The sequence below is a fragment of the Bittarella massiliensis (ex Durand et al. 2017) genome, from assembly GCF_009876955.1.
GTDB lineage: Bacteria > Bacillota > Clostridia > Oscillospirales > Ruminococcaceae > Bittarella > Bittarella massiliensis.
In genome coordinates, this window is sequence record NZ_WWVY01000005.1 from 1 (window position 1) to 113,248 (window position 113,248).

111 protein-coding genes, 1 riboswitch and 1 other annotated feature (1 of these 113 cut by a window edge) are annotated in these 113,248 nt (G+C 62.8%); of the genes, 25 read left to right on the forward strand and 86 right to left on the reverse strand.

Annotation, left to right across the window (positions count from 1 at the left end; all coding sequences use genetic code 11):
* Positions 1-217: 217 nt before the first annotated feature.
* The 8 genes from GT748_RS07060 to tgt all read right to left on the reverse strand — a co-directional run bounded on the left by GT748_RS07060 (position 218) and on the right by tgt (position 8,822).
* Positions 218-730 carry an AAA family ATPase gene (locus tag GT748_RS07060; protein WP_021659151.1) on the reverse strand — a complete coding sequence of 171 codons (513 nt, stop codon included), beginning with the start codon at positions 728-730 and terminating at the stop codon, positions 218-220.
* A complete protein-coding gene (locus GT748_RS07065) occupies positions 727-1,641 on the reverse strand; it encodes a tyrosine-type recombinase/integrase (RefSeq protein WP_021659150.1) in 915 nt (304 codons plus the stop codon). Before GT748_RS07065 ends, GT748_RS07060 begins: the two co-directional genes overlap by 4 nt.
* 69 nt (positions 1,642-1,710) lie before the next feature.
* Positions 1,711-2,337 carry a hypothetical protein gene (locus GT748_RS07070; protein ID WP_143161549.1) on the reverse strand — a complete coding sequence of 209 codons (627 nt, stop codon included), beginning with the start codon at positions 2,335-2,337 and terminating at the stop codon, positions 1,711-1,713.
* A 340-nt stretch (positions 2,338-2,677) separates the two neighbouring features.
* A complete protein-coding gene (locus GT748_RS07075) occupies positions 2,678-3,100 on the reverse strand; it encodes a TIGR04086 family membrane protein (protein WP_021659147.1) in 423 nt (140 codons plus the stop codon).
* Between the two features lie 57 nt (positions 3,101-3,157).
* Positions 3,158-5,674, reverse strand: a complete 2,517-nt coding sequence (locus GT748_RS07080) for a response regulator (protein ID WP_021659146.1) — start codon at positions 5,672-5,674, stop codon at positions 3,158-3,160.
* A 40-nt stretch (positions 5,675-5,714) separates the two neighbouring features.
* Entirely contained in the window at positions 5,715-6,989 is a 1,275-nt protein-coding gene (locus GT748_RS07085; RefSeq protein ID WP_021659145.1) for an ABC transporter substrate-binding protein, read from the reverse strand.
* Positions 6,990-7,229: 240 nt separating this feature from the next.
* Positions 7,230-7,589 (reverse strand): preprotein translocase subunit YajC, encoded by a 360-nt coding sequence (yajC, locus tag GT748_RS07095; protein WP_021659144.1) that lies wholly within the window; start codon positions 7,587-7,589, stop codon positions 7,230-7,232.
* Between the two features lie 102 nt (positions 7,590-7,691).
* Positions 7,692-8,822 (reverse strand): tRNA guanosine(34) transglycosylase Tgt, encoded by a 1,131-nt coding sequence (tgt, locus tag GT748_RS07100; RefSeq protein ID WP_021659143.1) that lies wholly within the window; start codon positions 8,820-8,822, stop codon positions 7,692-7,694.
* A 229-nt stretch (positions 8,823-9,051) separates the two neighbouring features.
* Here tgt and GT748_RS07105 point away from each other — a divergent pair, with 229 nt between their 5' ends.
* Positions 9,052-10,491, forward strand: a complete 1,440-nt coding sequence (locus GT748_RS07105; protein WP_021659141.1) for an alanine/glycine:cation symporter family protein — start codon at positions 9,052-9,054, stop codon at positions 10,489-10,491.
* Between the two features lie 167 nt (positions 10,492-10,658).
* Here GT748_RS07105 and GT748_RS07110 read toward each other — a convergent pair whose 3' ends face one another.
* On the reverse strand, positions 10,659-11,357 hold the full coding sequence (locus GT748_RS07110; RefSeq protein ID WP_044992341.1) for a Crp/Fnr family transcriptional regulator: 699 nt from the start codon (positions 11,355-11,357) through the stop codon (positions 10,659-10,661).
* A gap of 164 nt (positions 11,358-11,521) precedes the next feature.
* Between GT748_RS07110 and GT748_RS07115 the strand changes: the two genes are divergently transcribed.
* A complete protein-coding gene (locus tag GT748_RS07115; RefSeq protein ID WP_021659139.1) occupies positions 11,522-12,235 on the forward strand; it encodes a 4Fe-4S dicluster domain-containing protein in 714 nt (237 codons plus the stop codon).
* A gap of 74 nt (positions 12,236-12,309) precedes the next feature.
* Here GT748_RS07115 and queA read toward each other — a convergent pair whose 3' ends face one another.
* Positions 12,310-13,341 (reverse strand): tRNA preQ1(34) S-adenosylmethionine ribosyltransferase-isomerase QueA, encoded by a 1,032-nt coding sequence (gene queA, locus GT748_RS07120; RefSeq protein WP_186336278.1) that lies wholly within the window; start codon positions 13,339-13,341, stop codon positions 12,310-12,312.
* Between the two features lie 76 nt (positions 13,342-13,417).
* A riboswitch (Lysine riboswitch) is annotated at positions 13,418-13,592 on the forward strand.
* A 140-nt stretch (positions 13,593-13,732) separates the two neighbouring features.
* Here queA and asd point away from each other — a divergent pair.
* From asd to GT748_RS07145, 5 genes are all read left to right on the forward strand, one after another.
* Positions 13,733-14,812 (forward strand): aspartate-semialdehyde dehydrogenase, encoded by a 1,080-nt coding sequence (asd, locus tag GT748_RS07125; RefSeq protein WP_044992339.1) that lies wholly within the window; start codon positions 13,733-13,735, stop codon positions 14,810-14,812.
* A gap of 57 nt (positions 14,813-14,869) precedes the next feature.
* Positions 14,870-15,766, forward strand: coding sequence for a 4-hydroxy-tetrahydrodipicolinate synthase (gene dapA, locus GT748_RS07130; RefSeq protein WP_021659136.1), 897 nt, complete (start codon positions 14,870-14,872; stop codon positions 15,764-15,766).
* Entirely contained in the window at positions 15,767-16,519 is a 753-nt protein-coding gene (gene dapB / locus GT748_RS07135) for a 4-hydroxy-tetrahydrodipicolinate reductase (RefSeq protein WP_021659135.1), read from the forward strand.
* Positions 16,520-16,553: 34 nt separating this feature from the next.
* Complete coding sequence (locus GT748_RS07140; protein ID WP_073260949.1) at positions 16,554-17,006, forward strand: ACT domain-containing protein; 453 nt, start codon at positions 16,554-16,556, stop codon at positions 17,004-17,006.
* A gap of 356 nt (positions 17,007-17,362) precedes the next feature.
* Positions 17,363-18,751, forward strand: a complete 1,389-nt coding sequence (locus GT748_RS07145) for an MATE family efflux transporter (RefSeq protein WP_161213406.1) — start codon at positions 17,363-17,365, stop codon at positions 18,749-18,751.
* A gap of 83 nt (positions 18,752-18,834) precedes the next feature.
* On the opposite strand, the gene GT748_RS07150 is transcribed toward GT748_RS07145, so the two are convergent.
* From GT748_RS07150 to hprK, 37 genes are all read right to left on the reverse strand, one after another.
* Entirely contained in the window at positions 18,835-19,662 is an 828-nt protein-coding gene (locus GT748_RS07150; RefSeq protein ID WP_021659132.1) for an alpha/beta fold hydrolase, read from the reverse strand.
* Positions 19,663-19,684: 22 nt separating this feature from the next.
* A complete protein-coding gene (tyrS, locus tag GT748_RS07155) occupies positions 19,685-20,914 on the reverse strand; it encodes a tyrosine--tRNA ligase (protein WP_143161572.1) in 1,230 nt (409 codons plus the stop codon).
* A 51-nt stretch (positions 20,915-20,965) separates the two neighbouring features.
* Positions 20,966-21,211, reverse strand: a binding site (T-box leader).
* 23 nt (positions 21,212-21,234) lie between these two features.
* On the reverse strand, positions 21,235-22,935 hold the full coding sequence (gene recN / locus GT748_RS07160; RefSeq protein ID WP_021659130.1) for a DNA repair protein RecN: 1,701 nt from the start codon (positions 22,933-22,935) through the stop codon (positions 21,235-21,237).
* A 10-nt stretch (positions 22,936-22,945) separates the two neighbouring features.
* Positions 22,946-23,410, reverse strand: coding sequence for an arginine repressor (locus GT748_RS15985; RefSeq protein ID WP_021659129.1), 465 nt, complete (start codon positions 23,408-23,410; stop codon positions 22,946-22,948).
* Between the two features lie 3 nt (positions 23,411-23,413).
* On the reverse strand, positions 23,414-24,271 hold the full coding sequence (locus GT748_RS07170) for an NAD(+)/NADH kinase (RefSeq protein ID WP_021659128.1): 858 nt from the start codon (positions 24,269-24,271) through the stop codon (positions 23,414-23,416).
* 24 nt (positions 24,272-24,295) lie between these two features.
* On the reverse strand, positions 24,296-25,105 hold the full coding sequence (locus tag GT748_RS07175) for a TlyA family RNA methyltransferase (RefSeq protein WP_021659127.1): 810 nt from the start codon (positions 25,103-25,105) through the stop codon (positions 24,296-24,298).
* Positions 25,106-25,109: 4 nt separating this feature from the next.
* Positions 25,110-26,951 (reverse strand): 1-deoxy-D-xylulose-5-phosphate synthase, encoded by a 1,842-nt coding sequence (dxs, locus tag GT748_RS07180; protein WP_073260951.1) that lies wholly within the window; start codon positions 26,949-26,951, stop codon positions 25,110-25,112.
* Positions 26,952-26,964: 13 nt separating this feature from the next.
* Positions 26,965-27,438: a divergent PAP2 family protein gene (locus GT748_RS07185; protein WP_021659125.1), complete on the reverse strand. Its 474-nt coding sequence runs from the start codon at positions 27,436-27,438 to the stop codon at positions 26,965-26,967.
* 12 nt (positions 27,439-27,450) lie between these two features.
* Positions 27,451-28,335, reverse strand: coding sequence for a polyprenyl synthetase family protein (locus GT748_RS07190; RefSeq protein WP_021659124.1), 885 nt, complete (start codon positions 28,333-28,335; stop codon positions 27,451-27,453).
* Positions 28,325-28,537 carry an exodeoxyribonuclease VII small subunit gene (gene xseB / locus GT748_RS07195; protein ID WP_021659123.1) on the reverse strand — a complete coding sequence of 71 codons (213 nt, stop codon included), beginning with the start codon at positions 28,535-28,537 and terminating at the stop codon, positions 28,325-28,327. The genes GT748_RS07190 and xseB overlap by 11 nt, the downstream gene beginning before the upstream one ends.
* Positions 28,509-29,747, reverse strand: a complete 1,239-nt coding sequence (gene xseA / locus GT748_RS07200; RefSeq protein WP_021659122.1) for an exodeoxyribonuclease VII large subunit — start codon at positions 29,745-29,747, stop codon at positions 28,509-28,511. Before xseA ends, xseB begins: the two co-directional genes overlap by 29 nt.
* A complete protein-coding gene (locus tag GT748_RS07205) occupies positions 29,744-30,682 on the reverse strand; it encodes a peptidase M22 (protein ID WP_021659121.1) in 939 nt (312 codons plus the stop codon). The genes xseA and GT748_RS07205 overlap by 4 nt, the downstream gene beginning before the upstream one ends.
* Entirely contained in the window at positions 30,679-31,155 is a 477-nt protein-coding gene (gene nusB / locus GT748_RS07210) for a transcription antitermination factor NusB (protein ID WP_021659120.1), read from the reverse strand. The genes GT748_RS07205 and nusB overlap by 4 nt, the downstream gene beginning before the upstream one ends.
* Positions 31,156-31,248: 93 nt before the next feature.
* On the reverse strand, positions 31,249-31,620 hold the full coding sequence (locus tag GT748_RS07215) for an Asp23/Gls24 family envelope stress response protein (RefSeq protein WP_021659119.1): 372 nt from the start codon (positions 31,618-31,620) through the stop codon (positions 31,249-31,251).
* 89 nt (positions 31,621-31,709) lie between these two features.
* Complete coding sequence (locus tag GT748_RS07220; protein WP_021659118.1) at positions 31,710-32,294, reverse strand: SpoIIIAH-like family protein; 585 nt, start codon at positions 32,292-32,294, stop codon at positions 31,710-31,712.
* A gap of 54 nt (positions 32,295-32,348) precedes the next feature.
* The gene (locus tag GT748_RS07225) at positions 32,349-32,870 is read right to left on the reverse strand and encodes a hypothetical protein (protein WP_044992335.1); all 522 of its coding nucleotides are present in this window, start codon (positions 32,868-32,870) and stop codon (positions 32,349-32,351) included.
* A gap of 22 nt (positions 32,871-32,892) precedes the next feature.
* Positions 32,893-33,366 carry a stage III sporulation protein AF gene (locus GT748_RS07230; RefSeq protein WP_021659116.1) on the reverse strand — a complete coding sequence of 158 codons (474 nt, stop codon included), beginning with the start codon at positions 33,364-33,366 and terminating at the stop codon, positions 32,893-32,895.
* A 16-nt stretch (positions 33,367-33,382) separates the two neighbouring features.
* Positions 33,383-34,558: a stage III sporulation protein AE gene (locus tag GT748_RS07235; RefSeq protein ID WP_081692965.1), complete on the reverse strand. Its 1,176-nt coding sequence runs from the start codon at positions 34,556-34,558 to the stop codon at positions 33,383-33,385.
* Positions 34,559-34,571: 13 nt separating this feature from the next.
* Positions 34,572-34,961, reverse strand: a complete 390-nt coding sequence (locus tag GT748_RS07240) for a stage III sporulation AC/AD family protein (RefSeq protein WP_021659114.1) — start codon at positions 34,959-34,961, stop codon at positions 34,572-34,574.
* A gap of 13 nt (positions 34,962-34,974) precedes the next feature.
* Complete coding sequence (spoIIIAC, locus tag GT748_RS07245; protein ID WP_021659113.1) at positions 34,975-35,169, reverse strand: stage III sporulation protein AC; 195 nt, start codon at positions 35,167-35,169, stop codon at positions 34,975-34,977.
* A gap of 21 nt (positions 35,170-35,190) precedes the next feature.
* Entirely contained in the window at positions 35,191-35,700 is a 510-nt protein-coding gene (locus GT748_RS07250) for a stage III sporulation protein AB (protein WP_021659112.1), read from the reverse strand.
* Positions 35,693-36,631 carry a putative stage III sporulation protein AA gene (locus GT748_RS07255; RefSeq protein ID WP_021659111.1) on the reverse strand — a complete coding sequence of 313 codons (939 nt, stop codon included), beginning with the start codon at positions 36,629-36,631 and terminating at the stop codon, positions 35,693-35,695. Before GT748_RS07255 ends, GT748_RS07250 begins: the two co-directional genes overlap by 8 nt.
* A 125-nt stretch (positions 36,632-36,756) precedes the next feature.
* Positions 36,757-37,227: a GyrI-like domain-containing protein gene (locus GT748_RS07260; protein ID WP_021659110.1), complete on the reverse strand. Its 471-nt coding sequence runs from the start codon at positions 37,225-37,227 to the stop codon at positions 36,757-36,759.
* Between the two features lie 27 nt (positions 37,228-37,254).
* On the reverse strand, positions 37,255-38,397 hold the full coding sequence (locus GT748_RS07265) for a glycerate kinase family protein (RefSeq protein WP_021659109.1): 1,143 nt from the start codon (positions 38,395-38,397) through the stop codon (positions 37,255-37,257).
* Positions 38,398-38,481: 84 nt separating this feature from the next.
* Positions 38,482-39,912 (reverse strand): Asp-tRNA(Asn)/Glu-tRNA(Gln) amidotransferase subunit GatB, encoded by a 1,431-nt coding sequence (gatB, locus tag GT748_RS07270; protein WP_021659108.1) that lies wholly within the window; start codon positions 39,910-39,912, stop codon positions 38,482-38,484.
* Positions 39,913-39,924: 12 nt separating this feature from the next.
* Positions 39,925-41,397, reverse strand: a complete 1,473-nt coding sequence (gene gatA, locus GT748_RS07275) for an Asp-tRNA(Asn)/Glu-tRNA(Gln) amidotransferase subunit GatA (RefSeq protein ID WP_021659107.1) — start codon at positions 41,395-41,397, stop codon at positions 39,925-39,927.
* Between the two features lie 13 nt (positions 41,398-41,410).
* Positions 41,411-41,680, reverse strand: a complete 270-nt coding sequence (gene gatC, locus GT748_RS07280; protein WP_044992333.1) for an Asp-tRNA(Asn)/Glu-tRNA(Gln) amidotransferase subunit GatC — start codon at positions 41,678-41,680, stop codon at positions 41,411-41,413.
* 69 nt (positions 41,681-41,749) lie between these two features.
* Complete coding sequence (ligA, locus tag GT748_RS07285) at positions 41,750-43,723, reverse strand: NAD-dependent DNA ligase LigA (protein WP_021659105.1); 1,974 nt, start codon at positions 43,721-43,723, stop codon at positions 41,750-41,752.
* A gap of 169 nt (positions 43,724-43,892) precedes the next feature.
* Positions 43,893-44,570 (reverse strand): sporulation protein YunB, encoded by a 678-nt coding sequence (gene yunB / locus GT748_RS07290; protein ID WP_044992332.1) that lies wholly within the window; start codon positions 44,568-44,570, stop codon positions 43,893-43,895.
* Between the two features lie 154 nt (positions 44,571-44,724).
* Entirely contained in the window at positions 44,725-45,705 is a 981-nt protein-coding gene (gene pfkA / locus GT748_RS07295) for a 6-phosphofructokinase (RefSeq protein WP_021659102.1), read from the reverse strand.
* 91 nt (positions 45,706-45,796) lie between these two features.
* On the reverse strand, positions 45,797-49,336 hold the full coding sequence (locus GT748_RS07300) for a DNA polymerase III subunit alpha (RefSeq protein ID WP_161213408.1): 3,540 nt from the start codon (positions 49,334-49,336) through the stop codon (positions 45,797-45,799).
* Positions 49,326-50,261 carry a DNA-binding protein WhiA gene (gene whiA, locus GT748_RS07305; RefSeq protein WP_021659100.1) on the reverse strand — a complete coding sequence of 312 codons (936 nt, stop codon included), beginning with the start codon at positions 50,259-50,261 and terminating at the stop codon, positions 49,326-49,328. Before whiA ends, GT748_RS07300 begins: the two co-directional genes overlap by 11 nt.
* Positions 50,262-50,264: 3 nt before the next feature.
* Positions 50,265-51,125: an RNase adapter RapZ gene (gene rapZ, locus GT748_RS07310; RefSeq protein ID WP_044992379.1), complete on the reverse strand. Its 861-nt coding sequence runs from the start codon at positions 51,123-51,125 to the stop codon at positions 50,265-50,267.
* A 79-nt stretch (positions 51,126-51,204) separates the two neighbouring features.
* A complete protein-coding gene (locus GT748_RS15990) occupies positions 51,205-51,462 on the reverse strand; it encodes a hypothetical protein (RefSeq protein ID WP_368034529.1) in 258 nt (85 codons plus the stop codon).
* Positions 51,351-52,109, reverse strand: a complete 759-nt coding sequence (locus GT748_RS07315) for an FAD-binding protein (protein WP_368034528.1) — start codon at positions 52,107-52,109, stop codon at positions 51,351-51,353. The genes GT748_RS15990 and GT748_RS07315 overlap by 112 nt, the downstream gene beginning before the upstream one ends.
* 31 nt (positions 52,110-52,140) lie before the next feature.
* Entirely contained in the window at positions 52,141-52,863 is a 723-nt protein-coding gene (locus tag GT748_RS07320) for a phosphatase (protein ID WP_059005090.1), read from the reverse strand.
* A gap of 63 nt (positions 52,864-52,926) precedes the next feature.
* Entirely contained in the window at positions 52,927-53,889 is a 963-nt protein-coding gene (gene hprK / locus GT748_RS07325) for an HPr(Ser) kinase/phosphatase (RefSeq protein WP_021659096.1), read from the reverse strand.
* 183 nt (positions 53,890-54,072) lie between these two features.
* On the opposite strand from hprK, the gene GT748_RS07330 reads away from it, so the two are divergent.
* Together GT748_RS07330 and GT748_RS07335 are read left to right on the forward strand one after the other, a co-directional pair.
* Positions 54,073-55,233: a glycosyltransferase gene (locus GT748_RS07330; protein ID WP_021659095.1), complete on the forward strand. Its 1,161-nt coding sequence runs from the start codon at positions 54,073-54,075 to the stop codon at positions 55,231-55,233.
* A 219-nt stretch (positions 55,234-55,452) separates the two neighbouring features.
* Positions 55,453-56,832, forward strand: coding sequence for an NAD(P)/FAD-dependent oxidoreductase (locus tag GT748_RS07335; RefSeq protein WP_021659094.1), 1,380 nt, complete (start codon positions 55,453-55,455; stop codon positions 56,830-56,832).
* Positions 56,833-56,973: 141 nt separating this feature from the next.
* On the opposite strand, the gene GT748_RS07340 is transcribed toward GT748_RS07335, so the two are convergent.
* From GT748_RS07340 to GT748_RS07350, 3 genes are read right to left on the reverse strand one after another with little or no spacing between them, the layout of a single operon-like run.
* On the reverse strand, positions 56,974-57,822 hold the full coding sequence (locus tag GT748_RS07340; protein WP_143161552.1) for a hypothetical protein: 849 nt from the start codon (positions 57,820-57,822) through the stop codon (positions 56,974-56,976).
* Positions 57,806-58,918 (reverse strand): GerAB/ArcD/ProY family transporter, encoded by a 1,113-nt coding sequence (locus GT748_RS07345; protein ID WP_044992330.1) that lies wholly within the window; start codon positions 58,916-58,918, stop codon positions 57,806-57,808. Before GT748_RS07345 ends, GT748_RS07340 begins: the two co-directional genes overlap by 17 nt.
* Positions 58,911-60,389, reverse strand: coding sequence for a spore germination protein (locus GT748_RS07350; RefSeq protein ID WP_073260953.1), 1,479 nt, complete (start codon positions 60,387-60,389; stop codon positions 58,911-58,913). Before GT748_RS07350 ends, GT748_RS07345 begins: the two co-directional genes overlap by 8 nt.
* Positions 60,390-60,482: 93 nt before the next feature.
* On the opposite strand from GT748_RS07350, the gene GT748_RS07355 reads away from it, so the two are divergent.
* Together GT748_RS07355 and GT748_RS07360 are read left to right on the forward strand one after the other, a co-directional pair.
* Positions 60,483-61,157 carry a DUF421 domain-containing protein gene (locus GT748_RS07355; protein WP_021659090.1) on the forward strand — a complete coding sequence of 225 codons (675 nt, stop codon included), beginning with the start codon at positions 60,483-60,485 and terminating at the stop codon, positions 61,155-61,157.
* A gap of 67 nt (positions 61,158-61,224) precedes the next feature.
* Positions 61,225-61,602, forward strand: a complete 378-nt coding sequence (locus GT748_RS07360; protein ID WP_021659089.1) for a DUF4363 family protein — start codon at positions 61,225-61,227, stop codon at positions 61,600-61,602.
* A gap of 111 nt (positions 61,603-61,713) precedes the next feature.
* Here GT748_RS07360 and nrdR read toward each other — a convergent pair whose 3' ends face one another.
* From nrdR to GT748_RS07405, 10 genes are all read right to left on the reverse strand, one after another.
* The gene (gene nrdR / locus GT748_RS07365; RefSeq protein WP_021659088.1) at positions 61,714-62,175 is read right to left on the reverse strand and encodes a transcriptional regulator NrdR; all 462 of its coding nucleotides are present in this window, start codon (positions 62,173-62,175) and stop codon (positions 61,714-61,716) included.
* 28 nt (positions 62,176-62,203) lie between these two features.
* The gene (locus tag GT748_RS07370; RefSeq protein WP_044992328.1) at positions 62,204-62,458 is read right to left on the reverse strand and encodes a DUF6514 family protein; all 255 of its coding nucleotides are present in this window, start codon (positions 62,456-62,458) and stop codon (positions 62,204-62,206) included.
* A gap of 627 nt (positions 62,459-63,085) precedes the next feature.
* Positions 63,086-64,048: a protein translocase subunit SecF gene (gene secF / locus GT748_RS15180; RefSeq protein WP_021659086.1), complete on the reverse strand. Its 963-nt coding sequence runs from the start codon at positions 64,046-64,048 to the stop codon at positions 63,086-63,088.
* Positions 64,038-65,453 carry a protein translocase subunit SecD gene (gene secD, locus GT748_RS15185; protein ID WP_059005082.1) on the reverse strand — a complete coding sequence of 472 codons (1,416 nt, stop codon included), beginning with the start codon at positions 65,451-65,453 and terminating at the stop codon, positions 64,038-64,040. The genes secF and secD overlap by 11 nt, the downstream gene beginning before the upstream one ends.
* Before the next feature lie 626 nt (positions 65,454-66,079).
* A complete protein-coding gene (locus tag GT748_RS07380) occupies positions 66,080-67,378 on the reverse strand; it encodes an aminotransferase class I/II-fold pyridoxal phosphate-dependent enzyme (RefSeq protein ID WP_243148045.1) in 1,299 nt (432 codons plus the stop codon).
* A gap of 309 nt (positions 67,379-67,687) precedes the next feature.
* Positions 67,688-69,082 carry an asparagine--tRNA ligase gene (gene asnS / locus GT748_RS07385; protein ID WP_021659081.1) on the reverse strand — a complete coding sequence of 465 codons (1,395 nt, stop codon included), beginning with the start codon at positions 69,080-69,082 and terminating at the stop codon, positions 67,688-67,690.
* 111 nt (positions 69,083-69,193) lie between these two features.
* On the reverse strand, positions 69,194-70,423 hold the full coding sequence (locus GT748_RS07390) for a class I SAM-dependent rRNA methyltransferase (RefSeq protein ID WP_021659080.1): 1,230 nt from the start codon (positions 70,421-70,423) through the stop codon (positions 69,194-69,196).
* The gene (locus tag GT748_RS07395) at positions 70,420-71,166 is read right to left on the reverse strand and encodes a 2-phosphosulfolactate phosphatase (protein WP_021659079.1); all 747 of its coding nucleotides are present in this window, start codon (positions 71,164-71,166) and stop codon (positions 70,420-70,422) included. Before GT748_RS07395 ends, GT748_RS07390 begins: the two co-directional genes overlap by 4 nt.
* Positions 71,167-71,303: 137 nt before the next feature.
* Entirely contained in the window at positions 71,304-72,308 is a 1,005-nt protein-coding gene (locus tag GT748_RS07400; protein ID WP_021659078.1) for a carbohydrate kinase family protein, read from the reverse strand.
* Between the two features lie 218 nt (positions 72,309-72,526).
* Positions 72,527-73,483, reverse strand: coding sequence for a hypothetical protein (locus tag GT748_RS07405; RefSeq protein WP_161222325.1), 957 nt, complete (start codon positions 73,481-73,483; stop codon positions 72,527-72,529).
* Between the two features lie 184 nt (positions 73,484-73,667).
* Between GT748_RS07405 and GT748_RS07410 the strand changes: the two genes are divergently transcribed.
* Positions 73,668-74,342 (forward strand): HAD family hydrolase, encoded by a 675-nt coding sequence (locus tag GT748_RS07410; RefSeq protein WP_044992626.1) that lies wholly within the window; start codon positions 73,668-73,670, stop codon positions 74,340-74,342.
* A gap of 62 nt (positions 74,343-74,404) precedes the next feature.
* On the opposite strand, the gene GT748_RS07415 is transcribed toward GT748_RS07410, so the two are convergent.
* Genes GT748_RS07415 through GT748_RS07430 form a run of 4 tightly spaced genes read right to left on the reverse strand, consistent with a single transcriptional unit; the run spans position 74,405 to position 79,185 of the window.
* The gene (locus GT748_RS07415; protein WP_021659549.1) at positions 74,405-75,235 is read right to left on the reverse strand and encodes an alpha/beta fold hydrolase; all 831 of its coding nucleotides are present in this window, start codon (positions 75,233-75,235) and stop codon (positions 74,405-74,407) included.
* Positions 75,232-77,622, reverse strand: coding sequence for a homocysteine S-methyltransferase family protein (locus GT748_RS07420; protein WP_073260957.1), 2,391 nt, complete (start codon positions 77,620-77,622; stop codon positions 75,232-75,234). Before GT748_RS07420 ends, GT748_RS07415 begins: the two co-directional genes overlap by 4 nt.
* The gene (locus GT748_RS07425; protein ID WP_021659869.1) at positions 77,603-78,304 is read right to left on the reverse strand and encodes a vitamin B12 dependent-methionine synthase activation domain-containing protein; all 702 of its coding nucleotides are present in this window, start codon (positions 78,302-78,304) and stop codon (positions 77,603-77,605) included. The genes GT748_RS07420 and GT748_RS07425 overlap by 20 nt, the downstream gene beginning before the upstream one ends.
* Complete coding sequence (locus GT748_RS07430) at positions 78,301-79,185, reverse strand: methylenetetrahydrofolate reductase (protein ID WP_021659870.1); 885 nt, start codon at positions 79,183-79,185, stop codon at positions 78,301-78,303. Before GT748_RS07430 ends, GT748_RS07425 begins: the two co-directional genes overlap by 4 nt.
* A 215-nt stretch (positions 79,186-79,400) precedes the next feature.
* Here GT748_RS07430 and GT748_RS07435 point away from each other — a divergent pair, with 215 nt between their 5' ends.
* From GT748_RS07435 to GT748_RS07470, 9 genes are all read left to right on the forward strand, one after another.
* The gene (locus GT748_RS07435) at positions 79,401-79,577 is read left to right on the forward strand and encodes a hypothetical protein (RefSeq protein WP_021659872.1); all 177 of its coding nucleotides are present in this window, start codon (positions 79,401-79,403) and stop codon (positions 79,575-79,577) included.
* A 1-nt stretch (position 79,578) separates the two neighbouring features.
* Positions 79,579-79,713, forward strand: coding sequence for a hypothetical protein (locus GT748_RS15765; RefSeq protein WP_021659873.1), 135 nt, complete (start codon positions 79,579-79,581; stop codon positions 79,711-79,713).
* 115 nt (positions 79,714-79,828) lie between these two features.
* A complete protein-coding gene (locus GT748_RS07440; protein ID WP_021659874.1) occupies positions 79,829-80,290 on the forward strand; it encodes a VanZ family protein in 462 nt (153 codons plus the stop codon).
* Between the two features lie 63 nt (positions 80,291-80,353).
* Complete coding sequence (locus GT748_RS07445; RefSeq protein ID WP_021659875.1) at positions 80,354-80,515, forward strand: hypothetical protein; 162 nt, start codon at positions 80,354-80,356, stop codon at positions 80,513-80,515.
* 170 nt (positions 80,516-80,685) lie between these two features.
* Positions 80,686-81,480, forward strand: a complete 795-nt coding sequence (locus GT748_RS07450; RefSeq protein WP_021659876.1) for a MerR family transcriptional regulator — start codon at positions 80,686-80,688, stop codon at positions 81,478-81,480.
* Positions 81,481-82,353 (forward strand): ABC transporter ATP-binding protein, encoded by an 873-nt coding sequence (locus GT748_RS07455; RefSeq protein WP_021659877.1) that lies wholly within the window; start codon positions 81,481-81,483, stop codon positions 82,351-82,353.
* A complete protein-coding gene (locus GT748_RS07460) occupies positions 82,350-83,072 on the forward strand; it encodes an ABC transporter permease (RefSeq protein ID WP_021659878.1) in 723 nt (240 codons plus the stop codon). The genes GT748_RS07455 and GT748_RS07460 overlap by 4 nt, the downstream gene beginning before the upstream one ends.
* A 166-nt stretch (positions 83,073-83,238) precedes the next feature.
* Entirely contained in the window at positions 83,239-83,910 is a 672-nt protein-coding gene (locus GT748_RS07465; protein WP_021659880.1) for a DUF2238 domain-containing protein, read from the forward strand.
* 135 nt (positions 83,911-84,045) lie between these two features.
* Entirely contained in the window at positions 84,046-84,405 is a 360-nt protein-coding gene (locus GT748_RS07470) for a hypothetical protein (RefSeq protein WP_021659881.1), read from the forward strand.
* A 70-nt stretch (positions 84,406-84,475) separates the two neighbouring features.
* Here GT748_RS07470 and GT748_RS07475 read toward each other — a convergent pair whose 3' ends face one another.
* The 21 genes from GT748_RS07475 to GT748_RS07575 form a co-directional block, all read right to left on the reverse strand.
* Positions 84,476-85,042: a flavodoxin family protein gene (locus GT748_RS07475; RefSeq protein ID WP_161222326.1), complete on the reverse strand. Its 567-nt coding sequence runs from the start codon at positions 85,040-85,042 to the stop codon at positions 84,476-84,478.
* On the reverse strand, positions 85,039-85,683 hold the full coding sequence (locus tag GT748_RS07480) for a TetR/AcrR family transcriptional regulator (RefSeq protein ID WP_021659883.1): 645 nt from the start codon (positions 85,681-85,683) through the stop codon (positions 85,039-85,041). Before GT748_RS07480 ends, GT748_RS07475 begins: the two co-directional genes overlap by 4 nt.
* A 436-nt stretch (positions 85,684-86,119) precedes the next feature.
* Positions 86,120-86,977 carry a TIGR03915 family putative DNA repair protein gene (locus GT748_RS07485; protein WP_081693006.1) on the reverse strand — a complete coding sequence of 286 codons (858 nt, stop codon included), beginning with the start codon at positions 86,975-86,977 and terminating at the stop codon, positions 86,120-86,122.
* Positions 86,956-88,269 carry a putative DNA modification/repair radical SAM protein gene (locus tag GT748_RS07490; protein WP_021659886.1) on the reverse strand — a complete coding sequence of 438 codons (1,314 nt, stop codon included), beginning with the start codon at positions 88,267-88,269 and terminating at the stop codon, positions 86,956-86,958. The genes GT748_RS07485 and GT748_RS07490 overlap by 22 nt, the downstream gene beginning before the upstream one ends.
* A gap of 907 nt (positions 88,270-89,176) precedes the next feature.
* Positions 89,177-90,112, reverse strand: coding sequence for a hypothetical protein (locus GT748_RS07495; RefSeq protein ID WP_044992798.1), 936 nt, complete (start codon positions 90,110-90,112; stop codon positions 89,177-89,179).
* A 90-nt stretch (positions 90,113-90,202) separates the two neighbouring features.
* A complete protein-coding gene (locus GT748_RS07500) occupies positions 90,203-90,520 on the reverse strand; it encodes a DUF4387 domain-containing protein (RefSeq protein WP_021659889.1) in 318 nt (105 codons plus the stop codon).
* 24 nt (positions 90,521-90,544) lie between these two features.
* Positions 90,545-91,903 carry an acyclic terpene utilization AtuA family protein gene (locus GT748_RS07505; protein ID WP_021659890.1) on the reverse strand — a complete coding sequence of 453 codons (1,359 nt, stop codon included), beginning with the start codon at positions 91,901-91,903 and terminating at the stop codon, positions 90,545-90,547.
* 12 nt (positions 91,904-91,915) lie between these two features.
* The gene (locus tag GT748_RS07510; RefSeq protein ID WP_021659891.1) at positions 91,916-93,166 is read right to left on the reverse strand and encodes a methylaspartate ammonia-lyase; all 1,251 of its coding nucleotides are present in this window, start codon (positions 93,164-93,166) and stop codon (positions 91,916-91,918) included.
* 53 nt (positions 93,167-93,219) lie between these two features.
* On the reverse strand, positions 93,220-94,671 hold the full coding sequence (locus tag GT748_RS07515) for a methylaspartate mutase subunit E (RefSeq protein WP_021659892.1): 1,452 nt from the start codon (positions 94,669-94,671) through the stop codon (positions 93,220-93,222).
* Positions 94,655-96,043 (reverse strand): methylaspartate mutase accessory protein GlmL, encoded by a 1,389-nt coding sequence (gene glmL, locus GT748_RS07520; protein ID WP_021659893.1) that lies wholly within the window; start codon positions 96,041-96,043, stop codon positions 94,655-94,657. The genes GT748_RS07515 and glmL overlap by 17 nt, the downstream gene beginning before the upstream one ends.
* Positions 96,044-96,058: 15 nt before the next feature.
* Positions 96,059-96,472 (reverse strand): methylaspartate mutase subunit S, encoded by a 414-nt coding sequence (gene glmS, locus GT748_RS07525; protein WP_021659894.1) that lies wholly within the window; start codon positions 96,470-96,472, stop codon positions 96,059-96,061.
* Between the two features lie 212 nt (positions 96,473-96,684).
* Positions 96,685-97,668, reverse strand: coding sequence for a GntR family transcriptional regulator (locus GT748_RS07530; RefSeq protein WP_161222327.1), 984 nt, complete (start codon positions 97,666-97,668; stop codon positions 96,685-96,687).
* Between the two features lie 28 nt (positions 97,669-97,696).
* Positions 97,697-98,260, reverse strand: coding sequence for a Fe-S-containing hydro-lyase (locus GT748_RS07535; RefSeq protein WP_021659896.1), 564 nt, complete (start codon positions 98,258-98,260; stop codon positions 97,697-97,699).
* A gap of 1 nt (position 98,261) precedes the next feature.
* Positions 98,262-99,101 (reverse strand): fumarate hydratase, encoded by an 840-nt coding sequence (locus tag GT748_RS07540; protein WP_021659897.1) that lies wholly within the window; start codon positions 99,099-99,101, stop codon positions 98,262-98,264.
* A gap of 249 nt (positions 99,102-99,350) precedes the next feature.
* Positions 99,351-99,674 carry a hypothetical protein gene (locus GT748_RS07545; RefSeq protein ID WP_044992801.1) on the reverse strand — a complete coding sequence of 108 codons (324 nt, stop codon included), beginning with the start codon at positions 99,672-99,674 and terminating at the stop codon, positions 99,351-99,353.
* A 123-nt stretch (positions 99,675-99,797) separates the two neighbouring features.
* A complete protein-coding gene (locus tag GT748_RS07550; protein ID WP_021659900.1) occupies positions 99,798-100,013 on the reverse strand; it encodes a DUF3006 domain-containing protein in 216 nt (71 codons plus the stop codon).
* 4 nt (positions 100,014-100,017) lie between these two features.
* Positions 100,018-100,992 (reverse strand): ComEC/Rec2 family competence protein, encoded by a 975-nt coding sequence (locus tag GT748_RS07555; RefSeq protein WP_052537657.1) that lies wholly within the window; start codon positions 100,990-100,992, stop codon positions 100,018-100,020.
* Complete coding sequence (locus tag GT748_RS07560) at positions 100,938-102,884, reverse strand: YgiQ family radical SAM protein (RefSeq protein ID WP_021659902.1); 1,947 nt, start codon at positions 102,882-102,884, stop codon at positions 100,938-100,940. Before GT748_RS07560 ends, GT748_RS07555 begins: the two co-directional genes overlap by 55 nt.
* Before the next feature lie 82 nt (positions 102,885-102,966).
* On the reverse strand, positions 102,967-105,432 hold the full coding sequence (locus GT748_RS07565; RefSeq protein ID WP_243148046.1) for an FtsK/SpoIIIE family DNA translocase: 2,466 nt from the start codon (positions 105,430-105,432) through the stop codon (positions 102,967-102,969).
* 186 nt (positions 105,433-105,618) lie between these two features.
* Entirely contained in the window at positions 105,619-105,816 is a 198-nt protein-coding gene (locus tag GT748_RS07570) for a YlzJ-like family protein (protein ID WP_073260959.1), read from the reverse strand.
* Entirely contained in the window at positions 105,813-106,661 is an 849-nt protein-coding gene (locus GT748_RS07575) for a ClpP family protease (RefSeq protein ID WP_242861756.1), read from the reverse strand. Before GT748_RS07575 ends, GT748_RS07570 begins: the two co-directional genes overlap by 4 nt.
* A gap of 270 nt (positions 106,662-106,931) precedes the next feature.
* Here GT748_RS07575 and GT748_RS07580 point away from each other — a divergent pair, with 270 nt between their 5' ends.
* From GT748_RS07580 to GT748_RS07590, 3 genes are read left to right on the forward strand one after another with little or no spacing between them, the layout of a single operon-like run.
* Positions 106,932-108,881, forward strand: a complete 1,950-nt coding sequence (locus GT748_RS07580) for an aconitate hydratase (protein ID WP_161222328.1) — start codon at positions 106,932-106,934, stop codon at positions 108,879-108,881.
* Positions 108,878-110,041 (forward strand): isocitrate/isopropylmalate family dehydrogenase, encoded by a 1,164-nt coding sequence (locus tag GT748_RS07585; protein WP_021659908.1) that lies wholly within the window; start codon positions 108,878-108,880, stop codon positions 110,039-110,041. The genes GT748_RS07580 and GT748_RS07585 overlap by 4 nt, the downstream gene beginning before the upstream one ends.
* Positions 110,042-110,055: 14 nt before the next feature.
* Positions 110,056-110,712 (forward strand): redox-sensing transcriptional repressor Rex, encoded by a 657-nt coding sequence (locus GT748_RS07590; protein ID WP_021659909.1) that lies wholly within the window; start codon positions 110,056-110,058, stop codon positions 110,710-110,712.
* A gap of 74 nt (positions 110,713-110,786) precedes the next feature.
* Here GT748_RS07590 and deoD read toward each other — a convergent pair whose 3' ends face one another.
* Entirely contained in the window at positions 110,787-111,497 is a 711-nt protein-coding gene (gene deoD / locus GT748_RS07595; RefSeq protein ID WP_044992808.1) for a purine-nucleoside phosphorylase, read from the reverse strand.
* 270 nt (positions 111,498-111,767) lie between these two features.
* Here deoD and pap point away from each other — a divergent pair, with 270 nt between their 5' ends.
* Positions 111,768-113,248: the 5' portion of a polyphosphate:AMP phosphotransferase gene (pap, locus tag GT748_RS07600; protein WP_021659912.1), read on the forward strand. The gene runs 13 nt beyond the window's last position; only the first 1,481 of its 1,494 coding nucleotides appear in the window; it begins with the start codon at positions 111,768-111,770; its stop codon lies off the right edge, out of view.

A 113,248-nucleotide genomic window follows, 5' to 3' on the forward strand; every position in this document is an offset into this window, starting at 1 on the left:
AATCTACACCCATGTCTCCAACAAACAGATGGAAGAGGCCTCTGCCAAGTCTCCCCTCTCGGATGTAAAGCCGCCCAAGCGAAAAACCGTACCGAAAATAGAGTCTCAAAAAGACGGCAATAAAGAGAAAAAATAGAAGCGACCCCCTTCCAGAGATAGCTGGCACTGGAAGGGGGTCGCTTTTTGAGAAATCATTGTCGGACAATGCAAAAAACAGTCAAGAATGCGCGGTGATTTGCCGGGTGATCTCCTCAGCGGCTTCGCGGGCGCTGATTTGGCTGACATCGATCTTTTCTGTTTTCATCTGCTCGTAGAGGGGCAGCCGCTGGAGGCTGCGGGGAATGACGTCAGCTGCGCGGGCCCCCTGCTCTACATCCCTTTGCAGGCGGGCCTGCAGGGCCTCTGGGGTGCAGACAAGGGTGAACACCCGGCAATCAAAGGAGAGACCGGTGAGCCGGTCCAACAGTTCGTCGAGGATCTCCCTCTGGTGGATGACCCAGCCGAAGAGGACGTATTGCAGACTGCTGTTTTGCAGAAAATTGCGGAGGAGAAAGGCGATGTTTTCCATCACCATTGCCTTGTTTTCATCGCTGACGACAAAGGGCTCCATATCCCAGCACCAGTCCCCGTCGAGAAAGACGCTGGGCGTCAGTATCTTTTTGAGGGCTTGGCAGGTGGCGGTCTTCCCCACCCCCATGGTGCCGTTGACGACGATCAGCTGTTTTTTCATGGCTTCTTCCCTCCCCCGGACTTGGCTTTGGGATGGTGCTTTTTGTAGGAGGTGCGGGCTGCGTGCCGGACGGCGTTGTGGTAGAAAGCGGTGGACTGAGGGGTGAGATGCCCCACCAGCGCCTGCACGTTTTGAATGGGGGCGCCGCTTTGCAGGAGATGGGCGGCAAAGGACTGCCGCAGGGCCTTGGCGGTGGCCCCTTCCCCCAGCCCGGCCCTGGCCGCATACTTGCGCACCTGTTTGCAAAACCCCTGTCGGGAGAGGGGCCCGCCTTCCAGATTGCGAAAGAGCAGGTCTTGTGAGGCGCCCTCCCCGTCGGACGGAAGGGCGGACAAAACCTCCTGGCAGTAGCGCTGCAGCAGCTGCAAGCACTGGGGGTAGAGGGGGACGCTCCGCTGCGCACCGTCCTTCCCTTCCACCACAAGGCGGCTCTTTTTAAAGTTGATCTGCCAGGGGTGCAGGGCCAGCAGCTCTTTGACCTGAATGCCGGAAGCGTAGATCAGCTCCATCATGGCGCGATCCCGCAGCCCCGTGGGGGTGGAGAGATCGGGGACCTGCAGAAGGCGGTCCACATCGGCCGGAGAGAGGAATTCGGGAAAGGGGCGCAGATAGTTTTGCACGACCAGCGACTGGGTCTGCACCTGGCTGTACTCCACCAATTCCGCCTGTTTGAGGTATTTGACAAAGGCGTTGATGGAGGAGACCTTGCGGTTCAAGGTGGCCGGCTTGAGTCCCTGTTCGCGCAGCGCGCCCAAATAGGCCTCGACGGCGCCGTCGGTGATGGCATCGGTGTTGCCGGCAAAGGAGATGGCCTGCAAAAAGCCGTTTACATCGGACAGGTAGGCCCGCGAGGTGCCGGTGGAGACCTTGCCGCAGAGATGGGCGGCAAACTGTTCAGCAATGGAATACATTGCGCTCCTTCCCTCCCCTTTTCATCTTGTTTTTTAAGCAGCGGCCGACAGCCGCTGACAAGTCGTTCCTCACACCTGTATGTAGGAGGAGAATGCCCAAAAGCTGAGCAGCTTGAGAACTGCAGAGGCGACGATCAAAGCGGTGGCGACCCCCAGGCTGTGGGTGAGGCGGCGAAAGGGCTGCCCCAGTTCTTCCTTCTCCCCCCAGAAAAGGTCCTTGCAGACGAGGTAGGAGACCCCTGCGCAGTTTCGGGCAAAGAGGAGGAGGGCGCCGGCGCACAGAACGGTGGGCATCAGCAAGATGAGGAGGTTAAAGACCGCCCCCGACACCCCGTGATAGAAATAGAGGTAGCCCCCGGTGAGCCCGGTAGAGGCCCCCTGTACCGCCAAAAAGAGGTAACAAAAAGGCACGCCGATGCCGCTGAACGAACAGCCGTAGAGACCCAAAAGGATGGCCAGCGGCGCCAAAACTCCCTGGGAGAGCACGTCCTGCCAGCGGCTGCTGATGGCGCACCGGACCCATGAACAGGCCGAAGCGCCGCTTCCCGCCTCCGCCCAGGGCAGGCCGGGCACCAATAGAGAACCCGCGACACAGCCCAACACAAAGGTGATTGCCAGGCTCAGCAGCAGTGGGTTGACGGCGCTTCCCCGCCTGTTTCGGTGCGGCCGTCGGGCCGGATGTCTTGTACGTCTCATCTTCTTTTCCCTCCTGTTCGATACAGTCTATGAGGAGGAGGGGAAGATTAGTACAAGCTCTCCCCTCCCTTGTCCTCCGCTGGACAGGAAGGGGGCAGGTGTCCTTATCGGGTGCGGAAGGGGAGAAAACAGTGAGATTATGGAAACTACTATACCCCTTGGAAGACAAAATTACAAGGGCAAAATGCTTCCAGCGATGGATGTGCGTTTCTCCCTTGCCCCTCTCTTTCAAAAATGAACGCCGGGCCGCCTGTGATCGAGTCAATACAAATTTCCCGAGCACGCCACCCCTGCTCTGGAGCGGTGCGCCCGGGAATCGATTTCGATCCTATTCTTTGTGTCAGCGGTGCTTTTTGCGGTAATTGACCCCCCAAACGCCCCCCAAACAGGCGGGGATGACACAGATGGCCAGTTTGGTGATGGCCATGGGGCCAAAAGCGAGCCCAAAGGTGAGCAGGGAGAGCCCGAGATAGAGCAGGTAGAGCAGCACCCCCGACAGGGCGCCGATGGCCATCCCGTTTTGCCGGCGGATGCGGGCGGCGACAAAGCCCGCCAAAAAGCCGCCCAACGCCAGGATGACGGTGGTGCCGGCAATAAAAAAGGCGCTGCCAAAATCGTGTAGGGTCATGGTGAAGGCAAAAATCGCCAGGGTGAGAGCCGTGCCCAGGATTCCAGCGCCGACGCCGATGAGCCAGTGTTTGATGAAACTGCCACCCTCTGTTTTGACCGGCCCCTTTGCCGCGGTTCTCTCCCCTGTACGCATCGTCTGTTCCCTCCGTCTATTTAGACTTTGGTACAGTCTATGTGGCCGAGCAGGGCATTATGCGGGCTTTTGCTGCAGCTGGTCGCTGATCTCCCGCAGCATGGCTGGCACGTCCAGCGGTTTTGCCAGGTGCCCGCTCATCCCCGCATCCATAGCGGCCTGTATGTCCTCGGCAAAGACGTCCGCCGTCATGGCCAGGATGGGGACGGTGGCGGCGTCCGCCCGCACCATCGCGCGGATCTGTCGGGCCGCCTCATGTCCCCCCATCACCGGCATGTGGACATCTAACAAAATCAAGTCGAAAAAACCAGGTCCGGTGCTGGCAAACCGTTCGACACAAGCCAGCCCGTTTTCGACCGCCTCTACCTGTGCGCCAAAGCTCTGCAGCAACTCTTGGGCGATTTCCCGATTGAGGGGGTTGTCTTCGGCCAGCAGGATGCGCCGTCCGGCGAGGGAGACCTCCTCTCCCTGCGCCTCTTCTTCGGAGGCTTCTCCCAGAGCATACTGCCGCAAGCAGCGGCGAAGAGCGGATGGAAACAGGGGCTTTTGCAAAAACCCGGTGACGCCGAGAGCCAGGGCCTCTTCCTCTGCCGGAGACCAATCACAGGCAGAGGTGAGTAGGAGGGGAACGCCTTTTCCAAGCCGCCGGATGGCGCGAACAGCCTGAAAGCCGCCGGGGTCGGTGGGCTGCCAGCCGAGGAGGATGAGATCCCACTCCTCTTTTTGTGCCCTTTGGGCCGCAGCCTCTCCCCCCTCGGCGGTCTGCACCTCTGCACCCAGGTCGCGCAGGGCAGCGGCGGCCGCTTGACAGGAGGGCTCGTCACTGTCGGCCACCAGAACGCGCAGCGGGGGCAGTGATGGAGATCCCTCCGCCCCTTCAGGGGAGAGAGGGAGGTCTACCTCTACAGTAAAGGCGGTTCCCTTGCCGGGAGCGCTGTCCACAGAAATGGTCCCCCCCATCAGGTCGACAAGCATCTTGGTGATGGCCATCCCCAGACCGCTTCCCTCGATTTGATCGACCCGACTGTCCTGTTCCCGCACAAAGGAGGTGAAGAGGTGCTCTAGGAATTCCGCCTTCATCCCGATACCGCTGTCAGAAACCCGAAAGATCAGGTGGGCACATCCCTCGCAGGGGGAGGGGGTCTCCTCCACCTCCAGGCGGATGGAACCGCCCTCTGGGGTGAATTTGACGGCGTTGGAGAGGAGGTTGAGAAGCACCTGTCGCAGCCGCAGCCCGTCAAAGCAGAGGGTCTCATGGGAGACCTGACAGGCCACTGCTTCAAAGCGCTGGCGCCGCTGGCGAACGATGGGCTGCGTGACGGTGACCATGTCGGCCAATAAATCGGCCAGCGAGGCGGACTCGGTGCGGAGGGTCATCTTTCCGCTTTCGATTTTGGAGAGATCCAGCACGTCGTTGATGAGCCCCACCAACAGCTGGCCGGACTGTTGGATGTTCTTCATGTACTCCCGCACCTTCTGGGGCTCCTCGGCGTGGTCTGCGGCGAGCCGGGCCATGCCCAAAACGGCATTCATGGGGGTGCGAATGTCGTGGGACATATTGGAGAGAAACCGGCTTTTGGAGCGATTGGCACTTTCGGCCGCTTCGCGGGCTGCCTCCTGCATCTGCAGGACCCGGCGGGAAAAGTGGCGATAGATCAGAAAGATGGCGGCCAAAACCAAAACCGCCGCCAGAATAAAGGCGAAGAGGACCTGGGAGTGTCGGGTGATGGTCTCGGCCTGTTCCATGATCACCCCGTCAGGGACGATGGAGACCACATACCAGCCGTCGGCGTTTTCCAGCGGCACATAGCAGAACACATAGTCCTCATTTTGATACTGAAAGCGGGCCACCCCCCGCTGGCCGTCCGCCAGCGCCGCCTGAAAGGATTCCACCGCTTGGGCGCTGTTGCCCTGTAAGTCGATGATGTCAAAGAGATTTTGAAAGGTGCGGTTGCTGTTTCGGTGTTGGGAGCGAATGAGGATGGCCCCCTCCCGGTTGACCACGTAGGAAAAGCCAGTGTTGCCGTAGAAAGAGAGGGAGAACCGGTCGGCGATCTCGCTGCGGGGCTGCACTTTTTGCAGGTAGCCCGCAGTTCCGTCTGCAAAGAAAAAGCGCTCGTAGACGCCCACCGTCCAGACCCCGGTGCGCCCTTCCAAAAAGGGTTCGCGCATCCCCTGTCCCTGCAGGGCCTGAAAGACCTCCAGCTGTGGCTCGCGCAGGGGAACGCCCCCCTCCCGCAAACTGGTATAGGCGATCCCCCTTTCCAGATCGACGCAGAGAAAGTCGCCCTCGTCGCCGCCGGCCAGCCGCAACTTCTCCTGGATGGCGTCCGCATCGCCCGGCTGCTCCTCCGCCAACTCGACGGCCAAGAGGTGCAGGGCATCGGCATCCTTTTCCAGGTAGACGTCCAGGGCGTGGCGGCCCTGGGCAGTCACCTCTAAAATATCGGTGACTGCCATGTCCCAGAGGGCATTCTGGACGCTGTGGATGTAGAAAAAGCCGCCAGCTAAGAGGGCTGCCACCGCCAGGGTCACCAGTAGCACCACTGCGACCACCCTGTGCTTAACCTTCACAAAAAGGCCCCCTTTCTCTCTGTTCTGTGTCGCCTTCCCCCTACTGGGAAATCAGCTCTTCCATCCGGCTGACCGCCGACTCGGCACCGTCCCCTTCGAGCATGCCGGCGATGCACTGGCGGGTGACATCCCAGATGGGAAGTTGCAGGTTATCGTCCGCTCCGAGGACACAGCGGCCGTTGGTGAGGTAGGGGCCGATGGACTGAATGGCCTTGTCCTCCGCCAGACGGTTTTCGTCCAGGGGGCTAAAGGAACTCTGGCTGTCGACAAACTCCCAGAGGGCGTCAGGCTGGGTCAGATACTCGACAAAGCGCTTGGCTTCTTCCAGGTGGGGGCTGTCGGCGTTGACACTGACGCGGGTATCCACGTTGACCACCAGCACGCTTCCGTCCTCTGCAATGGGATAGGGGCGCACCTCGAAGGAGAAATCGGGCGAACACTCCCGCAGGCGGGGGGTGGCCCAGGCGCCGGTGAGCATAAAGGGCCGCTCTCCCCCGGCAAAGAGGATCAGGTCGTCCTTGGTCTTGGCGGTGTCCCGCGCCTCCTCCTTATCCACCCAGCCGCGCGACAACATCTCTTCTACAAAGGAGAACCCGGGGCGAAGGGCCTCGGCCAGGTTCGCCTCGCCGCTGTTGAAGCGGCCGATGGCGGCCACTGGGTCCTCGCTCTGGTAGACCGGCAGCATGGCCTTGGCAATGGCCACCGTCTTGAGGGAGATGTCGTTGTTGGCAACGATAGGGGTGATGCCCTGGCCCACAAAGTAGTCGCAGACGGCCTCGAATTCAGCCAGGTTTTCGGGGACCTTTTGCCCGTGTTCTTTTAGCAAGTCCAGATTGCAGTAAAGGCCGAAGGCGGAGATGGAAGTGGGGATGTAGTAGAGGGTGTCACCGGCGTACATCTGGCTTTTGGCCAGACCGCTGAAGCGGTCCAAAGTGGAGAGGTCGGAGAGATCCGCAAGTTTTCCCTGGGCCCCCAGTTCCAGCGCCCGTTCGTGATCCACCATGAAAATGTCGTCTCCGTTGCCGGTGGCAAGACGCTTGCTCAACACCTCAAAGTACTCGGGGCTCTTGATGCCGTCATAGGAGATGTTGGTCTCGGGGTGTTCATCCATGTAGCCGTGGAGAGCATCCTCAATGGCCGTGACGTTGAGCGCTTCGTACTTGAAGCCAAAAAAGGTGAGCTCGCACCCCCGCTCCTCTCCCCGACCGGAGGGAAAGACCCTGTTTTCCCCCGGCCCGTCCGAACAGCCGCTGAAGGCAGCGACCGCCAGAGCCAGCGAGACAAGAAGGGCCAGGGCCCGCTTTCGCCTGTTCACGCGACATCATCCCCCTTTTGAAGGCTTCTCTTGCTTTACCGGGCCGTCGCGCGATCTTCCCTTGCGAAAGGTCGGCAAACACCTCTGTGGCAGCAAAGAAAAGCATCTACTGCTATCAGTGTAAATAATTGGGTGTTATTTGTCAAATTGTCCTTCTTTTTTATCCTCTGTTCCCCATCGTCGAAACAAAAAACGGCCAGACCCCACTGGTGTGAGGTCTGGCCGGAAGGAGCGGAAACACTACTTTTTCTCTTTTTTGTCCTTCTCTTTTTCCTTGGGATCGGCGTTGTCAATTGGGTCGGAGAGCTTCTCCACTTCCTGCACGGCCCATTTCTTGACCCGCAGTTTGGTGCGGTCGCTGCCCGTCTCAAAGAGAACGGTGTCCTCTTTGATGGAGAGGACGCGGCCGACGATGCCGCCGATGGTGGTGATCTCGTCTGCAACCTGCAGGTCGTCGCGCATTTTCTTCAGGGCCTTGTCCTTCTTGCTCTGGGGACGGATGAGCATGAAGTAGAAGATGATCAGGATGAGGATCATGGGCAGAAAGGTCATCAGCATATTGGTGCCGCCGGCGGCCTCCAGCAAAAACAAATTCGACATTGATAGTTTCCCTCCAAAAAAATTACAGTATTTTTATTATACTATCTGTTTGCCGGTTTTTCAACCAGTTTGCAAATCTTCACGCAGCGTTCACATCTTCCGCTAGATGCGGGTGTCCAGCAAATCGACATATTGGGCGCGAAACGCCTCAAAGGTCCCCTCTTCCAGGGCGGTGCGAATTTTTTCCATCAGGGTGTTGTAGAAGTAGAGGTTGTGCATCACCGCCAGCCGTTGGCCCAGCTTTTCGCCGGCGCGGAAGAGGTGGCGGATGTAGGCGCGGGAGTGGCGGCGGCAGGTGGGGCAGTCGCACTGGGGGTCGATGGGCAGGGTGTCCCGCTCGTACTTCTGGTTGTTGATGTTGCGAATGCCCTCCCAGGTGAAGAGATGGCCGTGGCGGGCGTTGCGGCTGGGCATGACGCAGTCGAAGAGGTCGATCCCCCGCCAGACCCCCTCGATGATGTTGCCGGGGGTGCCCACCCCCATGAGATAGCGGGGCTTGTCCTGCGGCAGGTATTCATCCACCACCGAGAGGATGTGATACATCTCCTCCTTGGGCTCTCCCACCGCCAGGCCGCCCACGGCGTAGCCGTCCAGATCGAGGGCGGCGATCTTCTTGGCGTGTTCGATCCGCAGGTCCTCGTATGTGCCCCCCTGGTTGATGCCAAAGAGCATCTGGTGGGGGTTGTTGCGGTCGGGCAGGGCGTTGAGCCGGGCCATCTCGGCCTTGCAGCGAACCAGCCAGCGGTAGGTGCGGTCGCAGGAGGGCTTGACATAGCTGTACTCGGCCGGCAGCTTGATGCACTCGTCAAAGGCCATGGCGATGGTGGAGGCCAGATTGGACTGGATCTGCATGCTCTCCTCCGGGCCCATGAAGATTTTTCGCCCGTCGATGTGGGAGGCGAAGGTGACCCCTTCCTCCCGAATTTTGCGCAGCCCCGCCAGGGAAAACACCTGAAAGCCGCCGCTGTCGGTGAGGATGGGGCGCTCCCACCCCATAAATTTGTGGAGACCGCCCAGTTCGTGGATCAGCTTGTCCCCCGGGCGCAGGTGGAGGTGGTAGGTGTTGCACAGCTCCACCTGGGTGCGCAGGTCCACCAGGTCGTAGGAGCTGACCGCCCCCTTGATGGCCGCCACCGTGCCCACATTCATAAAGGCAGGGGTCTGCACGGTGCCGTGCACCGTTTTGAATTCGCCCCGGCGGGCGTGGCCGGACTGTTTGAGCAGGGTGTACATAGTTCACTTCCTTGTCTGGGCGCGCCCCGGTGGACGCGCCGGTTCATACAGGCCATTATTATAGACATTTGGCGGCCAAAAGTCAATTTGCCCGCCTGTCTATCCCCCCTTCCCGCCTTCCCTCTCGGGCGGCGGTTCGACAAGGAGGGGCGGATTTGCTATAATAAAACGCAACAGCGTCCCGCCAAATGGATGTTGCAGGGCGGGCAGTCGAGAGGAGTGACGGAGATTGGGTCTGAACGAAATCATCAAGGCAGTCAACGACTTTGTCTGGGGGCCGGTGATGTTGGTGCTCCTGGTGGGGACCGGCGTCTTTTTGACCCTGCGGCTGGGCTTTCTCCCCTGGCGAAACCTGGGACACGCCCTGAAATCGGTCTTTTCGCGGGAGAAAACAGCCGCCGGAGGAGAGGGGGACATCTCCGCCTTTCAGTCGCTGATGACCGCCCTGGCGGCCACCATCGGCACCGGCAACATCGTCGGGGTGGCCACGGCCATGGTGTTGGGCGGGCCGGGGGCCCTGGTGTGGATGTGGGTCAGCGCCCTTTTCGGCCTCTCCACCAAGTACGCCGAGAGCGTGCTGGCGGTAAAATACCGGGTCAAAACCAAGAGCGGCGAGATGGCGGGCGGGCCGATGTACGCCCTGCGCGACGGCTTCCCCATCCGCTGGATCGGCGCGGTGCTCGCCTTTCTCTTTTCGCTGTTTGCTGTTCTGGCCTCCTTCGGCATCGGCAATCTGACCCAGGCAAACTCCATCTCCGACGCGGTGGGCTCGACTTTCGGGGTGCCCACCTGGGTGACCGGCCTGGTTCTGGCCGCGCTGGTTGGCGTGGTGCTGGTGGGGGGCATTCAGTCCATCGGCAAGGTCTGTGGGGTCATCGTGCCGGTGATGGCGGTCTTTTACTTTGTGGCGGGGATCGCGGTCATCGCCCTCAACGCCGGCAACCTGCCCCAGGGGCTGGCTGAAATTGTGCGGATGGCCTTCTCCCCCACCGCTGTGGCCGGCGGGGTGGGCGGCACCATCACCGCCACCGTCCTCTCCTCCATGCGCTGGGGGGTGGCGCGCGGGGTCTTTTCCAACGAGGCGGGTCTGGGCTCGGCCCCCATTGCGGCCGCTGCCGCCAAGACCGACCACCCCTCCCGCCAGGGCTACATCAACATGACCGGCACCTTTTTCGACACCCTGGTGGTCTGCTCGGTGACCGGGCTGGCCATTGCCTCTTCGGGGGTGCTGGGGACGGTGGGGGCCGACGGAAAGCTGCTCGACGGGGTCAACCTGACCATTGCCGCCTTTCGCACCGCCCTCGGGTCTGCCGGGGGGATGATCGTCACGGTGGGCATCGCCCTCTTTGCCTTCTCCACCATTCTGGGGTGGGAGTACTACGGAGAGAAGTCGCTGGAATACCTGGTGCACTCCCGCGCGGCCAACTACCTCTACCGGGTCCTCTTTTCCCTGGTGACCTTCCTGGGGGCCACCACCTCGCTGGAAGTGGTCTGGAACTTTTCAGATACCATGAACGGGCTGATGTCCATCCCCAACCTGATTTGTCTGCTCGCCCTCAGTGGGGTGGTGGCCCGGGAGTGCCGCGACTACCAAGAGCACGTCTTGATTCCCCAGAGGGCTGAAAAGCGGGCGTTGCGGGCCCAAAAACGCTCGGCGGGAAAAGTCTAGAAAAGCGGATAAAAGGCGCTGGAAAGGGCATTTTTCATGGACTGAGCTCTCCCTATAAAAACAGTTGGCGGACGCCGCGGCATTTTTTGCCACAGCGCCCGCCCATTTTTGTCGTCTTGAAAAACGTCCCTGTTTTGTTGTCCTCGCGGAGGAAGGGTCTCTTCCCTTTAGCGCCCTTCTTTTTTCGGCTCGCCTTCTTCTAAAGGGGTACAGAGGGAGAATCGATTTTTGCGATAGCGGATGACCCCCTCCCGCCGCAGGCGGTTGAGGGCGACGGAGAGGCCGCTGCGCTCGACACAGAGGTAGTCAGCCAACTGCTGCTGGTCAAAGGGGATCAAAAAGTGCTCGCTCCCCTGGAAGGCGGCCTGTTCAGATAGGTAGGAGAGAAGTTTTTCGCGGGTGGTGCGCTTGGAGAGATGGCCGATTTTGCGGTTGAGGAAGATGTTCTTCTCCGCGAGGATGCCCATCATGTTCCCCACCAACTGGGGGTGAAAGGAGCAGGGCGGATCGCCGGATAAGAGTCGCGCCGCGTCAAAGCGGAGGACGGCCCCCTCCCCACAGGCCAGCACGGTGACCGGCGAGAGCTGGGTGGGCCCCGGCGCACAGGCAAACGCCTCGCCGAAGAGGTCGCCGGGGCCCAATTCCGCCAGGATGGTGCGCTCGCCATTGTACTCCTCCCGCAGGACCTGGGCCCGCCCGGCGAGGAGGACGGCGATCTGGCTGACCGGCTCCCCGGCGTCGAGAAGGATGGCCCCCTTGGAAAATTTGCTCCAGCGCGCGCCGAGGCAGGACAAGAGCTGTGGCAGCTCCCCCGCCTCGATCCCCGAAAAGAGCGGCGAAGGCGGCAGTTCTGGCAGATGGTTCACAGATGGCTTCCCCCTCTTTCCCCCGGTGCCCATGCACGGCAGGAAAATGTTTGATTTTATCTATTTGTTGAATTTTCAACAGAACAAACAGTTGTATTGTACTATACTGGACCCAGGAAAGCAAGGAAATACAGGGGATCAGACCAATTGGGAGGAATTGTGATATGAAGCGAAAAATCATCAAAATCGACCGGGACGCCTGCGTGGGCTGCGGCCTCTGTGCAGAGGCCTGCCATGAGGGGGCCATCGGCATGGTGGATGGAAAGGCAGAGCTGCTGCGGGAGGACTACTGCGACGGTCTGGGCGACTGTCTGCCGGCCTGCCCGGTGGGGGCCATCACCTTTGAGGAGAGAGAGGCGCCGGCCTATGATGCGGCGGCGGTCAAAGCCGCCCAGTCGGCCAAACAGGCGGGGACAGCCCCCCTTCCCTGCGGTTGCCCGGGCAGTCAGTCGCGGGCCATCGCCCCCAAGGAGTCGGTGCGGGAGGAGACAGCCACCTGCGGCAGTGAACTCTCCCAGTGGCCGGTGCAGATCAAACTGGCCCCGGTGGGCGCCCCCTATTTTGACGGGGCGGACCTGCTGATTGCAGCCGACTGTACCGCCTATGCCTACGGCGATTTCCACCGGCGCTTTATCCGGGGAAAGATCACCCTCATCGGTTGCCCCAAACTGGACGAGGGGGACTACGCGGAAAAGCTCACCGAGATTTTGGCCCGAAACAACATCCACAGCCTTCAGGTGGTGCGGATGGAGGTCCCCTGCTGCGGCGGGATAGAGCAGGCGGTCAGACGGGCGCTGAAGGGCTGCGGCAAGGAGATCCCCTGCTGGGTGACGGTGATTTCCACCGAGGGAGAGGTGCTGGCCGAGCACCGCTGCTGATGCCTTTCTCCAACAGAAAGAGTGCGGTCCCCCACAGGCGGGGGACCGCATTCTTTTGCGTTGATGCGAGAGGGTCAGAGGATGAACATGGCGTCGCCAAAACTGTAAAAGCGGTATTTTTCCTCCACTGCCACCTGGTAGGCGTGCAGTACATTCTCCCGCCCGGCGAGGGCGCTCACCAGCATGATGAGGGTGCTTTCGGGCAGGTGGAAGTTGGTGATGAGCCCGTCGATGACCCCGAACTGATAGCCGGGGTAGATGAAGATGTCGGTGTCGTCGGAAAAGGCCATCAGTCTGCCGTTTTTCTGGTAGCAGGACTCGAGGGTGCGGGTGCTGGTGGTCCCCACCGAAATGACCCGGTGCCCTTCCGCCTTGCAGCGCTCGATGATGTCGACGGTCTCCTGGGGGATGACGTAGTGCTCGGTGTGCATCTTGTGCTCGAGCACATTCTCCTCCTTCACCGGGCGAAAGGTGCCCAGCCCCACATGGAGGGTGACCGAGGCGATGATGACCCCCTTGTCACGGAGGGTCTGCAGCAGCTCGTCGGTGAAGTGGAGGCCGGCGGTGGGGGCGGCGGCAGAGCCCCGCTCCCTGGCGTAGACGGTCTGGTAGCGCTCGCTGTCCTCAAGCTCCTCGTGGATGTAGTGGGGCAGCGGCATCTGGCCGATTTGGTCGAGGAGGTTGTAGAAGTCCTCGCCCTTGCAGTCAAAGGAGATGACCCGGTTGCCGTCGTCCCGCACCTCGGTGATCTCGCCGGTGAGCAGCCCTTCGCCAAAGGTGAGGCGGACGCCGGTCTTCAGCTTGCGGCCGGGTTTGACCAGGCACTCCCAGCGGGTGACGGGGCCCAACTGTTTGAGCAGCAGCACCTCGCCCTTGGCCCCGGTGTCGGACTTCTGGCCGTAGAGACGGGCGGGCAGGACCCGGGAGTCGTTGACCACCAGTACGTCGCCGGGCTCGAGCAGCTCGACGATGTCGTAAAAGTGGCGGTGGGTGATCGCGCCGGTGCGGCGGTCAAGCTGCATGAGCCGGGAGTGGTCCCGGGGATAGATGGGGGTTTGGGCAATGCGCTCTTCGGGCAGGTCATAATAAAAATCGCTTTTTCGCAGCATGGCAAGTCCAGTCCTTTGCTTTTCAAATTGACAGATACGGGTGCGGGTGTTATGATAGGGGCAACTGAATATAGATAAAGATAGAGGTGCGGTTTTGATCAGTACCGCCGGCTAGGCGCCAAGCCGCAAACGCCGGTGGGAAAGGCAACGCCGCCGAAGGGGACGCCTTTGGCATAGGGGCCCCTGGGCGCAGGCCTGAACAAGGCTGCGACTGTCATCATGTGACATGGTGGAGAGCTATCGGATCTGGCTCTGTGTGCCTGCAAAGACGCGGCCGCAGAAGCTCCATACCTTTCTATTATATTGCATGCTATGCCGGTTTTCAACCGGTTTTTTCTTTTTCTGTAGGAAGGGATCGAGAAGGCACAAGGAGAAGGAGGAAATTGTGATGAGAGAATTTCAAGTGGGCGTTGTCGGCGCGACAGGGATGGTCGGCCAGCGCTTTATCACCCTGTTGGAGGGGCACCCCTGGTTTCACCTAAAGGTGCTGGCGGCCTCTGCCCGCTCGGCGGGAAAGACCTATGAAGAGGCGGTGGGCAGCCGCTGGGCCATGAGCGCCCCCATGCCCGAGTCGGTCAAGTCGATGCGGGTGCTCGACGCCGAAAAGGACATCGACGAGATCACCCACCAGGTGGACTTTGTCTTCTGCGCCGTCAACATGAAAAAAGATGAGATCAAGGCCCTGGAAGAAGCCTATGCCAAGCGGGAGTGCCCGGTCATCTCCAACAACTCGGCCCACCGCGGGGTGGCCGACGTGCCGATGATCGTGCCGGAAATCAATCCCGAGCACGCCGCTGTCATCGAGGCGCAGCGGGCCCGCCTGGGCACCAAGCGGGGCTTTGTGGCGGTCAAGTCCAACTGCTCGCTGCAGAGCTATGTGCCCGCCATCCACCCCCTGATGGACTTTGGGGTCACCAAGGTGCTGGCCTGCACCTATCAGGCCATCTCCGGCGCGGGCAAGACCTTTGAGACCTTCCCCGACATTGTGGACAACGTGATCCCCTTTATCGGTGGCGAGGAGGAGAAGAGCGAGCAGGAGCCCCTGAAGATTTGGGGCAAGATCGAGGGCGGCGAGATCGTCAACGCCGAGGGGCCCTCCATCACCACCCAGTGCCTGCGGGTGCCGGTGTCCGATGGACACACCGCCGCGGTCTTTGTCTCCTTTGCCAAAAAGCCCACCGTCGAGGAGATCAAGGCGCGCTGGGCGGCCTTTGCCGGGGAGCCGCAGGAGCTGGACCTCCCCTCCGCCCCCAAGCAGTTCCTCCACTATTTTGAAGAGAGCGACCGCCCCCAGGCCAAGTTGGACCGCAACCTGGAAAACGGGATGGCGGTCTCCATCGGCCGCCTGCGGGAGGACACCCAGTACGACTACAAATTTGTCTGCCTCTCCCACAACACCCTGCGTGGGGCCGCTGGCGGCGCGGTGCTGATGGCGGAGCTGTTGGCCGCCAAGGGCTATTTGGACTGATTGGCAAAGCCGCAGAGGCGCGGCCTTTGCGCTTTTTGACTGGGAGGAGTGTCACCGATGAAGAAAACTGTATTTACCGGCGCCGGTGTGGCCATTGTGACCCCATTTTTAGAGGACGGCCAGGTCAACTACCCCAAACTGGGGGAGCTCATTGACTGGCAGATCGAGAGCGGCACCGACTGCATCGTCACCTGCGGGACCACCGGCGAATCCGCCGCCATGAGCCACGAGGAGCACATGGACGTGGTGCGCTACACCGTAAAAAAGGTGGCCGGCCGGGTGCCGGTGGTGGCCGGTGCGGGCAGCAACGACACCGCTGTGGCGGTGGAGCTGTCCAAACTCAGCAAAGAGGCGGGGGCCGACGCCCTGCTGCACGTCACCCCCTACTACAACAAGACCTCACAGCGGGGACTGGTGAAGCACTTTACCGCCATTGCCGACGCCACCGACCTGCCGGTGATCCTCTACAACGTCCCCTCCCGCACCGGGGTGGGCATCCAAATCGACACCTACCGGGAGCTGGGAAAACACCCCAACATTGTGGCGGTGAAGGAGGCAAACGGCAACATCTCCGAAATCGCCAAGCTGTTTGCCGCCTGCGGCGACTGTCTGGACGTCTATTCGGGCAACGACGACCAGATCGTTCCCATCCTCTCCCTCGGGGGCAAAGGGGTCATCTCGGTGCTCTCCAACGTGATGCCCAGGGAGGCCCACGAGATTTGCCAGCTCTACTTTGACGGCAAGACTGCCGAGAGCGCCGCCCTGCAGCTGAAACTGCTGCCCCTGATCAACGCCCTCTTCATGGACGTCAACCCCATCCCGGTGAAGGACGCCATGAACCTGATGGGGCTGGGCGTGGGCGAATGCCGCCTTCCCCTCTGCTCCATGGCGGAGGGCCAGTTGGCTGCCCTGCGGGAGATTTTGGCCCAAAACGACTTGGTGGAGGGCAGATAGATGGTCCGTATTTTACTCGCAGGCGCCCTCGGCAAGATGGGCCGGGTGGTGAGCCAGTGTGTGTCCGAGCGGGAGGATTGCCAGATCGCGGCGGGAATCGACATCGCCGGGCCGGCAGAGGGCCTCCCCTTTCCCCTCTATCGCTCCATCGGGGAGTGCCCCCTGGAAGGGGATGTGATCGTCGATTTCTCCCACCCCTCCCTGCTGGGAGAGATCCTGCGCTTTGCCAGGGAGAAAAAGGTGCCGGCGGTGATCTGTACCACCGGCCTCTCGCCCGAGCAGGTGTCCGAGATCAGGGAGAGCGCCAAAGAGGTGCCCATCTTCTTCAGCGCCAACATGTCCCTGGGCATCAACCTCCTCTCCGCCCTGGCGCAGAAGGCGGCTCAGGTGCTGGGGGGGCAGTTTGACATTGAAATCCTAGAGAAGCACCACAACCAGAAAGTGGACGCCCCCAGCGGCACCGCCCTGATGCTCGCCGACGCCATCAACGAGGTGGCAGACGGACGGTACGAGTACGTCTATGACCGCCACAGCGTTCGCCGAAAGCGCGGCAAAGAGGAGCTGGGCATCCACTCGGTGCGGGGCGGCACCATCGTCGGTGAGCACGAGGTGATTTTTGCCGGGCGCGACGAGGTGCTCACTCTAAGTCACAGCGCCACCTCCAAGGAGGTATTCGCCGTGGGGGCGGTCAACGCAGCGGTCTTTTTGGCGGGGCAGAAGCCCGGCCTGTACGACATGGCGTCCCTCCTATAAAGGGAAACGCCTTGTAAGAGAAAGGATGGCAAAGATGATTGGTGTAACCAGTATTGCGGCAGTGGAGGACCAGATGGTGGTCACCTTCCGCAACATCGACGGTCAGTCGCAGTTTTTGGAAGAGGTTTTTTTGGAGATCGCCAAGGTGGATGTCAACCTGGATATGATTTCCCTCACCACTTCGGAGGACGCCACCTGCAGCTTTTCCTTCACCACCTCCAACCGCTACTATGTCAAAGTGGTCGAGGTGCTGGGGGCCATCCGCAGGGACTTCCCCGAAATCAAATTCTCCATCTCCGACGGTTATGCCAAGCTGGTGGCCGCAGGGGAAGAGATGCAGTTCTGCCCCGGTGTGGCGGCGGCGGTGATCGCTGCAGTCAAGCAAAGCGGCGCTTCCATCGCCATGATCACCACCTCGGAGACCGACATCTCCCTGTTGCTGCCTGCGGGGGACCTGGGGGCGGCCAAAGCGGCGCTGGAAGGGTGAGTTTCTCCCCTTCTCCGTTCCCCAAAAGGCGATTTGCCATGGGGTACAGTTTGGGAGATGACCCAGCAGACAATCTGATGGGCGGCAATCTCCCCCCTCCCCCGGCCGAAATCGGCGATATAGACCAAAAACGAAAATCAAAAAACAGAAACGGGCCTCTTGGGGGCCCGTTTTGTTGTGCAAAATTTGCACAAATATTTATGTAATATGAACAAAAAAACGATAAAAAGATTGGCCCCAAAAATGGCATCAAATCTGGTCAAATAGCCCTTAAATCGGCTGTCATGTGTTTGCTTTTTGTAAAAGAATATTGTATCATTATTAGCGATGTCGATTTTAAAAGAGGAGGGTCATATTTGAATCAGCGAAACGATATGACGCGTGGGGATCACATCATGAAGCAGCTTTTCTTCTTCATGCTCCCCATGCTGCTGGGAAACATCTTTCAGCAATTTTACAACATCGCCGACACAGTGATTGTCGGCAACTGGGTCGGCGCGGATGCGCTGGCGGCCGTTGGGGCGAGCAGCCCTATTTTCTTTTTGTTTGTCGCGGCTGCCAACGGCATGTCCGCCGGCGGCGGGGTGGTCATCGGCCAGTACTTCGGCGCGGGCGACCACAAGCGCTGCCGAAAATCCATCACCACCTTTTTGATTTTTGAGGGAGTCGTCGCCACCGCTCTGGGAATCGTGGGCATCTTTATCTGCAAGCCCATCCTGCAGATGATCAACACCCCGGCCAACATCATCGACGGCGCCAACACCTACCTGTGCATCTACATGGGCGGGTTGGCCTTCAACTTCCTCTACTTCGCCCTCTCCGCAGTTTACCGCGCCCTGGGCGACAGCAAACCCCCGCTCTACTTCCTGATCATCTGCACCATCTTGAACATCGTGCTGGATCTGGTCTTTGTCATCAACTTCGGCTGGGGGGTTGCCGGTGTGGCCATTGCCACCATCATCAGCCAGACCGTCTGCTGTGTTATCTCCTGGATCGTGCTCTACAAGAAGATCGCCTTCCTGGAACAGCCAGACGAGACGGGATGGGCCCGTTACTACAACAACGAAATGGCCATGAAGATGTTCAAACTGGCCATCCCCTCCACCATTCAGATGAGCTCGGTCTCCCTGGTGGGCATCATGATGCAGGGGATCATCAACAACTACGGCACCGCCTATATCGCGGCCTACACTGCGGCCAACAAGGTGGACAACATCACCTTTATGCCCGCCATGAGCATCGGCGTGGCCATGAGCGCCTTTACGGCCCAGAACATCGGCGCCGGGAAAATCAAACGGGTGCGGGAAGGCGTCAAGATGGGCAACCTGCTCTCCCTCATCTTCTGCCTCTCGGTTTCTGCCGTGGTCTTTTTGCTGGGACCCACCATTGTCTCGTGGTTCATCAGCGGCGAGGGGTCGCAGCAAATCATCGACATTGGCTCGGTGATGGTTCGCTTTATTGTGACCTTCACCTTCCTGAGCGGGCTGCGAAACGTCTATGAGAACACCCTCAAAGGGGCGGGTGACATGAACATGGTGATGTTCATCACCATCGCGGGAATGGTGGTCCGCTACCTGGCCGCCCTGGTGATGATGAAGCCCTTCGGCTTTGCCGCCGTCTACTACTCGATCCCCGTGGCCGCCCTCTTTGAGGTGCTCGCCTCTTTCTGGCGCTGGAAGACCGACAAGTGGAAGCGCACCATTGTGGTTCGAGAAGCGGAGTTTGACGAGTCCCTCGAAGTATAAGAAAAATAGCATTTGAAAAAGAGCCGCCGGCGTTCTGCTTGAACGCCGGCGGCTCTTTTCTATTCTATCGCAGAGAGCGGCCGTTAAATGCTCTCCTCGTTTTCGATCCCCCGCAACCAGCTCTTGACCGTCTCGCAGAAGAGGTTGTGGTGCTCGATCTCCAGGTTGTGACCGGCATTTTCCCACAGCAGCAGCGAATGGCGGGTGTAGTGGTCCCTCACCAAATCGACGCACTGGGTGTAGCCCACCACATTGTCCTGTTTGCCCAGGAAAAAGAGGGTGGGCACGTCACAGAGGCCGTTTTCCTCGGGCAGTTCGCTGAAGGCGTACCCCGGGGAGTGGCTGATGCTGCGCAGATAGGGTTCGTCGATGGCGGCCGCCGAGGCAAGTTCATCCAAGAAGCGGTCATAGGTGTACTGGTCCTGAATGACAAAGAGGTTGGTGAAGAGCACCCGGTGCGAGGCGGGCAGCTGTTTGATGAGCTCCTCGTTGCGGTAGACCACCTTGAAGTTGGGGAGGATGCGCTTTTGGCGGACGGGCTCGACCAGCGGGCAGATGAAGATGCCGCCCATGATCCGCTCGGGCATGGCTGCCAGCAAGCCCCGGAGGATGTAGCCGCCGTAGGAGCGGCTGATGGCCAAAAACCGCCCGTCGGGGATGACCTGCTCGACAAAAGCTTTGACAAATTGCAGCATGTCGTCGCTGTTCTTGACCTGGTCGCAACGGGGGGTCTTCCCCATTCCGGGCAGGTCAAAATAGATCCGCTTGTAGCTGATGAAGGGGGCAAACACCGGTTCGATGCTGTGCTCCATCTGCACCATGCTCTCGGTCCAGCCGTGGATGCAGAGAACGGGGGTCCCCTCCCCTACGATCTTGTACTCTACCGGTACGCCAAACACTTCTGTCGTCATCTGCGCACACCTCTCTTTTTTGTTACAGGGTGATTTTATGGAAGGTCTTTTTCCCCTTTTTAATGATGATAAAGCCGTCTTTGAACGCGTCCAGGGAGACGCGGTGCTGGGCGTCGGCGATCTTCTCCTCGCCGACGCTGACGCCGCCCTGCTGCACCAGCCGCCGGGCCTCCCCTTTGGAGGGGGTCAGACCGGCCATCACCATCAGATCCAGCAGGCCGACGGAGCCGTCCTGCACCAGGGACTGGTCGAGGGGGGTGGTGGGCATGTGCTCAGAGGCGGAACCGGCGGCGAAGAGGGACTTGGACGCCTCGAGGGCCTTCTGCGCCTCCTCCTCGCTGTGAACCAGCTTGGTCAATTCAAAGGCCAGTTTTTCCTTGGCGCGGTTGATCTCGCGGTCCTGCAGCGCCTCGTACTGGGCAATCTCTTCCAGGGGCATAAAGGTGAGCATTTTCATGCAGTTGATGACATCGGCGTCGTCGATGTTGCGCCAGTACTGGAAGAACTCGTAGGGGCTGGTCTTCTCGGGGTCGAGCCAGACGGCGCCGCTCTCGGTCTTGCCCATCTTCTTGCCCTCTTTGGTGGTCAGCAGGGTGAAGGTCATGCCGTATGCCTCTTCCCTCTTGACGCGGCGGATCAAGTCCACCCCGCCGAGGATGTTGGCCCACTGGTCGTCGCCCCCCAGCTCCATGGTGCAGCCGACGGCGTCGTACATGTGCAGGAAGTCGTAGCTCTGCATGATCATGTAATTGAACTCGATAAAAGAGAGGCCCTTCTCCATGCGGGACTTAAAGCACTCGGCGGTGAGCATCTTGTTCACTGTAAAGTATACACCAACATCCCGCAGAAAGTCCAGATAATTTAGCTTGCAGAGCCAGTCGGCGTTGTTGAGCACCAGGGCGCGCCCGTCGGTGAAGTCGACGAACTTGGACATCTGCTGCTGGAACCGCTCCACGTTGTGGGCGATCTCCTCCTTGGTGAGCATCTTGCGCATGTCGGTCTTGCCGGTGGGGTCGCCCACCAGAGTGGTGCCGCCGCCCAGCAGGGCGATGGGGCGGTGACCGGCCTGTTGCAGCCGCCGCATCACCGTCAGCTGCAGAAAGTGCCCCACGTGAAGGCTGTCGGCGGTGGCGTCAAAGCCGATGTAGAAGGTGACCGGCTTGTCGCCGTTGAGCAGTTCTTCCACCCTCTCCATGTTGGTCGACTGGGCGATGAGTCCCCGGGCCTGCAGTTCATTAAAGATTCCCACGATACATTCTCCTTTTTCATTTGATAAAAAAAGTCCTCTGTGCATATTTTGTGCACAGAGGGCGAGTTTTCACGCGCGGTACCACCTCAGTTTGCCGTCTCCCGACCCATGTTGAAGGGGCGACGGCCTCGTTGGGGCGCGGTAACGGGCGCCGGACGGCCCTCCCTACTGCCGGTCAAAACCGGGTTCAAAAGGGCGGCTCAGGGGTGTATTCCCGCCGGAAAAGCCGCTTTCTCTCAGCAAACGAAAGCTCTCTTGGGACTTTGGGCCGGCGGTACTGGTCCCCTTCTCTGCCTGTAAGCAATTTTTGCATTACCTGTATCTTACCCGTTTGCCGGGCGGTTGTCAACACCGCCCTGGGCGCGGGCGAGCATTTCCCGCGCATTTTGCAGTGATACCCCGCTGACCGCGTCGCCGGAGATGATGCGGGCCAACTCCCGCACTCGGTCCTCCTCCCCCAGCGGGCGGATGTCGGTAAAGGTGGACACCCCGTCGGAGTGCTTGGAGATCAGCAGGTGATTGCCCCCATAGGCGGCCAGGCTGGCCGAGTGGGTGACACAGATGATTTGGTGGGAGGCGGCGGTCTCTTTGAGTTTTTGGCCGATTTTTTGGGCGGCGCTGCCGCTGACCCCGGTGTCGATCTCATCAAAAATCAGGGTGTCGATTTGGTCCTTCTCAGCGAGGATGTTTTTGATGGCCAACATGATGCGGGAGAGCTCGCCCCCGGAGGCGATTTTGGAGATGGATTTGGGCGCCTCCCCCACGTTGGCCGAGATGAGGAAGCGGACGGCGTCCATCCCGTCCCGGTGGAGCTTGGGCTCGGAGACCACCTCGGTGACAAAGGTGACCCCGCTCATGTTGAGGAAGGCCAGCTCCCGGCAGATGGCGGCGGAGAACCGCTCTCCCGCCTTTTTGCGCTTGGCCGAGAGCTGCTGGGCCAGGTCAGTGGCGGTGCCCAGCTCGTCCCGCATCTGCTCTTTGAGGGAGAAGATCTCCTCGTCGCTGCCGGCAAGGGCCTCGAGCTGGCGCTGGCAGTCGTCCCGGTAGGCGAGTACCTCGTCGAGGGTGGCGCCGTATTTTTTCTCCAGTTGCTGCAGGGTGGCCAGGCGGTTTTCCAAAAAGTCGATGTCCACATAGGCGTCCGCATCCGGCCCGCCCGAAAGGGCCGAGAGGTCGGCGGCGTGCTCCTGCAACTCATAGAGGAGGGCGGTCAGCTTGTCCCCCACCGCGCCGGTGGCAGGCAGGTATTCGCGGATGTTTTGCAGGGACTGAGCTGCTGTCTGCAGCAGGCCGATGGCGCCGCTCCCCTCCTCCCCGCCGTTCAAACAGTCCTGTGCGGCCTGCAGGTTCTGGGCGATGAGCTCGGCGTATTTGGCCTTGTTGATCTGCTCTTCCAGCACCAGGTCTTCGCCGGGGGCCGGGTCGGCCTCGGTGATCTCGCCAATCTGGTAGGAGAGCAGGTCGATCTGCCGCTCCCGCTCGCTGCGGCGGGCCTCCAAGTCGGCGATGGTGCGCTTGAGGTCCCGCACCTTAACATACTGGGCCTGGTAGCGCTCGAGCAGGGGTTCCAACTGGCCGTAGGTGTCCAGCACCCGGATGTGGCTCTTCTCGTCCAGCAGCTGCTGGCTGTCGTGCTGGCCGTGGACGTTGATGAGCAGCTGCCCCAACTCCTTGAGGATGGACACGTTGGCCGGACGGCCGCCGATCTTGCAGGTGTTTCTGCCGTCGCGCCCGATTTCCCGCACGATCAGCAGGCTGCCGTCGGGACAGTCGTACCCCATCTCCTCCGCCCGGGCGGCCACCGCCGGGGAGAGCTCCTCAAACAGAGCGCTGATCAGGGCCCTGTCGGCCCCCTGGCGCACCATGTCCTTGGAGGTGCGGTTGCCCAAAATGGCGTTGACCGCGCCAATGAGGATGGATTTTCCCGCGCCGGTCTCGCCGGTGAGGACGTTGAGCCCCGCCTCCAGCGGCAGGGTGGCCCGCTGGATGACGGCGACATTTTCAATGTAGAGTGTTCGCAACATGGCGCTCTTCCTACCTGTTCTGGGGGATGTAGGTCCGCAGCTCCTCGCAGAGCTCCCGGGCGTACTCCTCGCTCTTCATCAAGATAAAAAAGGTGTCGTCCCCCGCCAAGGAGCCCACAAAGCCGTTCCACTGCATCTCGTCAAAAGCGGCGCAGGCCGCAGAGGCCAACCCCTTGTAGCAGAAGGCGCAGACGATGTTCTGGGCGTAGTCGACCTGGCGCAGGGCCTCGGCGATGATGATCGAGTAGTTGAAGTTGACGCCGCCCGCACTGCCCGGGCGCTGGGGGGTGGTGTAGCGGTAGACGCCCTCGCGCGAAAGGCTCTTCACCAGGCGCAGCTCTTTGATGTCCCGAGAGATGGTGGCCTGGGTGACGGCGAACCCCTCTTCCTGCAGCTTTTTGAGGAGTTCTTCTTGGGTGGTAATGTCGTATCGGGAGATGAGGTCGATGATTTTGGCCTGGCGCTTTGCTTTCACGTTTCAATCCCCTCTTTCAATGAATTTGGCCTTGATGACTTTAAAGAACCCACTGCGGTCCAGCAGGACGAACTTGACCTTTTTGTCCGCCCGGCGGATAAGGATCTGGTCCCCCCCGCCGATTTTGACCGAGTGCTCGCCGTCGATGGTGACGTAGACGTCGTTTTGGTTGCGAGCGCCCTGGCGGATGGCGAGGGTGCTCTCCGGGGAGAAGAGGATGGGGCGGGAGAAGAGCGAGTGGGGGCAGATGGGGGTCATCTCCAAGGTGTCGATGGCCGGGTCGATGACCGGCCCCCCCGCCGAGAGGGCGTAGGCCGTGGACCCGGTGGGGGTGGAGACGATGACCCCGTCGGCCCGGTAGTTGATGACCTGCTCCTCGCCGCACCAGATGTCCAGGTCCAGCAGGCGGGAGACGGTGCCGCCGGTGACCACTACGTCGTTGATAGCGGTGTAGCAGCGCTTGCTCCCCCCCTGCGTGATCACGGCGTCCAGCGCCATTCGCTCCTGGATCGCGTAGTCGTCGGCCACCAGCTGCTTGAGGAGGTCGAGCCGGTGGCAGTCGATACAGGCGAGAAAGCCCAGCCGCCCGGTGTTGATGCCGATGATGGGCTTGTTGTGATGAATGGCGTGTTTGGCCTGGTGGACCAGGGTGCCGTCCCCCCCCACGCAGAGGATGCAGTCGCACCAGTCATAGCCGACGGCCGATTCGACAAAGCGAACGCCGGGGAGATGGACCTTCTCCCGCAGGTAGGCGGGCATCCAGACCTCGGCCCCGCAGTCGGCGAGGATCTGGCAGGCCTCCGGGGTGTATTTGAGGGTGCGCGGCTTGTCCAGGTTGGGGATGACGAAAAAAGAGTGCAAATGCCCTTCCTCCTTCTCTCTAAATCAGACGGAGAGCGCCCGGTGGGAGGCGGTCACCGTCTCGGCGACCTGTTCGCTGCCAATGGTCGGCAGCCCCTCCCCCGCTCCCTTTTCCAGGAAAATCAGGTATTCAATATTCCCTTCAGGGCCTTTGACAGGTGAAAAGTCAAGTCCCTTTACAGCAAATTGGTTCTCCCCAGCCAGAGAGATGACCTTTTCGATGACCTCCCGGTGGGTGTCCGGGTCGCGGACGACCCCCTTTTTGCCCACCTTTTCCCGCCCGGCTTCAAACTGGGGTTTGATGAGGCAGACGGCCCGGCCGCCGGGGGCGAGAAAGCGCCAGATGACCGGCAGCACGTGGGAGAGGGAGATGAAGGAGACGTCGACGCTGACAAAGTCCAGCTCGTCGGGGACCTGCTCGCCGGTGAGGTAGCGGATGTTCTGCCGCTCTAGGTTGACCACCCGTTCATCCGAGCGCAGTTTCCAGGCCAGCTGCCCGTACCCTACGTCCACGGCATAGACCTTCTGTGCGCCGTTTTGCAGCATGCAGTCGGTAAACCCCCCGGTGGAGGCCCCCACATCCATGCAGATCTTGTCCTTCAGGGAGATGGGAAAGACGGCCATGGCCTTTTCCAGTTTGAGGCCGCCCCGACTGACGTAGGGCAACTTGGCGCCCCGCAGCTCGACGGCGTCCCCCTCTTTGACGGTGTCGCCGGCCTTGTCGGCCTTTTGGCCGTTGATGTAGACATCGCCGGCCATGATGTAGGCCTGGGCCTTCTGGCGGGTCTCCGCCAGCCCCTGTTCGGTCAGATAGACGTCCAGTCTTGTCTTCATGTGATCACTCCTGCTCTAAAAAGCGGGCTATGCCGGCTTCGTCCATGCCCAGGTGGGCGAGGGTCGACTCCACCGAGGCCTGGGGGATGACGCCGTCTTCAATGGCGCGGATGTGGATGCGCCCCCGGTAGCCGCTCTCGGCCAGCTGGGAGGCCAGCCGTTCGCTGACGCCGCCGCTGCGGATCCCCTCCTCCACAAAGTAGACGGCTTTGTAGGAGCAGAGCAGCTCGCAGACATCTTCCCCCAGGGGGAAGAGCTTGGTCAGTTTGAGGACGGAGGCCCCCACCTTCTGGGCGGCGGGATAGACCTCGGCAAAGATTCGGCCGTAGGTGAGCACCACCTTGCCGCCCTTCTTTTTGCCTGGGAAGAGGTGGTGGTCCTCGCAGGGCAGATCGTCCAAAAAGGCGAGGCGCCCGTCCTCCTTTCCGCGGGGATAGCGGAGGGCACAGGGCCCCTCTTCCCCATAGAGACAGGCGTTCAGACAGTGGCGCAACTCGCGGTAGGTGGCGGGGGAGTAGAGGGTCATGGTGGGGACGGATTGGAGCATCGACACGTCGTAGATGCCCTGGTGGGTCTCCCCGTCCTGTCCCACCAGACCGGCCCTGTCAATGGCCAGCACCAGGTGGGCGTGTTGCAGGGCCACATCGTGGATGATCTGGTCGTAGCAGCGCTGCAAAAAGGTGGAGTAGACGGCAAACACCGGCCGCAGCCCGCCGGTGGCCAGCCCAGAGGCAAAGGTCACGGCGTGCTCCTCGGCGATGCCCACGTCGTAAAAGCGGTTGGGGTACTTGTGTTTGAAAAACTGCAGCCCGGTGCCGTATTTCATGGCCGCGGTGATGCCGCAGATGGAGGGGTCTTTGATGGCCTGCCCCACCAGGGCGCGGCCGAAGGCGGTGGAGAAGGAGTCCTCGTTGGAGATGTCGGGATTTCCCTTTTCGATGTCGAAGCTGGAGACCCCGTGGTAGGCGCCGGGATTTTCCTCCGCCTTCTGGTACCCCTTCCCCTTTTGGGTGGCAATGTGGATGAGAACGGGCCGGCTGATGCGCTTGGCCCGCATCAGGGCGCCGCAGAGCATGTCGATGTCGTGCCCGTCGATGGGCCCCAGGTAGTCAAACCCCAAGTCCTCAAAAAAGGTGTTGTGGTAGATGGCGGTCTTGAGTTTCGACTTGGAGGAGACCAGGGCGTCCTTGATTTGCCGGCCTACCATCGGCGTGCGCTCCAGGAGGTGGGAGACCGAGTCCTTAAAGCGGAAATAGGCCGGTTTGGTGCGGATCTCCGAGAGATAGTTGGCCACCGACCCCACGCTTTTGGAGATGGACATGTCGTTGTCATTGAGGATGATGATCAGGTTGCCCCGGGCCTTGCCGGCGTTGTTGAGCCCCTCATAGGCCATGCCGCCGGTAAAGGCACCGTCGCCGATGACGGCGATGACGTAGCCGTCGTCCCCTCGCTGGCGCTTGGCCTCGGCCAGCCCCATGGCGGCGGAGATGGAGGTGCTGGCGTGCCCAGCCACAAAGGCGTCGTGCTCGCTCTCATACGGCTTGGGAAAGCCGGAAAGCCCCCCTTCGGTACGGATGGTGTCGATCCGGTCCCTGCGCCCGGTGAGCATTTTGTGGGTGTAGGACTGGTGCCCCACGTCCCAGACAATGGCGTCTTTGGGGGTGGTGAAGATGCGGTGCAGGGCGATGGTGAGTTCCACCACCCCCAGGTTGGAGGCCAGGTGCCCCCCGTTTTGGGAGACCACCTCGATGAGCCGCTCCCGGATCTCCTCCGCCAGGGCGTTGAGTTCGGCGGTGGAGAGCATCTTCAAATCACCGGGTCCGTTGATGCGCTGTAAAATGGACAAATCCGTTCACCTTCTATGTCAAAGATACCAGCATGGCCACCAAAATGCCCAGCAGGGCACCGCCGAGCACTTCCAGCGGGGTGTGGCCGAGGGACTCCTTCAAGTCCTTTTTGAACATATCGTCCTCGTCTTCGTCGGGGGCGTCCTGGCTCTTCTCCCAGGTGAAGATGATCTTGTTGAGGACTTTGGCCTGTTCCCCTGCGCTCCTGCGCACCCCCATGGCGTCGTACATGACCACGCAGGCCACCAGGAAGGCCAGGGCGAACTCCGGGGAGGAGACGCCCACCGTGCGGGCGATGGCCACGGTGAGGGAACAGACCAGGGCCGAGTGGGCGCTGGGCATCCCCCCCGCCCCCACCATCCGCTCCAAATTGAGCTTTTTGGTGGCGATGAAGGTAAAGATCGTCTTGAGCACCTGCGCGCTCAACCAGGAGATCAGGGCAACGTTTAAACAGTAGTTGCCGAACATCTGTCGTAGGATATCCATATCAACCGCCCTTTAGCTTTCTCTGTCCACCAGCGACTGGCAGAGGTGGGCCAGGCAACCGCCCTGTTCACCGGGGACCGCCCTTTGCAGCTTGCAGAGGGCCCGGTCGGTACAGGCGCGCACCTGCTCGCGGGAGGCCTCTACCCCGTAAAGGGTGACAAAGGTGGTCTTTCCCTGCTCGGCGTCGCTGCCGATGGGCTTGCCCAACTTGGCCTCATCCCCCACGGCATCCAGTATATCATCTGCAATTTGAAAAGCCAACCCGACGTCCTCGGCAAAATCGCCCAGGGCGCACTGGCTGTCCTCCCCCGCGCCGGCGGCAATGGCCCCCAACTGGGCGCTCACCGAGAGGAGGGCGCCGGTCTTGAGCCGGTGCAGGGTGGCCAGCACCTCCGGCTCCATGGGTCTGTTCTCATAGGCCAGGTCGATGACCTGCCCGCCGATCATCCCCCGGTAGCCGGCGGCGCGGGCCAGGGCTGCCACCGCCCGCAGTCGCAGCTCCTCGGGGAGAGGGGCGCCGGCCGCGGTCTCAAAGGCAAAGGTCAGCAGGGCGTCCCCCGCCAACAGGGCGGTGGCCTCACCGTAGACCTTGTGACAGGAGGGCTTGCCCCGGCGCAGGTCGTCGTCGTCCATGCAGGGCAGGTCGTCGTGGATGAGGGAGTAGGCGTGCACCATCTCGATGGCGGCGGCCAGGGGGAGCGCCTCCTCCCGCCGGCCGCCCAGGGCTGCGCAGCACTCGAGAACAAAGAGGGCGCGGATGCGCTTGCCGCCGGCCAGCAGGCTGTAGCGCATGGCCTCGGCCACCTCTCGGTAGAGGGGGTCTCCGTCGGGGACGGCGGTCTGCAAAAAGGCCTCGATGGCGGCCAGGTCGCGCTCGAGTTGTTCTCTACAATTCATCGTCCATTCCCTCCAGTTTGATCTCCTCCACCGTCTGGCGGGCGGCCTTGAGCTGGCCGTAACAGTCGGACAGCAGGGCCGCCGCCTTGGCGTAGGTGGACAGGGCCTCCTCGAGGGGGAGATCGGCCCCCTCCAACGAGGCGATGGCCTGTTCCAGGGCGCGGTAGTTCTCTTCAAAGCTCGCTTTCTTTTTGGTCGGCATGGCTGGGCTCCTCCCCTATCTGGTCGACGGTGCAATCGGCCTCGCCGTCGCAAAAGCGAAGGGAGAGCCGGTCGCCCGGTTGTATCTGCATAACGGAGTGGACGGCGGCGCCGTCCTTCTGTGCAATGGCGTACCCCCGGGAGAGCACCTTGGCGGGGTTTAGGCTCTCACAGAGGTCGGCGGCGCTGCGCCAATCGGCTTCCAGCTTGTCCAGTCGCTTGGTGCAGGCAGTCTGCAGCCGGTGGCGGAGGGCGGCAAGCCCCTCGCCCCGCTCTCCCAACAACTGGGCGGGCGAACAGGCGCGGTGGCGCAGCTGCAGTTGGTAGAGGGCCTCCTTCTTTCGGGTGTAGAGGCGGTGAAGGGCCGTCTCCATCCGCAGGGAGGCGCCGTTTAGCTGGCGGGCGATCTCCCCGCTGTCAGGGGCCACCAGTTCGGCCGCCGCCGAGGGGGTGGGCGCCCGCAAATCGGCCGCCAGGTCGGCGATGGTGAAGTCGATTTCATGCCCCACCGCCGAGATGACTGGCACCGGGCAGTCGGCGATGGCGCGGGCGATCTCCTCCCGGTTGAAGACCCAGAGGTCCTCCTGGCTGCCGCCCCCCCGGGTGAGGATACAGGCGTCGTACCGCCCGGCGATGGAGACGTAGCGCAGCGCCCGCACAATGGAGGGGCAGGCCGCCTCCCCCTGCACCGACACCGGGATGAGGGAAACGGTGCAGAGGTTGTACCGCCGCGCCAGGACCCCCAGCACGTCCTTGACTGCCGCCCCCGACTTGGAGGTGATGAGGGCGATGTGTTGGGGAAAGGGCGGCAGGGGCTTTTTGCGCCCGGCGTCGAAGAGCCCCTCGGCGGCCAGCTTGCGCTTGAGCTGTTCCAGTGCCAGCTGCCGGGCGCCGACCCCTTCGGGCAGGATGTCCTTGGCGTAGAGCTGGTAGACCCCGTCGCGCTCAAAGACCGAGACGGCGCCGCGGACGATCACCGACATCCCGTCCTCTGGGGAGAAGGCCAGCCGGTTGGCGTAGGACTGAAACATCACCACCTTGATGGAGGCACCGGCGTCCTTGAGGCTGAAAAAGAGGTGGCCGGTGCGAAAGTGGCGGTGGAAGCTGGAGATCTCCCCCCGGATCAGCAGGTCTTTGAGCTTGCCGTCGGACTCGACGATGGACTTGACATAGGCGTTGAGCTGGGTGACGGTGAGGGCGGCGCCGGTCATCTCCCCCACCTCTCTCTGCACAAGAGGGCGATGCCGGCGGCGTTGTCGCTGGAGAAATTGGCCGGGGCGCAGACCCCGCCGTATGTTTGAGACAGGGCTGCCGAGAGGATGGAGTTGGACATCACCCCGCCCGAGTAGAGGACGGGCAGTGGCCCCAGCTTCTCCAGCAGCCGGGCGGTCATCCCGTCCAGGGCGGCCAGCAGGTAGTCGAGGCAGTAGCGGGCCACGTCGGCCGGGGCCTCGCCCTGCGACAGCATCTTTCGGCACTGGTTTTCGACCCCGGAGAGGCAGCAATCGCAGCCCTTGAAGGTGGGGCGGGCCCGGTAGCGCTTTTCGCTCTGGCAGGCCAGCTTGTCCAGCGCCGGGCCGGCGGGAAAGGGCAGCCCCAGCAGCCCCCCCACCCGGTCGACCGCCTGTCCGGCCTTCAGGTCGAGGGAGCCTGCCAGATAGGTGGTCTTGCAGATGCGCTCCCCATCGGGCTCCACCAGCACCGCTTCGGTGGTGCCGCCGGAGACGTGAAAGGCCAGAAAGGGCCCTTGTAGGTAGGAGAGGGCCCCGCCCCCGTAGAGAGCGGCGGCAATGTGCCCCTGCTGGTGGGAAAAGCGGTAGAGGGGCAGCCCCAGCAAGTTGGCAATGAGGGTGGCGCTGGAGAGCCCCACCAGGAAGCAGGGCATGTAGGAGCCCTCTATATCCCGGGGGCGGTCGGACACGCCAACAGCCAGAACATCCCCGACGGGGATCCCGCCGAGGATAGAGGTGGTGAGTTCACTGAAATTTTTGACGTGCAGAAAACAGGCGTCGCTCTGGCGAAGCCCCATCTGTCCCTCTTTGACCGGAAGGGGCAGTCGGATATTCTGCACCACCTCCCCCTCGGCCGAGCAGACGGCGAGGGAGGAGGTGTAGTTGCTGGTGTCGAGGCCGAGAAAGTACTTCATTGTTCCTGCGGCTGCACCAGCAGCTCCTCGTCCTCGGCCGCTTCGGGCAGCGCCTCGGCCTGCAGGGCCTCTTCGGGCGTCCCCAGCTCCTTCGCCACCGCGCCCAAAAGTCCGTTGACAAAGGCGTAGTCGTCGTCGGTGCCGTACTTCTTGGCCAGCTCCACGGCCTCGTTGATGGCGACCCCCACCGGGCAGAAGTCGGCGGCGATCTCGGCCAGGGCCACCCGCAGGATGGAGCGGCAGACCGGGGAGATGCGCTCGAGCGTCCAGCCCTTCAGGTGGCGGGCGATCTGCTCGTCCAGCGCGGGGGCGCGCTCGCACACCTGGCGAAAGACGTTCAGGGCGTACTGACTCATCCGCAGTGTGCCGCACTCGCTCGCGCCGGCAATGATGTCCTCGGCGCTCTCGTCGGACAGGAAAAACTGTTCAAAGGCCAGCACAAAGGCCGCCTCTCTCGATTCACTTCTGGTCATATTTGTCTCCTCGCTGTGTTGGAATATAGGGCGTGGGGTGGCCCCACAAAAATACCCTCCTGTGACGGTACACGGGAGGGTATGGGGCGAATGTCAGTGCTCTTCCCCGCTCTCACTCTCAAAGGCGATCCCCTGCACGACGATATTCACCTTGGAAACGGTGATGCCCGTCATGCTCTGGATGGCGGATTTCACGCTGTTTTGCACAGCCAAGGAGACGTCCGGGATGCTGACCCCTTGGTAGAGGTCCAGGCAGATGTTCACCGTGGCGATGTCGCCGTTTAGCTCGATGCCCACCGGGTTGCGGCGGATCGCCTTGGCCCACAGCCCCTTGATGTTGGAGTTCTCACAGGTGACCTGGGCCACCCCCTTGACCTCCCCAGCCGCCATCTTGGCGATGGTGGCCAGCACCTCTTCAGAGACCTTCAGGTTGCCGATGGTGTCCTTCAAACTGGGTTCGCCCATCAATGCGCCCTCCTTTATAGCAATGCATCATTCTGTATAACATACACCCTGTATGCTGTATATTATACCACAAAAAAGGAGAGAGACAACTATTTTACCTCGGTTATTGTGATATTTTCCGCCTTGACGCCGGCCTCGCGGATGATGATCTCCTTGATTTGGTTGGCGGTGTCCTCGTTGAGACCGTCGGTCTTGACCACCGCGTCAGCCTTTTCGTTGTTGATATATACCAGGCAGTCGGAATAGCCTTTGGCCTTGATGAGGCTCTCGATCTTTCCCTCGGTCTCCACCGCCTTGACCATGTAGGAGAGGGAGTTGGTCAGGGATTTCTTCTCCTCCTCTGAAATGGTGGTGTCCTTGAGGGATTTTTGCAGTTTGTCCAGGGCCTCATCCCGGCTCTTCTGGCGGTTGGTGCGGGACTCGGCGAAGTACTCCTCCCCCTTTTCCACCGGGGCAGAGGTCTCCTCCTTCTCCCCCAGCTCCTCGTCGCTCTTGGAGCTGCCGTCGCCCGAGCCGTTGACGTACTCGGCGTCGCCGTAGTTGCCCGATGCCGAGAGGGAGTCGGTGGTGGTGAAGTCGCTGCCCGATTTGGCGAACTGCCAGTTGAGATAGACCGCCACGCTCAGCGCCAGCACCAGCGCCCCCAAGATGACCTGCTTCTTTCCTGCTTTCATGATTTGTTTACCCCTTTCTTTGCCTTTTCTGGGCACCCCGTGCCAAAGGGCGGTCTACCCGCCTTTTTTCGCTATGTAAACGCGGTTGGAGGGGACGTCCAGCAGGGTCGTCACCGCCTCCAAAACCCGCCCTTCCACAGTGGGGTCGCCCCCTCCGTCGCAGACGATAAGCACCCCCTTGATGACCGGCTCCAACGTGCTCTGCACCACCGCCTGTTTCTTGCCGTTTTGGTCCTCCACCAAGAGGTAGCTCCTCTCGGTGCTCTCCCGGCTCTTGCCGCCCTGGCCCGCCATGGCGTCCACGCTCTTTTTCTCCTCGTAGAGGTACTGGCTCTCGGAGGAGCGTTCCAGGGTGACCATCACCTCCACCCGGCCGACCCCCTGCACCTTTTGCAGGATGTCCGTCAGGTCCTTCTGGGTCTGCGACACATACGCCTCCTGGCTGACAGGGGTCGAAGAGGCGCCTGTACTTTGGGAGGACCCCTTTCTAGACTTGCCGTTGCCCCCCAGGCTGCTGAGAAAGATGAGCAGCACTCCGACGGCCCCCAGGATGACGATGAGTTTTGTTTTGTCCACTTTTGTGAGAAGTTCCTTGCACCTATCCAGCATCTTCTGTGTCCTCCGCACTCGAGGTGGGCAGGCCGAACGCCTCGCTGACCTGGCGCTCCAGGGCCTCGTCCCGCCCCTTTCCCGTTTGGATTTTGATTTCTCTAATATCTATGCGCCCCCCCTCGTCCACATGAGTGCGCACCTCTATTTTTTCATAGTCCTTCCCCTGTCCGTCCAGGTAGGCGCCGATCTGGGTGCGCAGGTTCTCGGCCGCCAGGGCCGCCACCTGTTTTGCGATCTGTTCCTGCGCCTGGCTTACCTGGGGCAGTTCCCCTGCCGAGGGGAGGTTGAATGAAACCCCGCCTAGCCCCGACAGGGGGGCGACGATACAGGCCAGAAAAAAGACGTTGACCGCCACCTTGAACACCGACTCCATGCTGCGGGAGGGGGCCACCATCTTGAAGATCCCGCCGCAGATGCAGCTGAGACAGAGGGCGAACCCCCACTGCTGAATTGCCTGCACGATCTGTTCCCCCTTTTTATCCGACGCCCATCATGACGATGACCGTGGTGATGATGACCAGCAGCGCGTAGGTGAAGAGGAGCGCCACCGCAATGGTGAGACAGTTTCCGATGGATTTGAGGGTGTCCCGCACCGACGAGACCCCCAGCATGTCGCAGAAGAACGCCCCGGCCCAGAGGGTGGCTTTGTAGAGCAGGCAGCGCAGCAGCAGCGGAACAAAGGAGACGACCACCGCGGCGATCCCGAAGACCCCGACCCCGTTTTTGACCACCTTGAGACAGCCGTAGACCGAGGAGAGGGCGTCGGAGACCACGCCCCCCACGATCGGCACCATATTGCCGATGAGGAGTTTTCCGGTCTTCATGGCCAGGTTGTCCGAGGCGGAGGTGACAAAGCTCTGCATCGAGAGGACACCGCAGAAGATGGTCAGCAGCAGGGTGAGCACCACCACCACCGCGTTTTTCAGCCCCCCGCTGATGGCCGAGACCCGCAGGTCGCTCTGCACCGCGCCGGTGACCGAAAAGGCCAGCATCAGCCCCAGCAGGGGGACAATGGTGGAGGAGCAGATGGCCGAGACCCCCTGCACCACCAACATCAGCACCCCGGAGTAGGCCGTGGCCGTCAGCGGCTGGCCGGAGGTGGCCGCCACCGTGGAGTAGATGGGGGCGAAGGTGGCGATGAACTGGTTGGTGGAGAGAAGGGTCTGGTTGAGGTCTTGGATCAGCCGGTAGACCGGCGCGACCACCGACACCGCAATACAGAGGGCGGCCACCACCGACACCACCGGGGAGAGGCTTTCGGAGAAGAAGGTGCTCTTCATGCTCTCGGCCATGGCGCAGACCAAAATGGTGACCACGATGAGGGCCAGTATGCGGATGGGCTCTTTGGCGGTGGTCTTGATCGACTCCCAGAGGCTGCCCAGCAGTTTGGGCAGGTCGAGGAAAGAGAGGGCGCTCTCCCCCGTCAAATCGCCGTCGAGAAGGCCGCTGTCCTCTAGGGTATCCCTGGCCTCTTCGGGAAGGGCGTCCTCTAACTGAGAGGCGCCGCTCAAATCGTACTGTTCCTGCAAGATCTGTTGGGTGTCGGTGGCCGGGCTCTCCTCCTCCCCCTCTTCGGCAAAGGCGGTCCAGAGCGAAAAAAAGAGGAGGGCCAGGGCCAACAGCAGGGCGGCCAAGATCCTTGAATGTCTCACAGCGCCGCCCCCTTTACAGGAAAATCAGGTCGTCCAAAAAGGAGACCACCGTTTTCAGCATCGGCAGGGCCAGGGCCAACACCGTGACCTTGCCCGCCAGTTCCACCTTGGAGGCGATGGCCTGCTGCCCGGCGTCCCGGCAACTGTCGGCCGCCAGCTGCACCACATAACAGACCCCCAGACACTTGAAGAGGGTGCCGATGTTTTCGGCCACTCCCTCTGAGAGCAGCGAAATGGAGAGGACCTCCTGCAGCACCGGCAGCAGGGAGGCGGCGATATAGCCGAAGAGCAACACCCCCGCCCCCACCGACACCACCACGGCGATTTGGGGGCTGTACTGCTTGAGGGTGAGGGCCAAAATCGCCGCGACGATGGCAAAGACCGCCACGCCCAGCACGTTCATTTCCCCCACCGCCTCACAGGTCGAAGATGGCCTTGACGGTGTCAAACAGGGTGCTGATCTCCCCGATGATCATCATCAGGACCACGATGAGCCCCGCCAGGGTGGTGAGCATGGCCTGCTCCTCCCGCCCGGAGCGGATGAGCACCTGGTTGAGCACCGCCACGATGATGCCGATGGCGGCAATTTTGAAGATGAGATCTACGTCCATTTTCGCGTCCTCCTTTTGGGGCTACCAGAGGATGATGGAGAGGCCCAGCCCCGCCAGCACCCCCAGGGTGTTGTACATCTTTCCGTTTTTTCGGTAAGCCTCTCGGGTCTCCTCCAGCTGTTCCTCCAACTTCTGTACCAGCAGGGCCAGGCGGGAGAGCTCCACCGGGGAGGGGCGGGTGCCGAATTCCCGCCCAAAGTCCAGCATCAACTGGCGGAGGGCAGGCGGACTCTTTTGCAGGCAGCGGCACCCCTCCACCGCGCTGCAGAAACTGGCGGAGAAGTCGCCGGTCTCCATCCCCCTGCAGCAGAGGGGGAGAAAGTCGAGCCCGGCAAAGCGGGGGTCTTGGGCGGCCTGTTGCAGCAGTTCCCCCACCGGCGCGCCGCCGTAGGTCAGCTCCCCTTCGATCCCGCGGAAGAATTTGAGCAGGGTCTGCACCAACCGCTCCTCTTCTCGGATGCGGCCAGAAAGGTAGAGTCCCCCCAACGAACAGGCCGAGAGGAGGAAGAGGCAGCCGATTGCCTTAACCACGGGTAGCCCCCCTCTCGCAGTGGGCCCTGACCGAGAAATCGTGCGGCGAGACCTGTAGAAAGTGGGTGAAAAAGCCCTGTTTGAGCAGCGGGGCCAGGGCGGGGTTTCGCCGCAGGTCCTCCACCGTGTCTCCGTGGGCGGTGGCGATGACCCAGACCCCCGAGACAGCACAGCGCCGCAGGGCGGCCACGTCCTCCTCGTTGCCGATCTCGTCGCAGGCCACCAAGTCGGGAGACATGGTGCGCACGCAGCGAAAGATGCCCTCGGCCTTGGAGAAGTAGCTCTGCACGAAGGCGCCCGGGCCCAAATCGGTCTGGCACTGGCCCCCCAGGCAGTTGGCCAACTCCCCCCGCTCGTCCACCACCCCCACCTTTAAATAGCGCTCCCATCCGCCGCCGGAAAAGGCGCGGATGAGGCCCCGCAGAAGGGTGGTCTTGCCGCTGCCCGGCGGGCCGACGATGAGGGTGTTCCCCAGCCCGTGCAGCCGGTAAAAGCGGAGGACAGCCGGGTCGGCGGGCAGCGCCCCCCGGGCGATGCGCAGGTTGACGGCCTCAAATTCGTGCACCGTCTCCCCCGTCTCGGGGGAGTAAAACCGCTTGCCGCACAGCCCCACCCGGTGTCCGCCGCGGATGGTGAGAAAGCCCTGGGCGATCTGGTCCTGATGGGAGTAGAGGGAGTACTCGCAGCAGGCCTGCACACAGGAGCGCACCTGGACGGCGGTGGCACAGAGGGCCCCTTGGGGCTCGTCCAGCAGCGCTCCCTCCCCCAGAAAGCGCAGCCGCCCCTCCCCGTAGAGGGAGACGGGCTGCCCAGAGGTGAGGCGGATTTCCTGACAGCGTTCCCAAACGGGCTGGGGCAGGGCCAGACAGCCGCTGCGAATGGGTTCGGGCAGGACGGCCGTCACCTGCTCAAAAGGGGTTTCTCGACTCATGGTTCATCCCTCCCACAACTTGTACACTAACACTATATGGGTTGTCCCACCGGGATAGAACCTGTCCCAAAACGCAAAAAAGGGCCCGCAACGGATGTGCTGCGGGCCCTTTTGCCAAGTGAGGCTCAGAGTATTTTTTCTCGGATGGAAAAGAGGAGGTCCACCGAGGGGCGCCTGCCCAAGCTCTTTTCCGTGTGGCGCTCAAACTCCAGGCCGCAGGCCCGGTAGGGGCTGTCGGGGAGCCACCGGGTATAGAAATACCGCTTGGCCGCCCCGACTGCCGCCCCCCAGAGAAAGGCCCAGCGGGGGCGAACCACCATCCTGCCGTAAAGCCCGGCCGGCAGGGTCAGTTCCCGAAGCGCCGGATAGGGCTGCGCGCCCCCCACGAAGAGGGAGAAGCGGCCGCTGGCTTCGTCGTAGTCTCGGGAGAGGACGTAAAAGGGCAGCACCTGCTCTCCCTGCCGCCGGATCGCCGCCCGGTACCGGCGCGAGAGGGCGGGGATGTCTCTGGCGACCGTTTTGTCGCTGGAGGGCTGCCAGAGGCCGTAGAGGGTGAGTTCCTCCAATTGCAGGCACTCCACCGTCTGTCTTCTCATCCGTTTGACACCGCCTTTCTACATCGATCATTGCCAGCCCATCGACTGGCAGAAGTGCAGCAGGTTGTCGGCCGTCTGCCGGAGGTTGTCGGCGCTGCGGTGGCGGGCGGTGGCAAAGGCCTCGGCCCGGGGGTTGATGGAGAAAATGCCCGAGACCCCCTCTGCATAGGCGGCCTCGGCGCCTTCGCCGATTTCCCCCACCAGGGCGATCACCGGCACCCCCTGTGCCCGGGCCCGGCGGGCGACCCCGACCACCACCTTGCCGCGCAGGCTCTGGCTGTCGATTCGCCCCTCCCCGGTAAAGACCAGGTCGGTCTCCCGCAGCAGGTCGTCAAAGTGCACCGCGTCGAGCAGGGCGTCGATCCCCATCTGCAGCCGAAAACCCAGCAGGGCACAGACGCCGCCCCCCATCCCGCCGGCAGCCCCCGCCCCCGGCAGCAGCTGCAGATCCCGACCCGTCTCGGCCAAGACCACCTCCGCCAACCGCCGCAATCCCCCATCCAGCTGCATCACCTGTTCGGGGGTCGCTCCCTTTTGGGGGGCAAAGACGGCAGCCGCGCCGCTGGGGCCGTAAAAGGGGTTGTCGATGTCGCAGATGGCGACCTTTTCGGCGGCGGCCAGCCGCGGGTCGAGCCCGGAGCAGTCGACGACGGCGATCCGCCCCAGGGTGCCGCCAACAGGGATAAATGGGACCCCCTTGTCGTCCAAAAAGCGGACCCCCAAGGCGGCGGCCGCACCGGCCCCGCCGTCGTTGGTGCAGCTGCCCCCCAGGCCCAGCAAAATTTTCTCGCACCCCCGCGCCAGGGCGTCGGCAATCAGCTGTCCCACCCCGTAGGTGGTGGTGCGCAGAGGGTCTTCCCGCCCCTCCACCAGGGGGAGTCCAGCGCAGGCCGCCATCTCGATGACGGCGGTGCGGGGGCTGCCCTCCAAGATGCCGTAGAAGGCGGTGCGCTCCTCAAAATAGGGGCCCGCCACCGGCAGGGTGATCTTCTCCCCCCCGAGGGCGGCGAGGAAGGCGTCCACCGTCCCCTCGCCGCCGTCCGCCACCGGGATGGCCCGCAGCCGGGCCGAGGGGTCGCAGCGGCGGACGCAGTCGGCCAAAATGTCGCATATCTGCCCAGAGGTGAGGGTGCCCTTAAAGGAGTCGGGCACCGCGAGGTAGCGCTTCATCGACAGAGTCTCCCCTCTCTTTTGCCTTGACAGGTGAGGGGGAAAGCCCGCAGACTCTCCCCCTCTCGCTCAAAGCGGATATTTTTAGATTTTTTCTTCCAGCAGCTGGCGCATCAGGCCGGGGTTCCCCTGCCCCTTGGAGCGCTTCATGCACTGGCCCACCAGGAAGCCCAGCACATTGGTCTTGCCGCTGTGGTAGTCCTCCACCGCCTTGGCGTTTTCGGCCAGCACCTCGGTGACGATGGCCTCCAACACGGCGGTGTCGCTGACCTGGGCGAGCCCCTTGTCCTTGACGATCTGGTCGATGGCGATCTCCCCGTCGTCGAGGATGCACTCCAGCACCGTCTTGGCGGAGGTGGTGGAGATGGTTTTCTGGTCGATCAGGGAAATCAGCTCCACCAGCCGCTCGGGGGTGAGGGCGAGATCGTCCAGTTCGCAGCCGCGCTCATTGAGGACCTTGGCAATGTCGCCCAGCAGCCAGTTGCAGACCGACTTGGGCGCCACCTTCCCCCCCTCGAGGCACTGCTCAAAGAAGCGGGAGCGGCTCACGTCCTCGGCGAGGAGGGTGGCCTCTTTCTGGGGCAGACCGTAGGAGGTCATATACCGCTCGATCTTCTGGTTGGGCAGTTCGGGGATGGTGGCCTTGAGCTCCTCCACATGCACTTCGGGGATGTAGATGGTCCGTAGGTCGGGCTCGGGGAAGTAGCGGTAGTCCTGGGCGTCCTCCTTGCTGCGCAGCAGCTCGGTGACCCCCTTGGCGTCGTTCCAGCGGCGGGTCTCCTGCTCGATGACGCCGCCGGCGTCCAAGATCTCCTTCTGGCGGGCCATCTCGTACTCGATGGCGCGGACGGCGCCGCTAAAGGTGTTGACGTTCTTCATCTCACAGCGGGTGCCGAAGGTGTCCGACCCCTTGGGCATCAGGGAGACGTTGACGTCACAGCGCAGCGAACCCTCCTGCATCTTGCAGTCGGAGATGTCCAGGTAGAGGAGGATGGAGCGGATGGTCTCCAGATAGGCGTGGGCCTCTTCCGGGCTGCGGATGTCGGGCTCGGACACGATCTCGATGAGGGGGACGCCACAGCGGTTGAAGTCCACCAGGGAGCCCTCGAAGGACTCGGCGTGGATGAGCTTGCCAGCGTCCTCCTCGATGTGGATGCGGGTGATCCCCACCCGTTTCTTCTCGCCGTAGACCATGAAGTCCAGATAGCCGTTTTCACACAGGGGGATGTCGTACTGGGAAATCTGGTAGGCCTTGGGCAGGTCGGGGTAGATGTAGTTCTTCCGGTCCTGCTTGGTGACGTTGTTGATGGTGCAGTGGGTGGCGTGCCCCATGCGGATGGCGTACTCCACCACCTCCTTGTTGAGGGTGGGCAGGGTGCCGGGCATCCCCAGGCAGATAGGGCAGCACTGGGAATTGACCTCAGAGCCAAAGGAGTTTTTGCAGCCACAGTAGATCTTGGTTTTGGTGGAGAGTTCCGCATGGATCTCCAACCCGATGACAACTTCGTATTCCACGGTAAACCCTCCTTATTTCGACGCGATGGCGGGGACGGTGAACTGATGGCCCGTCGCCTGTTCGTAGCGGTGCCCGGCGCTGAGCAGCACGTCCTCCCCGAAGTGGGGGCCGATGAGCTGCATGCCGATGGGCAGCCCCTGGCTGTCCCTGCCACAGGGCATGGCCAGGGCGGGCAGCCCGGCGATGTTCACCGGCACGGTGCAGATGTCGGACTTGTACATCTTCACCGGGTCGTCGACGTTTTCGCCCAGCTTGAAGGCCGTCTGGGGGACGGTGGGGGTCAGCAAGAAATCGCAGTCGGCAAAACAGGCGTCGAACTCGGCGCAGAGGGCGCTCTGAAAGGCCTTCCCCTTTTTGTAGTAGGCGTCAAAATAGCCAGAGGAGAGGACGTAGGTGCCCAGCATGATGCGGCGCTTGACCTCGGCGCCAAAGCCCTCGGTGCGGGTGTTGACATACATCTCCTGCAGGTTCTGGTAGTGCTCGCTGCGGTAGCCGTATTTGACCCCGTCAAAGCGCGCCAGATTGGAGGATGCCTCCGCCGAGGAGATGATGTAGTAGGCCGACAGGGCGTGGGGGGAGGAGGGCAGCGAGACCTCTTTCACCTGGGCGCCCAGGGAGCGAAAGACCTCGGCCGCCTGCATGACGGCGGCGGAGACCTCCTCGTCGATGCCCTCGCCGAAGTACTCTTTGGGGATGCCGATGGTCATCCCCTTCACGTCGCGGGCCAGGTAGTCACGGTAGTCCGCCCGGTGGCCCCGGTCGCAGGAGGTGGCGTCCATCTCGTCCGCGCCGGAGATGGCCGAAAAGAGCATGGCGGTGTCCTCGCAGCTGCGGGCCATGGGGCCCACCTGGTCCAAAGAGGAGGCAAAGGCCACCAGCCCGTACCGAGAGACGGCCCCGTATGTAGGCTTGAGGCCCACAATGCCGCAGAAGGAGGCGGGCTGGCGGATGGAGCCGCCGGTGTCGGAGCCCAGAGCCAAAACCGCCTCGCCGGCTGCCACCGAGGCGGCGCTGCCGCCCGAGGAGCCGCCGGGGACCCGGCTCAAATCGTGGGGGTTGTGGGTCTTTTGGAAGTGGGAGTTCTCGCAGGAGGAGCCCATGGCGAACTCGTCCAGATTCACCTTGCCGGTGATGGGGAGGAGGTTTTCCTCCACCTTTTTGACCACGGTGGCGCTGTATGGGGGGACGAAGTTGTAGAGCATCTTCGAGGCGCAGGTGGTGGTGACCCCCTCGGTGCAGAGGTTGTCTTTGATGGCGATGGGGATGCCCGCCAGCGGGGGCAGCTCCTCCCCTGCGGCGAGTTTCTTGTCCACCAGGGCGGCGGTCTTGCGGGCCGACTCCTCGGTGAGGGCCAGGTAGCTTTGCACCTGGGGCTCACAGGCGGCGATCTGCGCAAACACCGCATCGGTGATCTCGGCGGCGGTGATCTCTCTGTCGCGCAGCAGCCGGTGCAGCTGGGCGGCGGTCTTCTGAATCAATTCCATTTCCCTGCTCCTCCTATTCCAGCGTTTTGGGGACGACGACGCAGCCCGCCTCTACCTGGGGGGCGTTTTGCAGCAGCTTGTCCCGCGGGGTGGAGGGGCGGACCTTGTCCTCCCGCAGCTGCATGGCGTCTTCCACCTTGGGTTTGGCGTCAAAATCGGCCTGGTCGGGCAGGGCCTCCACCATCTGGATGATGTCGCTCATCTGCTTTTGATAGGTCTCGATCTCATTGTCCTCGATCTTCAAATAGGACAGCTTGGCAATGTGCCGCACGTCGATTTCCATATCCATTCCTCCATCTGTATAACGGTTTGTGCCGCCCCTGCAGAGCGGCGGTCTCTGGCTAAAATACCCCTACTGGATCAGCTCTAAAAACGCATCTTCCGTGAGGACGGGGACATCCAGGCTCTCGGCCTTTTCCAGCTTGCTGCCGGCGTCCTCCCCTGCCACCAGGTAGCTGGTGGCCTTGGAGACGCTGGAGGCGACCTTGCCCCCGTTTTGCTTGATGAGCTCTTCGATCTCCTTGCGGGTGAAGCGGGTGAGCTTGCCGGTGACCACGAACTTCTTGCCGGTCAGCTTGTCGCCCACCGCCTGCTTGTGGGCGGTGGTGTTGACCCCCCGGGCCACCAGCTTGTCGATCACCCGGCGATTTTCCTCCTGGGCAAAAAAGCGGACCACGTTCTGCGCCATCACCCCGCCGATGCCGTCGACGGCGCTGATCTCTTCCTCGCTAGCGGCCATGATGGCCTCCAGGGTGGGAAAGCGCTCGCAGATCAGTTCTGAGGCGCGCTTGCCCACATTCTTGATCCCCAGCCCGAAGAGCAGCCGGGGCAGGTCGTTTTTCTTGGACGCCTCGATGGCGGAGATGAGGTTTTGGGCCGCCTTCTCCTGAAAGCCCTCCAGCTCCACCACCTGCTCAAAGGTGAGGGCGTAGAGGTCGCCGAAATCCTCTATCAGGTCGGCCTTTTGCAGCGCCTCGATGATGGCGGGGCCCAGGCCGTCGATATCCATGGCGTCGCGGGAGCAAAAGTGCCACAGCCGGCGGAAGTTTTTGGCCGGACAGTGGGGGTTGGGGCAGCGGGTGGCCGCCTCGTCTTCCGCCTGGACGGTCTTGGTGCCGCAGGAGGGGCAGTAGGCGGGGATCTGAAAGACCTGGGAGCCCTCGCAGTGGCGCTTGACGGCCACCACCTCGGGGATGATCTCCCCCGCTTTGCGCACCACGATCACATCGCCGATGCCCACCTGCTTTTCGTTGATGAAGTCCTGGTTGTGCAGCACGGCGCGGCCCACGGTGGTTCCCGCCAGGGTGATGGGGTCAAAGAGAGCGGTGGGGATGAGGGCGCCGGTGCGCCCGACGCTGATCTCCACCTCCCGCAGGATGGTCTCCTTCTCCTCCGGCGGGTACTTGTAGGCAATGGCCCACTTGGGGTATTTGGAGGTGCTGCCCAGCTCCTCCCTCTCGTGCAGGTCGTCCACCTTGACCACCGCGCCGTCGATATCGAAGGAGAGCTTCCCCCGCAGGCCGTCAATTTCGCGGATGCGCTCCACCGCCTCCCCGGCGCTCTGGCAGAGGACAAAGTCGGGCGAGACGGGAAAGCCCTGCTGGGCCATCCAGCGCAGCGTCTCGCTGTGGGCGGTGAAGGCCTTGCCCTCGACCTGTTGTAGGTTGAAGACGAAGATGGAGAGCCCCCGCTCCCCGGTGATGGACGCGTCCTTCTGGCGCAGGGAACCGGCGGCGGCGTTGCGGGGGTTTTTGAAGGGCTTCTCCCCCTCCTCTATCTGGCGCTCCACCAGTTTTTCAAAGCTGGCGCGGGGCATGTACACCTCGCCCCGCACCTCCAGAAAGCCCTGAAAGGGGATGGTTTTGGGGATGTCTTTTATGGTGCGCAGATTGACGGTGATGTCCTCCCCCACCAGGCCGTCGCCCCGGGTGGAGCCCCGCACCAACCGGCCGCCCCGGTACTCCAGCGAGACCGAGAGGCCGTCGATCTTCATCTCCACCACGCAGGGCATGACCCCGCCCTCGGGGGTGATCTTCTGCAAAAACTCCTCCACCTCTTCCACCGAGAAGACGTCCTGCAAACTCTCCATCTTCACCTGGTGGGCGACCTTTTCAAACTGGTTGGAGGAGACGCCCCCCACCCGGTCGGAGGGGGAGTGTTCGCTCTTGTACTGGGGGTGCTCGGCCTCCAGCGCCCGCAGCTCTTGGGTGAGCTGGTCGTAATCATAATCGCTGATTTCGGGGTCGTCCTGGTTGTAGTAGCGGTCGTTGTGGTACTCGATCTGCCTCTCCAACTCCCGCATCCGCTCAAAAACGGCGTCTGGCATAGCTGTTTCTTCCTCCGTTCATACACTCGTCTAGTATAGCATATCTTTTCCCCCTTTTACAGGGGCTGCCCTCAAAATTATGGGGCAAATTTCCACCCCCTATACCCCCTCTGCCCCAGCTTCCAAAAAGCCGGGCGGCCCCGCTCTCAGGGCCGCCCGGCGCAGCTGCCTATTTGGTGTAGTCGTTGATCTTTCCGATGAGGGAGGAGTCGTCCCCAGTCACGTGGGTGAACTGGTCCGGCGTCGCCCCGACGATGATGGTCTCTGCCAGGGTGTAGCCGACGTTGAGTTCGGTCTGGGTCACGTACCCCGGAATGATGGCCGAAAGCATGACCGACACCTTCAGCACCACCCGGTGCCGGGTCTGGTTGATGCCCGCCGAATCGAATTGGCTGTCCACCGAACAGGTGGCGTAGGAGGAGGGCTGCACCCGCAGGGTGATGTCGGGCCCCACGCCCTGCAAAATCTGGGTGCCCAGCAGGGAGCCCACCGGGATTTTGATGGTCTGCAGCCCGATTTGGGACATCTCGCTGTTGATGCGGTCGGTGATCCCCGCCTTGAAGAGGTTGACGTTGACGGTGTTGAGCGAGATGCCGGTGACCTGGGCGTTGGCGTCCCGGGTGACGGTGGAGAAGGTCCCGTACTCCACCCCCTCCTTTCCCAGGTAGTCGAGGATGGCCGCGTCGATCACCTCGGTGGCAAAGCTCTTGATTTGGTAGGTGGCAAAGGACTGCACCATCGGCCGCAGTTGGTGGTCGATCGCCGCCACCGCCCCAAAAAGGACAAGCAGCAACACCCCCACCCGCAACAGCCATTCCCGCCGGTGCCGCTTTCTGCGGTGCCGCATCTGCATCCCCTCCCCCGCTCAAAGTCTCTGCTCCATTCTATGAAGGGGCGGGAAAAAGGTGAAAATCAGCTTCAAAAGGCGGTGTTTTCCCCCTGGGGATACAAAAAAGCGCCCTCTGCCTGTACCGGCAGAGGGCGCTGAAAAACCAATTTTGCTAGATGGAGATGGCGTGACCGATGTTGAGCAGCCGCTCGTCGATGGTCTTTTGCATGGCCAGGGCCTCGTTGATCTCAAAGTCGACCAACTCGCCCTTCTGAATGGCCACCACCCGGTTGCCGATGTTCTGGGAGAGCAGCTCCACGGCGCGGTAGCCCATCTTGGTGGCCATCACCCGGTCGCGCAGGGTCGGGCTGCCGCCGCGCTGCACGTGGCCGAGCACGGTGGTGCGCGAGTCGATGCCCAGGGTGTTCTGAATCAGCCCGGCAATGTCACCGGCGCTGCCCACCCCCTCAGCCACCACCACGATGAAGTGGCGCTTGCCCACGCTCTGGGAGTAGCGGATGCGGTCGAGCAGGTCCTTTTGGGGGTCAAAGGGCTTTTCGGGGACCAGGATGACGCAGGCCCCACAGGCGATGCCGGTGTTCAGGGCGATGTGCCCGGCCCGGCGGCCCATCACCTCGACCACGCTGCAGCGCTCGTGGGAGTGGGCGGTGTCCCGCAGTTTGTCGACCATCTCCATGGCGGTGTTCATGGCGGTATCATAGCCGATGGTGTACTCGCTGCAGGCGATGTCGTTGTCGATGGTGCCGGGGACGCCGACGCAGGGGACCCCGACGTTGGAGAGGTCCTGCGCGCCGCGGAAAGAGCCGTCGCCGCCAATGACCACCAGGCCGTCGATGCCGTGCTTCTCGCACATCTCTTTGCCCTTCATGACGCCGGACATCTCTTTGAACTCCAGGCAGCGGGCAGTGTAGAGAATGGTGCCGCCCCGCTGAATGATCTCGGACACCGAGCGGATGCTCATGTCCATGATCTCCTCGTTGAGAAGACCGGAATAGCCGCGCATGATCCCCTTGACCTTGATGCCCATGGAGATGGCGGTGCGGACGACTGCGCGAATGGCGGCGTTCATGCCCGGGGCATCCCCGCCGCTGGTCAAGACGCCAATCGTCTTGATCTCTTTATCGGTGTGCATGGTGCGAACCTCCTATATGTCAACTACCTTTTTCACATACGAATTTATTGTACACGGCAGCCCAATCGATTGCAAGGACAAAAATGGGAAATCAGGAAATGATAACGTTTTTATCTCCGAAAATATTCTTTAAAGTCCGCATCAGATCCTCTGTCGGCCCCACCCGCAGGCTCTTGCTCTTGAGCTTTTTGCGGGTGTCGGCAAAGCAGATGTAGACCGGATAGTCGCCGGGGTACCCCCCCACCAGCGAGGGGATCTTGGCCATCAGCGCCTCGTTGCGGTTGGGCAGAAGGATGTAGAGGGCCTGGCCGTCGGCCCGCTCAGGCGGCGGGGCGGCCGGCGTCTGCGGCGCGGGCGGGGTGGGGGGGCGCCCCTTCCCTCCCCTTCCCCCTCTGGGGGGCGGCGGAGATTCGACCTCGGCGGGGGACTGCACGTACTCACAGATGAGCTTGGGCGCCTCCTCCTCGCGGATGGAGAGATGCCCGCCGATGACGACGATGGCGTTTTCCCGCAGCAGGGGCCTGTACTGCTGGAGGGTGGAGGGAAAGACCAACATCTCCATGGTGCCGGTGCGGTCCTCCACATCGGCGAACATCATGGTGCTCTGGCTCTTGGTGATTTTGGTGCGGGCGGCGGTGACCACCACCAAGAAGCGGACGCTGAGGCCGTCCTTACTGTCGTCCAGTTGGAGCATGGAGGCAATTTGTGGGAACTTGCCCCGCTCGATGACCTCCCGGTACTCGTCCAGGGGGTGGGCGGACATGTAGCAGCCAATGATCTCCTTTTCCATCTGCAGCTTTTCCCGCAGGGGGTAGTCCTCCACCGCGGGGAGGGTGAAGGGCTCCTCCTCCCCCTCCTCCCCGCCTCCGAAGAGGTTGAGCTGGCCCTCCACGTTGCGCCGGTCCCGCTCTTCGATGTAGTCGAAGAGGCCGTCGATGGCCTCCACCTGGGCGCGGCGGTTGGGGTTGAGCTTGTCCAGACAGCCGCAGCGCACCATGTTTTCAATGGCCTTCTTGTTCAGCTGCCGGGTCAAGATCTTCTTCATCCGGTCGACGAAATTGTAGAGGGAGGTAAAGGGCCCGCCCTTCTCCCGCTCCGCCACGATCTCGGCGATGACCCCCTCCCCCAGCCCCTTGATGCCCAGGAGGCTGTACTGGATGGCGTCCCCCGACACGGTGAAGCGCTGGTAGCTCTCGTTGATGTAGGGCGGCAGCACCGGGATCTTCATCTGGTCGCACTCGGCAATGTACTCGGCCACCTTGTCGGTGTTGCCCAGCACGCTGGTGAGGAGGGCGGCCATGAATTCCTTGGGGTAGTGGCATTTTAAGTAGGCCGTCTGGTAGGCCACATAGGCGTAGGCCGCCGCATGGGATTTGTTGAAGGCATAGGAGGCGAAGGAGGACATCTCATCGAAGATGTCGTTGGCCGTCTTCTCGTCGATGCCGTTTTTGATGCAGCCCACGCACTGGCTGTCGGAGTCCTCGTCGCCGTAGAGGAAGCGCTGGCGCTCCCTCTGCATCACGTCGGCCTTCTTCTTGCTCATGGCCCGGCGGACCATGTCGGCCTGGCCGTAGGTGAATCCCGCCAGCTTGCGGCAGATCTGCATCACCTGTTCCTGGTAGACGATGCAGCCGTAAGTCACATCGAGGATCTCTTCCAGCCAGGGGTGCTTGTAGGTGATGAAGGCGGCGTTTTTGCTGGCCTTCAAGTAGCGGGGGATCGAGTCCATCGGCCCCGGGCGGTAGAGGGAGATGACGGCGATCAAGTCCTCGATGCGGGTGGGGCCCAGGTCGGTGAGCACCCGCTTCATCCCCTCCGATTCAAACTGGAACACCCCCCGGGCATCGCCCGAAGCCAGCATCTCAAAGGTGGCCCGGTCCTGCTTGTCGATGGCCCCGATGTCAAAATCGGGCTCCCGGCGGCGAACCATCCGCTCGGCGTCGCTGATGACCGTCAGGGTGCGCAGGCCGAGAAAGTCCATCTTCAGGAGGCCCAGTTCCTCCAGGGTGGTCATGGTGAACTGGGTGACGATCTGCCCGTCGGTGCTCTGCAACGGCACGTACTCGTAGACCGGCAGCCGGCTGATGACCACCCCGGCGGCGTGGGTGGAGGCGTGGCGGGGCATCCCCTCCAGCTTCATGGCCATCTCCAGCACCTCGTGGGCGGTCTGGTCGCTGTCGTAGAGCTGCTTGAGGTCGGAGGAGATCTTCAGCGCCTCGGCGATGGTGATGTGCAGCTGCATGGGGATGAGCTTGGCGATCTGGTCGCAGGTGGAGTAGGCAATGCCCAGGGCCCGCCCCACGTCCCGCACGGCGGCTCGGGCCGCCATGGTGCCGAAGGTGATGATTTGGGCCACGTGGTCGGCGCCGTACTTCTCAATGACATAGTCGATGACCAACTGCCGCTTTTCATAGCAGAAGTCGATGTCGAAATCGGGCATCGAGACCCGCTCCGGGTTTAAAAACCGCTCGAAAATCAGGTTGTACTCGATGGGGTCGATCCCGGTGATGCCGATGCAGTAGGCCGCCAGGCTGCCCGCGCCCGAGCCGCGCCCCGGCCCCACCGGGATGTCGTGGCTCTTGGCGTAGTTGACAAAGTCCTGCACGATGAGAAAGTAGTCCACATACCCCATCTGGGTGATGACCCCCAGCTCGTAGGAGAGCCGGTCCTGGATCTCCTGCGGGCAGTCCTTCCCGTAGTGGTTCCAGAGTCCCTGCCAGCAGAGGTCCTCGAAATAGGACTGGTTGTCGCCGGTGGGCGAGGTGAAGTAGGGCAGCTTGGTGACCCCGAACTCGAAGTCCAGCTGGCACATGTCGGCTATTTTGCGGGTGTTGGCAATGGCCTCGGGCAGGTGGCCGAAAAGGGCCTCCATCTCCTCCCAGCCCTTGACGTAGAACTCCTCGGTGGAGAACTCGATGCCGGTGTCCTCGTCCACCGTCTTCCCCAGCTGGATGCAGGTGAGCAGGTGCTGCATCTTACTGTCCTCCCGGCTCAGGTAGTGACAGTCGTTGGTGCAGACCAATCCCACATCCAGCTTTTTGGCCAGGGCCACCAGTTTGGGGTTGACCTCCGCCTGCAGATCCAGGCCGTGGTTTTGCAGCTCGATATAGTAGCGGTCCTTGCCGAAGAGGTCGCGGTAGAAACGGGCGGTCTCCTCCGCCCCCTTGTCGTCCCCCTGCAAGAGCAGGCTGGGCACCTCGCCAGCAATGCAGGCCGAGAGGGCGATGAGCCCCTCGCTGTGCTCCTGCAGCAGCTGGTGGTCGATACGGGGCTTTTTGTAGAAGCCGTCGATAAAGGCCTGGCTGACCATGTAGATGAGATTTTGGTAGCCGGTGTAGTTTTCGCAGAGGAGGACCAGGTGGTGGTTTTGCGAGTCGAGCCCGTGCACCTTGTCGGTGCGGGCGCGGCTGGCCACATAGACCTCGCAGCCGATGATGGGCTTGACCCCTTTGGCTTTGGCGGCCTTGTAGAAGTCGATGACCCCGTACATCACCCCGTGGTCGGTGATGGCCACCGCGTCCTGCCCCAGGGAGAGGACCTTGTCCATCAACTGGTTGATGCGGCAGGCCCCGTCGAGCAGGCTGTACTCGGTGTGCAGGTGCAGGTGGACAAAGCCGTTGTCATTGGCCATTGCTTCCTTCCTCCTCTCGCAGTTTTTTTGCCAGTTGCCGGATCTTAGCCAGCCGCCGGTTGAGGCTGGAACGGCTGATCCCCGGCGGGCAGACCTCCATCAGCTGGTTGAGGGATGCCTCGGGGTTTTCCAGCCGCAGCCGGGCGGCCAACAGCAGCTCCTCCCCCAAAAAGTCCTCTCCCCTCTTTTTCAGTATGTACTCGATGTCCGCCGTCTGCCCGGCCGCGGCGGTGGCGGTCTTGTCGATGTTGGCGGTCTCACAGTTGGTGAGGCGGTTGACCTGGTTGCGGATGTCCTTGTAAATTTTGACGTTCATCACTTCCAGCGACTTCATCGGCGCGCCGACGGCCACCAGCACCTCCTCGATCTCCTTGCTGTCCTTGAAGTAGAGGAGGTTGACGTTCCCCCGGCGGGAGACCTTGGGCTGCCAGCCGATGCGGCGGAACTCCTCGGCCAGGTCCTCCGTCAGCCCCCGGCGGGAGGAGGTCAGTTCCAGGTGATACTCCTTTTGGGGGTTGGTGACCCGCCCCATACTCAAAAAGGCGCCCGCCAAAAAGTGACGGCGGCACTCGGTGCAGACAAAGCACTGGCGCTGGATGCGCAGACTCACCTCCTGCCCGGCATGGCCGTAAAAGAGGAGGATCTGCTGGATGTCGTCGGGGTCTACGATGCGAAAGGAGTAGAGGCTGTGCCCGGCGGCATTCTGCCGCTCGATGCTGTAGGTGCGCATCATCTCGCCGAAGATGCGGCGGGTCAGCTCCTTGGCAAACTGCACCACCGCCTTTTTTTCCGACACCAGCTCGATGGAGGCAGCGGAAAAAGACCTGCCGCCGAGCAGCAGGCCATACAGCATGGCCGCCGCACAGCAGCGGGTCTCCGGCACATTTTTCATGATCTCCGTCTTGACCGATGTGGAAAATGACATGGCCTACCTGTCCTTTAAGATGTCCCGATGGGTGACCTTGGCCTTGAGCCCCTGGTCGGCAAAATGGCGGTTGAGGGTCTCTGCAATGGCCACCGAGCGGTGCTTGCCGCCGGTGCAGCCGACGCCGATGACCAGTTGGCTCTTGCCCTCGTTCTTGTAGTAGGGGACCGAGAAATCCAGCAGGTCAAAGAGCTTTTGCACGTAGAGCCCCGTCTCCTTCTGCCCAAACACATAGTCGTAGACCGGCTGGTCCAGCCCAGTCTGGTGCTTGAGTTCGGGGATGTAAAAGGGGTTGGGCAGGAAGCGCACGTCAAAGACCAAGTCCGCCTCCACCGGAATGCCGTATTTAAAGCCAAAGGAGAGGGTGTCGATTTGGAAGAAGGAGGAGGCGCTGTCGGCAAAGATGTCGATGATGCGCTGCTTGAGCTGGGTGATGGAGAGGAGGGTGGTGTCGATGACGTAGTTGGCCTGCTCCTTTACCGGCTTGAGGATCAGCCGGTCGGCGGCCACCGCCTTTTCCAGCGAACCGGCCACATCCAACAGGGGGTGGCGGCGGCGGGTCTCCTTGTAGCGGCGCACCAGCACCTCGTCGGCGCAGTCCAAAAAGAGGATCTTCACGTCGACCCCGGTGGCCTTGATGCTCTCCACCTCTTCCAGTAGCTTGTAGAAAAAGTCGCCCGAGCGGGCGTCGGCCACCACCGCCACCTTGCGCAGCTTGCCGTCGGTCTGTGCGCAGACCTCAAAGAAGCGGCCGATCAGGGCCGGCGGTATGTTGTCGATGCAGTAGTAGCCCATGTCCTCGATGACCCGCACCGCCTGGCTTTTCCCCGCTCCCGAAAGGCCGGTGATCACCAAAAGCTCCATCTTCGCGTCCATTTTTACATCCCCCTCGCCAACTGCCCGAACGGGCAGTTTGTCTTGTTTGGTCGGTGGGAGGCAGCCCTCACTGCTCCCCTAAAAAGCGCACCTCCGGTTCCAGGGAGAAACCGGTCTTTTCGCGCACGATCCGCTGCACCTGGGCAATCAGCCCCAGCACGTCGGCGCAGGTGGCGCCGTCGGCGTTGACCACAAAGCCGCAGTGCTTCTCGCTCACCTGGGCCCCGCCCACCGAAAAGCCCCGCAGCCCGCACTCGTCGATGAGCTTGGACGCATAGCTGCCCTGGGGGCGTTTGAAGGTGCTGCCAGCGCTGGGCTGCTCCATGGGCTGTTTGGTGTAGCGGCGGCCCAGCAGGTCGTCCATCTTCTCCTTGATGGCCCCCTTCTCCCCCGCCCGCAAGCCGAGGGAGACCCGGGTGATGAGGCAGTCCCGGTCGGAAAAGTAGCTGTGGCGGTAGGAAAAGCCGCACTCCTCCCGGGAGAAGGTCTTCTCCCCCCCCCCTCCCAGAAGGTCACGGAGGAGAGGACGTCCTTCATCTCGCCGTCGTAGGCGCCGGCGTTCATGTAGGCCGCCCCGCCCACGCTGCCGGGGATCCCCCAGGCAAATTCCAGCCCGGAGAGACCGTGTTGGTAGGCGCTGTAACAAAGCCTCGCCAAAGAGACCCCGGCGTCCACCTCCACCGCCTCGCCGTCAAAGGAGAGGCGGCCGTATTTGTTGGCGCTCTTGAGCACCACGCCGCGGTAGCCCCCGTCCCCCACCAGCAAGTTGGAGCCCCGCCCCAGCGGGAACCAGGGAAGCCCTTCCCGCTCCAGCAGGGTGTAGAGCTCCCCTGCCGCCTGGGCGGTGTGGGGGATGACCATCCAGTCGGCTGTCCCCCCAATGCGAAAGGTGGTGTGGCGGGAAAGGGGTTCGTCGCGCAAGATGTCGCAGTCCTTGGTCTTTGCCTCTTGAATAAAGCGGTCGTAGTTCAAAGCGTTCCTCCTGCCAGTGCAGTATTTCCGGTCACAGAGAGACCGGGACGCGCCGGTTGGCCAGGGCCTTTTCAAAGCGGCCCAGGTCGGCGTTGACGATCAGTTCTTCGGGAAAATCGGCGGCCGCGAGGATGTCGGTGGCCTTTTCAAATTCCCCCACCCGGAAGGGGGAGTGGGCGTCGGTGTTGACGATGACCTCCACCCGGTGCTCTTTGCAGAGCTTGGCGATGGTGAACATATTTTCGGCCGCCCCCTCGCGGAAGGTCACCGACGAGGCGTTGAATTCGATGTACTTGCCGCTGTCCTTGAAGAGGGGCACCACCCGCTCGTAGTCAAAGCGGTAGCAGTTGGCCCCGGGGTGGCCGAAGACGTCCACATAGGGGTTTTTCAGCAAGTTGAGCACCGCCTCGGTGTTCTCCTCCACGCTGCCGGGGGCGATGACCTCGGGGTGCATCGAGCAGACCACCCACTCCATCTTCTGCAAAAAGTGTTCGTCCAGGTCCACCTTGCCGGTGCAGTCCATCAAGTTCAGCTCGCACCCCCGCAGCACCCGCACCCCTTCGATGACCGGGGGGAGCTGGCGGAGGTTGCCAAAGTGCCAGAGGTCGGGCGAGTCGGGCATGGAGGGGGCGTGGTCGGTCATCCCCAAGATGGGAAGCCCCTTTTCGGCGGCGCCCCGGGCCATCTCGATGACGGTGCCGTAGGCGTGGGTGGAGGCGATGGTGTGGGTGTGGGTGTCTGCAATCAATCTCATGCTGTTTTTATCTCCTTTGGCGTTACACTATTCACTCTATGTGGCCGGGCGGCCGTTCATCCCCTAAAAGAGGTCGACGTCCTGCTCCTCGGCCTTTTTTACGTCCTCGATCATTCCCAGGTTGGTCAGCAGCTGGCGGGCGGCGTTGTAGCCCATCCTCTTCTGACGGTTGTTCATGGCCGCCACCTCGATGATGATGGCCAGGTTCCGCCCGGGCTTCACCGGGATGGTGAGGGAGGGGATCTTGATCCCCAAAATTTCGGTGTGGGTGTTTTCCAGGCCGATGCGGTCGTAGTTCTTGTCGGCCTCCCAGGGCTCCAGGTGGATGATCATATCCACCTTCTCGCTCATCTTGACCGAGCCGATGCCGAAGATGCGGCGGACGTTGACGATGCCGATGCCCCGCAGTTCGACAAAGTGGCGGATGTTGTCGGGCGAAGTGCCCACCAGGGTGGTGGTGGAGGTCTTGCGCAGCTCCACCGCGTCGTCGGCGATGAGCCGGTGGCCCCGCTTGACCAGCTCGATGGCGGTCTCGCTCTTGCCGACGCCGCTCTCCCCCAACAGCAAGATGCCCTCGCCGTAGACCTCGACAAGCACGCCGTGACGGGTGATGCGGGGGGCCAGTTCGATGTTGAGCAGGGAGTTGAGCCCTGACATGAAGGCGGAGGTCGGCTCGCTGGTGCGCAGCAGGGGGACGCCGTTTTCCTCGGCGTAGCGGATGGCGGACTCGAAAATTTCCAGCCCGCGGGTGAAGATGACGGTGACCGGCTGGGTCTTGAAGAAGCGGCAGAGACTTGCGTCCCGCGCCTCGTCGTCGAGGTCCAGCAGGTAGGAGTACTCCAAATTGCCGATGAGCTGGATGCGGGAGCAATCAAAAAAATCGTGATGGCCCGCCAGGTAGAGGCCGGGGCGGTTCAGGTCGCCCACGGTGATGGCGATCTCGGCGGGGTCCTTGGGCATCACGATGGGTTCCAGGCCGAATTTGTGCACGATGGTGGCAAGACTTACGCTGAATTTTCCTTCCATATTTGCAGTCCCCCTTAATGTATCTTAAGTATATATGAAAAATGGCCGCCTTTCAACTGACATTTAGCCGGAAGCGTTTCTTTTAAAAAACGATTATGGTATACTGGGTGCAGACAAGACCGGCGGGCCCCTCCCCCTGCAGACGGGGGCCTGCCAAACCAATACAGAGGAGTTCTTTGGATTATGAAAGTAGCGCTTTTCGTCGAGACCTATCTGCCGTACATCAACGGTGTGGTCACCCACGTCCACTCGCTGAAAACCGGTCTGGAGATGCTGGGCCACCAGGTGTTGGTGGTGACCGCCGACCCGGAGGTGAAGCGCCACACCTTGAAAGACGGGGTCCTCTACTGCCCCTGTAAAAAACTCAAGCGGATCTACGGCTACGGCCTGGCCGCCCCTGTGAGTCGGGTGCGGGAAAAGCTCATCGACAACTTCGCCCCCGACATCGTCCACGTCCACCAGGAGTTCGGCATCGGCCTCTTCGGTTACCAGTACGCCAAGCGGCGCAAGGTCCCAATGGTCTACACCATGCACACCATGTACGACGACTACCTCTACTACGTGGTGCCCAAACACCTGATCCCCGCCGCCAAGCAGGTGGCCGGCCGCTACTCGCGGATGTTTGTCAAGGCCGCCGCCCAGGTGACCGGCCCCTCGAAAAAGGTCGAGAGCTATCTGCGCAGCCACGGCATCAAAAAGCCGGTCAACGTGGTGCCCAACCCGGTGGAGCTGGACACCTTCAACCTGGAACACGCCGACATGGAGAAGGTCGCCGCCCTGCGGGAGCAGTTTGGCTATGCGGCCGACGACTTTGTCACCGTCTTCGTCGGCCGGGTCGGGAAGGAGAAAAACATCGACCAGCTGCTGGATTTCTGGGCCGCCTCCCAGTTGGCAAAGGAGCCCCGCATCAAGCTGATGGTCATCGGCGACGGGCCGGAGCGGGAGGAGCTGATCGGCAGGGCCGCGTCGCTGGGCCTCTCGCCCCAGGTGCAGTTCATCGGCAAGGTGATGCACGACCAGCTGCTGGAATACCTGGTGGCCTGCGACGCCTACGTCACCGCCTCCCTCTCGGACACCAACTCCATCTCCATGCTGGAGGGGATGGCGGTGGGCCTGCCGGTCTTTCACATCCACGACCCCCTGAACAAGGGCCAGGTGGTGGAAGGGGTCAACGGCTTCATCTACAACAGCGCCGACGAGCTGGCGGAAAAACTGCTGGCCTATCGGGATTTGGAGGACAAACAGCCCCTCAAGGAGTCGGTGGTGGAGTCGGTGCAGCACTCCGGCGCCAAAACCCTGGGCGAAAACCTCGAAAAAATCTATGTCAAGGCCCTGCGCTCTTGACTAACGCAAATTTTGTGATATACTATCGCATCGGGCGGAAGGGATACAGCTGTCCTCGAAATGTGGACATCTCCCCCTCCCCGCCCCTGTGTACGATACAGAAATGACTGCGGCCCGACCTGGGTCGCCGCCTGCACTTCAAATGGCGCGCCAGATCCCCCGCCCAAACGGGGGCGCGCCATTTTTTGTGGCGCAGAGAAGAAAACGGAGGGTACCACGGTGAAAAAACAACACTACGACATTGCCATTATCGGCGGCGGCATCGGCGGCATCATGGCCGCTTACCGGATCGCGGAGAACGCCCCGGAGAAATCGGTGGTGCTGGTGGAAAAGGGCCATGCCATCGTCAAGCGGGTCTGCCCCATCGTCGCCAAAAAGGTGCAAAAGTGCATCAAGTGCGAGTCCTGCGCCATCATGGAGGGGATGGCTGGCGCCGGCGCCTTTTCCGACGGCAAGTATGTCATCTCCACCGAGTACGGCGGCTGGCTGACCGACTTTTTGGCCCCCAGCACGGTCATCGACTACATCGAGCAGGCCGACAAGATCCTGGTCTCCTTCGGCGCCACTACCGAGCGGTTCATGCCCAACAACGACCTGAAAAAGCTCTGCCTGCAAAACGACCTGCACATGGCCCAGGCCCAGCTCAAACACCTGGGGACCGACGCCAACTTCGACACCATGCGCAAGCTCATCGAGGAGATCAGCTCCAGGGTGGAGATCGTCACCGACACCAACGTGATCGACGTCAACCGCGAGAGCCACGAGATCTTCACCGAGGACCGCAGCGGCACCGCCTCCTTCAAGGCGGACGAGATCATCTTCGCCGTGGGCCGGGCCGGCAGCCGCTTCTTCTCCGAGTGGTGCGCCCAAAACCAGATCCCACTGGAAAACAACCAGGTGGACGTGGGGGTGCGCGTCGAGCTGCCCTCGATGATTTGGGACGACTTCTCCAAAAAGATCTACGAGCCCAAAATCTGGTACCGCTCCAAAAAATACGGCGACGTGACGAGGATGTTCTGCTTTAACGAGCGGGGCCAGGTGGTGACCGAGAACACCGACGGGGTGCTCACCGTCAACGGCCACGCCTACCGGGACGAGGCCAAGAAGAGCCAGAACTCCAACTTTGCCCTCCTCTCCACCATCCGCTTCACCCAGCCCTTCAACCAGCCCATCGAGTACGCCCGCCACGTGGCCCGGCTGGCCAACCTCATCAGCGGCGGCAGCGTGCTGGTGCAGCGCCTGGGCGATTTGGAGAACGGCCGCCGCACCGACGAGGCCCGGCTGCGCCAGTCCACCACCCGCCCCACCCTGGACGCGGTGGCCGGCGATCTCTCCCTGTGCATGCCTAAGCGCCAGCTCGACAGCATCCTGGAGACCCTGCACGCTCTGGACGCCATTGCCCCCGGCACCGCCAACCACGATACCCTGCTCTACGGCATTGAATGCAAATACTACTCCGCCCGCCCGGCGGCCGACGACTTTGCCATCAGCGGCTGCAAGGGCATCTACGCCCTGGGCGACGGGGCCGGTTTCACCCGTTCCCTCTCCCAGGCGGCGGCCAACGGCCTCTACGTGGCCGACAAACTGACCAAGAAATAGCCTTCTTCCCGGCGTTTCAAAAGCGGCCAGACCGAGCGATTCGGCCTGGCCGCTTTTTGCGTGCGGGACACGGCGATGGGCACTCTGTCCCTCAAAAACTGTGCAAACGTTTGCCAGCAATTTCTCAGAATCTGGCAATGGTCACAAAATTTCCTGAAAAGAGTCTCCGTTTTTCTGTTGCAGAGAAACGCAAAACACCCTGTCTTCCAGCAGGTCAATGGGATTGCAAAGCCGATCTGCGCACAATTTTTGATAGCTTTCAATGGCTTCTGTCAGCTCTTTTTCAGTCACTTGTGGAGAGGTGCGCACAGATACCGTGACCACGCCCTCTCCCCTCCCCTCTCCGGGCTGAATGTAGGGGGCGGCGCTGGCAATCAGCCCCCACTCGCTCTTGTAGCCGTCCAGCCGCCGGTTGAGGAGGAGGTACCCCAGGTATTCCTGGGCCCCCAGCGGGTAGGAGCGCTCCTCCTCCGCGCGGAGGGCCCGCACCGCGCCCGCGCCCAGCGGCCCTGCTTCAACGATCGGCAGAGTGACCCTCTCGTCGGCCAGGTCGCGGATCTCGGCAAAGCCGAACTGGCCGTTTTCCTCCCGGGTGAGACCCATCCACTCCTCGCTGTATTCGCCGGTGTAGGCGTAAATTTTGGCGCTCGGCCGGATGCGCAGCTGCTCGATGAAGAACTGCCGCAGCAGGGGCAGGTTGCCCCGGTAGACCAGTTCGTCGGAGACAAAGACCTGGTCGGCGCTGTCCAAAAAAACCTCCCGCTGGGAGAGCTGGCGCTGCAGGTCGCCCAGGTCCTCCCCCCGCAGGGTGAGGTATTGGTTCTCCTCCGGCTGCAGGATGCAGAGGACCGCCGTGTAGCCGCGCTCATCCCCCTGCAGCGCCAGGGTGCGAACGATCTTGCGGCGGCTGATCTGCTGTCCGCCGGCACAGCCGGTGAGCAGCAACAGACAGCAGAGCAAAGCTGTCGCCATACTAGTGAACCGCTTCACCGCGAGCACCTCCTCTCCTCTTCTCCCCTCCGTTTGCCGCCCGCTTATAAAGCACGTAGAGCAGGGGCAACAGCGCCAAGGTCAGGGGAGCAAAGCAGCCCTTGACCACGGCCGTGAGCCACTCATATAGCCGGTTGCTGGCCCCCACCGCCACCGAGAGGGCGGCCACCAGGGCCAGCGCTGTCCAGGCCCCACTGTTGTAGCGGCGGTCGGGCAGCACCCCTTGCAGGGCGGTGCAGAGGGCCAGCAGCAGGGCGGTCACCCGCGCAAAGGAGATGAGCACCCAGATGACCAGGTAAAAGGAGTCCAGCCGCTGGACCACCGACAGGTCGGAGGAGACGGCCAGGGCGTAAAAGGGGTACTGCTGCGTCTGGGCGTAGTTCCCCAGGGCCAGATTCACCAGTAGGGATAGGCCCACCGACCCGCCGGTGGCCAGCCAGAAGTAGCCCTGAAAGACCGAGGGGGTGCGCTGCGCCAGGTGCTTGACCAGGGTGAAGAGGAGCAGCAGCTCCACATTCGACTGCAAGACGGCGACAAAGGTCCCCCAGAGTCCGTTCCACCGCACCTGCGAATAGGCCCGCAGGGCCGACGGCTCCACGTTCCCCACCGTGCCGAAAAAGATGAGGGCGACGGAGAGGGCGGCGCAGACAAAAATTACCGAAGCGGTGCGGGCAAAGCTCTCGATCCCCACCACCACGCCGAAGATGAGCACCCCCAGGAAGGGGAGCAAAAAGACCAGATAGCTGCTTTGGGGGAAAATCTCCCGGTTGAGAAAGCGGACAAAACCGCAGATGGAGTGGGCGGCGGCCAGCCCCAGAAAGGCCGCCAACAGCCCGTTGTAGAGCCGTCCCAAAGGCCGGTTGTACAGGAGCATGAAGTCGCAAAGATTCTTGCCGGTGCCGTCCTCCAGCGCGAAAAAGAGGGCGCCGATCCCCCAGACGGCCAGGTTGCCCAGGACCAATCCGGCAATGCTGGAGCCAAACTCCACCTGTCCGGCGGTGGCGCGGGGGTAGTAGGTCAGGTAGCTGAAGAGGTTGGAGAGGACCAGCAGCAGGGCAAACTGCTTGCGGCCGATATACTGTATCCCCTTATGCATCGCCGTGCCCCCCATCGCTCTGCACCGAGGAGCCGGGCAGGTCCTGCACGATGCCGCTGCGGCTCCTCTGCAGGGTGGGCCAGCTGGCCCGCACAAAGACGTCGCGAAACGCCGCCTTTCCAAAGGGGGAGATGGGGCTGGTGTAGGGGATGCCGAAGGTGTTGATGGAGCAGAGGTTGAGCAGCAGCGCCAACAGCCCCAGTGAGATGCCGTAGAGCCCCCAAAAGCCCCCCAGCAGGATAAAGGCGAACTTGAGGATGGTCACCGGCTCGTAGAGGTTCGGCACCACAAAGGAGCTGACGGCCGTCAGGGCCACGATCAACACCATGGGGGTGCCGATGAGACCGGCCGAGACCGCCGCATCGCCGATGACCAGGGCCCCGACAATGCTGACGGCGTGCCCCACCGATTTGGGCAGCCGCAGCCCCGCCTCTCTCATGATTTCAAAGATGATGTGGATGATGAGGGCCTCCACCATCAGCGGGAAAGGCGTTCCCTGCTGCGCTTCGATGATTTTGACCAGCAGCTCCTTGTGCAGCAGCTCCGGGTGGTGGGTCACCACCGCCACATAGCCGCCGGGGAGAAGGAAGCTAATTGTAAAGGCCAAGAACTTTAAGCAGCGGATAAAGGTCACGTAATAGGGGCGCTGGGCGTAGTCGTCCAGCGACTGAAAGTTTTCGCTGAAGAGATAGGGCGCCACCAGCACAAAGGGGGTGCCGTCGATGAGGATCCCCACCCGGCCCTCCATGATTTTGCCACAGAGGGTGTCCGGGCGCTCGGTATACCCCACCCCGGAGAAGAGGGAGGCGTTCTTCTTGTCCAAAAATGGGGTCACATAGCCGCTGTCCAGGATGGCCTCCAAACGGATGGTGCCCAGCCGCTCCTTGATTTCCGCCAACACCTTGGCGCTGACCTTATCGGTCATGTAGACCAAAAAGACATCGGTCTTGCTCTCGCTGCCCAGGTTCATGTATTCAAACTTCAGGTGGGGGCTCTTCATCCGCCGGCGGATCATGGTCAGGTTGATGCGGGCGGCCTCCACAAACCCCTCCCTGCTCCCCCGCATATTCTGCTCGTTCCCCGGTTCGGAGATGGAGCGAAAGTTGAACCCCTGCACCCCCAGGGCCAGCCCTTTTTCGCAGCCGTCGATGAGCAGCACCGCAAAGCCGGACATGGCAAATTGCAAAACCTCTTCCCGGGTGAGGACCACCTTCTGGTCGGCGGCCAGAAAATCGGTCCGCCCCAGGGTCAAAAAGAGCTCTTCCGGCTCTTGGATGCAGGCGTCCCGGTACTCGCGCAGGGGCTCGATGATCAGTTCCGCCAGGGTGCCGATGCCGATCATCCCCTCGCAGAAGACCAGTTCGCACCGGTGCCCCGCCAGATGGATGGATTTATTTAAAAAGTCGGAGCTGTTTTGCACCAGCGCCCGCAGGGCGACGATGTTCTCCGTCAAATCGGCGCACAGTCTCATTTCCATCACCTCTCTCTGGCCTATTCTGGCCTTTTTTCCACCGCTTCATACATAATAGAGGCGGCTGACACCATACTAGCGACAGGTGATGTTATGTTAGTTTTGATTGTGCGCACGACGATACTTTACGCCATCGTCGTCATAGCCCTGCGACTGATGGGAAAGCGGCAGATCAGTGAGATGCAGCCCTCTGAATTGGTGACCACCATCCTCATCTCCAATATTGTCTCCCTCCCCATCGAGAACACCGATATCCCCATTTTGGCCGGCATCCTGCCCATCTTCCTGATCATCTGCTACGAGGTGTTCCTCTCCTTTTTCTCCCTCAAGAGCAACCGCTTCCGCAAGATGGTCACCGGTACCCCCATCGTGGTGGTGCGGGAGGGGAAGATCGTGCAAAACGAGCTGGAAAAGCTGCGGATGACCGTGGAAGACCTGCTGGAGGAGCTGCGCCTCAAGGACATCTTCTCCCTGGAAGACGTCTACTACGCCATCGTCGAGACCAACGGCAAACTCAGCGTACTCCAGCGCTTCTCCGCCGCCACCGTGCAGAATAAGGACATGCAGATCGCCGGCACCGACCCCACCCCGCAGCTGGTGGTCATCAGCGACGGCAAACTGATGGAACAGGCCCTGCGCGACTGCGGGATCGACCGCCAGTTCGTAGAGGACAAACTGGCGGCCAGCCACTGCCGCATCCCCGACGTCCTCCTCATGACCTGCGACAGCTATCGCAACATTCGCATCGTAAAAAAGGAGGGGAATTGATCCCCCCTTTTCACCCACTCATGCCCGAAAAGGCATTTTACTTTACAGTATATAAGGAGGCGGTTTCGTGAAGCGCGTCATCCTCGCACTGAGCATCTTCGCCCTCTCGGTGGCCCTGGCCGTGACCTCGACCCAAATTCTCACCAACTGCTACAACGACATCAACGGCAGGCTCAACGAGGTCATCTTGCTGGCCACCGACGGCAGCAAACAGCTGCCCGAAGAGAACGAAAAGCTGATGCAGTCCTGGGAGGACAGCAAACAGCTCATCAACCTGTTTACCAACCGCAAAAATGTGGAGGACATCGGGGTGTCCATCTACAAGATGCAGGGCTATTTGGAAAAGGGAGAACTCTCCCTCTACCTGGGTGAGTGCTACGGCGTTCGCTCCAACTTGGAGCACATCCTCAAGGGGGACAACATCACCTGGGAGATTTTGACCTAGTCACCTGCTTTCACAGCGCGCAAAAAGCGACAATGGGGCGCTCGAGAATTCGTTCTCGGGCGCCCCATTGTCGCCTTGCGTGGCAAGGCACTATTGAATGTGGGAAAATCGCTACTTTCCGTCCTTTTGCAGCAGCCGTTTGAGCTCGTCCATAAAGGAGTTGATGTCCTTGAATTCCCGGTAGACCGAGGCAAAGCGCACATAGGCCACCTCGTCGATCGCCTTGAGCTCCTCCATCACCTTTTCGCCAATTTCGGTGGAGGTGACCTCCCCCATCAGGGAGTTTAAGAAGGAGGACTCGATGTCGGCCGCCAACTCTTCCAGCTGGCTCAGGGGGATGGGCCGCTTCTCACAGGCCCGGATCAGCCCGCCCAGCAGTTTGTCCCGGTCGAACAGCTCCCTCGACTTGTCCTTTTTGATGACGATGAGGGGCAGATTTTCAATCACCTCATAGGTGGTGAAACGGCGGCCGCAGCTGAGACACTCCCGGCGGCGGCGGATCTTCTCCCCCTCCTCAGTGGGGCGGGAATCGACGACTTTGCTCTCTGTATAGGAACAAAACGGACATTTCATATAGTTCTTCTCCCTCTCTGTGCCCGCCTTACAGCAAATCCTCCAAAACGTATTGGAGCTGAAGGGGAGCAACTTTACAGTCTACCAGCAGCTGAAAGACCTTTTCAGCCCGCCGGGAGAGCGAAGTGAAATCGGCGATCCGGCGCGATTCCCCGCTCTCACAAGACGTCACTTCAAATCCATAGCCGATGTAGTAGATCTCATTCAGTTCCCGGTACTCTCTGATCAAGTCGTAGCGGATCCTGCTTTGGAGATCTTCTGTATAGGCTGTCTTCACGATCATTTTGATTCCCTCCATACGTGTAATATGGAAGATTATACGTTGGAATCCACAATATGACAACCAAAAACATTCGACAATTTTTTCATCCGCTAAGCAAATGCTCATAAATTTGCTATTTGCACAAATTCGGCTCACATCTGAACAATTTGCCATTTTTCCTGTCGGACAAGGGATGTGCTGTATCGGCCTTTTCACCCGGAGATACAGCTGACCGCCTCCTCCTTCGTTGGGTACTCTCCGCCATCCTGTAAGCCGGAGGAGAGTACCCCCTCCTGCGGGAGAGGGCCTGGGCACCTGCAATGCCGGCCCTCTCTCAAGCGGGGGGCCCTTTTTTGACAGCGCAAGACCGGAGCTTATCCCCCTGATAGGGAAAAACGGCGCTTCAAATCGCCCTTTCTGTGGGTCCCTTATGTGTGTGCCTGCCCACAAAGTTCTGAGGCTCCTTTCCCCTTCCACACCGGCTGAGCGGATGCGGTAAACCCAATCAAGGGGCGGGCTCTCCTCCCCTTTTGTCAGGCGCTTTTTAGTATAGGGGATTTTTTGATAAATTGCAACTCTGTACGGGTCAAAAAAATTCCCGCCGTCCAGCGGACAGCGGGAATTTCTCTGCGCGAAAAAGGGAGAGCCTTATTTTTTCTTTTTGGCCTTGGGCGCTTTGGCGGCTTCGGCCTTCTTTTTGGCTTTGTGCTCCTGCCAAACCACCCACAACGGGCCGCTGATGCAGAGGCTGGAGTAGACGCCGGAAATCATGCCCACGATCATGGGGAAGGCGAAGGTCAGGATGGTGGTGACGTTGAAGATCAGCGCCACGATGCAGACCACGCTCATGGCCATAACGGTGGTGATGGTGGTGTTCATGGTGCGCACAAAACTCTGGTTGATGCTCAGGTTGACCCGTTCGGCCACCGGCATCGAGCGGTGCAACTGGGTGTTCTCGCGGATGCGGTCGTAGATGACAATGGTGTCGTTGATCGAGTAGCCTAGAATGGTCAAAACAACGGCAATAAAGTTGTCGTTGAGGGGGATGCGGCAGAGGGTGAAGACCGCAAAGACCATGACCACGTCATGGAGCAGGGCCACCACAGCCATGACACCCGCCGACCAGCCGCCGATTTTGCGAAAGCGCAGGGCGATGAAGAGGATCATCAGCACGGCGGCAAAGACCACAGCGGCAATGCACTTGAGGAAGAACTCGCCGCCCATGGTGGGATCGACGCTGTCGATCGACTCCTGGGTCAGCTCGTTGGCAGCAAATTTTTCATCGAGCATCGACTGGATCGAACTGACCTTGTCGATGGAGATGGTGCCCGAATTGGGCAGGGAGATCACCACATTCTGTTTGCCGGTGGCGCTGTTTTGCGAGTACTGCAAGTTGAGGTGCTGGCCGTCCAGCGCCGCCTTCATCTCGCTTTCAAAGGAGGATTTGTCCAGCTCGCCCTGATAGGAATAGGTGATGATGGCGCCGCCGGTGAACTGGATGTCCCGCTTGACGCCGAAAATCACCGAGACCAGGATGGTCACCGCCACAATGGCCAGGGAGATGGTGAAAAAGATTTTTCGCTTGCCGACGATATTCATGTTACTCTTCATCTTTTTTACCTCCGTACAGCCATTTGGAGCCAAAGCACTTGAACTTGGAGACGGACCTGAGCATCAGTCGAGAGGCGCCCATGCCCATGACAAAGTTCATGAGCACACCCACCAGCAGGGTGTAGCCGAAGGAGTAGATCGAACCGGTGATGGCCGAGGGGAAGAACTGGAAGATGGGTTTGAGCAGGGTGGCAAACATGCTTGCCGGCGGGCCGAAGGCCCCCATGAGGATGATGGCCACGATGATGACGGTGATGTTGCCGTCAAAGATGGCGGAGAAGGCGCGCTTGTAACCGGATTGGATGGCCGCGTTCACCGATTTGCCGGAGCGCAGCTCTTCCTTGATGCGCTCGGCGGTGATGACGTTGGCGTCCACCCCCATGCCGATGGCGAGGACGATGCCCGCGATGCCCGGCAGGGTGAGGGTAAAGCTGGGGAAGGGGGCAAAGTAGCCCGAGATGGCGGCGATGGCGCCGGCCGTCTGCCCCACCAGGGCAATGGAGGCGACAGCGCCCGGCAGCCGGTAGACAATGATCATGTACAGGCAGACCAGCAACAGCGCGATCCCGCCGGCCAACACCATGGCGTCTTTGGCGTCCAGCCCCAGGGTGGGATTGATGGTGTTGTAGTTGTCGGCCGTCAGGGCAAAGGGCAGGGCGCCGGCGTTGATCTTGTCGGCCAGCTCCTTGGCGCTCTCGGCGTCAAAGTTGCCGGAGATGGTGGCGATCCCGTCGGTGATGTGGTCTTTTACATTGGGGTAGCTGATCATCTGGTTGTCCAGCCAGATGGAGATGATCCCGTTGCTGGGGGCCAGCTTGGCGGTGGCCTCCGAAAACTTCTCCTTGCCCGAGTCGTTGAGTTCCAGCTGCACCACAAACTGGGCGCTGCTGCCGCTCTGGCTGCTGGTCTGGCCGGCCTTGGCGCTCTTGACGTCGCTGCCGGTCAGGATGATGTTGGTGGCCGTCGTCCCCGCCGGGGCGCCGGTGCTGTCGGTGCTGTTGCCCTCGCGGAAGGTCAGCTCGGCGGTCTCCCCCAACTCCTTGATGGCGTTTTCGGGGTTGAAGTCGCTCTCCCCCTCTTTCCAGGGGAAGCGGACGATGATGCGGTCGTTTTGATAGTCGGTGTAGACCTCGCTGTCGGTGATATTCTGGGACACCAGGCGCTGTTTGATGACCGACTCGGCGGCGGACATCTCGTCGTCAGTCGCCTCCACATCGGCAGGCGGGGTAAAGGTCACGTCTACGCCGCCGCGGATGTCGATGCCCCATCGGATGCTGTCAACGCCCTTGATGATGATGTTTTCCACATCGCCATACCGGGTGCTGATGCCCGCAATTGCGGTATAAGCCAGCAACACGATGAGTGCAAAGACAACGAAAAATGTGATTTTTCCTCTCTTTTTCACCGGTGAAACTCCTCCAGTTGCAATTTTGAGCGGTGCAGTTGAAAAGCGGCGGACCCGGTCTGCTCCAACCGGCGCTCCCCCGCTCACAAAAGGCACCGTACACATACCGTTCATTATAGGCAAAAAGAGGGGAAAAGTCAAATATTCAGGCGAGGGCGCATCGGGTCTAGAGCCGGTTTTCCGGCAGAGGGACGAGGCCACCTCTCCCCTTCCCGCGCCCTCAGGGCGGCAAGCTGTCCCTGTCCTTCCGGCGGGCGATCCAGGCGGCGTTCAGGGGCGGTGGCTGTCCCTGTTGGCCCCTTCTGCCAAAGCTCGCCTTCAGCGGCCCTTTCCCCTCCGTCAAAAGTACGGCGGACCCGGCCATACTGGTTCTTTGAGCACCTCAACTGCCGAACGGGTATGCGCACTTTCCCGCCAAAAGGCCCCTTTGGCCGCAATGGAGGCGACCAGCCGTCGCTGGAGACCAGAAAGCCCCTTCATCCTGCCAGCTTGGGATGTCCGCCGAGAGCACGCGGCCGCGCGTCCACAGCCCCTCTTTTTGACACCCTCTGTACAAAAAGAGCAGACGCCCGTGAGGCGTCTGCTCTTAGGGAGAGGCGAGTTCACCTCTCCGCCCTCTTCTCTTTTCAGGCAGCCTTTTGCTCCAGCCGCTTTTCCAGCGAGGCGATGCGGGTCGCCAGGCAGAGGATGGAGATGGCGCTCGCCAGCTCTTCCAGCGGCGGGTAGGTGGGGGCGATGCGGATGTTGGCGTCATCGGGGTCCTTGCCGTAGGGGTAGGTGGCGCCCACCGGGGTCAGTTTGACCCCCGCCTCCTGGCAGAGCTGCTCCACCCGTTTGGCACAGCCGGGCTCGGTGTAAAAGCTGATGAAATAGCCCCCTAAAGGCTTGGTCCAGCAGGCGATCCCCAGGCCGCCTAGCTCCTGCTGCAACATCTGCTCCACCAGTTCAAACTTGGGCCGCAGGATGTCGGCGTGTTTCTTCATGTGCTCGGCTATCCCCTGGGCAGAGCCGAAGAAGCGGACGTGGCGCAGTTGGTTGATCTTGTCAAAACCGATGGTCTGGGGGACCGTCAAGGCCTTGATGCGGGCCATGTTTGCCCGGGAGGCGGCGATCACCGCCACCCCGGCGCCGGGGAAGGAGATTTTCGAGGTGGAGGCAAAGACGATGGGCCGGTCGGGACAGCCCGCCTCTTCGCAGCAGCGCAGGATGTCCAGCACCCGGTCGCGCCGGTCAGGGTAGAGATCGTGCACCATGTAGGCGTTGTCCCAGAAGATGGTGAAGTCCTTGGCGGCGGGCTTCATGGCGGCAAAGCGCCGCACCGTCTCATCGCTGAAGCTGGTGCCCTCGGGGTTTTGGTACTGGGGCACACACCAGACCCCTTTGATGAGGGGATCGGCCGCCGCCAGCGCCTCCAGCCGGTCCATGTCCGGCCCCTGCGGGGTCATGGCCACCGGGATCATCTCGATGTCCAGCGCCTCGCAGATGCCGAAATGGCGGTCATACCCCGGCGCCGGGCAGAGGAATTTGACCTTCTTCTCCTTCCCCCAGGGGCGCTCGCTCCCCAGGGCGCCCTTGAGCAGGTACTTGGCAATTACATCGTACATCAGGTTGAGGGAGGAGTTGCCGCCGATGAAGATCTGGTCCTCCCCCACTCCCAGCAGTTCGCCGAAGAGGCGTTTGGCCTCGGGCAGGCCGTCAAAGAAACCGTAGTTGCGGCAGTCGCTGCCGTCCTCGCTGAAGTAGTCCCCCTCCTCCCGCAGGACGTCGTACATTTCCATCGAGAGGGCCAACTGCTCGCTGCAGGGTTTGCCCCGGGACATGTCCAGGGACAGCCCCTTTGCAGCCGCCTCCCGATATGCCGCCCGGAGGGAGGACAGCTCCGCCGCTGCCTCTCTCAGCCCCATTTCTCCGTATTCCTTTGCCATCTTTCCTGCCTCCCACAAAATCTCTCTCAAACTGAAAAAAACTGCCCTGTATTGCAATTTTAAAAACGAAAAACTTGCAATTTACAGGTACTTTTTCAAACTTTTATCTTTGTCGATTATTATATACCCTTATTTTATCGGCTGCAACCCCCTTTCATACATTTATCCAGTTATATAAAAGTGCAAGTTAAAAAGTTACATTTCTTCAAATTTCTCACAACTGCCGGTGCCTTTTCCCCCGGCCTGTTTCAAAAAAAGACGCCGGACAAGCCCTTTGGGGCCTGTCCGGCGCTCTTCTTTTCTCTCTTTTTAAAACTCTGCCGACCCCGCTGTCCGGGGGAAGGGCAGCACGTCGCGGATGTTGGGGATACCGGTGATGTACATGATCAGCCGCTCAAAACCCAGACCGTACCCGGCGTGCTTGGTGCCGCCAAAGCGGCGCAGGTCCAGGTACCACTCGTAGTCCTCTTCCGCCAAGCCCAGTTCGGCCATCCGCGCCGTCAGCACGTCCAACCGCTCCTCGCGCTGGCTGCCGCCGATGATCTCGCCGATGCCGGGCACCAGCAGGTCGCAGGCCGCCACCGTCTTGCCGTCGTCGTTGATGCGCATGTAGAAGGCCTTGATCTCCTTGGGGTAGTCGGTGACAAAGACCGGCTTCTGAAAGACCTTCTCGGTCAGGTAGCGCTCGTGCTCGGTCTGCAGGTCGCAGCCCCAGAAGACCGGGAACTCGAACTGGTCTTTGTTTTTCTCCAGCAGCTCGATTGCCTCGGTGTAGGTGCAGCGGGCAAAGTCGGCACTGGCCACCCCTTCCAGCCGCTCGATGAGGCCCTTGTCAAAGAAGTTGTTGAAGAAGGCCATCTCGTCGGGGCAGTTGTCCAGCACATAGCGGATGGCGTATTTGAGCATCGCCTCCGCCAGGTCCATGTTGTCGTTCAAATCGGCAAAGGCGATCTCCGGCTCCAGCATCCAGAACTCGGCCGCGTGGCGGGGGGTGTTGGAGTTTTCCGCCCGAAAGGTGGGGCCAAAGGTGTAGACCTTGCCAAAGGCCAGGGCCATGCTCTCGGCGTTGAGCTGACCGGAGACGGTGAGACTGGTCTTTTTGCCGAAGAAGTCCTTGCTGTAATCCACCTGGCCGTCCTCGGTGCGGGGCGGATTCTCCGCGTCCAGGGTGGTGATGTGGAACATCTCCCCCGCCCCCTCGCAGTCGCTGCCGGTGATGATGGGGGTGTGGGCGTAGACGAAGCCGTTTTCGTTGAAGAAGCGATGCAGGGCAAAGGCGGCCACCGAGCGCACCCGGAAGGCGGCGTTAAAGGTGTTGGCCCGGGGGCGCAGATGGGCGATGGTGCGCAGGTACTCCATGGAGTGGCGCTTTTTCTGCAGGGGGTATTCCGGGCTGCTGGTTCCCTCCACCGAGATGGAGGCCGCGTGGATCTCCAGCGGCTGCTTGGCCTCGGGGGTGAGGACCACCTCCCCCTCCACCGAGAGGGCGGTGCCCACGTTCAGCTTGGTAATTTCCTTGAAATTCCCCACCTGGCCGTCCTGAAAAACCACCTGAAGATTTTTAAAGCAACTCCCGTCGTTGAGCTCGATAAAGCCCAGCGCCTTGGACGAGCGCAGGGTCCGAATCCAGCCGCAGACCGTCACCGTTTTGCCGCCGTAGGCTTTGGCCTCCCGGAAAAGCTGTGTCAGTTCCAATCTCTTCATAGTGCAGTAGCCTCCAAAAATCAGTTGATAGTTCTATTAGTATAGTACAAAATTCCGCCCAATACAACAAAAAGGGAGATCCCGCCAAAGAAAGGCGGCTCCTCCCCCTCCTCACACCACCTGAAAGAGGTAGAATTTCAGGTAGTCGGTCTCGGGCACGTTCCAGAGGATGGGGTGATCGGGGGCCTGCTGGCGGGCCTCGATCTGCCGGAGGGAGACCTGGGCGTCCGCCGCGGCGCTGACAAGCATCTTGCGAAAGAGCTCGTCTTTCATAAAGTGGGAGCAGGAGCAGGTGGCCAGATACCCGCCCCGGGGCAGCAGCTTCATGGCCCGGTAGTTGATTTCCTTATAGCCCCGTTCGGCCCCGTGTACCGTGTGGCGGGATTTGGTGAAGGCCGGCGGGTCGAGGATGATGAAGTCGTAGGTCCCCCGCCGCTCCCTGGCCAGGGCCGGCAGCAGGTCAAAGACGTTTGCCACCGTAAAGCCCATCTTCCCCTCCAAACCGTTGCGGCGGGCGTTCTCCCGCGCCATCTCCACGGCGGAGGCAGAGACGTCCACCGCCTCCACCCACTCGGCCCCGCCCTTGGCGGCGTTGAGGGCAAAGCTGCCGGTGTGGGTAAAGCAGTCCAGCACCCGCCGCCCGGCCGCCAGTTTCGCCACCGCCTGGCGGTTGTACTTCTGGTCCAAAAAGAAGCCGGTCTTCTGCCCGTTTTCAAAGTCCACCTGGTGGGCGATCCCGTTTTCGGTGATTTCGGTCCGGGTCTGCGCGGGGGGCGCGACCCCGTCCAGGGGGTAAAATCCCTTGCCCTCTTCCATCCCCTCCAAACGGCGGATGGCCACGTCGTTTCGCTCGTAGATGCCGTCGATTTTCTGGCCGTCTCCAGTCAGGATCTTGTAGAGCAGCGAAAAGAGCAGCCCCTTGCGCCGCTCCATCCCCAGCGAGAGGGTCTGGGCCACCAGGATGTTGTCGAACCGGTCCACCGTCAGCCCGGGAAAGGCGTCGGCCTCGCCGAAGATGAGCCGGCAGCAGCGGATGTCTTCGCCCATCACCGCCTTGCGGTAGTCCCAGGCGTAGCGCAGCCGCCGCTCCCAAAAGGCCTCGTCAAAGCGGTCGTTGGCGTTGCGGGAGAGCAGCCGGATGCGGATTTTGGAGTGGCTGTTGTAAAAGCCTGTCCCCAGGTAGCCGCCCTTGGGGCCAAAGACGTCCACCAGCTCGCCGTCCAGGCAGTCCTCCCCCGCCTGGCGCACCTCGGTGTCGTAAATCCAGGGATGCCCCCGCAGGACCGACGCCTCTGCCTTGGGACTCACCGCTGTGGCCGGATAGGGTCTGGTCTCCTTCATCTTGTCTCCTCCTCTTCCGACGCCAAAATCACCTGTCCGTTTTGGCAGACGGGGACCGATCGGCTGATGTTTAACTGGATGCAGTAGGCGATGTCCTCTGCCAGGTCGTTTTTGAGCATGGTGCCGTAGTGGCGGGTGGGGCGCAGCAGCCCGTCCATATCCGCTCCGTAGCCTTCAAACATCTTCCAGGCGGTGTAGCCCAGGTCGTTGCAGACGACCTCGCCGCCCCCCCATAGCTTCAGGTAGTGGATCATCGCCCCGGCGCTCACCACGTCCTCCAGGGAGAAGTTGCCCTTGGTGCCCGCACAGACGATCTGCACGTCCTCCCCCCGCCGCCAGAGGCGCTTGGCCACCGCCTCGGAGTTGTTGAGACAGCCCAGGTAGATGGCGCTAGCCCGCTCGGCCTTGGCCACCGCCTTGGTGCCGTTGGTGGTGGAGAGGATGAGCACCCGCCCTCCGATCCGCGCCCGGGTGTATTCCAGGGGGGAGTTGCCGCAGTCAAATCCGGGGATGATCTGGGTCTTGCGCTCGCCCCCCAGCAGGGCCTCCCGGTAGGCGGGCACCTCCCTGCGCAGGCGGAAGGCGTCCTCCTTGTGGGCGACCGGGATCACCGCCGCGCAGCCGTTTTCCAAGGCCGCCGTGACGGTGGAGGTGGCGCGGAAGGTGTCGATCACCACCGCTGTGCTGCCGGCCAGCTGCTGCGGGTCGACAAAGTCGTGCTGGGCGTATACTGTCACTTGCATCTCGTCAGATCACCTGTCCTTCTCTTGGCTCCGGCTTATTATACGGCATCTGCCCCCATTTGAAAAGGGGCGGCCCCTCAAACGGCAAAAAAGGGCCCGGCCATCCATCAAAAGCGGCCGGGCCCCTGTCGCCCCCGTCAGCGGATATAGGGAACGTCCTTCATAAATTTCTCAATGACCTCCCGCGGCGGGACGGTGCGCGCCCCCTTGTGGGAGATGGTGTAGCAGGCGGTGGCGTTGCCCCAGTCCACGCAGTCGCGCAGGGGGAGGCCCCGGGCCGCCGCCGAGATGAAGCCGGCGTTGAAGCCGTCGCCCGCGCCCACCGTGTCCACCACCTCCACGTCAAAGGTGGGCAGGAAACCCTCCTCCCCGTCGGTGTAGTAGTGGACGCCGGCCGCCCCCGCGCGGGAGATAACCACCCGGTCGGGGGTCACCAGGGAGCGGGCCGCCTCTTCCGGGTCGCCCTTGCCGGTGAGGGGCATGTACTCCTCCACCCCGGAGCCCAGCAGCAGGTTGGAGATGTTGACGATCCGCATCACCCTCTGCCGGAACTCCTCGGTGAGAGGGTTGGTCTCGATGCGCAGGTTCAGGTCAAAGGAGACCAAGATCCCCGCCGCCGCGCACTTTTCCATAAAGCCGATCACCGTGTCGGCCGCCGGATTGTCCCGCAGCATAAAGCCGGTGGTGTGCACCCAGCCGATTTGGGGGATGATCTCGTCCGGCAGGTCCTGCGGCCGCAGCTGCAGGTGGGAGGGGTTTTCCGGCGGGTAGACGTAGATGACCCGGTTTTTGTCCTCCCCCACCACCGCCATGATGATGACGGTGGGGATGTCGGGGTTGAGGGTCAGGTAGCGGGTGTCCACCCCGTCTTTCTCAAAGTCCTCTTTGATGAACTGGCCAAAGGAGTCGTGGCCCGCCATCCCGGCGAAAAAGACCGGCATCCCCAGCCGCCCCAGGCCGGAGGCGGTGTTGCCCACCGAGCCGCCGCCCTGCACGGCGATCTCGGGACGGGGGCTGTTGACGTCGGCCTCGCCCCGGGCGACCGCGTCCATAATCTGGCGGGATTCGCCGTAGGGCAGGATGATGTCGGGGTTTACGTCCCCCAGGCAGAGGATGGGTTTCTCTGTTTTCAGCTGTACCATGTTCGCGCGTCCCTTTCTGTGGCATATATTTCGCCGCGTTCGGCGCAGTTTCCGCTCTCATTATAGCACGGGCCCGGCCGGAGAAGCAATTGAAAAGGCGATTCCCCGCCGCCAAAATCCGCTGTGTTTGGCGGCCCGCTTTTGCGCGGCCGGTGAAAAGGACGCCCTTTTTTCGGCAATTGGGCGATTTGCCGAAATGCCCCCCTTTCCCCAGCGGCTCAGCCCCGCCGAAGCCCCAGCCAAAAAAAGAGGAGGGCGCACAGCGGCAGGCAGACGCAGAGGATCCGGCAGGTCAGGAGCACCGCCCCGCTGCGCTCCCTGCGGCGCAGCAGCCGCAGGCACCAGAAAAGGGCCGCCAGGGCGTAGAGGCAGAGCAGCCAGAGCAGCAGGGCGGACGCGTCAAAGCGGTAGACGCTCTCCCCCCGGCAGGCCAGGTCCGACAGGGGGAGGGCCAACAGCCCCATCCACCCCAGGCGAAGTAGAAAGGGGGCCAATCGGGCACTCTCCCCCCGCCGCCCCAGCTTCCCCCAGCAGACGGCTGCCGGCGCCGAGAGGGGCGCCCCCAAAAAGAGGGCCGCCCACAGGGGGGATGCGGCCCCCTCCCCCAGCAGATGGGAGAGACCGCAGCAGAGAAAGAGACCGCCCAAAAAGGCCGCCACCGCCAGCACCCCCACTCGCCACCAGAGGCGGGGCCCCCGCAGCGGGCCGTCCGCCAGCGCCCGGGCAGGCGGTCGCCGCAGCTCCCGCCGGTAGGTCAGCTCCACCCCGCCCAGCAGCAGGAGGACAGGGGTCAGCGCCCTCACCGGCCCCAGGGGGATGTCCATTCCAAAGGCGGGCAGCAGCACCACCGCCCCACAGCCCCCCAACAGGCAGAGCACCCTGCGGCCGCTGACCTCTCCCCACGAAAAAGCCGTCTCCAGCGCCGCCAGAAGGGCACAGCCCCCGGCGGCCGCCCAGAGCAGCAGCGCTCCGCCCACGCCGCCCAAAGCCAGGTCTGCCCGCCGGGACCACCCGGCGCAGAGGGCCGCCCCCCAGAGGGGCAGGGCGGCGGCCGCCGCCATCCAGGCCGTGGGTTCCCCGCCGCGGGCCCGCCCCCACAGCTCCCCGTAATAGGCCAGCTTTACAGCGGTGTAGATCTCCCCCACCGCCGCGGCCAGCACCAGCATCCACCACATTGTCCTCTCTCCCCTTTTCTCCTCTCGCGCCGCCCTCCCTTCGGGCAGACGCCTCTCTATCCCTATGCGCGGGCGGGAGAAAAAAGAGCGCCTATACCCTCCCACGTTGATGGAAACGTTTTTCCTTTTTGCCATTTTGTGCTATACTGGGAAAAACAACTTTTATCAAGGGGGTATATTCGCAATGAAGTGCAGAGCAGACTTCCCCGTCAAAGGGGCCATTTTCGACATGGACGGCACCCTGCTTGACTCCATGCACCACTGGCGGGTGTGGGACTTCGCGGTGCTAAAGTCGTGGGGCCTCACCCTCACCGAGGCGCAGGAAGAGGAGGCGAGGGGGCTGATGACCGACAAAAAGCTCATCGACCGCGCCCAGTACCTCGTCGACCGCTACGGCCTGAACGCCACCGCGCAGGACGTTTTTGACCGCTGGCTGCTGCGCATCGGCGCGGCCTACGAGGGGGAGATCCAGTGCAAGCCCATGGTCCCCCAATACCTGCAGGCCCTGCACCAAAGCGGCGCCAAGGTGGGCATCGCCACCATGACCGGGCGCGACTTCTCCCGCGCCGCCCTGGAGCGGCTGGGCCTCTGGGACCAACTGGACTTCTTCCTCACCGCGCAGGAGACCGGCATCAGCAAACGGGACCCCGACATCTTTCTGCGCGCGGCCGAGTGCATCGGCCTCCCCCCTGCCCAGTGCACCGTCTTTGAGGACAGCCTCTACGCCATTGAGACGGCCAAAAAGGCCGGGTTTCAAGTCTGCGCCATCTTCGACGAGACCGCCAGGGAGGACTGGCCGCAGATCTGCGCCCTCGCCGACCGCCACATCGAGAGCTTTGCCGAACTGCTGGAAGACTAAACCGCCATCCAAAAGGGCCCCCGCCGGACGATCTGTCCAACAGGGGCCCTTTTCTTTTCCGTTCATTGCTGTGGGCGCTCGCTCTCCCATTTTTTCAGCCAGCAGCGGGTCATGGCCACAAAGGTCTCGGGCTGGTCGATGGCCAACTGGTGCCCGGCGTGTTCCAGCAGGGCCAGGGTGGCCCGGGGGTAGTGGGGCAGCAGTTCGAGCATCTCCTCATACCCCACCACGTCGTCCTGCCGCCCCAAAAAGAGGAGGGCCGGGGCGTCGACGGTCTTCCCCTCTTCCGGCAGCCGGGCATAGCCGTAGCCGGTGCGGACAATGGCGTCCAGATAGCCCGCGTCAAAGCGGTCTTTCACCCCGTCGATCTCCCGCTGCCAGGCGGCATAGCTGCGCCGGTTTTGCACCGCAATCGCCCCGCCATAGGCCTCCCTCTCGGGCTGGGGAAGGGCCTGCACAAAGGCCGGCTCCTCCACCAGCGGCACGAGGGGCGGCAGGACGCGCCGGGCGTGCACCGGGTTGGCCACCGGGCAAAGGAGGATGCCCCCCGCCGCCCGGCTGTCCTCTGCCGCCAGCAGCCCCCGCACCAAGTACCCGCCGTAGGAGTGGCCCGCCACCAGATAGGGGACTTTCTCCCCCACCACCCAGTCGATGAAGGCGCGCACAAAAGCCAGCATCTCGTCGGTGTTTTGCACCCGCGCACAGGGCGGGGTCTCCCCCATCCCCGGCAGGTCCAGGTAGATGCGCCGGTAGCCCGGCAGGTCGGCAAACACCGGCTCCAGGCGCTCGGTCATCTGCAGGCGGCAGCCGGTCCAGCCGTGGATCGCCACCAGGGGCATCCCCTCGCCCCGCTCCTCATAGGCCACCGGTGTGCCCCATATCTCCGCCTTCATCCTCTCTCCTCCTCTGAAAACAGCTTTTTGGCGATGTCGGCCGACTGCTTGGCGTCCCTGGCGTAGTAGTCCGCGCCGATTTTTTGGGCGTATTCGGGGGTCAGCACCGCGCCCCCCACCATCACCCTGCACTCCGGCAGGGCGGCTTTGAGGGCGGCAATGGTCGCCTCCATGCTGCCCAGGGTGGTGGTCATCAGGGCCGAGAGCCCCACCAGCTTGACCCGGTGTTCCCTGGCCGCGCGCACCACCTCTTCCACCGGCACGTCCCGTCCCAGGTCGATGACGGAAAACCCATAGTTTTCCAAAATCACCTTGACGATGTTCTTGCCGATGTCGTGGATGTCCCCCTTGACGGTGGCCAGCACAATCCGCCCGCCGTCGCCCTGGTCGCTGCCCGCCGCGGCGATGGCGCCCTTGACCGCGTCAAAGGCCCGGCCCGCCGCCTCGGCCGACTGGATGAGCTGAGGCAAAAACAGGGTCCCCCTCTCAAACTCCTCTCCCACCCGGTCCAGGGCGGGGATCAAGAAGCGGTTGACGATCTCCAGGGGGGGATGGGTTTCCAGCAGGGTCAGGGTGCACGCCCGGGCCCGCTCCCCCAGCCCGCCGCGGATGGCCTCGGCCACCGCCTCCTCGGCGTTTTCCGCCGCGGGGACGCCCGCCTGGGGGGCGGCCTCCCTCTCCCCGCCGTAGGCGGCAATGAAGTCGGCCGCGCCCGCGTCCAGGTTGGCCAGCACCCGGTAGGCCCGCACCGTGTCCATCATGGCCGCGGCGTTGGGGTTGAGGATGGGCAGGTCCAGCCCCCTCTGCAGGGCCATGACCAGAAAGGTGCGGTTGACCAGCTCCCTGGCCGGCAGCCCGAAGGAGATGTTGGAGACCCCCAGCACCGTCTTGACCCCCAGCTTCTCCTTTACCAGGGAGACGGCCCTCAGCGTCTCCATCACCCCGTCCTGCTGGGCCGAGGCCGTCAGCACCAGGCAGTCGATGTAGATGTCCTCCCGGGGGAGGCCGTGCGCCAGGGCCGCCTTCACGATCCGCTCGGCCACGGCCAGCCGCTCCTCCGCCCGGCGGGGGATACCCGCCTCGTCCAGGGTCAGCCCCACCACCGCCGCGCCGTACTTTTTGCACAGGGGCAGCACCCGGTCGAGGGAGGCCTTCTCCCCGTTGACCGAGTTGACCAGCGGCTTGCCGCAGTAGACCCGCAGCCCCCGCTCCAGCGCCGCCGGGTCGGTGGTGTCGATCTGCAGCGGCAGGTCCAAAATGGCCTGCAGCCGCTTGATCGCCTGTTCCATGGCGGCGGGCTCGTCGATGCCCGGCATCCCCACGTTCACGTCGAGGATGTCGGCCCCGGCCCGCGCCTGGGAGATGCCCTGGGCCAGGATGTAGTCCCAATTCCCCTCGGCCAGGGCCGCTTTGAACCGCTTTTTGCCGGTGGGGTTGATCCGCTCGCCGATGACCCGCGGCCGGTCCACCGCCACCACCCGCGAGGGGGAGCAGACCGCGCTGACGCGCGCCGCGGTCCGCCGAGGCGGGGTTTTCCCCTCCACCAGCGCCGCGATCTGGCGGATGTATTCGGGGGTGGTGCCGCAACAGCCCCCCAGCAGGGTGACCCCCAGCTCCAAAAAGGGGGCCAGGTCGGCGGCGTACTGGCTGGGCGACACGTCGTAGCGCCCCTCCTCCAGATTGGGCAGCCCGGCGTTTGCCTTGACGATCAGGGGCAGATCGGTCCACCCGGCCAACTCCTTGGCCAGGGGGTAGATGTCCCGGGGGCTCAGCGAGCAGTTGATGCCCAGCGCCTGCACCCCCAGCCCTTCCAGCGTCAGGGCCATGGCGGGGATCGAGACCCCCGTAAAGGTGTGCCCGCCCTTTTCAAAGGTCATGCTCACCCAGACCGGCAGGTCGCAGGCCTCTTTGGCCGCCAGCACTGCGGCCTTGGCCTCCAACAGGTCGGTCATGGTCTCGATCACCACCAAGTCGGCCCCGGCGGCGGCCCCGGCGCGCACCTGCTGGGCAAAGAGGTCCACCGCCTCCTCAAAGGGGAGGCTGCCGCTGGGCTCGAGCAGTTCGCCGATGGGGCCGATGTCCAGCGCCACCCGGCAGCCGCTGCCGCCGGCCGCTCGGCGGGCGCAGCCCACCGCCGCGGCGACCACCTCCTCCACCCCGCAGCCACAGCCCGCCAGCTTTTTGCGGTTGGCGCCAAAGGTGTTGGTGTAGATCACCTGGGCCCCCGCCTCGATATAGCGGCGGTGCACCCCCTCGATCAAGTCCGGCTGGGTCAGGTTCAGGAGTTCCGGCCGCCCGCCCAGGGGCAGCCCCGCGTCCTGCAGCACGGTGCCCATGGCCCCGTCCAGAAGGACGTAGCGGCCCTTTTCATCCCAATTTTTCTGCACAGTGCAGTCCCTCCCGTCTGTAAACACAGTTTTTTTGCAGGGCGCAGCCCTCACAGCCCCGCCGGGGCCCTTCCCCCGACGGCGCGCCCACCCCGATGATGGCGCTGACCGACTTCTCGGGCACCATCATCAACTGTGGGGTGAGGGTCAGCCCGATCTGCCGGGGCGCGTCCAGCAGCCCCAAAAAATCCCGCTGGCAATCCAGCGGCAGGTCGCCGTATCCAGGGCTAAAGCGCCAGGTGCAGCTCTTCCCCTCTGCGGCGGCGGCCCGGCGGATCTCCTCCCCCGCCAGGTCGCAGAGCGCCTCGATCGCAGCGGTGCCCAGGGCGTCGAGGATCACCGCCCGGGCCATCTGCTCCACCTGGGCGCGGCGGATCAGCCGGTCCACCTCGCCCCCCAGCGTCGCCCCCAAAAGCGCGCAGCCGTCGCAGCCCTCCAGCAGCGCGGCAATCTGCCGCCCCGGCAGCAGGGCGCTGCCCCCGGCGAGGGCGAGGGCCTCCCCCCGCCGCTCCAACTCCAAAAAGCAGTGGCAGTAGCGGGGGCGGGCGGCGGCCCGCAGCTCCTCTTCGCAGCTCTTTAGCAGCGCCTCCATCTCCTCTGTCAGGGGGCCGCCCCGGTGGCGCAGATAGCGCAGCGTCTCCTCTCGCGAGATGGGCAGCGAGGCAGCGTCCACCGCCCTCATGCCGCCCCGCCCCCGTTGACGCAGTCCAAGGCGGTGGCGATGTTTTCACAGATCCGCCGGGCGACGGCGGGGTTGTTCATGGTGTAGATGTGAATGCCCTCCACCCCGCTGCCGATCAAGTCGATGATCTGCTCGGTGGCATAGGCGATCCCCGCGTCCCGCAGGGCGGCGGGGTCGCCCTCGAACCGGCTGAGCATCCGGGCAAACTTCGGGGGGATGCTGGCCCCGCAGAGGGTGACGATCCGCTCGATCTGCCGCTTGTTGACGATGGGCATGATCCCCGCCTCAATGGGCAGGTGGACCCCTGCAATCCGCGCCTTCTCGGCAAAGTCGTAGAAGCAGCGGTTGTCAAAAAACAGCTGGGTGATCAGGTGGGTGGCGCCCGCCTCCTGCTTGCGGCGCAGATTTTGCAGGTCGTGAAGGGGGTCAGGCGCCTCGCAGTGGCACTCGGGGTAGCAGGCCCCCACCAGATTGAACCCGCCCCGGCGGGCGATCCGCTCCATCAGCTCGTTGGCGTGGCGGTAGGGGCCCTCCTCGGCCCCCTCCACCCGGTCGCCCCGCAGGGCGAGGATGTTTCGCACCCCTGCCTCCTCCAGCCGGTCCAGAAGCCCCAGCAGAGTCTCCTCGTCGGAGTTGATGCAGGTCAGGTGGGCCAGGGGTTCCACCCCCCGGGCGCGGATGGCGCCGGCCAGCTCCACCGTCAGGTTGTCCTTGACGCCGGTGCCCCCCGCGCCGAAGGTCACGCTGATAAAGTCCGGCTTTAGGGCGCACAACTCGTCCAGCGTGCGGTAGATGCTCTCCACCCCGCTGCTCTTTTTCGGCGGAAACACCTCAAAGGACAGCACGCACTTTTTTTGTTGAAACAGATCGCACAGATTCATCCCTCTTCACTTCCCTTCCCCTCTGTCCCGCCGCCCTTTGGCGCGGCCGCAGAGGCTGGCCCACCCCACCCATCCCCGGCGGGGGGCTTTTTGGTTATTATAGCATTCCTCCAAAACGCGCACCAGCTTTTTGTCACCTTTTTCAAATCTTCTTTTGTCATCAGACGGGGCATAGCGGACCCGCCTGCCGGAATACTAAGGGGGAGGTGAACCAAATGAACCGATCTTACAACTGCCTGTCCGACCTCCTCTCCGGCGACGCCGAGGCCAGAGACGCCTTTGCCCAGTTGCCCGGCTACGTGCAAGAGACCATCCGCCAGCGGGGCGACCATGTCTGCACCCGCGAGGCCCTGCTGTCCTACGCCGACAAACTGACCCGGGGGGACGACTGAGATGGGTCCCAACCAGTACGGAGTGGCCCCCTTGAGCGAGGAGGCCTGCCGCATCCTGCGGGAGGCGGAACAGGCCATCTGCCATTCCTGCGGCCAGCCAGTGGTGCTGGTCGCCTACCAAAAGGATGGGGAATGATCCCCGTCCTTTTTTCATCCGTTTGCATTTTTTCGCCCCCCCTTTTATAATGAACTGGCAGTGGTCGGCCGCCGGCAAACGGCCTGGCCAAATTTCTTGTACAGGGGGCCTTCCCATGTCGATCCGCCGCCGCAGGGCGCTCTTCACCGCCCTGCTCATCCTCTACACCCTCTTTGTCTTTTCCAACTCGCTGGACATGGGGCCCAGTTCCTCCTCTAAAAGCGGGGCGGTGCTGGCCCTCGTCAACGGCTTTTTTGAATCCGTCGGCCTCCCCCTTCAGCTCAGCGAACACTTCGTCCGCAAGGCCGCCCACTTTGCCGAATACTTCGGCCTGGGGGCGGTGGCGCTGGCCACCCTTCGCCAGTACACCGCCCGCTGGCGGCCCCACCTGGCGCTCCCCCTCTTTTACTGCCTGGTCGTCCCCCTGTGCGACGAGAGCATCCAGCTCTTGGTGCCCGGGCGCTCCGGGCAGATCAGCGATGTCTGGCTCGACTTTGCGGGCGCCCTCACCGGGCTGGCTGCGGCCGCCCTCCTCCTCTGGCTGTGGCGCCGCCGGGCAAAAAGCCTCCAAAATTGACGCCATTTCCCTCTGATTCTCCCCCCTTGTCCTGCAAACACTCTCTCTGAGGGGGGATTTCACATGTCCGAATCCGTTCATCTCTGTTTGAGCGACCTCATCGACCAGGACCTGACCAGCTACGAGTACTTTCACTCCCTGCCCGCCGACGTGCGCCAGCAGGTGGAGGAGAGCGATGTGCGCACCTTCTCCGAACTGCAGGCCTGCGCCGAGGAGTACCGCTGAAACAGATAGATTCCCGCCCCGGCACCAGCGCCGGGCAAAAAAGGGATGGGGCCGCCAAAAAATGCCGGTGGCCCCATCCCTTTTTTGCTGGAAAATGCAGAGAATTTACAAAAGGGGTTGCTCGTGACCCCACGTCACATAGTACAATGTCCTCAAAGAGGTGATTCGATATGGAGCAAAGAGAACTGCTCACCGTGGGCCAACTGGCCGCACAGATGGGGGTCACGGTGCGCACCCTGCAGTACTACGACAGAGAGGGCCTGTTAAAGCCCTCGGCCAAGAGCCCCGGCGGGCGGCGGCTCTACACCGGAAAGGACGTCGTCCGCCTCCACCAGATACAGTCCCTAAAATATCTGGGATTCTCCCTTCAGCAAATCAGGGAGAATCTCTTTTCCCTGGACACCCCCCAGCAGGTGGCCCTGGCCCTGGCCCACCAGCGGGAGGTCGTCGGCCGCCAAATCGCCGAGCTGCAGCAGGCCCTGGACGCCATCACCGCCCTGGAAAAAGAGGTGGTGCAGATGCAGGCGGTGGACTTTAAAAAATACGCCGAGATCGTCACCCTTTTGCAGCAGAAAAACGAGGGGTATTGGATCGTCAAGTTCTTCGACGACTCGCTGATGGAGCATATCAAAGACCGTTTTCGCGACCGGCCCGAGCAGGGGCTTGCCGTCTTTGACACCTGGAAAGCCCTCTGCGACGAGATCATCGCCATGCAGGAGGCGGGCGACATCCCGGACGGCGACACCCTCGCGGACATCGGCGGCCGCTGGTGGGCCATGGTGACCGAATTCACCGGGGGCGACCTCTCCCTCCTCCCCCAGCTCTCGGCCTTTGCCGACAGCAAGTCCCAATGGGGCGACGAGTTCCGCCAGCGCCAGGAGCGGGTGACCCCTGTTCTGGAGCAGGCCCTGGGCGCCTATTTTCAAAAGGCGGGTATCCGCCTCCCCGAACAGGAGGAACACTAGATGAGCAAGAGCGCACTCACCGTCCAAAACCTCTGCAAGCGTTACGGCGAAAAAGAGGTGCTAAAGGGGGTCTCTCTCACCCTGAAGGAGGGGGAGATCGCCGCCCTGCTGGGCCCCAACGGCGCCGGCAAGACCACCGCGCTGGAGTGCATCGAGGGGCTGCGCACCCGAGACAGCGGCAGGGTGGAAATATCCGGCCGCTTGGGGGTGCAGCTGCAGTCCTCTTCCCTGCCGGCCACCATCCGCCCGCAGGAGGCGCTGGAACTCTTCCGCCGCTGGAACGGCGGCGAGCGCGACCGGGAGGCGGAGACCGAACTGGGGATCGACGCCCTGGGTAAGCGCCCCTATCGGGCCCTCTCCACCGGCCAAAAGCGCCGCCTCCATCTGGCCCTGGCCCTCATCGGCCGGCCCTCCCTCCTCTTTTTGGACGAACCCACCGCCGGGCTCGACGTGGAGGGGCGGGCCGCCCTGCATCGGCAGATCGGCCGCCTGAAAGAGCGCGGCTGCGCCATCCTCTTGGCCAGCCACGACATGGCCGAGGTCGAGCGCCTCTGCGACCAGATCGTCCTCCTCAAAGGGGGTCGGGTCGCCTTTTCCGGCAGCCCCTCCGAACTGCTCTGCCAGGGCGAAACGGGGGCGCAGATCAGCCTCAAAACCAGCATTCCCCTCGATGCGGCGGCACTGCACAACTGCCGGTTCACCGGCGAACACCAGGGCTATGCCCTCTACCGGACACAGCAGCTCGGCGAAGGGCTGTGGGAACTGCTCTCCCTCGCCCGCAGCGCCGGTGTGCGGGTGGAGGACCTGCGGGTGGAGCACCAGAGCCTGGAGGACCGATTCTTGGACTTTGCACAGCAGGAGGAGACAAAATGACCGCTTTTTTCTATCAGGCCGTTCTTCAGTGGAAACTGGATCTGCGCAACCGCGACGTGCTGCTCACCTACTATCTGGTCCCCCTGGTCTTCTTCCTCTTCATGGGGGGCATCCTCACCTCCCTCGACCCCGGCGCCAAGGAGACGGTCATCCCCGCCATGTCGGTCTTCGCCGTGAGCATGGGGGCCTTTCTCGGCGCGCCGGTCCCCCTCACCGCCCTCTACGGCAGCGAGACCAAAAAAGCCTATCAGGTGGGCCGCATCCCCCTCTGGGCCCCGGCGGCGTCCAACTTCCTCTCCGCCTTTGTCCACCTCTTTCTCGTCAGCCTCCTCATCCTCCTGCTGGCCCCGCCCCTCTTTGACGCCAGCCTCCCGCCCCACCTTCCCCTCTATCTGGGGACGATGGCCCTCTTCCTCTTTTCCTGCCTCTGTCTGGGGACCGCCCTCGGCCTCTTCTTTCAGACCAGTTCCCGGCTGACCATGGTCGCCCAGGTCTTCTTTCTCCCCTCCATCATGCTCTCGGGGGCCCTCTTTCCCGCCGCCTTTCTCCCCGATCCCCTGCGGCTCGCCGGGCGCCTCTTTCCCGCCTCCTGGAGCTACTCCCTCCTCACCGGCGAGGGGGGATGGCCGGCGGTCGCCGCCCTCCTGCTCATCTCTCTTGTGGCCCTGGGCCTCTGCGGGTGGCGGCTTTCAAAGAGGGGCGGGCTTCTGACCCGCTGACACCTGCCGTTTCATGTGTGGGCGCTGTCAATGACAGCGTCCACCTGCTGTTTTTTAAGGGACAGCCGAAAGAAAATTGAAACAAATTTGTAGGGAGATAGGGGCTGCCAATTTCTCCTCTCTGTTGTATACTAAAAGGGCTACAAAAACAAATGGGAGGGATTTGATGCAGCCCCTTGTCAACCAGTGCGGCGGCCGCGCCGCCATCGCCGCCTACCTCGCCGGCACCCTGGCCATCGGGGTGGTGGATTTTTTCTGTTTTCCCTGGCCCTACCTGTTGGTCACCGCCGCCGCCCCCCTCTTTCTCCTCATCCCGCCGCTGGCCTACCGCCTCCTTCGCCTGCGGCCGGTCCCCGCCCTCAGCCGGGCCGTCGCCCTCTTCGCCTTTCTCGCCTACGGGGTGGGCATCGCCATGAAGGGCTACCACTGGTTTCCCTGGTTTGACAAGTTCGTCCACCTCCTCTCCGGCGTTCTCTTTGCTCTGCTGGGCCTCTGCCTCTTTGCCTACCTGAAACGAAATCGCCCCCTCGCCAAGGAGGACGCCCCCTTTGCCTTTTACTTCGCCCTCTCCTTTCCCATGCTCATCGCCGCCTGCTGGGAGATTGCCGAGTACGCCTGCGACTTTGTCTTTCACACCGATCCCCAGCGCGTGCTCACCACCGGCATCCACGACACCATGCTCGACATGATCGCCTGCCTGCTGGGGACCCTGCTGGTCCTCTGGGCGCTCTGGCGGTTTCACCGCCGCCGAAAGACAGGCCCCCTGATGCGCGTCTTTCTCGATTTTTGGCAGGCCAACGCCGCCGTCCCCGCCCCTCTCGAGAGCCGCGCGCACTGACAGGCGGAAGATTTTCTAAAAAGGAACACCCTCTCCCCCTTTGCGCAAAAAGATGGTATAATGGAATTGGGAAAAAACCGTTATGAACGGACGGGCCATTTCCGCCCGTCCCGGTGTGAAAGGGGTGGGCCGACTGTGAAAAAGGCCAGGTATTTTCCCCTGCTGCTCGGGTCCCTCCTCTTGATGGCCCTCTCGGGCTGCAAGAAGGAGACCCCTCAGCTTTCGCTGAACATCCTCCCGGACAACGTCACCATGGAGGTGGGGGAGACGCGCACCCTCCCCTTTGAGGTCCAGTCGCCGGTCTACCTCTCCGGCAGGAACTGCCTCGTAAAGAACGCCGATGTGGTCCATGTTCGCTCCGATCTGGACGACGCACTCACCGTCGAAGCCCTTTGCGAGGGGGAGGCGACCGTCACCCTGGAAGTTGCGTACCAGGGGAGCAAAGCCTCGGACAGCGTCGATATCCTGGTTGTCCCCCCATCCGAAGGGGACTAGACACCCCCAACCGCGCAGAAACCCCCAGGGCCCGTGAATGGGCCCTGGGGGTTTTTACAGGGCAGCTCTCTCACTGCCAAAAGCGGCAAATCTTTCTCTCCAGCGAAGGGGGCAGCTCCCCCCGCCCCTGTGCGCCCGCAAAGACGACCCGCCCCATCCGCCTCATCCCCGCCGTGTGAAAAAACTCCTCCATGGCGCGGATGGCCCCCCGGCTCTGCCCACAGAGGTAATCAAAGGGGGCCGGGGTGTTGCAGGCGGTCAGCAGCAGGTACCGCTGGCGCGGCGACAGCCGGGGCTTGGGGAAGGTTTTGGTCTCCTCCATCGCGGTGCCGAGCAGCCGGTCAAAGAGATTTTTGACCGCTGCGGGCAGGTTGGCCCAGTAGGTGGGGGCGGCCAGAACGACTGCATCGCACCCCTGCAGGAGCCGGGCGATCCTCTGCACCCCGTCCGGCACCACGCAGCCCCCCGTCTCGATGCAGGCGCGGCAGCCCCGGCAAAGGCCGATTTCCTCCCGGTAGAGCTCCACCCTGTCCACCGCCCACCCGGCCCTCTCGGCAGCGGCGACGGCGCACGCCAACATGGCCGCCGTCGAGCCGTCCGGGTGCGGCCCCCCCAGAATCGCCAACAGTCGTTTCATCTCGCCCCCTCCTCTCTGGCAATGGCGCGGTAGAGGGTTTCAAACCCGCCGGCGAGAAACGCCTCTCGGGTGAGACCCATCGCCTTTTCGATGTACTTTTCCTTGCTGGCGGCCACCTGCATGAGGCCGGCCAGCATTGCCCAGAAGGCAAACACCGTGGGCAGGATCTCCAGGTCGGGGCGGAACGCGCCTGTCTCCATCCCCTCGCGCAGAAAGTGGCCCATCAGGTCGTTTATCTCCTCGCCCACGGCAAAGATTTCCCGCTCTACCGGCAGGGTGTCGGGGCTCTCCCAATCGATGTTGATTTCCCGCAGGGCCAGGCCAAAGAGGAAGGGCGCTTCCCCCTGGTAGCGCTGGAGCGCCCCGCAGACGGCGTCGTAGCGGCCCCGCGCGCCCGTCCCCTCCACGAGGGCGGACGACAGACAGTCCCGCAATCGCCGCATACTCTCCAGAGTGAGAGCGCCGACGATCTCCTCCTTGCCCTGAAAGTAGACATAGAGGGTGGCCTTGCTGTACCCCGCCTCCCGGGCGATTTCCTCCACTGTCACCGAATCCACCCCCCGCTTGGCAAAAAGGGCGGCTGCCGCCTGGGCGATGCGGCCCCGGTGGGCCTCTGCGGGTTCTTTCTTTCGTCTTCCCACCGGCTGTTCCTCCTCTTTATTAATTAAACTATCGGTTTAATTGATTCTACCACGACTTCTCCCCTTTGGCAAGGGCAAAAGCAGGAGGGGCCTTTCCAATTTGTCCTTCGCCTCGGACAGCGGTTCCCCCATTGGCCGCCCAAGACCGGTTGCCCGCCCCGTCAAACCACTTTCCCCTCCTTCTCCGGGGATGTCCGTCGGCACTTCTCTGCATTTTTCCGCGCAGAAGGCCGCCCGCCGGGCATAAAAAAGGGAGGGGCCGGCCGCCCCTCCCCGCTGTTTTTCTCATCTGCTGGCACCGGCCATCCCCTCGAATTTCTTCCCCACGGACACCGCGGCAAAAAGGGGTCCCCCTTTTTCAAATGGCTGTCCACCGACCGGCGAGACACCCTTTGGGAGGACGCTTCAAGCCGGATGGGCTCCCCCGTCGGACAGGTCACTCCCCCGCCAGGCGATGGGGAGAACTTCTTTGCGGCGAGGGGGCGTCTCCCCGCTCCGGCCCCTGCAGCCCGGCGGCTCTCGCCCCCTCCAAAGGAGGGGCTGACCGGTCCGCCATCTCGCACATCTCCCCCCAAAAGCGTTTGGGCATGTTTCCCCGCTGGCAGCGGGGGTTGACCCGGGCGGCAATGGTGGCGGACTGGTGGTACCCCCGCCACAACTGGCGGTAGAGCTGCTCCTGCGGGGTGTCGGGGGGGAGTTCCAACGCCTTGACCGAGACGATTTTGGCCCGGTGCGGGCGGTAGATCAGGGCCATCTGATGGGTCTTGTCGTGGATCATAAAGGTCTCCTCCGGGTAGCGGTCACAAAAATGCTCCCGCAGGACCGGCAGAACAAAGTGCTTGGGAGAAATTTGGGAGAGAAGGGCCCCGTCGTACTCGGCAAAGCGGACAAACCCCAGCAGCAGGTGCGCCTCGTTCGACACCGAGAGGGCCATTTTCTGCACCCGGCTCACCGCCTCGTCCCCCAGCATGTCGCAGACGGCAGGTCCATAGCGGTAGCCCCGGCAGAGGAAGCGGTAGAGCCAGAGGTCCCGCCCCCCTTCCCCGAACAGAAAGGCCCTCTGCACCAGCTGGCGGGCCTCCTCCCCCATCCGCTCGCCGATGGAGCGAAAGACCCGGCCCGCCCGCGCCCTGTCGCTCTCGATCTCCCGCACGGCGTAGAGCCCGGTCTGGCAGTCCTCCCGGCAGACGATGTCCAGGGGCGCCTCCCTCCTGACAAAGCTCTCAAAGACGCAGCAGAGAAATCCGGCAAAGCTGCCGTCGTGCAGGTAAATCAAATCTGGCCGGTCAAACAAGAGACCACATCCTCTCGGGTCACCGGCGGCTCGTCGAACAGGGAGAGCTGTTCCGGCCGGTTTTGGGGGAGCATGGCGGCGCTGCGCTCGGACACCAGGACGCGAAAGGCGGCCTCCGGGCTGATTTTCAGCCCCACCGCCGTCTTCCCCGAACAGGTGATAAAGTACTGGGCCCGCTTGAGCACCACCCCGATTTTTTTGAGCCCGTCAAAGTGCAGGGGGCCCAGCCGCCGGGCCTTGGCGATCCGCTGGGCGCTCTTGACGCCGATGCCCGGCACCCGCAGCAACATCTCGTAGGGGGCGCGGTTGACCTCGACGGGGAAGTGCTCCATGTGGTGGATCGCCCAGTTGCACTTGGGGTCCAGGTAGGGGTTAAAATTGGGGGCCCGCTCGTCCAGCAGTTCCCCCGCGTCGAAGCCGTAAAAGCGCAGCAGCCAGTCGGCCTGGTAGAGGCGGTGTTCCCGCAACAGGGGCGGCTTGGTGGTCAGGGCGGGCAGGAGGGCGTCGCTCTGCACCGGGGTGTAGGCCGAAAAGAAGACCCGTTTGAGACCGTATTTGCGGTAGAGGCCCTGGGTCAGCCGCAAGATCTGCAGGTCGGTGTCCGGGGTGGCGCCGATGATCATCTGGGTGCTCTGCCCAGCGGGGGCAAATTTGGGCGCGCCCCGGTAGCGCACCAGGTCGGTCTGGTTCTGGGCGATCCCGCTGGAAATCAGCCCCATGGGGCGAAAGATGTCCGCCTTCGACTTGTCCGGCGCCAGCAGCCGCAGGCTCTGCTGGCTGGGCAGCTCGATGTTGACGCTCATCCGGTCCGCCAGCATCCCCAGGCGGGCAATGAGCCGGTCGTCCGCCCCGGGGATGGCCTTGGCGTGGATATAGCCGCGAAAGCCGTACTCCTCCCTCAAGATCTGCAGGGTCTCGATCATCCGCTCACAGGTGTAGTCGGGGTTTTTGAGGATGCCGGAACTCAAAAACAGCCCCTCGATGTAGTTTCGGCGGTAAAACTGGATGGTCAGGTCGGCCAGCTCCCGGGGCGAAAAAGCGGCGCGGGGGGTGGCGTTGGAGCAGCGGTTGACGCAGTACTTGCAGTCGTAGGCGCAGATGTTGGTCATCAACACCTTTAAAAGGGAGACACAGCGCCCGTCGGCGGTAAAGCTGTGGCAGATGCCCGCGGCCGCCGCACTCCCCAACTGTCCCTTCTTGCCGGCCCGGTCCACCCCGCTGGAGGTGCAGGCCACGTCGTACTTGGCCGCATCAGAGAGGATCTCCAGCTTTTCCAGCAACTCCACCGTCATCCCCTCCTATCTTAAAATAAACATTTGTTCTTTTTTTATTTTAACCACCTTTTCTGCAAAAGTCAATTGCCCCGCAGCAAAATCCCCCTGTCACTTTTTTCCTGTCGTCTGTCCTCTTAAAAGAGGGAGTGCCTCCATCCCCCGCCAAATTTTTTCAGGCCTTTCCGCTTTGACCCGGTAGGCCGGGGACAAGACTCTCTCCGCTCCCTAGCCCTCTCCCGCGGCCAACCGCCGTCTACTCTCGCGCTGTTATCGTTTTAGCCCCCCTTCTTTTGGCGAATATCAGAGCCCCGGCATGGCAAGCAAAAATGTTCGCAATCCTTTTTCAAGTGCGACCCGCTTCATCCCCCAAACTTCCCCCTTCCAAAGTCCTCTTCTGGCTGGGAAAAAGGGGAGCGATAACAGGAACCACCCCTTTTCCGACTAGGGCTGTCCTCTGGCCATCCGGCAGCAATCTTTCTCTGACGGCGGCCCCGAGTTGCCTGGGGCGAAGGGTCTGCCAAGGGCAGAGGTCGTTCTTCCCCTTCCCTTTTTGCCTAAGCAATAGAAAAATGGTGACAAGGCAAACTCCTTGTCACCATTTTTCAGCTATCTTTGCCCTAGATAAGACTGCGGCCACGTCTTTTTCGACGGTGCTGTCTCCCCCCCTTCAGAGCGGAGACTTGTGTCCAGCCAGCCAATTTGAACGGGCCGTTCCGACCACTTCTAATGGACTGTCTCGGCCGCTTCTGCGGTGTACACACCGCAGAAAAACCCGCTTTGCAGCCCCTGCGGGCCGTCCTGCCGCGCAAAAGGTGCGCCGCCCACAGCAACAAATCTGCGGACAGCGCACCTCTTTTGGTCGATTTTCGCCCCTCTGCGGCCCAGTCTCCCCCGCAAAACGCTCCCTTTGCGAAAGGTCCGGGCGTCAAAAGACGATTTTATTGAAGTCCTTGCCCCCGGCCTTCTCCCAATCGCTGCCCACCAGGCCCACCAGCAGGTACCGCCCGGTCATGGGCTCCACCGGCAGGTCTTGCAGCAGGGCAAACTCCTCGATCTCGCCGGTGGTGCGCACGTGCATCCGCGGCCCGGTGCAGTGGTGCAGCTCGTCGCCGATGAGGATGTGCTCCTCATCGCAGTAGGAGATGGGGATGTCTTTGGCGATCAGCTCGTTGACCTCGGTCTCCAACCGTTTCAGGTCGATGTCCGGCTTTTCGGCAAAGCTGAGCACAAAGCCGTGCTTGACGTCGCCGTGGGTGTATTTGCCCTTGTACTTTTGCAAAATCAGGTGTTCACAGAGGTCTTCCGCGGTGTGGGCCATCTTGCGAAAGCGGATGGAGCCAAAGACGATTTTGGTCAGATCCTCCGGCTCGGGGCCGAAGAGGTTGGGCCGGGTGATGATGACCTCGCCCCCCACCCCGATGAGCAGGTGGGCGTTGCGCCCCCCCAAAAAGGGGTAGATGAGGTCAAAGTGCTCCACAATGACCCGCTTTTTCTTATCGATGGCCTTTAAAATGGCCTCGGCCAGCACGTGCATCTGGGTAAAGGCCGACTCGAAGCGGATGTCTAGGTGATAGGTGTGGGGGCTGTAAAAGCCCGAGTCGTCCTCGTCCACATCTAGGATGGGGAGGGGGCGGACGTTGACCCCCTCGTCGTCGTTGGTGAGTTCCAGCCCGGGGAACATCCCCTTGACCAGCATGCTCTTGCCCGAGCCCCCCTCCCCCACAATGCCGATGAGCAGGTCAAAGGGGCTGAGGTACTGCTGGGCGATCTGCATCCCCAAATCGGCCATCCGCACGTTGCCGCGGGGGGCGAAGAAGACACTGTACAGGTGGTTTTTCTGCATTCGATCGGAATAGGGCATGGGGCACTCCTCCTCTGCAAGACGGCAGGCGCCCCTCACGCGAAGCGCCTGCCGCCACAGCCCGCCGCTGCGGGCCCTCTGTCCGTTTTTTTACCAGTCAAATTCCAGGTCCAGCAGCGGGGCGTGCTGCTGGGCGCCGTAGACGTCGGTCTCTCCCAAGTCGCCCGAACAGATGGGGCGCTGGATGGTGATCTTGATGGCCTTGGCCGGCTGGAACTCGATGATGTTGATGATCTTCTCCGGGGGGATGTGGTAGAGACGGCAGACCACGTCCTCGTTGATGATCTTCTTCTCACAGGCCTTTTCAAAGCTGGCAAAGTCCTTGAACATGATGTCCAGCGTCAGCTCGTAAGGGCCGGAATTCTTGCTGCGGATGATCTCTGCGAGATCGGTGAGTTTCTGTTTCACAGCTCTCTCCTCCTCATTCTACCATTACAGGTCCACACAATCAACGGCAAAGGGGGCGACGGGGTCGTCGACGGCAATGACGTGATAGATGCTGAACACATAGACTTCGCCGGCGTGAAAATCGCTGGGCGAGTAGGGAAACGCCAGGTTGCCCGCGGTCGCCCGGCGGCCCTCATAGCCGTAGTGGAGCATGGTGGAGCGGGCAAAGGCGCAGATGGTGTCGGCCTGTTTCTGGGTGTCGGCCACCGCCTCGATGACGATGCCCAGCTCGTGGGCGCCCTCGGTGGTGGGGGTGGGCTCCAACTCCGCCATCACCCCGTTGCGGCCGTAGATGTTGAAGTGCAGGTAGTAGTGGAGGTCGGCGTCCCGGAAGTTGTCGGCCACCCGGGCGCGCACCCCTTCGAGCACCTCGTCGATCTTCTCGATCATGATGGGATCTCTGGCCCCGGCGATGGAGACGGTGCGGTAGCCGATGCAGCGCGCCCCCTCCAACTTGACGGTGTACGGGTCGGGCACAAAGCGGCTGCCGCTGACCCGGACAATGTTCTCCGTCTCCTGCTCAAATTTGCAGTCGGTCAAATCCAGGTGGCCGCCCGGCCCCGGCAGGATATAGGGGTTGGTCTTTTCGTAGAGGGTGTGGGCCGCCACCGAGAGGGTGGTGCAGCGGCGCAGGGGGCTCAAGGGCTCCACCCGGAAATAGTCCTCCCCAATGTAGCCGAACATGCAGTCCGAGCCGCTGCCGGGGGTGGCGCAGATGGAGGCGCACTCGAGGATCTTGCCCAGGTGGATGGCCAGCCCCTTGTCGCAGCCCGCCCGCACCGCCGGGGCGGCAAAGACCGACGGGTCGTAGGTGCGCCCGGCCAGAACGACCTGCGCCCCCTCGTCCAAAGCCTTGATAAAGGGCTCCATCCCCATCTGGCCCACAATGCGGGTGGTGGCGTCCACCGCCTCCTCGGTCAGTTCGGGCGCCGGGGCAAGGGGCTTCACCTTCCCCGCCCGCAGGGCCGCCTTGACGGCCTCTTTTGCAAACTCGGCGTGGATGACCGCCAGCTTGAAGTGGAGGTCCTTCTCCCGGGCGATCTCCTCTACGATCTCGCGGCACCAGTTCAGGTGGGGCTCGCCGCCACTGCCGCCGGCGGTGCCGATGACCACCGGAATGCCCTCCTTGACCCCGGCTTCCAGCATGATCTCCAGATCGCGCTTGACCGCGTCCCGGTCGGTAAAGGAGACCCCCGCCCCCAGGTAGTAGGGCCCGGGATCGCTGGAGCCCGCATCCACGGCGATCAGGTGGGGATGGCGCTTCATCCCCTCTTCAAAGCTCTCCTTGGGGAAGCCGTACCCCAGGATGGCGGTGGTGGACAGAATGCGAAATTCCTCTTTCATCAAAAACCCCTCCTAGCGCTCGGCCTGGGCTCTGCGCAGGGCCAGGATGCGCTGCATCTCGTTGTAGACGATCATGTACCCCTCGTCGACCCCCATGCCGGGCTTGGCGAGGATCTGGTCGGGGCAGGTGGCCATGGCCAGGTTGACGCAGACCTGGGCGCTGCGGTCGGTCTCGTTGCAGGTGCCGCCCTGGTAGGCGCCGATCCCCTTCTCCTTGCAGTAGAGGACCGCCTCCACCACGTTGTTGATGCCACCCAGGTCGGGGGTCTTGATCTGCACCATGTGCCCGGCCCGGTTGTCGGCAAAGTAGCGGATGTCCTCCAGGGTGTTGCACCACTCGTCGGCCACCAGCTCCACCGGGATGCCCCGCTCGTCCACCAGGCGGGTCAGCTCCTTGAGGGCGAGCATCTGTTTTTCCCGGTCCTCCACATCCATGGGGCCCTCGATGCGCAGGTGGAAGGGGGCGGCGATCTTGGCCAGTTCGGCCAGGTAGTCGGCCATCCCCTGGTAGTTGTCGTTCCCAAAGGCCGCGCCGATGGTGCCGTAGACGTCGATGTGCAGCACCGGGGCGTAGTTTTCGTCCAGCCGCAGTTTGCAGATGCGCTCGCGCAGCCAGCCCACGTACTCGGCCAGCTTTTCGCCCTTTCGGCCCAGCTTGGTCTCCACGTTGTTGATGAGGGCGTGGGGCAGCACCTGGGCGCCCTTCATGATCATCTTGTCGGTGTTTTCGTAGCGGTTGTCCCCCGACTGGGTGAAGATGGGAATCTCCCGGTCGGTGACCTGGGTGTGGTACTCGTCGGCCACCACCTCGCACATCAGCCGGTGGGAGGCCTTGGCCACCGCGTCGAGGATGGCCTGGGTCACCCCGTAGCGGATGGCGGTGTGCAGCTGCTTGCCGCCCACCTGCAGCCGGTCGATCTCCTCCGCCAGGGCGCGGAAACTGTCGGCCTCTCTGCCCACCAGGCGGGGCTTTATCTCCCGCTCGATGACGGGGATGAAGTCCTCCGCCAGAAAGAGGGGGTCCCTGCCGCCCGCGCCGCTGTACTGGACCGCCGCGCAGTCGCCGTAGGCCACCTGCCCGTCCTCCAGCACCAGCATCACCGAGATGGCCTCGCCCGCCTGGCGGACCGCCGAGAACCCGGCGGTGGCGGTTTTGCCCAGATAGGCCGCGCCGTCCGACTCGGCCCCCAGCTTGATGGCCCGCTGGTCGTCAAAGAAAAATCCGGTGCGCCCCTTGGCGCAGACCAAATCAACAATTTTCACAGTATATTCCTCCTGCTCTCAGCTGTCTGTCGCGTTTTTCTGCCCGCTCTGCCCTATCTCCAGGGGCGGCCCACCAGCCGGCCTTTGGAGATGGCGTAGACGTCGTCGATGACCATCTGAAAAGACGCCTTGCGCTTTTCAAACGCCGCCCGCTCCTCGATTTTTTTGCGGTTGTAGTCCACCAGTTCGGGCGAGAGGGGGACGGCCCCCGCGTCCAGGATGCGGATGGCCCCGTCGTTGTCCCGGGCCGAGAGCATCTTGCCGGCGTTGAAGCGGCTGGGGGCAAAGGGGACGTCCAGCACCCCGGCCTGGAAGGCGCGCACCGCCCCCAGGGCGATGTCTCCCCCGCCCAGTTCAAAGCACTTGTCGACGATGCAGCGGGTCTCGGCGGCGATGATCTGCTTTTCCTCCTCCAGCCCGGCGGCGGTGAGGGTCTGGTCGCTGAGCATCGAGATGACCTGCTTGGTGCAGCGCAGCCCCTGGGCGTTTGCCTCCATGGTGGGGATGCCCATGGCCTCGTGCGGGGTCTTGACGATGACCTTGGTGGCCTTGGCCAGGGCCGCGGCCGCGCTCCCCCAGGAGATGACGCCAAAGGCCTTGGCCTCGTCCTGCGGGAAGCCGCCCATCCACTGGTGGAGGACGGTGGTGACCTCCACATCGGTGTAGCCGTACTTCTCCAAGTACTCGTCGGTCAGCTCTTCCAGGGTGCGGATGGCGGCCACGTCCTGCACCAGGTTGCCGCACTGGCCGTAGCCCACGGTGATGTTCTTGACCCCCTGTTCGGCAGCCAGCAAACTCTCGATGATGGCCACCGCGTGGGAGATGCAGGGGGGCACCAGGGTGCCGGTGAGGGGGCCGTAGGGCTCGCGGTTGATGGGGATGCCCGCCTCCTCGTAGAGGCCGGTGAGCCGGTCGCAGTACTGCCAGTCGAGGATGGTGCGCTCCAGCGGCACGTTCTTGGCGTAGGGGACGTTGTAGGAGATGCCGCCCCCCTCATAGCTGGTGAACCCGGCGGCGTAGCAGATCTCGGTGAGGAGGCGGGCGTCAGGGGTGCCGTGGCGGATCTGTACCGGGATGTCCAGGCTCTGGATGATTTGGCGGCAGCCGGCCACCCCGTGGTTGACCGCCGGCAGGCCGTTGAGCATCGACTTCTGGCTCTTGGCCGACTCGACGATCCCCTTCTCGGCGTCCTCATAGCGGTTTTGCCGGGTATAGCTGTCGATGGTGGTGGGGAGCAGGTCCGCCTCCCCCTTGTCCTGCAGGTAGGTCAACAGCTCGATGTGCTCCTTGATGAGGGCGACCCCCGCCCGGGGCTGGATGAGGGTCTTCCCCTCTCTTTTTGCCTGGCTCAGCTTGCGGGAGAACACCTTGCTCTCGGGCAGCTTGCGGTGAAAGTCAAAGGCCTCCTGCAAGTCCACCTCCCTGCCGGTGGGCCACTGGCCCAGCACCTCTTGGCGAATTTGCTGAAAGGCGCCGTCTTCGATCCGCTTATTTTGAATTTCCATCGCAGGTCAACTCCCTCTTCATCATCTGTAAAGCGGCTTTGGGGTGGTGTTCGGCCAACAGGCCCATGGCCGCCAGGATGTAGTGTCTGTCCACCCACACCTGCGCCTGTTTGGGCCGCAGGGAGATGGGGTCGGCCGGGCTCCAAAGGGCGTGCCGCACCGCCTCCTCCGGCCGGGGGGCGTGGATGAGGGCGCCGCCGGTGGCGATGATCCGCCGCACGTCGCTCAGGTCCTTGCCGGTCTGCACGTAGGTCAGCCCCACCGGGGTGTAGGTCTGCTCGATGGTGCCGGCGTGGCGGGCCACAGCGGTCTCCACCGCCAGGGACGCCAGGGCAAAATCGAGCTGTCGGCCCGCCGCGCTGTCGGGCAGTTTGTCGGTGTGTGCGGCCAGGTCCTCCACCATCTGCCGCACCGTCTCGGGGGGGAGTTCGGCCAGCTGGGCCACCCGGTCCAGCCCGGCGGCCTCGAGGATGCCGTGGATGCTGTATCGCATGCCGATGTCCCCCTCCACCGTCCGCTTGGCGTAGGGCTCGGGCAGCCCCTTGTAGACGGTGTCCAGCTGCTTGGGCATCCCGCTGGCAATGGAGTAGACGTCGGTGGTGGCGCCCCCCAGGTCGACCGCCAGCAGTTCGCCGATGCCGGGCTCCCCCTCAAGGCCGTCGGCCAGCAACGTCATGGCGGCCAGCATCGCCGAGGGGGTGGGCATGAGGATGCCCGAGACCAGCTCCGAGGCCTGGGAGAGCCCCTTGGCCCGGATGATGCGGTCGAGGAAGATGTCGCGGATCTTCTGCTGTGCGGGCTCGATGTTGAGCACCCCGAAGCGGGGCATCACATTTTCGCACAGCAGGGTCTCCTTTTGGGCCAGCAGCCGCTGGCAGCCGCGGGCGGCGGCGCGGTTCCCCGCCACCACCACCGGGAAGTCGCCGGGGACCCCGGCCAGCATCTCCGCGTTGTGGAGGATGCAGTCTCGGTTCCCCCCGTCGGTCCCCCCGGTGAGGAGGACGATGTCGGGCCGGGCGGCGGCGATCTCGTCCAGGTCGTCCTCGGTGAGCTGGTAGGAGTAGACCCCCACCACCTTGGCCCCCGCCCCCAGGCTGGCCTGCTTGGCGGCCTCTGCCGTCAGCTCGGGCACCAGCCCGCAGGTGACCATCCGCAATCCGCCGGCGGCGGAGGAGCAGGCATAGCGCTCGGCGTAGTCCAGCTTGCCGGTCTGCCCTTCCAACTGCGCCACCGCCCGCGCAAGCCCCTCCCCCACGTCGGTCTGCACAGTGGTGTAGCTGGAGGCGGTGCCCAGCAGGGCGGGCGCGTCCACGTCGACGGCGGTCACCTTGGTGTATGTACTTCCAAAGTCGATCAAGAGGATCGGTCGCATCGCTCCCTCACCCTCTCACTCGACGCCCAGGTCTTTTTTGAGGGAGGCGATGGTAGTCTCCGGCGAGGTGCCCGGGGGAAAGACCCGGTCAAAGCCCATGGCCAAAAACCGGCGCTCCACGTCCTCAAAGGGCTGCTTGCCCACCACGATGTTCCCCCCCACGTAGAGGAGGATGCCCTCCAATCCCGCCTCATCGCACTTCTGGCGCAGGCCCCGGCAGTCCAGCTCGCCGTGCCCGTAGAGGGAGGAGACCACGATGGCGTCTGCGTCCGACTCGATGGCGGCGGCAATGTACTCCTCCTGCGAGACCATGACCCCCAGGTTGATGACATTGAACCCCGCGTCGGTGAACGCGTGGTCGAGGATCTTGATGCCCACGGCGTGGACGTCCGCCCCGATCACCCCGATGACCAAAGTTTTCTGTTCCATTTCGCACCCCTTGCTTTCGCAAATTTGATTTGAACTATATCTATAATACATATTGTTATATATCATAAATCAACCAAATCGCCTCCCTTTTTCCGGAGAATAAGGGAGAAAATCCCGGCTTTCTTTTGGCTAATTTGGATGTTTCTCCATCTATACGCAAAAAAAGAGGGAAATGAACTAGTTCATTTCCCTCTTTTTCTTTAAAACCGTCTTTAGCGGCCCTTTTTGCCCCGGCGCACCTCTTCGATCTGCTCCTCAATGGCGAGGAGGGAGCCGCCGTCCACCAGGTAGTCGTAGCGGATGACCGTCTGCCCGGCCCGGGCGGCGGCGCGCACCCACTCCCCCTCCTCCTTTGAGCAGAAGCGGTTGTAGTTGGGGGGGAGGATGAGGACGGGGTGTCCCTCCACAAAGGACCGCACCCCCTCCTCGCCGAAGAGGCGAGCGTCCACCCGGCCGCCGTCGATCCCCAGGGCGGTGCAGCTGCGGCGGATGATCCGCCCGAACTTGTCGCTGGCGGTGAGGATGCCCACCCGCCCCTCCTCCGGGGCGCGGGCCAGGGCGGTCAGGGTCTGGTTTGAGGGGGAGAGCACCACCCGCACCAGCCGGCAGCGCCCTCCCACCGCCTGGGAGAGCTGGTGGAAGTGGGTGGAGGTGGTGATGACCAAGTCCTCGTGGTCGCCGATTTTGTAGGGGGCGTCCAGCACGTCGTCCAGCAGGAACTGGTAGACGTCCACGTCCGCCACCCGGGAGAGCTGGTCGGCCATCTGGGAGAGGGCCTCGGTGTTGCAGTCCACCAGGGCCAGCCGCACCTGCTCATACCCCTCTTCCCGCTCCCGCAGCTTGAGGGAGAAGAAGATCTCGCTCTCCCGGCTGGAAAAGCCCAACTCCTCCATCCGGTCCAGCAGGGCGTCGATGGCCGCCATCGCCAAATCCTTGCGGCCGCCGGAGGCGCTCTCCTCCCGCCCCCGGCCAAAGGTCCCCCGGCCCTGCACCATCTCGATGAGCCCCTCTTTTTCCAGCTCGTCGTAGGCGTGCTTGACGGTCCCCTGGGCCAGGCCGGTCTCCTCGGCCAGCTGGCGGACGGTGGGCAGTTTGTCGCCGGGGGCCAGCCGGCCCTCGGCGATCTGGCCGGCGACGGCCTCGGCGATCTGGCGGTAGACGGGGACCTGGCTCCCCTGCCTGAGCTCTATCTCCATGGGCGTCCTCCTCCCCCTTTTCGCTGTCTCACTTTCCGTCGCGGGTGGCCAGGTACTCCGCCCGCCCGGTCTCATAGAGGTTTTTGCCGGTGGAGTCGATGACCACCACAGCGGGGAAATCCTCCACCTCCAACCGGCGGACAGCCTCGGCCCCCAGGTCCTCGTAGGCCACGATCTCGGCCTTCTTGACGCAGCGGGCCAGCAGGGCCCCCGCCCCGCCGATGGCTCCAAAGTAGACCGCGCCGTGCTCCTTCATGGCGGCGATCACCTCGGGGCCCCGCTTCCCCTTGCCGATCATCCCGGTCTCGCCCAGGGCGATGAGGGTGGGGGAATAGGCGTCCATCCGGTAACTGGTGGTGGGGCCGGCCGAGCCGATGGGGCGGCCTTCCTTGGCGGGGGTGGGGCCCACGTAGTAGATGGTGGCGTTTTCGATATCAAAGGGCAGGGGCCCGCCCTTTTCGGCCAGCTCCACCAGCCGCTTGTGGGCGGCGTCGCGGGCGGTGTAGATGACCCCGCTGATGAGGACGCTCTCGCCGCAGCGCAGCTGGCGGGCGGCCTCGCGGGTCAGGGGGGTGGTGATCTTCTTCTCCATCTCAAAGCACCTCCGTCTTGTGGCGGGTCACGTGGCAGTTGATGTTCACCGCGCAGGGCAGCCCGGCAATGTGGGTGGGCATGGTCTCGATGTTGACGGCCAGGGCGGTGGTCTTGCCCCCAAAGCCCTGAGGCCCGATCCCCTTTTGGTTGATTTTTTCCAGCAGCTCCTCCTCGAGCCCGGCGTAGAAGGGGCTTTGGCTGCGCTGGTCGAGAGGCCGCATCAGGGCCTGTTTGGCCAGCAGGGCGGCCTTGTCAAAGCTGCCGCCGACCCCTACTCCCACCACGATGGGGGGGCAGGGGTTGGGTCCTGCGTCCTCCACCACCTGCAACACGAAGTCGCGCACCCCGTCCAGCCCGTCGGAGGGCTTGAGCATCTTGATCTGGCTCATGTTCTCGCTGCCAAAGCCCTTGGGGGCCACGGTGATTTCGATCTGTTCGCCGGGCACCAGCTCGCAGTAGAGGAGGGCCGGGGTGTTGTCCCCGGTGTTGACCCGGTCCAGCGGGTCGCGCACCACCGATTTGCGCAGCCGCCCCTCGGCGTACCCCTGGCGCACCCCCTCGTCCACCGCCGCGCGCAGGTCGCCGGCAATGTGGACCTCCTGCCCGATTTTCAAAAAGACGCAGGCCATGCCGGTGTCCTGGCAGATGGGCACCCCCTCGGCCCCGGCGATCTCGTAGTTTTGGATGATCTTGTCCAGGATGCCGCAGGCGGTCTCCCCGTCCTCGCAGGCGCGGCAGGCGCGGATGCGCTCCTGCACATCCTCCGGCAGACGGCAGTTGGCCTCGATGCAGAGGCGCTTGACCACCTGGGTGATCCGGGCGGCTTCGATCTCTCTCATAAAATCCCATTCCTTTCGCTGCGCCCCGGCGCAGACGGCAGGGCGGCCCTTCCCTTTTCAGGGCTGCCTCTGTCGAAATGATATAGTTCAATTTACCTCTATGGTATCACAATCTCTCTCCATTGCAAGCCCCCGGCGAAAAAACAGGGGGAAGAAAAGAAAATAGCCGCCGGCCCTTTTCTTAAAAAGGCCGGCGGCGAGAATTTCTTTTTTTCGTTTGCTCCCATCGCTCCGCCCTCTCCCCTCTTTTCAGCGGGCCAGGGCAATGCAGAGGGCAACCAGCGCCGCCGCCAGGAGCAGGGCGGGCAGCCGCAGCACCCGGGGGAGAAGGGGGATCTTCAGGCCGTACCAGGCCTTGGCGACGGCCGCCAAAACGCCGTAGAGCACCAGCATCCCCGCCAGGGGGACGACGAGGTAGAGGGCTGTGGACAGCGACCACTCCCCGCCCCGCAGCAGCAAGACGGCGGCGGCCCCACAGGCGGCGGCCAGCCCGAAAAAGGGGGCGCCCGACACCCACCTGGCAAACTGCAAAAAATCTCTGTCCGGCTGTTTTTGCAGCGGTTTTCTCTCCATCCGAGCCGCCTCCCCTCTCCCTTTACAGACCGCGTCCCTTTTCCCTTTCATTATAGCACCTCTCCCGACAAAAACCAGCGACAAAAAGGGAGGGAGCAGAAAACCTGCTCCCTCCCACATCCGCTATTTTCCGGTCAGCCGGTCCAGCAGCGCCTGCAATTCGGCGCGGCGGCGGTCCCGCTCCTCCGGGGCGGGGCGCCAGCTCTCCCCCTCCCGGCAGAGGACGTCCCCCTCCCGCAGGCCCTCCGGCAGCTCCGCCAGGGGGACGGTGCGGTTTTCGCCCTCGTCGTCCTGCAAGACGGCGAGGGGGCCCTCGATTCGGTCCACGCTGTAAAACATCCCCTCACTCCCCCTTCTGGCAGACGACATCCAGATTGCTGCCGTCGGTGGAAAAGACGATGGTGCCGTTTAGGTCGGTGCGCAAAAAGCGGACGCCCCGATTGGCCAGCAGGTCCACCGTCTCCTGGTGGGGGTGGCCGTAGGAGTTGCCCGCCCCCACACAGGCCACGGCGATCTCGGGGTCCACCCTGTCCAAAAAGGCCGCCGAGGTGCTGGTGCTGCTGCCGTGGTGCCCCAGTTTGAGCACCTGGGCCCCGATCTCCCCGGCCCCGTACCCCTCCAGCAGGTCCTTTTCGGCCTTTGTCTCCATGTCCCCGGTAAAGAGGAAGCGCTGGCTGCCGTAGCGAAAGAGGACCACGGCCGAGGTGTCGTTCAAATCGTCATACCCCTCCAGCGGCCCCAGCACCGTCAGCCGGCCGTCGCCGTAGGTGAGCTGCTGTCCCGGCTCGCTATACACCACCTTGACCTGGCTCTCGGCCGCCTGGGTGAGCAGGTCTTTGTAGGTCTTGGTGGTGGGCAGCTGGGTCTGGGGCAGGCGGGGCATCAGCAGGGTGTCGGTGGGGATGGCGGCCATCACCACGTCCAGCCCGCCGATGTGGTCGGAATGGGGATGGGTGGCGACGATGAGGTCGAGCTTTTCCACCCCCTGGTTTTTCAGGTAGTTCACCACCGTGTCGCCCTTGTCGTTTTCGCCCCCGTCGATGAGGACGGCGTGCCCGTCCACCAGGATGAGGGAGGCGTCCCCCTGCCCCACGTCGATGAAGTGGACCGATGCCTCCCCCTCGGGGATGGAGATGTCCGAGAGACCGAGGCTGGTCAACAGGTCGTTCCCGCCGGGGATGGCGCCCAGCCACTCCGGATCCACCCCCAGCACCACCAGCACCAGGGCCACCAGGCTGACCAGCACCCCCAACAGGGCCTTTTTTATCTTTTCTTTTTGCTTTTTGGTCGTCCTGCGGACGGTTTTGCGCTGTGCCACGGCTCACGCCCTCCCTTCTGGCGGCCGGCTGGCCGCCTGCTCTGGCCCCGCTTCTCCCCCTGGGCCTGCCGGCGCGCCCGCAGGGCGGCGGCGGTCTTGGCGTCGGGCTTGACCAGGCACTCGGGCCCAAAGCCGATGAGGTCCCAGCGGCCCGCCCGCTTGAGCGCCTCCAGCACCAACTGCTGGTTTTGGGGCAGGAAGTACTGGATCAGCGCCCGCTGCATGGCCTTTTCGTGGGGGTCGGTGGCCACGTAGATCTCCTCCAGGGTAAAGGGGTCCATCCCGGTGTAGTACATGCAGGTGGAGATGGAGAAGGGGGTGGGGTAAAAGTCCTGCACCTGCTGGGGACGCAGCCCCTCCTCCTTCAAAAAGAGGGCCAGGTCGATGGCCTCTTTGAGCCCGCTGCCCGGGTGGGAACTCATGAGATAGGGCACCAGGTACTGCTTCTTGCCGATCTGCTTGGTCTTTTGGTAGAAGGCCCGCTGGAACTTGCGGTAGCTGGCAATGCCCGGCTTGCCCATGGCCCGCAGCACCCGGTCGCTGCAGTTTTCGGGGGCCACCTTCAACTGGCCGGAGACGTGGTATTTCACCAGGTGGTCAAAAAAGGTCTGGTCCCTGTCCAGGTTCAGGTAATCAAAGCGGATGCCCGAGCGGACAAACACCTTTTTGATGCCGGGGATCCGGCGCATCCGCTCCAGGATGTCGTCGTACTCCCGGTGGTCGACCTTGAGTTTGGGGCAGGGAGTGGGGGCCAGGCACTTGCGACCGTTTTTGCACATCCCCCGCTCCAGCTGCCCGTCGCAGGAGGGGCCGCGGAAGTTGGCGGTGGGTCCCCCCACGTCGTGGATATACCCCTTGAAGCGGGGGTTGTGGGTCATCCGCTCCGCCTCTTCCAGCACCGACTCGGCCGAGCGGCTGGTGACGTGCCGCCCCTGGTGGACGGCGATGGCGCAGAAGTTGCAGCCGCCGAAGCAGCCCCGGTTGTGGATGATGGAGAACTCCACCTCCACAATGGCGGGCACCCCGCCCAGCGCCTCGTAGACGGGGTGGTAGGTGCGCTGGTAGGGCAGCGAATAGACCCGGTCCAGCTCCTCCCTCGCCAGGGGGCGGGAGGGGGGCGTCGCCACCAGCACCCGGTCGCCGTGCTTTTGCACCAGCAGGTGGCCAGTGGCGCAGTCGCACTCGTTGTACTGAATGGCCTGGGCCTTGGCGTAGCTGCGCTTGTTCTCCCGCACCTTTTCAAAGCTGGCGCACTCCACATAGCCGTCGGGCAGCTCGCTCCGGTCGGCAAAATAGCAGGTGCCCCGCACGTCCCGGATGGCCGTCACCGGCTCCCCCGCCGCCAGGCGGTCGGCCACCTCGACGATTTGGTGTTCCCCCATGCCGTAGAGGAGCAGATCGGCCTTTGCGTCCTGCAGGATGCTGGGGCGAACGGCGTTGTCCCAGTAGTCGTAGTGAGCGAAGCGGCGCATGGATGCCTCCACCCCGCCGATGAGGATGGGCGCCTCGGGATAGAGGCGGCGGACGATGTTGGAGTAGACGATGGTGGCCCGGTCGGGGCGCTTGCCCATCACCCCGCCGGCGGTGTAAAAGTCGGTGGTGCGGCGCTTTTTGGCCACGGTGTAGTGGTTGACCATCGAGTCCACGTTCCCCGCCGAGATGAGAAAGCCCAGGCGGGGCCGGCCGAACTGGGTGAAGGGGGCGTCCTCCTCCACATCCGGCTGGGAGAGGATCGCCACCTTGTAGCCGGCGCTCTCCAGCACCCGGGTGATGATGGCGCAGCCAAAACTGGGGTGGTCGATATAGCTGTCGCCGCAGATGTAGACAAAGTCGGGCTGGGTCCAGCCCCGCTCCTCCATCTCGGCGCGGCTGATGGGCAGAAAATCGTTCATGGGTGTCCTTTCCGGCGGGCGGTGCCGCACAGCAGAAGGCGGGCAGAGGGGTACCCCCTGCCTGCCGTACTGTCCTTTTTCTCTAGTGCTCGAGGGCGTCCTGGTTGGCGCACATCTCCAGCCACTGCTGGCGGCTGATGAGCACCTTGCGGGGCTTGGAGCCCTCAAAGGGGCCGATGATCCCCCGCTCCTCCATCTCGTCCACGATGCGGGCGGCCCGGGCATAGCCCAGCTTCAGCTTGCGCTGCAGCATGGAGGTGGAGATCTGGCCGGCGTCCACCGCCACCTCGATGGCGTCGGGGAGCATGTCGTCCCCCTCTTCCCCGCTGCCGCCACTTGAGCCCTTGCCCTTTTCGGCGGCGGCCTGCTTGTCGATCTCCTCGATGATCTGCTCGTCATAGGTCTTGGGGGTGTCGGGCTTGATGGCCTCGACCACCCGCTCGATCTCCTCGTCGGTGACAAAGCAGCCCTGGATGCGGGTGGGCTTGGAGGCCCCCACCGGGAAGTAGAGCATGTCTCCCCTTCCCAGCAGCTTTTCGGCCCCCGCCCCGTCGAGGATGGTGCGGGAGTCCACCTGGCTGGAGACGGCAAAGGCGATGCGGCTGGGGATGTTGGCCTTGATGACGCCGGTGATCACGTCCACCGAGGGGCGCTGGGTGGCGATGATCAGGTGCATCCCCGCGGCGCGTGCCATCTGCGCCAGGCGGCAGATGCTGTCCTCCACCTCGCCGGGGGCGGCCATCATCAGGTCGGCCAGCTCGTCGATGATGATGACGATGCGGTAGAGGGGCTTCTCCCCCCGGCTCTCGCAGAGCTTGTTATAGCCGCCCAGGTCGCGGACGTTGTTGGCCGCAAAGAGCTTGTAGCGGTTGAGCATCTCGGTCACCGCCCACCCCAGGGCGCCGGCCGCCTTGTGGGGGTCGGTGACCACCGGGACCAGCAGGTGGGGGATGCCGTTGTAGACCCCCAGCTCCACCACCTTGGGGTCGACCATCAGCAGCCGCACCTCCTCGGGGGAGGACTTGTAGAGCAAACTCAGGATGATGGAGTTGATGCAGACGGACTTGCCCGAACCGGTGGCGCCGGCGATCAACACGTGGGGCATCTTGCCGATGTCGGCCATCTTGACGTTGCCGGCGATGTCCTTGCCCAGGGCCACCGAGAGGGCGCTGCCCGCATCCCGGAAGGCCGGGGAGTCCAGCATCTCCCGGATGCCCACCACACTGGTGTTCTTGTTGGGCACCTCAATGCCCACCGCCGCCTTGTTGGGGATGGGCGCCTCGATGCGGACGCCGGAGGCCGCCAGGTTGAGGGCGATGTCGTCGGCCAGATTGGTGATCTTGCTGATCTTGACCCCGGCGTTGGGCTGCAATTCGTACCGGGTCACCGCCGGCCCCCGGCTGATGTTGATGATTTTTGTCTGCACCCCAAAGCTCTTGAGGGTGTCCACCAGCCGCTCCCCGTTTTGCTTGAGCTCGCGGGAGATGTCCCGGTTGTTTTCAGCGGGGGGCGGATCGAGCAGCCCCACCGAGGGGTAGTTGTAGGCGGGGGTCTCCTCCTCTTCCTCCTCGGGGGCGGCAAAGGGCTCTCCCTCCTCCCCCTCCCCTTCGGAAGCGGGCGCCTCTTCTTCCCCGTCGGGGACGACGGCCGAGGCGGGCTTGATGTCGGGGGCGGTAAAGGTGAAGATCTCGGCGGGGTCCAGCTCCTCCTTTTGGGGGGCGGGAGCGCCGCCGTTTACGATTTTTTGCACCAGGGCGTCAAGAGCATCCTCGTCCTCCTGGCGGCGGGCGGGGTCGGGCAGGGGCAGGGCCTCCTCCGGCTCCTGCGGGGGAAGGGCGGGGGCCGCCTTCTCCTTTTTGCGCCGGGGGGCAGGGCGCTCCTCGTCGGGCCCCAGGGGGATGTCGATGGGGCGGGGGCCGCCGATGTCCACATCGATGTTGGCCGCGCCCCGCTGCATCCGCTCGGCCACCATCTCCTTTGCCTGGCGGACCGGCTTCTGCACGCTCTGGTGCAGGTCCAACAGGGTCTTGCCGCTGATGAACATCAAAATGACGAAGGCGGCGATCCCCATGGTGAGAACGGCACCGGTCTTGCCGAACATGGACAGCAGCGGCCAGCCCAGCAGGCAGAAGGCGAGGCCGCCGCCCCGCTTGGCCGCCCCCATGGCGTAGAGGTTGAGAAATTTGTCAAAGAAGTTGTTGCCCAACAGTTCGGGGGCAAAGAGGAGCTGGATGGCCCCGCAGAGAAAGGCCAGAAAGAGGGCCCCCATCAGCATGGGTTTGACGATCGAGCGCTTTTTGAGCGCCGAGGAGCCGGATATGTAGACCACCAAAGGCCCCACCAGGTAGGCCGCCAGCCCAAAGAGGCCGAAGAGGAACTTGTGCAGGGCATTCCAGACATTCAGCCCGCTCACCAGGGCCAAAAAGGTCAGCAGCAGCCCCACCGCAAAGGCGATGACCGCCGCCATCTGCTGGCGAAAGAGTTTGTTTTTCTGGGCGGCGCCCGACTTGGGGGCCGCCCGCTTTCCGGTTGTGCGCTTCGTTGCCATGAAAACTCCTCAAATCAAGCCCCTGCCCTGCGCTGGCGCAGAGGGGGCAAATCGTTTGCTATTCGGGCCCCGCACAAAAAGCGGGGGCCTGTCCCACCCAGCCGGCCAAAAAGGGGACCGGCGGCCCTTTAAAACCCGTTTTTATGTAGGCCGCTCCCGGCGGGCGGGGCGGCGGGAAAGACCGGATCAGCGGTCCGGCGCCAGGGGGGCGCCGGGCTGAAATCCAGGCTCTAAAAAGGCGTTGGGGTCGGTGGAGATCAGCCGCTCCACCCGGCCGCCCGACACCTGGCAGAGCTGGCCGCCCGACCGGCAGTATTCCGGCGGCGGGGCGGCGGCCAAAGTCTCCATTATCATACCACAAGGGACCGGGGTGTGTAAAATCATTTGTTCGCCTTCTTCCCTGTTTTTGCGGGGGCGCTCTCCTCTTTTTTCCCCTTTTTGCGGGTGGCCGGCTCTTTTTTGGTCTCCTCCCCGCCCTCGGGCGCGTCTTTGCGGCGGGATTCGATCTCCCGGTAGAGGTAGTTCATGGCCTCTTTGAGGCCGCCCAGCTCGTCGATGAGCCCTTCCTGGGTGGCCCGCTCCCCGTCCAGCACCGTCCCCACGTCCATCACCAGTTCGCCGGTGGTCATCATCAACTCCTTGAACCGCTCCTTGCCGATGCGGGAGTTGCCAGCCACAAAATTCAGGATGCGGTCCTGCATCTGCTCGAAGTAGGAAAAGGTCTGGGGCACCCCCAGCACCAGCCCGTTCATCCGCACCGGGTGGATGGTCATGGTGGCGCTGGGGGCGATGAAGGAGCGCCCGGCGGCCACCGCCAGCGGCACCCCGATGGAGTGGCCGCCGCCGAGCACCAGGGAGGCGGTGGGCTTTTCCATCCCGGCAATCAATTCGGCAATGGCGAGGCCCGCCTCCACGTCGCCCCCCACGGTGTTGAGGATGACGATGAGCCCGTCGATGTCGTCGCGCTCCTCAATGGCCACCAGTTGGGGGATGACGTGTTCGTATTTGGTGGTCTTGTTCTGGGGCGGCAGGATGAAGTGCCCCTCGATCTGGCCGATGATGGTCAGACAGTGGATGGTATAGCTGCCCTTTTGCACCGTCACCGACCCCATGTTCAGGATCTGCGCCTGTTCCTGTTGTGCCTGGGCGGCGTCCTGGGTCTCCTGCGCCTCCTCCGCCGGCTCCTCCCCGCTCACCAAAGATTGCTGTTTTTTGTTTTTCTCGCTCAAAAATGCCTCCGCCTTTCTGACTTTATGCAAATTTTTTACCCGCCAGCTGGGCGGTCCTGTCCGCAAAGTCGGTATTCTCACTTGTTTTTATCTATTTTCTCCCGATTTGCTGGGGATATGTGTTGGCCGATATTTTTGCAGGATTTGATTTTCAGAAATTCATTTTGTAATCGTTAACCAATTGACAATACAGGGGGTGAGGGATTATACTTGTACATGATTTCTTATTTTATAAAGTACATAGGGGAAAACACAGAAAGGACGATGCTTGTGGGACAGAATCTCGCGGAAAAGATCATCTCCGCCCATCTGCTGTCAGGCGACATGGCGCCCGGCAGCGAGATCGGCCTGAAAATCGACCAGACCCTCACCCAAGACGCCACCGGGACCATGGCCTATTTGGAATTCGAGGCCATCGGCATCCCCCGGGTCAAGACCGAAAAATCGGTCGCCTACATCGACCACAACACCCTGCAGTCGGGCTTTGAAAACGCCGACGACCACAAATACACCCAGACGGTGGCCAAAAAGATCGGGGTGGACTTCTCCCGCCCCGGCAACGGCATCTGTCACCAGGTGCACCTGGAGCGCTACGGCGTGCCGGGCAAGACCCTCATCGGCTCGGACAGCCACACCCCCACCGGCGGCGGCATCGGCATGCTGGCCATCGGCGCCGGCGGGCTGGACGTGGCAGTGGCCATGGGCGGCGGGGCCTACTACATCCCCATGCCCCGGGTCATCAAGGTGGAACTCACCGGGGCCCTGCGGCCCTGCGTCTCCGCCAAGGACATCATCCTCGCCGTTTTGCGGGAACTGTCGGTCAAGGGCGGCGTCGGCGCGGTGATCGAGTACGCCGGCGAGGGGGTCGCCACCCTCAGCGTGCCCGAGCGGGCCACCATCACCAACATGGGCGCCGAGCTGGGGGCCACCACCTCCATCTTCCCCTCCGACGAGATCACCCGCCAGTTTTTGGCCGCCCAGGGCCGCGAGGGGGATTTCACCCCCCTCGCCCCCGACGCCGACGCCCGCTACGACCGGGTGCTCACCGTCGACCTGGGGGCGCTGGAGCCCCTGGCCGCCTGCCCCCACAGCCCCGACAACGTCAAGCCGGTCGGGGAGCTGGGCGGCATCCCGGTGGACCAGGTCTGCATCGGCTCCTGCACCAACTCCTCCCTCTACGACATGCTCAAGGTGGCCCGCATCCTCAAGGGGAAGACGGTGCACCCCAATGTCAGCCTCACCATCTCCCCGGGGTCCAAGCAGGTCTTTACCATGCTGGCGGAAAACGGCGCCCTGGCCGATATGATCGCCGCCGGCGCCCGGGTGCTGGAATGCGCCTGCGGCCCCTGCATCGGGATGGGCCAGTCCCCCAAGTCGGGCGGGGTCTCCCTGCGCACCTTCAACCGCAACTTTGAGGGGCGCAGCGGCACCGCCGACGCCCAGGTCTACCTGGTCAGCCCCGAGACGGCCGCCTGGTCGGCCCTGCAGGGAGTCATCAGCGACCCCACCGAAATCGGCGCCCTGGGGGGGATCGAGATGCCCGCCCGCTTTTTGGTCAACGACAACCTGTTGGTCGCCCCCGCCGCCCCCGAAGAGGCCGGCGCGGTGGAGGTGGTGCGCGGCCCCAACATCAAGCCCTACCCCAAGACCGAACCCCTCTGCGACCACCTGAAAAAAGAGGTGGTGCTGAAGGTGGGGGACAACATCACCACCGACCACATCATGCCCGCCGGGGCCAAGGTCCTCCCCTACCGCTCCAACGTCCCCAAAATCAGCGAGTTCTGCTTCACCGCCTGCGACCCCGAATTCCCCGCCCGCTGCAAGGAAAAACAGGGCGGCATCATCGTCGGCGGCCAGAACTACGGTCAGGGCTCCTCCCGCGAGCACGCCGCCCTCGCCCCCCTCTACCTGGGTGTCAAGGCGGTCATCGCCCAGAGCTTTGCCCGCATCCACAAGGCAAACCTGGTCAACGCCGGCATCCTCCCCCTGGAGTTTGCCGACGCGGCGGACTACGAGGCCCTCTCCCTCGGCGACGAGCTGGAGATCGTCGGGCTGATCGACGCCCTGAAAGAGGGCGGCCGGCTCACCGTCAAAAACAACACCCGCGGCACCCAGTTTGCGGTGCGGGCGGAGCTGTCCGAACGGCAGGTGGAGATGCTCCTCTGCGGCGGGCTGCTGGACTACACCAAAAAAATGAGCGAAAGGCAGGCAATGAGATGATGGAAGAAAAAATGGTCTCCGCAACCGAACAGTTTGCCAAGGTCTTACAGGGCCAGTTGGAGCGCATCCAGCGGATGAAGGAGCAGGGCGACTTTGTCGATTACAGCGGCCTCGACCAGATCGTGATCGGCGTCTGCGGCGGCGACGGCATCGGCCCCCGCATCACCCACGAGGCTCAGCGGGTCATCTCCTACCTGCTGCAAGACCAGGTGAAGGCCGGCCGGGTGGTCTTTAAAGAGATCGACGGGCTGACCATCGAGAACCGGGTGGCCCAGAACAAGGCCATCCCCGACGACGTGCTGGCCGAACTCAAGGCCTGCCACGTCATCCTCAAGGGGCCCACCACCACCCCCCGCAAGGGCGACCCCTGGCCCAACATCGAAAGCGCCAACGTGGCCATGCGCAAAGAGCTCGACCTCTTTGCCAACGTCCGTCCGGTGAAGGTGCCCGCACAGGGCATCGACTGGACCTTCTTCCGCGAGAACACCGAGGGCGCCTACACCTTGGGCTCGCTGGGGGTCAATGTGGACGAGGACCTGGCGGTGGACTTCACCGTCACCACCACCCAGGGGACCGAGCGCATCGCCCGGCTGGCCTACGACTACGCCCGCAAAAACGGCAAGGGCCGGGTCTCCATCGTCACCAAGGCAAACGTCATCAAGACCACCGACGGCAAGTTTTTGGAAATCTGCCAGAAGGTGGCCCAGGAATACCCTGAGATCGCCACCGACGACTGGTACATCGACATCATGACCGCCAAGCTGGTGGACGAAAAGCGCCGCCGCGACTTCCGGGTCTTCGTCCTCCCCAACCTCTACGGCGACATCATCACCGACGAGGCGGCCGAGTTCCAGGGCGGCGTCGGCACCGCCGGCAGCGCCAACCTGGGCAAGCGCTACGCCATGTTCGAGGCCATTCACGGCTCCGCCCCCCGGATGGTGAAGGAGGGGCGGGACATCTACGCCGACCCCTGTTCCATGCTGCGGGCCGCCGTCCTGCTGCTCTCCCACATCGGCTACCAGGCCGAGGCGGACAAGTTGGAGCGGGCGCTGGACATCTGCATGTTTGAAGAGAAGAAGATGCACTGCACCGGCCGCGATACCGGCTGCACCTGCGAAGAATTCGGCAACTATGTGATGGACACCATCCAGTCGCTGTAAAACGGGGTGTTTTTGTGAAAAAGAACGGCGTTTCCCTGTCTGTCATCCGGCGGCTCCCCCGCTACTATCGCTTCCTGGGGGACCTGCTGCAAAACGGGGTGGGGCGCATCTCCTCCAAGGAGCTGTCCCAGAAGATGAACCTCACCGCCTCGCAGATCCGCCAGGACCTCAACTGTTTTGGGGGCTTCGGCCAGCAGGGCTACGGCTACAACATCGAACAGCTCCACCGGGAAATCGGGCGGATCATCGGCGTGGACACCATGCACGACACCATCCTCATCGGCGCGGGCAACCTGGGCAGCGCCATCGCCGCCCACATGAACTTTGAGAAGCGGGGCTTTCGCCTGGTGGGGATCTTCGACTCCGACCCCCAGAAATCGGGCGAGATCATCGCCGGCCTGCCGGTGCGCTCCACCGGCGAGCTGGAGACCTTCTGCCGGGAAAACCACCCCACCATCGCCATCCTCTGTATCCCCAAGACGGCGGCCCCCAAGGTGGCCCCCCAACTGGTGGATCTGGGCATCACCGGGTTTTGGAACTTCAGCCACTACGACCTGCGGGTCGACCACAGCGATGTGGTGGTGGAAAACGTCCATCTGGGGGACAGCCTGCTGACCCTCTGCTACCAGGTGACCCACAACAGGCCGGAGGAGGACGAGGGGGAAAAGTAAGCCCCTTCCCTCCCCTGCCAGCAGGGCGCAAAAAAACAGGTGCGAACGGATTCGCACCTGTTTTTTCTTTGCCGTCAGTCGATGGCGGTGTCCAGCGCCAGCAAGATCATGTCCTTGAGGTTTTTCTCCTTGTCCTCTGCCGAGACGCCCTTGGCCCCCGGCTTGAAGGAGGTCTCGACGATGGACATGACGGTGAGGGCCTTGGCCCCGTAGCGGGCGGCCACGGTGTAAAGGCCCGCCCCCTCCATCTCCGAGGCGATGACCCCGTAGTCGGCCCAGACCTTCTTGTACTCCTCCTTGTTGTCGATGTAGAGGTGGTCGTTGCAGATGGTGTTGCCCACATAGACCGGCAGTCCCCTCTCCCTGGCGATGTGGTAGCACTTGTCCAGCAGCTCAAAGTCGGCGCAGGGGGCGTAGTGGCCGGGGAAGATGTGGTCGTTGATGGCGGAGGTGGTGCTGGTCGCCTGGGAGAGGACCAGATCCAGGGCCTTCAGTTTTTCGGAATAGGCGCCGGCGGTCCCCAGGCGGATCATCTTTTTGCAGCCGTAATCCCGGGCCAGCTCGGTCGCGTAGATGAGGATGGAGGGGATCCCCATGCCGGTCCCCATGACCGACACCCGCTGCCCCTTGTAGGTGCCGGTGTAGCCGTACATCCCCCGGATCTCGTTGAAGCAGACGGCATCCTCCAAATAGGTCTCGGCAATGTGCTTGGCCCGCATCGGGTCCCCGGGGAGGAGGATGTTGGGGGCGATCTCCCCCGCCTTTGCGGCAATGTGCATGCTCATGTCAACAGACAACCCCTTTCGGCTGCGCCTCACGGCGCTTTTTTCCATGATACCGTTCTTTTCTGCCGGTGGCAATCTGCCTTGCCGCGATTTGGCGTTCCCGTGCATTTTCACTGGAAAATTTGTGTATATTCCCCCCTCCCTCTGCAGGGGCGGCAGAAAAGGGGCCCCCTCTCCTTGCCCCTTGTATCCAAGAGGCAAAAGTGCTAAAATATAGTAAATATACAAAAAAATATTATTCGCTTTTTCAAACAACCAGGAGGTGCCGTCATGCTGGAAAAGGTCAACCTAAAAAAGATCATGATGAAGGAGGAGTACAAGGCCATTGCGGGACAGCTCAAGCCCCGCCTCTCCGCCCTGCAACAGCAGATGAAGGAGGCCAAGGTGCCGGTCATCATCCTCTTTGAGGGGTGGAGCGCCGCCGGCAAGGGCAGCAAGATTTCCGACGTCATCCTCAACCTGGACCCCCGCGGCTTCAAGGTCTACTCCACCGTCGACCCAGACGAGACCGAGGCCCGCCACCCCTTCCTCTGGCGGTTCTGGCAGAAACTCCCCATCGCCGGAGAGTTCTCCATCTTCGACCGCAGCTGGTACCAGGAGGTGTCCACCGCCCGGCTGGAAAATGCCCTCCCCAAAAAAGAGCTGGCCCGCCGCATCGAGGAGATCAACCACTTCGAGCGCACCCTCACCGACAACGGCTACCTGATCATCAAGTTTTTCCTGCACATCAGCCAGAAGGAGCAGAAAAAGCGGCTCTCCGCCCTGGAGGAGAGCAAGGCGACCCGCTGGCGTGTCACCAAGACCGATTGGAAGAGAAACCGCCGCTACGACGACCTCTACCAGATCTACGACGAGATGTTGGAGCAGACCGACACCCCCTACGCCCCCTGGCGGGTGATTGCCAGCGAGGACCGCAACGTGGCCATGGCGGACATCTACCAGACCCTGGTCAAGGAGATCGGCCGGGCCATCGCCCAGCGGCCGGAGCGGGACGCGCAGGCCGCCGCCTACCAGGGCGGCATCCCCGCCAGCCGCTTTCAATTGGTGGAGACGCCAAAACTCTGCGACATCGACCTCAATCGCACCCTGGAGCCCACCATCTACAAGGAAGAGCTGAAGAAGTGCCAAGCCAAGCTGAAAAAGCTGCACGGGCTCCTCTACAAGGAGCAGATCCCGGTCATCGTCGCCTACGAGGGGTGGGACGCGGCCGGCAAGGGGGGCAACATCAAGCGGGTGGCCGCCGCCCTCGACCCCCGCGGGTACGAGGTGGTCCCCATCGCCGCCCCTTCCAAAGAGGAGTTGGGCCGCCACTTCCTCTGGCGGTTCTGGACCCGGCTGCCCAAGCGGGGGCACATCACCATCTTTGACCGCACCTGGTACGGACGGGTGATGGTGGAGCGGGTCGAGGGCTTCTGTACCCCCGCCGACTGGGCCCGGGCCTACGACGAGATCAACGAGTTTGAAAAGGAGCTCACCGACTGGGGCGCCGTCATCGTCAAGTTCTGGCTGCAAATCGACAAGGACGAGCAGTTGCGCCGGTTCGAGGACCGGCAGAACACCCCCGAAAAGCGCTGGAAGATCACCGACGAGGACTGGCGCAACCGGGAGAAGTGGGACCAGCACGAGGCGGCGGTCAACGACATGCTGCAGTTCACCTCCACCGATTTCGCCCCCTGGACGGTGGTGGAGTCAAACGACAAGAAGTTCGCCCGCATCAAGGCCCTGCAGACCCTCATCGCCGCCATCGAAAA

Excerpts from the sequence above, each read along its gene's own strand:
- GT748_RS07185 (WP_021659125.1), bottom strand. The coding sequence starts at position 27,438 with ATGGATATCCTACGACAGATGTTCGGCAACTACTGTTTAAACGTTGCC.
- GT748_RS07445 (WP_021659875.1), top strand. The coding sequence starts at position 80,354 with ATGTCCGAATCCGTTCATCTCTGTTTGAGCGACCTCATCGACCAGGAC.
- glmS (WP_021659894.1), bottom strand. The coding sequence starts at position 96,472 with ATGGAACAGAAAACTTTGGTCATCGGGGTGATCGGGGCGGACGTCCAC.
- GT748_RS07205 (WP_021659121.1), bottom strand. The coding sequence starts at position 30,682 with ATGAAGTACTTTCTCGGCCTCGACACCAGCAACTACACCTCCTCCCTC.
- GT748_RS07255 (WP_021659111.1), bottom strand. The coding sequence starts at position 36,631 with ATGAGTCGAGAAACCCCTTTTGAGCAGGTGACGGCCGTCCTGCCCGAA.
- GT748_RS07505 (WP_021659890.1), bottom strand. The coding sequence starts at position 91,903 with ATGAAAGAGGAATTTCGCATTCTGTCCACCACCGCCATCCTGGGGTAC.
- GT748_RS07440 (WP_021659874.1), top strand. The coding sequence starts at position 79,829 with ATGTCGATCCGCCGCCGCAGGGCGCTCTTCACCGCCCTGCTCATCCTC.
- GT748_RS07530 (WP_161222327.1), bottom strand. The coding sequence starts at position 97,668 with ATGGAGATAGAGCTCAGGCAGGGGAGCCAGGTCCCCGTCTACCGCCAG.
- GT748_RS07535 (WP_021659896.1), bottom strand. The coding sequence starts at position 98,260 with ATGGAGAAGAAGATCACCACCCCCCTGACCCGCGAGGCCGCCCGCCAG.
- GT748_RS07395 (WP_021659079.1), bottom strand. The coding sequence starts at position 71,166 with ATGCAAGTGACAGTATACGCCCAGCACGACTTTGTCGACCCGCAGCAG.
- GT748_RS07075 (WP_021659147.1), bottom strand. The coding sequence starts at position 3,100 with ATGCGTACAGGGGAGAGAACCGCGGCAAAGGGGCCGGTCAAAACAGAG.
- GT748_RS07355 (WP_021659090.1), top strand. The coding sequence starts at position 60,483 with ATGTTAGTTTTGATTGTGCGCACGACGATACTTTACGCCATCGTCGTC.
- whiA (WP_021659100.1), bottom strand. The coding sequence starts at position 50,261 with ATGTCATTTTCCACATCGGTCAAGACGGAGATCATGAAAAATGTGCCG.
- GT748_RS07515 (WP_021659892.1), bottom strand. The coding sequence starts at position 94,671 with ATGGAAATTCAAAATAAGCGGATCGAAGACGGCGCCTTTCAGCAAATT.
- GT748_RS15765 (WP_021659873.1), top strand. The coding sequence starts at position 79,579 with ATGGGTCCCAACCAGTACGGAGTGGCCCCCTTGAGCGAGGAGGCCTGC.
- GT748_RS07215 (WP_021659119.1), bottom strand. The coding sequence starts at position 31,620 with ATGGGCGAACCCAGTTTGAAGGACACCATCGGCAACCTGAAGGTCTCT.
- gatA (WP_021659107.1), bottom strand. The coding sequence starts at position 41,397 with ATGGAATTGATTCAGAAGACCGCCGCCCAGCTGCACCGGCTGCTGCGC.
- GT748_RS07320 (WP_059005090.1), bottom strand. The coding sequence starts at position 52,863 with ATGAGATTGATTGCAGACACCCACACCCACACCATCGCCTCCACCCAC.
- GT748_RS07300 (WP_161213408.1), bottom strand. The coding sequence starts at position 49,336 with ATGGCCAATGACAACGGCTTTGTCCACCTGCACCTGCACACCGAGTAC.
- hprK (WP_021659096.1), bottom strand. The coding sequence starts at position 53,889 with ATGGAAGGAAAATTCAGCGTAAGTCTTGCCACCATCGTGCACAAATTC.
- GT748_RS07330 (WP_021659095.1), top strand. The coding sequence starts at position 54,073 with ATGAAAGTAGCGCTTTTCGTCGAGACCTATCTGCCGTACATCAACGGT.
- yajC (WP_021659144.1), bottom strand. The coding sequence starts at position 7,589 with ATGTCGAATTTGTTTTTGCTGGAGGCCGCCGGCGGCACCAATATGCTG.
- pfkA (WP_021659102.1), bottom strand. The coding sequence starts at position 45,705 with ATGCACACCGATAAAGAGATCAAGACGATTGGCGTCTTGACCAGCGGC.
- GT748_RS07545 (WP_044992801.1), bottom strand. The coding sequence starts at position 99,674 with ATGGAGAGAAAACCGCTGCAAAAACAGCCGGACAGAGATTTTTTGCAG.
- GT748_RS15990 (WP_368034529.1), bottom strand. The coding sequence starts at position 51,462 with ATGGAGCAGCCCAGCGCTGGCAGCACCTTCAAACGCCCCCAGGGCAGC.
- yunB (WP_044992332.1), bottom strand. The coding sequence starts at position 44,570 with ATGCGGCACCGCAGAAAGCGGCACCGGCGGGAATGGCTGTTGCGGGTG.
- GT748_RS07540 (WP_021659897.1), bottom strand. The coding sequence starts at position 99,101 with ATGAGAGAGATCGAAGCCGCCCGGATCACCCAGGTGGTCAAGCGCCTC.
- rapZ (WP_044992379.1), bottom strand. The coding sequence starts at position 51,125 with ATGGAGCTTTTGGTGATCACCGGCCTTTCGGGAGCGGGGAAAAGCCAG.
- secF (WP_021659086.1), bottom strand. The coding sequence starts at position 64,048 with ATGAAGAGTAACATGAATATCGTCGGCAAGCGAAAAATCTTTTTCACC.
- GT748_RS07115 (WP_021659139.1), top strand. The coding sequence starts at position 11,522 with ATGAAGCGAAAAATCATCAAAATCGACCGGGACGCCTGCGTGGGCTGC.
- GT748_RS07220 (WP_021659118.1), bottom strand. The coding sequence starts at position 32,294 with ATGAAAGCAGGAAAGAAGCAGGTCATCTTGGGGGCGCTGGTGCTGGCG.
- GT748_RS07380 (WP_243148045.1), bottom strand. The coding sequence starts at position 67,378 with ATGGCAAAGGAATACGGAGAAATGGGGCTGAGAGAGGCAGCGGCGGAG.
- nusB (WP_021659120.1), bottom strand. The coding sequence starts at position 31,155 with ATGACCAGAAGTGAATCGAGAGAGGCGGCCTTTGTGCTGGCCTTTGAA.
- GT748_RS07410 (WP_044992626.1), top strand. The coding sequence starts at position 73,668 with ATGAAGTGCAGAGCAGACTTCCCCGTCAAAGGGGCCATTTTCGACATG.
- ligA (WP_021659105.1), bottom strand. The coding sequence starts at position 43,723 with ATGCCAGACGCCGTTTTTGAGCGGATGCGGGAGTTGGAGAGGCAGATC.
- GT748_RS07565 (WP_243148046.1), bottom strand. The coding sequence starts at position 105,432 with ATGGCAACGAAGCGCACAACCGGAAAGCGGGCGGCCCCCAAGTCGGGC.
- GT748_RS07370 (WP_044992328.1), bottom strand. The coding sequence starts at position 62,458 with ATGATCGTGAAGACAGCCTATACAGAAGATCTCCAAAGCAGGATCCGC.
- GT748_RS07560 (WP_021659902.1), bottom strand. The coding sequence starts at position 102,884 with ATGAACGATTTTCTGCCCATCAGCCGCGCCGAGATGGAGGAGCGGGGC.
- dapB (WP_021659135.1), top strand. The coding sequence starts at position 15,767 with ATGGTCCGTATTTTACTCGCAGGCGCCCTCGGCAAGATGGGCCGGGTG.
- GT748_RS07570 (WP_073260959.1), bottom strand. The coding sequence starts at position 105,816 with ATGATTTTACACACCCCGGTCCCTTGTGGTATGATAATGGAGACTTTG.
- GT748_RS07400 (WP_021659078.1), bottom strand. The coding sequence starts at position 72,308 with ATGGTACAGCTGAAAACAGAGAAACCCATCCTCTGCCTGGGGGACGTA.
- asd (WP_044992339.1), top strand. The coding sequence starts at position 13,733 with ATGAGAGAATTTCAAGTGGGCGTTGTCGGCGCGACAGGGATGGTCGGC.
- GT748_RS07415 (WP_021659549.1), bottom strand. The coding sequence starts at position 75,235 with ATGAAGGCGGAGATATGGGGCACACCGGTGGCCTATGAGGAGCGGGGC.
- glmL (WP_021659893.1), bottom strand. The coding sequence starts at position 96,043 with ATGCGACCGATCCTCTTGATCGACTTTGGAAGTACATACACCAAGGTG.
- GT748_RS07495 (WP_044992798.1), bottom strand. The coding sequence starts at position 90,112 with ATGCCCTATTCCGATCGAATGCAGAAAAACCACCTGTACAGTGTCTTC.
- GT748_RS07060 (WP_021659151.1), bottom strand. The coding sequence starts at position 730 with ATGAAAAAACAGCTGATCGTCGTCAACGGCACCATGGGGGTGGGGAAG.
- GT748_RS07430 (WP_021659870.1), bottom strand. The coding sequence starts at position 79,185 with ATGAATCTGTGCGATCTGTTTCAACAAAAAAAGTGCGTGCTGTCCTTT.
- GT748_RS07070 (WP_143161549.1), bottom strand. The coding sequence starts at position 2,337 with ATGAGACGTACAAGACATCCGGCCCGACGGCCGCACCGAAACAGGCGG.
- xseA (WP_021659122.1), bottom strand. The coding sequence starts at position 29,747 with ATGACCGGCGCCGCCCTCACCGTCACCCAGCTCAACGCCTATGTCAAG.
- GT748_RS07460 (WP_021659878.1), top strand. The coding sequence starts at position 82,350 with ATGACCGCTTTTTTCTATCAGGCCGTTCTTCAGTGGAAACTGGATCTG.
- GT748_RS07490 (WP_021659886.1), bottom strand. The coding sequence starts at position 88,269 with ATGACGGTGGAGTTGCTGGAAAAGCTGGAGATCCTCTCTGATGCGGCC.
- GT748_RS07265 (WP_021659109.1), bottom strand. The coding sequence starts at position 38,397 with ATGAAGCGCTACCTCGCGGTGCCCGACTCCTTTAAGGGCACCCTCACC.
- GT748_RS07345 (WP_044992330.1), bottom strand. The coding sequence starts at position 58,918 with ATGCATAAGGGGATACAGTATATCGGCCGCAAGCAGTTTGCCCTGCTG.
- GT748_RS07240 (WP_021659114.1), bottom strand. The coding sequence starts at position 34,961 with ATGAACGTGCTGGGCGTGGCGGTCTTTGCCATCGTCGCGGCGATTTTG.
- nrdR (WP_021659088.1), bottom strand. The coding sequence starts at position 62,175 with ATGAAATGTCCGTTTTGTTCCTATACAGAGAGCAAAGTCGTCGATTCC.
- GT748_RS07350 (WP_073260953.1), bottom strand. The coding sequence starts at position 60,389 with ATGAGACTGTGCGCCGATTTGACGGAGAACATCGTCGCCCTGCGGGCG.
- GT748_RS07405 (WP_161222325.1), bottom strand. The coding sequence starts at position 73,483 with ATGTGGTGGATGCTGGTGCTGGCCGCGGCGGTGGGGGAGATCTACACC.
- recN (WP_021659130.1), bottom strand. The coding sequence starts at position 22,935 with ATGTTGCGAACACTCTACATTGAAAATGTCGCCGTCATCCAGCGGGCC.
- GT748_RS07390 (WP_021659080.1), bottom strand. The coding sequence starts at position 70,423 with ATGAAGGAGACCAGACCCTATCCGGCCACAGCGGTGAGTCCCAAGGCA.
- GT748_RS07190 (WP_021659124.1), bottom strand. The coding sequence starts at position 28,335 with ATGAATTGTAGAGAACAACTCGAGCGCGACCTGGCCGCCATCGAGGCC.
- asnS (WP_021659081.1), bottom strand. The coding sequence starts at position 69,082 with ATGAAGAGATTGGAACTGACACAGCTTTTCCGGGAGGCCAAAGCCTAC.
- GT748_RS07260 (WP_021659110.1), bottom strand. The coding sequence starts at position 37,227 with ATGAGAAGACAGACGGTGGAGTGCCTGCAATTGGAGGAACTCACCCTC.
- xseB (WP_021659123.1), bottom strand. The coding sequence starts at position 28,537 with ATGCCGACCAAAAAGAAAGCGAGCTTTGAAGAGAACTACCGCGCCCTG.
- deoD (WP_044992808.1), bottom strand. The coding sequence starts at position 111,497 with ATGAGCATGCACATTGCCGCAAAGGCGGGGGAGATCGCCCCCAACATC.
- tgt (WP_021659143.1), bottom strand. The coding sequence starts at position 8,822 with ATGTACACCCTGCTCAAACAGTCCGGCCACGCCCGCCGGGGCGAATTC.
- GT748_RS07150 (WP_021659132.1), bottom strand. The coding sequence starts at position 19,662 with ATGACGACAGAAGTGTTTGGCGTACCGGTAGAGTACAAGATCGTAGGG.
- GT748_RS07455 (WP_021659877.1), top strand. The coding sequence starts at position 81,481 with ATGAGCAAGAGCGCACTCACCGTCCAAAACCTCTGCAAGCGTTACGGC.
- GT748_RS07175 (WP_021659127.1), bottom strand. The coding sequence starts at position 25,105 with ATGAAGACAAGACTGGACGTCTATCTGACCGAACAGGGGCTGGCGGAG.
- spoIIIAC (WP_021659113.1), bottom strand. The coding sequence starts at position 35,169 with ATGGACGTAGATCTCATCTTCAAAATTGCCGCCATCGGCATCATCGTG.
- GT748_RS07475 (WP_161222326.1), bottom strand. The coding sequence starts at position 85,042 with ATGAAACGACTGTTGGCGATTCTGGGGGGGCCGCACCCGGACGGCTCG.
- GT748_RS07140 (WP_073260949.1), top strand. The coding sequence starts at position 16,554 with ATGATTGGTGTAACCAGTATTGCGGCAGTGGAGGACCAGATGGTGGTC.
- GT748_RS07065 (WP_021659150.1), bottom strand. The coding sequence starts at position 1,641 with ATGTATTCCATTGCTGAACAGTTTGCCGCCCATCTCTGCGGCAAGGTC.
- GT748_RS07465 (WP_021659880.1), top strand. The coding sequence starts at position 83,239 with ATGCAGCCCCTTGTCAACCAGTGCGGCGGCCGCGCCGCCATCGCCGCC.
- GT748_RS07450 (WP_021659876.1), top strand. The coding sequence starts at position 80,686 with ATGGAGCAAAGAGAACTGCTCACCGTGGGCCAACTGGCCGCACAGATG.
- GT748_RS07585 (WP_021659908.1), top strand. The coding sequence starts at position 108,878 with ATGATGGAAGAAAAAATGGTCTCCGCAACCGAACAGTTTGCCAAGGTC.
- GT748_RS07435 (WP_021659872.1), top strand. The coding sequence starts at position 79,401 with ATGAACCGATCTTACAACTGCCTGTCCGACCTCCTCTCCGGCGACGCC.
- GT748_RS07425 (WP_021659869.1), bottom strand. The coding sequence starts at position 78,304 with ATGAGGGCGGTGGACGCTGCCTCGCTGCCCATCTCGCGAGAGGAGACG.
- gatC (WP_044992333.1), bottom strand. The coding sequence starts at position 41,680 with ATGGAAATCGACGTGCGGCACATTGCCAAGCTGTCCTATTTGAAGATC.
- dapA (WP_021659136.1), top strand. The coding sequence starts at position 14,870 with ATGAAGAAAACTGTATTTACCGGCGCCGGTGTGGCCATTGTGACCCCA.
- GT748_RS07550 (WP_021659900.1), bottom strand. The coding sequence starts at position 100,013 with ATGTTTTACAGCGTGGACCGAATCGAGGGCCCCCTCGCCGTCTTGCAG.